Source organism: Roseovarius faecimaris (assembly GCF_009762325.1).
GTDB classification, from domain to species: Bacteria; Pseudomonadota; Alphaproteobacteria; order Rhodobacterales; family Rhodobacteraceae; genus Roseovarius; species Roseovarius faecimaris.
On record NZ_CP034348.1, the window covers coordinates 56887 to 169268 of the forward strand.

At 61.3% G+C, this 112382-nt stretch carries 110 protein-coding genes and 2 tRNA genes (2 of these 112 only partly in view); 60 read left to right on the top strand and 52 right to left on the bottom strand.

Annotation, left to right across the window (positions count from 1 at the left end; translation table 11 throughout):
* Both EI983_RS00570 and EI983_RS00575 read left to right on the top strand, forming a co-directional pair.
* Positions 1-984, top strand: partial view of an alkaline phosphatase family protein gene (locus EI983_RS00570; RefSeq protein WP_157705290.1) — the 3' portion only. Its footprint begins 627 nt before the window's first position; only the last 984 of its 1611 coding nucleotides appear in the window; its start codon lies beyond the left edge, outside the window; it ends in the stop codon at positions 982-984.
* Complete coding sequence (locus EI983_RS00575) at positions 984-2204, top strand: cytochrome P450 (protein ID WP_157705291.1); 1221 nt, start codon at positions 984-986, stop codon at positions 2202-2204. Before EI983_RS00570 ends, EI983_RS00575 begins: the two co-directional genes overlap by 1 nt.
* A gap of 66 nt (positions 2205-2270) precedes the next feature.
* On the opposite strand, the gene EI983_RS00580 is transcribed toward EI983_RS00575, so the two are convergent.
* Together EI983_RS00580 and EI983_RS00585 are read right to left on the bottom strand one after the other, a co-directional pair.
* On the bottom strand, positions 2271-3587 hold the full coding sequence (locus tag EI983_RS00580; protein WP_157705292.1) for an NAD(P)/FAD-dependent oxidoreductase: 1317 nt from the start codon (positions 3585-3587) through the stop codon (positions 2271-2273).
* Between the two features lie 4 nt (positions 3588-3591).
* Positions 3592-3942 (bottom strand): ethanolamine utilization protein EutQ, encoded by a 351-nt coding sequence (locus EI983_RS00585; protein WP_157705293.1) that lies wholly within the window; start codon positions 3940-3942, stop codon positions 3592-3594.
* 82 nt (positions 3943-4024) lie between these two features.
* Between EI983_RS00585 and EI983_RS00590 the strand changes: the two genes are divergently transcribed.
* The 3 genes from EI983_RS00590 to EI983_RS00600 all read left to right on the top strand — a co-directional run bounded on the left by EI983_RS00590 (position 4025) and on the right by EI983_RS00600 (position 6686).
* Positions 4025-4660, top strand: coding sequence for a TetR/AcrR family transcriptional regulator (locus EI983_RS00590; protein ID WP_198389350.1), 636 nt, complete (start codon positions 4025-4027; stop codon positions 4658-4660).
* On the top strand, positions 4657-6210 hold the full coding sequence (locus EI983_RS00595) for a trimethylamine methyltransferase family protein (protein ID WP_157705295.1): 1554 nt from the start codon (positions 4657-4659) through the stop codon (positions 6208-6210). The genes EI983_RS00590 and EI983_RS00595 overlap by 4 nt, the downstream gene beginning before the upstream one ends.
* 98 nt (positions 6211-6308) lie before the next feature.
* Positions 6309-6686, top strand: a complete 378-nt coding sequence (locus EI983_RS00600; protein ID WP_157705297.1) for a hypothetical protein — start codon at positions 6309-6311, stop codon at positions 6684-6686.
* 48 nt (positions 6687-6734) lie between these two features.
* On the opposite strand, the gene ald is transcribed toward EI983_RS00600, so the two are convergent.
* Complete coding sequence (gene ald / locus EI983_RS00605) at positions 6735-7853, bottom strand: alanine dehydrogenase (protein WP_157705299.1); 1119 nt, start codon at positions 7851-7853, stop codon at positions 6735-6737.
* Positions 7854-7989: 136 nt separating this feature from the next.
* On the opposite strand from ald, the gene EI983_RS00610 reads away from it, so the two are divergent.
* The 3 genes from EI983_RS00610 (at position 7990) to EI983_RS00620 (ending at position 10346) form a co-directional block, all read left to right on the top strand.
* A complete protein-coding gene (locus EI983_RS00610; protein WP_157705301.1) occupies positions 7990-8448 on the top strand; it encodes an Lrp/AsnC family transcriptional regulator in 459 nt (152 codons plus the stop codon).
* A gap of 85 nt (positions 8449-8533) precedes the next feature.
* The gene (locus tag EI983_RS00615) at positions 8534-9529 is read left to right on the top strand and encodes a Hint domain-containing protein (protein WP_157705303.1); all 996 of its coding nucleotides are present in this window, start codon (positions 8534-8536) and stop codon (positions 9527-9529) included.
* Positions 9530-9881: 352 nt separating this feature from the next.
* Complete coding sequence (locus EI983_RS00620; protein WP_157705305.1) at positions 9882-10346, top strand: hypothetical protein; 465 nt, start codon at positions 9882-9884, stop codon at positions 10344-10346.
* 71 nt (positions 10347-10417) lie between these two features.
* Here the strand turns inward: EI983_RS00620 and pnp are convergent, their stop codons facing one another.
* The 13 genes from pnp to hutI form a co-directional block, all read right to left on the bottom strand.
* Complete coding sequence (gene pnp / locus EI983_RS00625; protein WP_157705307.1) at positions 10418-12562, bottom strand: polyribonucleotide nucleotidyltransferase; 2145 nt, start codon at positions 12560-12562, stop codon at positions 10418-10420.
* A 182-nt stretch (positions 12563-12744) separates the two neighbouring features.
* Positions 12745-14211 (bottom strand): aromatic amino acid lyase, encoded by a 1467-nt coding sequence (locus EI983_RS00630; protein ID WP_157705309.1) that lies wholly within the window; start codon positions 14209-14211, stop codon positions 12745-12747.
* Positions 14211-15233, bottom strand: a complete 1023-nt coding sequence (locus EI983_RS00635; RefSeq protein ID WP_157705311.1) for an ornithine cyclodeaminase family protein — start codon at positions 15231-15233, stop codon at positions 14211-14213. Before EI983_RS00635 ends, EI983_RS00630 begins: the two co-directional genes overlap by 1 nt.
* Before the next feature lie 98 nt (positions 15234-15331).
* Positions 15332-16882 carry a TRAP transporter large permease gene (locus tag EI983_RS00640; RefSeq protein WP_198389410.1) on the bottom strand — a complete coding sequence of 517 codons (1551 nt, stop codon included), beginning with the start codon at positions 16880-16882 and terminating at the stop codon, positions 15332-15334.
* A complete protein-coding gene (locus EI983_RS00645; RefSeq protein ID WP_157705315.1) occupies positions 16882-17376 on the bottom strand; it encodes a TRAP transporter small permease subunit in 495 nt (164 codons plus the stop codon). Before EI983_RS00645 ends, EI983_RS00640 begins: the two co-directional genes overlap by 1 nt.
* A 55-nt stretch (positions 17377-17431) precedes the next feature.
* Entirely contained in the window at positions 17432-18517 is a 1086-nt protein-coding gene (locus EI983_RS00650) for a TRAP transporter substrate-binding protein (protein ID WP_157705317.1), read from the bottom strand.
* 26 nt (positions 18518-18543) lie between these two features.
* Positions 18544-19197: a flavin reductase family protein gene (locus EI983_RS00655; RefSeq protein ID WP_157705319.1), complete on the bottom strand. Its 654-nt coding sequence runs from the start codon at positions 19195-19197 to the stop codon at positions 18544-18546.
* A 65-nt stretch (positions 19198-19262) separates the two neighbouring features.
* Positions 19263-20933 (bottom strand): urocanate hydratase, encoded by a 1671-nt coding sequence (gene hutU, locus EI983_RS00660; protein WP_157705321.1) that lies wholly within the window; start codon positions 20931-20933, stop codon positions 19263-19265.
* A gap of 11 nt (positions 20934-20944) precedes the next feature.
* Complete coding sequence (locus tag EI983_RS00665) at positions 20945-22090, bottom strand: acyl-CoA dehydrogenase family protein (protein WP_157705323.1); 1146 nt, start codon at positions 22088-22090, stop codon at positions 20945-20947.
* Positions 22087-23253: a CaiB/BaiF CoA transferase family protein gene (locus tag EI983_RS00670; protein WP_157705325.1), complete on the bottom strand. Its 1167-nt coding sequence runs from the start codon at positions 23251-23253 to the stop codon at positions 22087-22089. Before EI983_RS00670 ends, EI983_RS00665 begins: the two co-directional genes overlap by 4 nt.
* Positions 23250-24041 carry an N-formylglutamate deformylase gene (hutG, locus tag EI983_RS00675; protein WP_157705327.1) on the bottom strand — a complete coding sequence of 264 codons (792 nt, stop codon included), beginning with the start codon at positions 24039-24041 and terminating at the stop codon, positions 23250-23252. The genes EI983_RS00670 and hutG overlap by 4 nt, the downstream gene beginning before the upstream one ends.
* Positions 24042-24098: 57 nt before the next feature.
* A complete protein-coding gene (hutH, locus tag EI983_RS00680; RefSeq protein ID WP_157705329.1) occupies positions 24099-25625 on the bottom strand; it encodes a histidine ammonia-lyase in 1527 nt (508 codons plus the stop codon).
* Complete coding sequence (hutI, locus tag EI983_RS00685) at positions 25622-26779, bottom strand: imidazolonepropionase (RefSeq protein WP_425500890.1); 1158 nt, start codon at positions 26777-26779, stop codon at positions 25622-25624. Before hutI ends, hutH begins: the two co-directional genes overlap by 4 nt.
* A gap of 113 nt (positions 26780-26892) precedes the next feature.
* Here hutI and EI983_RS00690 point away from each other — a divergent pair, with 113 nt between their 5' ends.
* Positions 26893-28257, top strand: a complete 1365-nt coding sequence (locus EI983_RS00690) for a formimidoylglutamate deiminase (protein WP_157705331.1) — start codon at positions 26893-26895, stop codon at positions 28255-28257.
* A gap of 45 nt (positions 28258-28302) precedes the next feature.
* Here the strand turns inward: EI983_RS00690 and EI983_RS00695 are convergent, their stop codons facing one another.
* The 5 genes from EI983_RS00695 to EI983_RS00715 form a co-directional block, all read right to left on the bottom strand.
* Positions 28303-29034, bottom strand: a complete 732-nt coding sequence (locus EI983_RS00695) for a class I SAM-dependent methyltransferase (protein WP_157705333.1) — start codon at positions 29032-29034, stop codon at positions 28303-28305.
* 62 nt (positions 29035-29096) lie between these two features.
* Entirely contained in the window at positions 29097-29957 is an 861-nt protein-coding gene (locus tag EI983_RS00700; protein ID WP_157705335.1) for a D-amino-acid transaminase, read from the bottom strand.
* A gap of 5 nt (positions 29958-29962) precedes the next feature.
* Positions 29963-30928 carry an N-acetyl-D-Glu racemase DgcA gene (gene dgcA / locus EI983_RS00705; RefSeq protein ID WP_157705337.1) on the bottom strand — a complete coding sequence of 322 codons (966 nt, stop codon included), beginning with the start codon at positions 30926-30928 and terminating at the stop codon, positions 29963-29965.
* 75 nt (positions 30929-31003) lie between these two features.
* Positions 31004-32005 carry an N-acetyltransferase DgcN gene (gene dgcN, locus EI983_RS00710; RefSeq protein ID WP_157705339.1) on the bottom strand — a complete coding sequence of 334 codons (1002 nt, stop codon included), beginning with the start codon at positions 32003-32005 and terminating at the stop codon, positions 31004-31006.
* A gap of 114 nt (positions 32006-32119) precedes the next feature.
* On the bottom strand, positions 32120-33364 hold the full coding sequence (locus tag EI983_RS00715) for an MFS transporter (protein ID WP_157705341.1): 1245 nt from the start codon (positions 33362-33364) through the stop codon (positions 32120-32122).
* A 229-nt stretch (positions 33365-33593) separates the two neighbouring features.
* Between EI983_RS00715 and EI983_RS00720 the strand changes: the two genes are divergently transcribed.
* A complete protein-coding gene (locus EI983_RS00720) occupies positions 33594-34550 on the top strand; it encodes an L-malyl-CoA/beta-methylmalyl-CoA lyase (protein WP_157705343.1) in 957 nt (318 codons plus the stop codon).
* Between the two features lie 38 nt (positions 34551-34588).
* On the opposite strand, the gene EI983_RS00725 is transcribed toward EI983_RS00720, so the two are convergent.
* From EI983_RS00725 to EI983_RS00760, 8 genes are all read right to left on the bottom strand, one after another.
* Entirely contained in the window at positions 34589-35248 is a 660-nt protein-coding gene (locus EI983_RS00725; protein ID WP_157705345.1) for a cupin domain-containing protein, read from the bottom strand.
* A complete protein-coding gene (locus EI983_RS00730) occupies positions 35245-35817 on the bottom strand; it encodes a TetR/AcrR family transcriptional regulator (protein WP_157705347.1) in 573 nt (190 codons plus the stop codon). Before EI983_RS00730 ends, EI983_RS00725 begins: the two co-directional genes overlap by 4 nt.
* A 58-nt stretch (positions 35818-35875) precedes the next feature.
* Complete coding sequence (locus EI983_RS00735; RefSeq protein ID WP_157705349.1) at positions 35876-36514, bottom strand: CDP-alcohol phosphatidyltransferase family protein; 639 nt, start codon at positions 36512-36514, stop codon at positions 35876-35878.
* A 49-nt stretch (positions 36515-36563) separates the two neighbouring features.
* Positions 36564-37508 carry a phosphatidate cytidylyltransferase gene (locus EI983_RS00740; RefSeq protein ID WP_246162231.1) on the bottom strand — a complete coding sequence of 315 codons (945 nt, stop codon included), beginning with the start codon at positions 37506-37508 and terminating at the stop codon, positions 36564-36566.
* Positions 37505-38137 (bottom strand): lysophospholipid acyltransferase family protein, encoded by a 633-nt coding sequence (locus EI983_RS00745; RefSeq protein ID WP_157705351.1) that lies wholly within the window; start codon positions 38135-38137, stop codon positions 37505-37507. Before EI983_RS00745 ends, EI983_RS00740 begins: the two co-directional genes overlap by 4 nt.
* 122 nt (positions 38138-38259) lie before the next feature.
* Positions 38260-38607 (bottom strand): cupin domain-containing protein, encoded by a 348-nt coding sequence (locus tag EI983_RS00750; RefSeq protein ID WP_157705353.1) that lies wholly within the window; start codon positions 38605-38607, stop codon positions 38260-38262.
* Positions 38608-38762: 155 nt separating this feature from the next.
* Positions 38763-39434, bottom strand: coding sequence for a YiaD family glycine zipper/OmpA-like lipoprotein (locus EI983_RS00755; protein WP_157705355.1), 672 nt, complete (start codon positions 39432-39434; stop codon positions 38763-38765).
* A gap of 120 nt (positions 39435-39554) precedes the next feature.
* Positions 39555-40376 (bottom strand): LOG family protein, encoded by an 822-nt coding sequence (locus EI983_RS00760; RefSeq protein ID WP_157705357.1) that lies wholly within the window; start codon positions 40374-40376, stop codon positions 39555-39557.
* A gap of 85 nt (positions 40377-40461) precedes the next feature.
* Here EI983_RS00760 and EI983_RS00765 point away from each other — a divergent pair, with 85 nt between their 5' ends.
* Positions 40462-41397: a threonine/serine dehydratase gene (locus tag EI983_RS00765; RefSeq protein ID WP_157705359.1), complete on the top strand. Its 936-nt coding sequence runs from the start codon at positions 40462-40464 to the stop codon at positions 41395-41397.
* Between the two features lie 108 nt (positions 41398-41505).
* Here EI983_RS00765 and EI983_RS00770 read toward each other — a convergent pair whose 3' ends face one another.
* Positions 41506-42450 (bottom strand): L-threonylcarbamoyladenylate synthase, encoded by a 945-nt coding sequence (locus EI983_RS00770; RefSeq protein ID WP_157705361.1) that lies wholly within the window; start codon positions 42448-42450, stop codon positions 41506-41508.
* 132 nt (positions 42451-42582) lie between these two features.
* Here EI983_RS00770 and EI983_RS00775 point away from each other — a divergent pair, with 132 nt between their 5' ends.
* The 5 genes from EI983_RS00775 (at position 42583) to EI983_RS00795 (ending at position 46701) form a co-directional block, all read left to right on the top strand.
* Positions 42583-44301, top strand: coding sequence for an acyl-CoA dehydrogenase (locus EI983_RS00775; protein ID WP_157705363.1), 1719 nt, complete (start codon positions 42583-42585; stop codon positions 44299-44301).
* Positions 44298-45344 (top strand): MBL fold metallo-hydrolase, encoded by a 1047-nt coding sequence (locus EI983_RS00780; protein WP_157705365.1) that lies wholly within the window; start codon positions 44298-44300, stop codon positions 45342-45344. Before EI983_RS00775 ends, EI983_RS00780 begins: the two co-directional genes overlap by 4 nt.
* On the top strand, positions 45341-45823 hold the full coding sequence (locus tag EI983_RS00785) for a hypothetical protein (RefSeq protein WP_157705367.1): 483 nt from the start codon (positions 45341-45343) through the stop codon (positions 45821-45823). Before EI983_RS00780 ends, EI983_RS00785 begins: the two co-directional genes overlap by 4 nt.
* Positions 45824-45922: 99 nt before the next feature.
* Positions 45923-46033, top strand: a complete 111-nt coding sequence (locus tag EI983_RS00790; protein WP_343038621.1) for an aa3-type cytochrome c oxidase subunit IV — start codon at positions 45923-45925, stop codon at positions 46031-46033.
* A 32-nt stretch (positions 46034-46065) separates the two neighbouring features.
* Positions 46066-46701 carry a hypothetical protein gene (locus tag EI983_RS00795; protein ID WP_157705371.1) on the top strand — a complete coding sequence of 212 codons (636 nt, stop codon included), beginning with the start codon at positions 46066-46068 and terminating at the stop codon, positions 46699-46701.
* A gap of 31 nt (positions 46702-46732) precedes the next feature.
* On the opposite strand, the gene EI983_RS00800 is transcribed toward EI983_RS00795, so the two are convergent.
* Positions 46733-47581: a methylated-DNA--[protein]-cysteine S-methyltransferase gene (locus EI983_RS00800; protein ID WP_157705373.1), complete on the bottom strand. Its 849-nt coding sequence runs from the start codon at positions 47579-47581 to the stop codon at positions 46733-46735.
* Between the two features lie 128 nt (positions 47582-47709).
* Here EI983_RS00800 and EI983_RS00805 point away from each other — a divergent pair, with 128 nt between their 5' ends.
* From EI983_RS00805 to EI983_RS00830, 6 genes are all read left to right on the top strand, one after another.
* The gene (locus EI983_RS00805; RefSeq protein ID WP_157705375.1) at positions 47710-49581 is read left to right on the top strand and encodes a hypothetical protein; all 1872 of its coding nucleotides are present in this window, start codon (positions 47710-47712) and stop codon (positions 49579-49581) included.
* Between the two features lie 374 nt (positions 49582-49955).
* Positions 49956-50600 (top strand): endonuclease III, encoded by a 645-nt coding sequence (nth, locus tag EI983_RS00810; RefSeq protein WP_157705377.1) that lies wholly within the window; start codon positions 49956-49958, stop codon positions 50598-50600.
* Entirely contained in the window at positions 50597-51583 is a 987-nt protein-coding gene (locus tag EI983_RS00815; protein ID WP_157705379.1) for an adenosine kinase, read from the top strand. Before nth ends, EI983_RS00815 begins: the two co-directional genes overlap by 4 nt.
* A gap of 445 nt (positions 51584-52028) precedes the next feature.
* Positions 52029-52103: transfer RNA gene (locus tag EI983_RS00820), tRNA-Lys, on the top strand.
* Between the two features lie 8 nt (positions 52104-52111).
* Positions 52112-52186: transfer RNA gene (locus EI983_RS00825), tRNA-Asp, on the top strand.
* Positions 52187-52327: 141 nt separating this feature from the next.
* Entirely contained in the window at positions 52328-52864 is a 537-nt protein-coding gene (locus tag EI983_RS00830; protein WP_157705381.1) for a flavodoxin domain-containing protein, read from the top strand.
* A gap of 123 nt (positions 52865-52987) precedes the next feature.
* On the opposite strand, the gene EI983_RS00835 is transcribed toward EI983_RS00830, so the two are convergent.
* Positions 52988-53806, bottom strand: a complete 819-nt coding sequence (locus tag EI983_RS00835) for a sulfotransferase family protein (RefSeq protein WP_198389352.1) — start codon at positions 53804-53806, stop codon at positions 52988-52990.
* Positions 53807-53959: 153 nt separating this feature from the next.
* Between EI983_RS00835 and EI983_RS00840 the strand changes: the two genes are divergently transcribed.
* Positions 53960-55537: a DUF5928 domain-containing protein gene (locus tag EI983_RS00840; protein ID WP_157705383.1), complete on the top strand. Its 1578-nt coding sequence runs from the start codon at positions 53960-53962 to the stop codon at positions 55535-55537.
* Between the two features lie 8 nt (positions 55538-55545).
* A complete protein-coding gene (locus EI983_RS00845; RefSeq protein WP_157705385.1) occupies positions 55546-55926 on the top strand; it encodes a histidine triad nucleotide-binding protein in 381 nt (126 codons plus the stop codon).
* 153 nt (positions 55927-56079) lie between these two features.
* Here EI983_RS00845 and panC read toward each other — a convergent pair whose 3' ends face one another.
* Both panC and panB read right to left on the bottom strand, forming a co-directional pair.
* Positions 56080-56922, bottom strand: a complete 843-nt coding sequence (gene panC, locus EI983_RS00850; protein ID WP_157705387.1) for a pantoate--beta-alanine ligase — start codon at positions 56920-56922, stop codon at positions 56080-56082.
* The gene (panB, locus tag EI983_RS00855) at positions 56919-57746 is read right to left on the bottom strand and encodes a 3-methyl-2-oxobutanoate hydroxymethyltransferase (RefSeq protein WP_157705389.1); all 828 of its coding nucleotides are present in this window, start codon (positions 57744-57746) and stop codon (positions 56919-56921) included. The genes panC and panB overlap by 4 nt, the downstream gene beginning before the upstream one ends.
* Positions 57747-57940: 194 nt before the next feature.
* Here panB and EI983_RS00860 point away from each other — a divergent pair, with 194 nt between their 5' ends.
* From EI983_RS00860 to EI983_RS00905, 10 genes are all read left to right on the top strand, one after another.
* Entirely contained in the window at positions 57941-59371 is a 1431-nt protein-coding gene (locus tag EI983_RS00860; protein WP_157708940.1) for an ABC transporter substrate-binding protein, read from the top strand.
* 137 nt (positions 59372-59508) lie between these two features.
* Positions 59509-60456, top strand: coding sequence for an ABC transporter permease (locus tag EI983_RS00865; RefSeq protein ID WP_157705391.1), 948 nt, complete (start codon positions 59509-59511; stop codon positions 60454-60456).
* Positions 60453-61268 carry an ABC transporter permease gene (locus EI983_RS00870; RefSeq protein ID WP_157705393.1) on the top strand — a complete coding sequence of 272 codons (816 nt, stop codon included), beginning with the start codon at positions 60453-60455 and terminating at the stop codon, positions 61266-61268. Before EI983_RS00865 ends, EI983_RS00870 begins: the two co-directional genes overlap by 4 nt.
* Positions 61265-62851 (top strand): ABC transporter ATP-binding protein, encoded by a 1587-nt coding sequence (locus tag EI983_RS00875; protein ID WP_157705395.1) that lies wholly within the window; start codon positions 61265-61267, stop codon positions 62849-62851. Before EI983_RS00870 ends, EI983_RS00875 begins: the two co-directional genes overlap by 4 nt.
* Before the next feature lie 75 nt (positions 62852-62926).
* Positions 62927-63709 (top strand): hypothetical protein, encoded by a 783-nt coding sequence (locus EI983_RS00880; protein WP_157705397.1) that lies wholly within the window; start codon positions 62927-62929, stop codon positions 63707-63709.
* Complete coding sequence (locus tag EI983_RS00885) at positions 63709-64872, top strand: winged helix-turn-helix domain-containing protein (RefSeq protein WP_157705399.1); 1164 nt, start codon at positions 63709-63711, stop codon at positions 64870-64872. Before EI983_RS00880 ends, EI983_RS00885 begins: the two co-directional genes overlap by 1 nt.
* Positions 64873-64995: 123 nt before the next feature.
* On the top strand, positions 64996-65736 hold the full coding sequence (locus tag EI983_RS00890; RefSeq protein WP_157705401.1) for an SDR family oxidoreductase: 741 nt from the start codon (positions 64996-64998) through the stop codon (positions 65734-65736).
* A 150-nt stretch (positions 65737-65886) separates the two neighbouring features.
* Positions 65887-66945, top strand: a complete 1059-nt coding sequence (gene gmd, locus EI983_RS00895) for a GDP-mannose 4,6-dehydratase (protein ID WP_198389354.1) — start codon at positions 65887-65889, stop codon at positions 66943-66945.
* A complete protein-coding gene (locus EI983_RS00900; protein WP_157705404.1) occupies positions 66942-67862 on the top strand; it encodes a GDP-L-fucose synthase family protein in 921 nt (306 codons plus the stop codon). Before gmd ends, EI983_RS00900 begins: the two co-directional genes overlap by 4 nt.
* Positions 67859-69043 carry a DegT/DnrJ/EryC1/StrS family aminotransferase gene (locus tag EI983_RS00905; RefSeq protein WP_157705406.1) on the top strand — a complete coding sequence of 395 codons (1185 nt, stop codon included), beginning with the start codon at positions 67859-67861 and terminating at the stop codon, positions 69041-69043. The genes EI983_RS00900 and EI983_RS00905 overlap by 4 nt, the downstream gene beginning before the upstream one ends.
* Positions 69044-69100: 57 nt before the next feature.
* On the opposite strand, the gene EI983_RS00910 is transcribed toward EI983_RS00905, so the two are convergent.
* The 3 genes from EI983_RS00910 to EI983_RS00920 form a co-directional block, all read right to left on the bottom strand.
* Complete coding sequence (locus tag EI983_RS00910; RefSeq protein WP_157705408.1) at positions 69101-70060, bottom strand: KpsF/GutQ family sugar-phosphate isomerase; 960 nt, start codon at positions 70058-70060, stop codon at positions 69101-69103.
* 46 nt (positions 70061-70106) lie between these two features.
* The gene (gene trhO / locus EI983_RS00915) at positions 70107-71012 is read right to left on the bottom strand and encodes an oxygen-dependent tRNA uridine(34) hydroxylase TrhO (RefSeq protein WP_157705410.1); all 906 of its coding nucleotides are present in this window, start codon (positions 71010-71012) and stop codon (positions 70107-70109) included.
* A gap of 81 nt (positions 71013-71093) precedes the next feature.
* The gene (locus EI983_RS00920) at positions 71094-71987 is read right to left on the bottom strand and encodes a M8 family metallopeptidase (RefSeq protein WP_157705412.1); all 894 of its coding nucleotides are present in this window, start codon (positions 71985-71987) and stop codon (positions 71094-71096) included.
* A 280-nt stretch (positions 71988-72267) separates the two neighbouring features.
* Between EI983_RS00920 and pncA the strand changes: the two genes are divergently transcribed.
* The 3 genes from pncA to pncB all read left to right on the top strand — a co-directional run bounded on the left by pncA (position 72268) and on the right by pncB (position 75076).
* Positions 72268-72864, top strand: a complete 597-nt coding sequence (gene pncA / locus EI983_RS00925; RefSeq protein ID WP_157705414.1) for a bifunctional nicotinamidase/pyrazinamidase — start codon at positions 72268-72270, stop codon at positions 72862-72864.
* Between the two features lie 38 nt (positions 72865-72902).
* Positions 72903-73712, top strand: a complete 810-nt coding sequence (locus EI983_RS00930) for a M90 family metallopeptidase (RefSeq protein WP_157705418.1) — start codon at positions 72903-72905, stop codon at positions 73710-73712.
* A 74-nt stretch (positions 73713-73786) separates the two neighbouring features.
* Entirely contained in the window at positions 73787-75076 is a 1290-nt protein-coding gene (gene pncB / locus EI983_RS00935) for a nicotinate phosphoribosyltransferase (protein WP_157705421.1), read from the top strand.
* A gap of 43 nt (positions 75077-75119) precedes the next feature.
* On the opposite strand, the gene EI983_RS00940 is transcribed toward pncB, so the two are convergent.
* Positions 75120-75446, bottom strand: a complete 327-nt coding sequence (locus EI983_RS00940; protein WP_157705423.1) for an AzlD domain-containing protein — start codon at positions 75444-75446, stop codon at positions 75120-75122.
* Positions 75443-76159 (bottom strand): AzlC family ABC transporter permease, encoded by a 717-nt coding sequence (locus tag EI983_RS00945; RefSeq protein ID WP_157705424.1) that lies wholly within the window; start codon positions 76157-76159, stop codon positions 75443-75445. The genes EI983_RS00940 and EI983_RS00945 overlap by 4 nt, the downstream gene beginning before the upstream one ends.
* Positions 76160-76215: 56 nt before the next feature.
* On the opposite strand from EI983_RS00945, the gene fdhD reads away from it, so the two are divergent.
* From fdhD to EI983_RS00970, 5 genes are all read left to right on the top strand, one after another.
* Positions 76216-77106, top strand: a complete 891-nt coding sequence (gene fdhD, locus EI983_RS00950; protein ID WP_157705425.1) for a formate dehydrogenase accessory sulfurtransferase FdhD — start codon at positions 76216-76218, stop codon at positions 77104-77106.
* Complete coding sequence (locus EI983_RS00955; protein ID WP_157705426.1) at positions 77103-77666, top strand: hypothetical protein; 564 nt, start codon at positions 77103-77105, stop codon at positions 77664-77666. The genes fdhD and EI983_RS00955 overlap by 4 nt, the downstream gene beginning before the upstream one ends.
* 247 nt (positions 77667-77913) lie before the next feature.
* Entirely contained in the window at positions 77914-78558 is a 645-nt protein-coding gene (mobA, locus tag EI983_RS00960) for a molybdenum cofactor guanylyltransferase MobA (RefSeq protein ID WP_157705427.1), read from the top strand.
* Positions 78555-79049 carry a molybdopterin-guanine dinucleotide biosynthesis protein B gene (mobB, locus tag EI983_RS00965; RefSeq protein ID WP_157705428.1) on the top strand — a complete coding sequence of 165 codons (495 nt, stop codon included), beginning with the start codon at positions 78555-78557 and terminating at the stop codon, positions 79047-79049. The genes mobA and mobB overlap by 4 nt, the downstream gene beginning before the upstream one ends.
* Complete coding sequence (locus EI983_RS00970; RefSeq protein ID WP_198389355.1) at positions 79046-81166, top strand: molybdopterin-binding protein; 2121 nt, start codon at positions 79046-79048, stop codon at positions 81164-81166. The genes mobB and EI983_RS00970 overlap by 4 nt, the downstream gene beginning before the upstream one ends.
* A gap of 95 nt (positions 81167-81261) precedes the next feature.
* Here the strand turns inward: EI983_RS00970 and EI983_RS00975 are convergent, their stop codons facing one another.
* The gene (locus tag EI983_RS00975; protein ID WP_157705429.1) at positions 81262-81912 is read right to left on the bottom strand and encodes a ChrR family anti-sigma-E factor; all 651 of its coding nucleotides are present in this window, start codon (positions 81910-81912) and stop codon (positions 81262-81264) included.
* A gap of 7 nt (positions 81913-81919) precedes the next feature.
* On the bottom strand, positions 81920-82519 hold the full coding sequence (locus EI983_RS00980) for a sigma-70 family RNA polymerase sigma factor (protein WP_198389356.1): 600 nt from the start codon (positions 82517-82519) through the stop codon (positions 81920-81922).
* 174 nt (positions 82520-82693) lie between these two features.
* Here EI983_RS00980 and EI983_RS00985 point away from each other — a divergent pair, with 174 nt between their 5' ends.
* From EI983_RS00985 to EI983_RS01015, 7 genes are all read left to right on the top strand, one after another.
* Complete coding sequence (locus EI983_RS00985) at positions 82694-84007, top strand: NAD(P)/FAD-dependent oxidoreductase (protein ID WP_157705431.1); 1314 nt, start codon at positions 82694-82696, stop codon at positions 84005-84007.
* Positions 84004-84759, top strand: coding sequence for a DUF1365 domain-containing protein (locus EI983_RS00990; RefSeq protein ID WP_157705432.1), 756 nt, complete (start codon positions 84004-84006; stop codon positions 84757-84759). Before EI983_RS00985 ends, EI983_RS00990 begins: the two co-directional genes overlap by 4 nt.
* Positions 84756-86021 carry an MFS transporter gene (locus tag EI983_RS00995; protein ID WP_157705433.1) on the top strand — a complete coding sequence of 422 codons (1266 nt, stop codon included), beginning with the start codon at positions 84756-84758 and terminating at the stop codon, positions 86019-86021. The genes EI983_RS00990 and EI983_RS00995 overlap by 4 nt, the downstream gene beginning before the upstream one ends.
* Positions 86018-86581: a DUF3833 domain-containing protein gene (locus EI983_RS01000; RefSeq protein ID WP_157705434.1), complete on the top strand. Its 564-nt coding sequence runs from the start codon at positions 86018-86020 to the stop codon at positions 86579-86581. Before EI983_RS00995 ends, EI983_RS01000 begins: the two co-directional genes overlap by 4 nt.
* The gene (locus EI983_RS01005) at positions 86578-87312 is read left to right on the top strand and encodes an SDR family NAD(P)-dependent oxidoreductase (protein ID WP_157705435.1); all 735 of its coding nucleotides are present in this window, start codon (positions 86578-86580) and stop codon (positions 87310-87312) included. The genes EI983_RS01000 and EI983_RS01005 overlap by 4 nt, the downstream gene beginning before the upstream one ends.
* 65 nt (positions 87313-87377) lie before the next feature.
* A complete protein-coding gene (locus EI983_RS01010) occupies positions 87378-87704 on the top strand; it encodes a DUF3775 domain-containing protein (RefSeq protein WP_157705436.1) in 327 nt (108 codons plus the stop codon).
* Between the two features lie 15 nt (positions 87705-87719).
* Positions 87720-88559 (top strand): MBL fold metallo-hydrolase, encoded by an 840-nt coding sequence (locus EI983_RS01015; protein WP_157705437.1) that lies wholly within the window; start codon positions 87720-87722, stop codon positions 88557-88559.
* A 62-nt stretch (positions 88560-88621) separates the two neighbouring features.
* Here EI983_RS01015 and EI983_RS01020 read toward each other — a convergent pair whose 3' ends face one another.
* From EI983_RS01020 to EI983_RS01040, 5 genes are read right to left on the bottom strand one after another with little or no spacing between them, the layout of a single operon-like run.
* Positions 88622-89761, bottom strand: a complete 1140-nt coding sequence (locus EI983_RS01020) for a saccharopine dehydrogenase family protein (RefSeq protein ID WP_157705438.1) — start codon at positions 89759-89761, stop codon at positions 88622-88624.
* 13 nt (positions 89762-89774) lie between these two features.
* Positions 89775-90023 (bottom strand): SemiSWEET family sugar transporter, encoded by a 249-nt coding sequence (locus EI983_RS01025; protein WP_157705439.1) that lies wholly within the window; start codon positions 90021-90023, stop codon positions 89775-89777.
* A 1-nt stretch (position 90024) separates the two neighbouring features.
* The gene (locus EI983_RS01030) at positions 90025-91071 is read right to left on the bottom strand and encodes a saccharopine dehydrogenase (protein ID WP_157705440.1); all 1047 of its coding nucleotides are present in this window, start codon (positions 91069-91071) and stop codon (positions 90025-90027) included.
* Positions 91068-91682 carry a glutathione S-transferase family protein gene (locus tag EI983_RS01035; RefSeq protein ID WP_157708943.1) on the bottom strand — a complete coding sequence of 205 codons (615 nt, stop codon included), beginning with the start codon at positions 91680-91682 and terminating at the stop codon, positions 91068-91070. Before EI983_RS01035 ends, EI983_RS01030 begins: the two co-directional genes overlap by 4 nt.
* Before the next feature lie 12 nt (positions 91683-91694).
* Positions 91695-92345, bottom strand: coding sequence for a histidine phosphatase family protein (locus EI983_RS01040; protein WP_157705441.1), 651 nt, complete (start codon positions 92343-92345; stop codon positions 91695-91697).
* A gap of 250 nt (positions 92346-92595) precedes the next feature.
* On the opposite strand from EI983_RS01040, the gene fdhF reads away from it, so the two are divergent.
* Both fdhF and EI983_RS01050 read left to right on the top strand, forming a co-directional pair.
* On the top strand, positions 92596-95379 hold the full coding sequence (fdhF, locus tag EI983_RS01045) for a formate dehydrogenase subunit alpha (RefSeq protein ID WP_157705442.1): 2784 nt from the start codon (positions 92596-92598) through the stop codon (positions 95377-95379).
* A gap of 123 nt (positions 95380-95502) precedes the next feature.
* Positions 95503-96705 (top strand): aromatic ring-hydroxylating oxygenase subunit alpha, encoded by a 1203-nt coding sequence (locus EI983_RS01050; RefSeq protein WP_157705443.1) that lies wholly within the window; start codon positions 95503-95505, stop codon positions 96703-96705.
* 361 nt (positions 96706-97066) lie between these two features.
* On the opposite strand, the gene EI983_RS01055 is transcribed toward EI983_RS01050, so the two are convergent.
* Genes EI983_RS01055 through EI983_RS01065 form a run of 3 tightly spaced genes read right to left on the bottom strand, consistent with a single transcriptional unit; the run spans position 97067 to position 100285 of the window.
* Complete coding sequence (locus EI983_RS01055; RefSeq protein ID WP_157705444.1) at positions 97067-97768, bottom strand: response regulator transcription factor; 702 nt, start codon at positions 97766-97768, stop codon at positions 97067-97069.
* Complete coding sequence (locus tag EI983_RS01060) at positions 97765-99693, bottom strand: PAS-domain containing protein (protein ID WP_246162232.1); 1929 nt, start codon at positions 99691-99693, stop codon at positions 97765-97767. The genes EI983_RS01055 and EI983_RS01060 overlap by 4 nt, the downstream gene beginning before the upstream one ends.
* Positions 99686-100285, bottom strand: coding sequence for a 2-hydroxychromene-2-carboxylate isomerase (locus EI983_RS01065; protein ID WP_157705445.1), 600 nt, complete (start codon positions 100283-100285; stop codon positions 99686-99688). Before EI983_RS01065 ends, EI983_RS01060 begins: the two co-directional genes overlap by 8 nt.
* 185 nt (positions 100286-100470) lie before the next feature.
* Between EI983_RS01065 and EI983_RS01070 the strand changes: the two genes are divergently transcribed.
* The 8 genes from EI983_RS01070 (at position 100471) to EI983_RS01105 (ending at position 108312) form a co-directional block, all read left to right on the top strand.
* Positions 100471-102444 (top strand): AMP-binding protein, encoded by a 1974-nt coding sequence (locus EI983_RS01070; protein ID WP_157705446.1) that lies wholly within the window; start codon positions 100471-100473, stop codon positions 102442-102444.
* Positions 102445-102452: 8 nt separating this feature from the next.
* The gene (locus EI983_RS01075) at positions 102453-102854 is read left to right on the top strand and encodes a hypothetical protein (RefSeq protein WP_157705447.1); all 402 of its coding nucleotides are present in this window, start codon (positions 102453-102455) and stop codon (positions 102852-102854) included.
* Between the two features lie 3 nt (positions 102855-102857).
* Positions 102858-103676, top strand: coding sequence for an ABC transporter ATP-binding protein (locus tag EI983_RS01080; RefSeq protein WP_157705448.1), 819 nt, complete (start codon positions 102858-102860; stop codon positions 103674-103676).
* 35 nt (positions 103677-103711) lie between these two features.
* Positions 103712-104698, top strand: coding sequence for a branched-chain amino acid ABC transporter permease (locus EI983_RS01085; RefSeq protein WP_157705449.1), 987 nt, complete (start codon positions 103712-103714; stop codon positions 104696-104698).
* A 2-nt stretch (positions 104699-104700) separates the two neighbouring features.
* Complete coding sequence (locus EI983_RS01090; protein ID WP_157705450.1) at positions 104701-104952, top strand: hypothetical protein; 252 nt, start codon at positions 104701-104703, stop codon at positions 104950-104952.
* Positions 104952-106028, top strand: coding sequence for a branched-chain amino acid ABC transporter permease (locus EI983_RS01095; protein ID WP_157705451.1), 1077 nt, complete (start codon positions 104952-104954; stop codon positions 106026-106028). Before EI983_RS01090 ends, EI983_RS01095 begins: the two co-directional genes overlap by 1 nt.
* Before the next feature lie 71 nt (positions 106029-106099).
* Entirely contained in the window at positions 106100-107380 is a 1281-nt protein-coding gene (locus tag EI983_RS01100) for an ABC transporter substrate-binding protein (protein WP_157705452.1), read from the top strand.
* A 107-nt stretch (positions 107381-107487) separates the two neighbouring features.
* Positions 107488-108312, top strand: a complete 825-nt coding sequence (locus EI983_RS01105; RefSeq protein ID WP_157705453.1) for an ABC transporter ATP-binding protein — start codon at positions 107488-107490, stop codon at positions 108310-108312.
* Positions 108313-108339: 27 nt separating this feature from the next.
* Here the strand turns inward: EI983_RS01105 and EI983_RS01110 are convergent, their stop codons facing one another.
* Complete coding sequence (locus EI983_RS01110) at positions 108340-109188, bottom strand: hypothetical protein (RefSeq protein WP_157705454.1); 849 nt, start codon at positions 109186-109188, stop codon at positions 108340-108342.
* A 131-nt stretch (positions 109189-109319) separates the two neighbouring features.
* Here EI983_RS01110 and EI983_RS01115 point away from each other — a divergent pair, with 131 nt between their 5' ends.
* Complete coding sequence (locus EI983_RS01115; protein ID WP_157705455.1) at positions 109320-110540, top strand: phenylacetate--CoA ligase family protein; 1221 nt, start codon at positions 109320-109322, stop codon at positions 110538-110540.
* Positions 110541-110617: 77 nt separating this feature from the next.
* On the opposite strand, the gene EI983_RS01120 is transcribed toward EI983_RS01115, so the two are convergent.
* Positions 110618-111865: an NAD(P)/FAD-dependent oxidoreductase gene (locus EI983_RS01120; protein ID WP_157705456.1), complete on the bottom strand. Its 1248-nt coding sequence runs from the start codon at positions 111863-111865 to the stop codon at positions 110618-110620.
* A 73-nt stretch (positions 111866-111938) separates the two neighbouring features.
* Positions 111939-112382 carry the 3' portion of a phytanoyl-CoA dioxygenase family protein gene (locus EI983_RS01125; protein WP_157705457.1) on the bottom strand. The gene runs 426 nt beyond the window's last position, so only the last 444 of its 870 coding nucleotides appear in the window; its start codon lies off the right edge, out of view — the gene reads right to left on this strand; its stop codon occupies positions 111939-111941.

Consider the following 112382-nt stretch of genomic DNA (forward strand, 5'->3'; position numbering starts at 1 on the left):
TTTATCGCCGGGGCTGGGGATGATCCGTGGTGCCTGCACCTGAGTTATATCAAGCCGCATTGGCCCTATATCGTGCCCGCGCCCTATCACGATATGTATGGGCCGGAACATGTGCTTCCGGCGGTGCGCAGCCAGGCAGAGCTGTCCGATGCCCATCCGGTGCTGGCCGCCTATCATCAGCACCGGTTCTCAAAGGTCTTTGCGCGCGAGGAAGTGCGCCAAAGGGTGATCCCGGCCTACATGGGGCTGATCACGCAGCTGGATGACCAGATCGGGCGGCTTATGGACTGGCTGGAGGAGACCGGGCGCAGCGATGAGACGCTGATCGTCTTCACCTCGGATCATGGCGATTACCTGGGCGATCACTGGCTGGGAGAGAAGGAGATGTTTCACGACCCGTCCGTGCGCGTGCCCCTGATCGTGGTGGACCCGTCGCCCGAGGCTGACGTAACGCGCGGCACGGTGAGCGAGGCGCTGGTCGAGGCGATCGACCTTTTGCCAACCTTTGTCGAAGTGGCAGGCGGGGCGCCCAAACCGCATGTTCTGGAAGGGGCATCGCTTCTGCCGCTTGTTCGAAGGCAGGATGTGCCGTGGCGTGGGCATGTAATCAGCGAGTACGACTATTCCAGCCGCCGGGCGCAGGCCATTCTTGACCAGTCGCCGCAGGACTGCCGCCTGATCATGGTGCATGACGGGCGCTGGAAATATGTCCATGCCGAAGGCTTCCGCCCGATGCTCTATGATCTGAAGTCAGACCCGGATGAGCTGCATGATCTGGGGGCCGATCCGACCCATGAGAGCGAGTGCGCGCGGCTTGGCGAAGTATTGAATCGCTGGGCGCGGCACCCGCACAGCCGCATCACCGCGCCTTACGATGCGCAGACTGGCAGCGGGGCGGAGGAGTTGGAACTGGGCATTCTGATCGGGTTTTGGGACAGCCACGATGTGGACGAGGCCACGCGCAACGGGGAGAGCGGAAACTGATGGGTCATCCCGACTTCAACGCCATGACAAGTGCGGTCTTCCGCGCCGATCCTTATCCGATCCTCGCCGAACTGCGGGAGAGTGAAGGCGTTGTGCCTCTCAACCCCGGTGTCATGCCAAGCTGGCACGTGCTGCGCTATGCGGATGTGCAGAAAGTGCTGTTGAGCCCCGAGCTGTTTTCGTCCAACCGGGCCTTGCAGGGGGAGGGAGAGCTGGCCGAGGCCAACCTGTCTTTCCTGTTCAACAACATGATTTCGGCCACGGGCGACAAGCATCGCCGTTTGCGGATGATCGGGAACCGGGTGTTCATGCCGAAGTTCATAGAGAGCTTCCGGCCTGCTCTGGCCCAAGTGGTCGCGGCGCAGATGGCGCGGGCGTTGCAAGGGCACGAGTTCGATCTGGTCGAAGAATTCTCGGCGCAGATCACCGTTGCCATGATCACGCGCGTTCTGGGTCTGCCGCTGGCGGACATGCCGCAGATCAGGCGCTGGACGGCCGTTCTGGGGGACAATTCCGGCGCCTCCACCTGGCTTGCGGCGCTCGATCCGGAGATGGTGGAACGCGGGCGCTTAACCGGGCTGGAGATGACCGCATACTTCCGCGAATACCTGCGTGAGCGGCAGGCCAACCCGCGCGAGGGGGATCTGATTTCAGCCTTTGCGTCGGTCGAGGTGGAGGGCGAGCGGCTCTCTGAAAGCGAAGTCTTGTCGATGGTCATGCTGCTCCTGCTGGCGGGAAATGAGACGACAACCAACCTGATCACGAATTTCGTGCGCCTGCTGGACGCGTTTCCCGAGCAGGCCGCGCGACTCAGGGCCGATCCGGAGCTGACCAATCCCGCGGTGGAGGAAACCATCCGCCTGCGCAACTCGATCCGCAATATCGACCGCTTCGCGCTGGAGGATGTGGAGCTGAGCGGCGTGACCATTCCAAAGGGAGGGCTGGTGGTGGTGTGGCTGAGTGCCGCCAATCGCGACCCTTCTGTGTTTGAGGCCCCCGATGCATTTCGCCCGGATCGCACGGCCAACCGGCATCTGGGCTTCGGACTGGGGATGCATATGTGCCTTGGGGCCGCCCTGGCGCGGATGGAGGTACAACTGGCTGCGCGCGCGATTCTTGAACAGACCGCGCTGGTCGAGCTGACCGCGCCGCCGGTGGTGGCGCAGAATGCGAATTTCGACAATATCACCCGGCAGATGGCGCGGTTTCATCCGCGCTGAGCCGCTCTTCGGGCCCTTGCGTACCCGCCTCGCGAAGCCGCCTGCCAGGGCGGATGAGCAGCACGCCTAGGCTTCGTGGCGGTTGAAGAAAAGCTCCCACTGGAACCGCGCGCGTACGCCAATATCGAGGAAGGGCCGGGGTGGCAGCACCTCAGGCTCGCCCAGGCTGAGCATGTCGGCAATGAGCGGATTGTCCCGCCCGCAGGCCATGTCTGCCGCCAGGATCCCGCCAAAGGTTCCCTTGGTCACACCCACAGCATTCTGGCAGACCGCCGACCAGATATTCGGCGCGATCTGCCCGAAGGCGGGGGCGCCATTGCGCGACAGGCAGACGAAGCCGGTCCAGGTGTGTTCCATCTCAACCTCGGGCAGCATCGGAAACCGCTGATCGAAGAGCCGTTTGTGCTGCAAGCGAACCGCGGCCTGTTCCGAGGCCGAGACCCGCTGTGACGGACAATAGCGCAGCCCCTGCCGGATCAGGATCCGGTGGTCATCGGTGTAGCGCATTGTGATGCCCGCAAAGGCATTGACCGGGGTCAGGCCCCAGCTTTCGGTCACGCCATAGGCGTCGCGCTCGGCCGGGGTCAGGGGCCGCGACAAGGACGCATGCGCCGCCAGATGCAGGAACTTGCGCTGGTGGAACCCGAATTGTTCGGTGAAACCATTGGCGGCCATGATCATCTTCGGCGCACGCACCGATCCGTCGCGCGTCTTCAGATGCACGCCGTTCTGGAAAATGGCTTCGGTGACGGGCGAATTCTCATAGATTGTCACGTTTTCGGGTAGTGTATCCGCCAGCCCCCGCACCAGCGCCGCCGGGTTCATCAACACGCAGCCCGGTGTATAGACGGCGGCCGTGAAATGCGACGAGCCAAGTTTACCCCGCAGCGCCTCGCCCTCGATCCAGTCATAGGGCTCGCCCAGGGCTTCCAACTCGCGCCGGAAGGGCTCCAGCACCTGCTGTGTCCCTTTGGGAGAAACGGCGGTGTGATACTTGCCCGCCCGCTTCCAGTCGCATTGGACATCATGGGTGGTGACAACGTCTTCGAGATGATCGAGCGCCATACGCGCCAGACGCATGAAGCGGTGCGATCCCTCCAGTTCGTCCAGCGAGGAGCCTACGTTATGCGGCAGGTCGATGCCGAAGCCCGAGTTGCGGCCCGAGGCGTTTTCCCCCGCTTCGCCTGCTTCCACCAGCACGATCTGCTGATCCGGGCAATTTTCAGCCAGCCGCCGTGCTGCGGCGAGCCCGGCATACCCGCCGCCCAGTACCAGCCAGTCGGCGCTGATGTCGCCCTGGACACGCGGATGCGCGGCGCGCGGCGGCAGGATCGCGCTCCAGCCGTTGGTCTTGTCATCCCTGGGCAGGCGATTGATCTGCATCGGTCTATTCCTCCGCCCAGTTGGTTGGCTGGATGGCATAGAAGACCAGCGCGCTTTCAGCGATATAGGTCAGCTCCGTGCCGTTGGGCAACCAGATGCAATCGCGCGGCGCCGCTGTCAAATCACCCTCTGCGGTGCGAACGGTCACCTCGCCCTCCAGCACCAGAAGCACCTCGTCATATTTCACCGTCCAGGGAATTTCGGCGTTCTCGAACCGGCCGAACCCGGTGCCCAGAAGCGAGCCGTCGCCGCCGCCGATAACCTCGGTCACCTTGGCCATATGGCCGTAATCAAAGCGCGGCGCAAAGTCGAGCTGATCAAACGGCACGACGCGGGCGGGGGTGGTCTTGGTCATGTGTCATCTCCCATGAGGACGGGCGTTGACGGGCACAATACACGCCTGTATGTTTCCATACAACCCTGTTTGGAAACCCTGCATGACCCTGCTTGCCACACCGAAACCCGCCAACCGCCTGACTGCCGCCGATTGGGTTGAAGCAGCCTTGCAGGCGCTCAAGTCGGGGGGGATCGAGGCGGTGCAGATCACCACGCTGGCCAAGGCGCTGGGCGTTACGCGGGGCAGCTTTTACTGGCATTTCGAAAGCCGCGAAGCCCTGACAGAGGCGCTTCTGGCCGAATGGCGCGCGCGCAATACCGGGGTGATGGTCGAGGCGATCCGCGATGTGGCTACGCTTGACGATGGCATCCTTGCGCTCTTTTCGGTCTGGGTCGACCATACCCGTTTCGACCCCGCGCTGGACCAGGCGATTCGTGACTGGGCCCGGCGCGACACCACGTTGAACAACACGGTCAGGGCCGAGGATGACGCCCGTATCGCCTCCATTGCCCGTTTTTTCGAGAGGCAGGGCTACACGCAGCCCGAGGCCTTCATCCGCGCACGCGTTATCTACCTCACGCAGCTCAGCTATTACGCGCTGAAAGTGGATGAGCACGAGAGCCTGAGCGAGCGGAAGACCTATCTCGACGCCTATTTCAAATGCTTCACCGGCCGCGACATCAACCCTGCAACCGGGGCGGCCTTCCTTGCGATGATCGAGAAAGACGCGCCATGACCGCCATGACCACCAAACCCCGCACCGGCGGCCGCCGTGGCCGCGCCGCCAAACGGGCCACTCCGGCCGTCAAGACGTTTGACCGCGCCTGGCGGCAATGGGTGCGCCCCTATGCGCCGGTCGAACAGTTCAGCGCGGATCAGATCGAGGCCATTCACGAGGCATCGCTGACTGTACTGAAAGAGGTCGGCATCCACGTGATGAATGATGAGGCGCGCGCACTTTATGTCTCTGCGGGCATGACAGAGGCGCCGGGCGAGATTATCCGGTTTGACCCCGACGCCCTGATGGAGCTCATCGCCAAAGCCCCGGCCGAGATTACGCTGCATGGTCGCGGCTCTGACCGGCAGGTGACCTTGGGCGGCAAACATGTGGGAATCTGCACCACGGGGGGCACGCCCAACTTCTCCGATCTGCAAGGCGGGCGGCGCCCCGGTACTCTGGCGTCTCTGGATGATTTTTGCCGCGTCTCCCAGGCCTTTGACGTGATCCATATGATCGGCCCCTTCGTGGAGGCACAGGACATCCCGCCTAGCCTGCGCCATTTCGCCATGACCAAATCGGTGCTGACCCTCACGGATAAGGTGCCGTTCGTTTTCTTTCGCGGCACCGAAGCCGTGGCCGACGCCTATGAGATGATCCGCATCGCGCAGGGGCTGAGCCATGAGGAGTTTGCAGAAACACCTTGTAGCTATTCTGTGGCCAACTCCAACTCGCCTCTGATGCTTGATCTGCTGATGTGCCGCGGGATCATCGACGCGGCGCGGGCCGGGCAGGTGATGGTTCTGACCCCGTTCACCTTGTCCGGCGCCATGGCCCCGGTCACGATTCCGGGGGCATTGGTGCAGCAAAATGCCGAAGCACTGGCCGGCCTGAGTCTGTCGCAAATCGTGCGGCCCGGAGCGCCGGTGGTCTATGGCAGTTTCACCTCCAATGTAGACATGAGATCCGGCGCGCCCGCCTTTGGCACTCCGGAATATGTCAAGGCGGCCTTTGCCTCGGGCCAACTTGCGCGGCGCTACAATCTGCCTCTGCGCTCGTCTGGTGTTACCGCCTCCAACGCACCCGACGCGCAGGCGGCCTATGAGATGCAGATGTCGCTCTGGGGTGCACTGATGGGGGGGACGAACCTGTTGTTGCACGGGGCAGGATGGCTGGAGGGCGGGCTGACGGCCTCGGCGGAGAAGTTCATCATGGATGTGGAGATGCTCCAGATGTTCGCGGAGCTGTTCAAGCCGCTGGAGGTCAATGAGGACACGCTGGGGCTGGCCGCGATCAGGGATGTGGGCCATGGCGGTCATTTCTTTGGTACGCAACACACGATTGAGCGGTTTGAAACAGCGTTCTACTCGCCGCTTCTTTCGGATTGGTCCAATTTCGAAAACTGGACTGATCGGGGATCACTCGATGCCACGCAACGCGCCAACCGGATCTTTCACGATACCGTGGCCGCGCATGAACCTCCGCCCCTGCCCGCAGACCGGCTTGAAGAGATGGAGGCGTTCGTCGCGCGGCGCATTGCGGAGGGCGGCGCGGATATCGATCGATAAAATTCGAGTCTCATTTACGCGCAAGCCTGCCCGCGTTTCACGGAATGTTAGGCCCTGACGATCCAGGATGCGGGCACATCCAGATCGGAGGTTAGGGCATGAATGTTTCATCAATCAGCAGTGCGAACAACATGGTGCGGCCTGGCAAGGCAGCCCAATCAGTAGGTCACATGGCCAAGGCGGCGGTCACAGCCGCGAAAGAGGCGGGCGCGGTTCTGCCCAAAAACGCACAGGGCCTTGCCGCCTCGGCGGTGGCGCACGGGGTGGACCCGGCAACCCTGTTCGAGTCGATGATCCCGCCGCCACCCGCTGTGGAAGACACCCCACCGGATGACGGTGCAACCGCACCTGACCCTGACCCGGTGCAAGCGGCTGAGGCAGGATTTGGCGAAGCGGCCACAATCACCGGCGGCGTGACCACCGGTGCCGAGACGGCCTTGGAGCTGCTTCAGGAAAGTGTTGATGTGACGGTATGAGCATGATCTGAGGCAGGCCAGTCACTGGCCTGCCCCGGATCGGCTCAATCAGCCCTTGATCACCATTTGCGGCGAGATCACGTCGATCCCGAGCGCCTTGCCGACCGCGTAGTAGGTCAGCTTGCCCGCATGGACGTTGAGCCCGTTGAGCAGGTGCGCATCATCGGCGCAGGCCTGTTTCCAGCCCTTGTCGGCCAGCGCCAGCATGAAGGGCATGGTGGCATTGCCGAGCGCGATCGTCGAGGTGCGCGCCACGGCGCCGGGCATGTTGGCCACGCAGTAATGCATGATCCCGTCCACTTCATAGATCGGATCGGCGTGGGTCGTTGCCTTGGACGTCTCAAAGCAGCCGCCTTGGTCAATCGCCACGTCCACCAGCACAGCGCCGGGTTTCATCGACGCGAATTGCTCGCGCTTGACCAGCTTGGGCGCTTCGGCACCGGGGATCAGCACCGCGCCGATCACCATGTCAGCCTGGGTCAGATGTTCGGCCAGCAGACCGGCAGAGGAATAGCCGGTATTGAAGGTATGCCCGAACACATCGTCGAGATAGCGCAGACGCGGCAGCGAGCGGTCAAGCACGGTCACATCCGCGCCCATCCCTGCGGCAATCTTGGCTGCGTGGGTGCCGACAACACCGCCGCCGATCACCAGAACTTTGGCCGGACCCACGCCGGGCACGCCGCCCATCAGCACACCGCGCCCGCCATTGGCCTTTTGCAGCGTGTAGGCACCGACCTGCGGCGCAAGCCGCCCGGCCACTTCCGACATCGGGGCCAGAAGCGGCAGACCGCCACGGTCGTCGGTCACGGTTTCATAGGCAATCGCCGTGCAGCCCGACGCCAGCAGATCATGGGTCTGATCAGGATCGGGCGCGAGGTGCAGATAAGTGAAGAGCAACTGGCCTTCGCGTAGCATCTTGCGCTCGACCGCCTGCGGCTCCTTCACTTTCACGATCATGTCGGCGATGGCGAAAATCTCTTCGGCGGTGTCGAGGATATGCGCCCCGGCAGCTACATAGTCGGCATCGGTGAAGCCAGCGCCATTCCCGGCACCGGATTGAACTATCACCTCATGGCCATGGGCCACGGCCTCCTGTGCGGCGTTCGGGGTCATCCCGACGCGAAATTCCTGTGGTTTGATCTCGGTGGGGCATCCGATTTTCATGGGGTTTCTCCTCGCTCCATATGCGGGCAAAATGCCGCAAGCTGCACGCAATTGGATTGAAAATTCATGCAGGATCACGAGTATCTTGCGAAGAATAATGCGTTTGAATAGGATATTGACGAAAGGATTTGCGCGTATGTCCCTCGACTCAACCGATCATCGCTTGCTCGCCGTATTGCAGAAACGTGGGCGTATCTCGAATGCGGATCTGGCCGAGGAGGTCAATCTTTCGGCTAGTGCCTGCCACCGCCGGGTGCACCGGCTGGAGGCGGAGGGCTATATCCGAGGTTATGTCGCCCTGCTGGACGCGCGCAAGCTGGGCGTGCCGGCGACAGTCTTTGTGGAGATCACGTTGGCCACGCAAGCCGACGAAGTGCTTGAGGCGTTCGAGAAGGCGGTGTCGCGCATTCCTGACGTGCTTGAATGCCATCTGACGGCGGGCACGGCGGATTACATCCTCAAGATCGTGGCGGAGAACACCGAGGATTTCGCGCGCATTCACCGCCAGTACCTTACCCGGCTGCCCGGCGTGTCGAAGATGCAGTCGAGCTTTGCCCTGCGTACGGTGGTCAACACAACGGCGCTGCCGGTTTGATTCAAATTCGAACGATGTGACGCGAACAAGGTAAACCAGTTGTTGGTCTTACGATGCCATCCTGTGCGCCTCTTGAGGTACAGGCATGGCAAAAACTTGGAACGCGCTGGATAACGAGTTTGCCGTGTCCAGCGGGAGCAATGTCAATTCTACACCCGGCCGGTCAGATTTCGACTATCCGCCAAGTAGTTCGATCAATCTGGTCATTATCTCCAATGACGGTGATCCGGACCCCAAAACCTTCTCATTGGGTGATACCTACGACATAAGCTGGGACGGCAACGGTGGCGGTGGCAGTATCGAGGACGCCACGGTTGTCCGCAGCGACGAAGCCCCCGCTGGCGGGGGTCTTATCGTGTTCGAGGGGCTCGATCAGAATGGCGAGCTGGTTCAGGTCATCTGGACCCCTGATTTTGACCTCGAAAGCTGGTATTGGGACAGTTTCAACGGAGGCGTTCCACCTCAGTTCTATGTCAGCGATCAGAACAGCAGCTATACGCATACGGTTGTCTGTTTCGAGGCCAGCATGCCAATCTCCACGCCGCGCGGTCACGTCGCGGCGGGTCTTATCCGAGCCGGGCAATCGGTCTGCACTCTCGATGGCGGGCATCAGCCGGTGCTTTGGACCGGGCATATGCGGGCGAAAGGGGTTGGGGCCGCCGCACCGGTGCGCTTTGCGCCCGGAACCATCGGCAATTCGCAGGAACTGATTGTTTCGCAACAACACCGGATCCTGGTGCGCTCGCCCCTGGCCGAGCTACTCTTTGCCTCGCACGAGGTTCTGGTGCCTGCCAAGGCGATGCTGGGCGAACCTGGAGTGACCCTCCAGATCAGACATGACATCACCTATGTGCATCTGCTTCTCGCGCGGCATCACATCCTGAATGCCGCGGGCGCGCCATGCGAAAGCCTCTTCATGGGCACGCGGGCCGATCTCATAACCGCCGGGCGGATGAGCGCCGGGGACCGACATCGGTTCGGCGAAATCGATCATGTGGCTGCGCGCCCCATGCTGACCTACCGTGAGTCACGTTGTATCGTGGGGACACGATTGCCGGAGCCTTGCAGCGCATCGATATGAAAACGGCCCCGGCGTTTCCACCGGGGCCTTAGTGGTGCGCGTTTCCGTGAGTGATGCGCACCAAAAGCATGTGTCAGATACTCGCTACACCGCTTTAGTTATCTTTGTACTAACCTGAACATCACACGCTTCGCTTGTCGTGGACTATCGAGCAAAGCCATGCGCGGTTCATGGGGAAAAAACCGGGGATTCGTCCCGTAAGGAAAACCTTACCTTTTGGGGTTTTGACGTTACGTCAGAATGAATGGCCCGGCTGAGTAGATAAATAATGTCAGCATTTCCGCAATAAAATCGACCAAAGTGCCCGCGCTCAGAAGTTGATCGGCAAAAGCAGCTGTGCCACCAAGAGTGAATGGAAGAGTCAGCAGCCGTCCGCGCGGCGGATCAGTTCTTGAAAGATGTCTGGACCGGCGAGCCACCGACCGTCTCACGGCTGATAGAACTGCTTGATGCGCTGATTGCCAGTTACCACCTGACGACCGAGGCCATAGCCCCAGAAGCAACAACCGATCCGCCAAACAGGGATTGGAAAGCGGTTTACGATCAAACCGCCAAGCGGTTCCCAAATCTGGGTCTGTACCCCATCGCCGACCCGCTGGCTGAGGGTGCTGGCACGTTGATGATGGGTGATGCGATTGATGATATCGCAGACATAACCTCGGACCTTCGGGATGTGGTTTGGGTCGCTGAAAATCACGGAGCCAAATGCGCGGACACTCATTTCAGGCAGCTTTATGTCCATTGGGGCACCCATGCACGTGAGTTGCTTCTGTTGTTGCATGCGAAACAAACCTGGCAACCCTTCGATCATTCCTGACCGGCCCGGAGGCTATGAAAAAAGCCCCGGCGTTTCCACCGGGGCTTTCTCAACTCAAAGGCGGGTGACGATCAATCGTCGTCCTTGTCCTTTTTCTCTTCTTTCTTGGCCTCTTCGCCAGTTTCCTGGTCCACGACCTTCATGCTCAAACGCACTTTGCCGCGATCGTCAAAGCCCAGAAGCTTGACCCAGACTTCCTGACCTTCTTTCAGAACATCCGACGGATGGTTCAGGCGGCGGTTTTCGATCTGGCTGACATGCACCAGGCCGTCGCGCTTGCCGAAGAAGTTCACGAAGGCGCCGAAGTCCACGATCTTAACGACCGTGCCTTTGTAGATGGCGCCTTCTTCCGGCTCGGCCACGATCGCGTGGATCATGTCATAGGCCTTCTGGATCGACTCGTTGTTCGGGCTGGCGATCTTGATCACGCCATCGTCGTTGATGTCGACCTTGGCGCCCGACACTTCGACGATCTCGCGGATCACCTTGCCGCCCGAGCCGATCACTTCGCGGATCTTGTCGGTGGGCACCTGCATCGTTTCGATGCGCGGCGCGTGGATCGAGAAGTCGCCTGCTTCGCTCAGCGCCTTGTTCATCTCGCCGAGGATATGCAGACGCCCTTCCTTGGCTTGCGCCAGGGCCTTCTTCATGATCTCGGGCGTGATGCCCGCGACCTTGATGTCCATCTGCAGCGAGGTGATGCCGTTCTCGGTGCCTGCGACCTTGAAGTCCATGTCTCCGAGGTGGTCCTCATCGCCCAGGATGTCGGTCAGCACCGCGTAGGAGCCGTCTTCTTCCAGGATCAGACCCATCGCAACACCGGCCACCGGGGCCTTGAGCGGAACACCCGCATCCATCATCGACAGCGAGCCGCCACAGACAGAAGCCATGGAGGAGGAGCCGTTCGATTCGGTGATCTCAGACACGACGCGGACGGTATAGGGGAAGTCCGTCGCTGCGGGCAAAACCGCCTGAAGCGCACGCCATGCGAGCTTGCCATGGCCGATCTCACGACGGCCCGGAGGGCCAACGCGACCGGCTTCACCGACCGAGTAGGGCGGGAAGTTGTAGTGCAGCAGGAAGTTCGACCGGTACGTGCCTTGCAGCGCGTCGATCATCTGTTCGTCGTCGCCGGTGCCCAGCGTGGTCACCACGAGGCCCTGGGTTTCACCACGCGTGAACAGCGCCGAACCATGGGTGCGGGGCAGCAGGCCGGTTTCGCAGACGATCGGGCGCACGGTGTCCAGTGCGCGTCCATCGATCCGCTTGCCGGTTTTGACCACGTCACCCCGCAGGATGGACGCTTCGAGCTTTTTCATGGCCGAGCCAAGATTGGCGTCTTCCAGTTGCTCTTCACTCAGCGCTTCTTTGATCGCCTCGCGGGCGGCTGCAACAGCGGTGGTGCGCTCTTGCTTGTCGGTGATCGCAAAGGCTGCGCGCATCTGCTCTTCGCCTGCTGCTTTCACGGCAGCGTAGAGATCCGCATAGTCCGGCGGCTGGAAGTCGAACGGCTCTTTCGCGCTTTCCTCGGCCAGCGAAATGATCAGGTCGATCACCGGCTGGATTTGCTCATGTGCGAAAGTCACGGCGCCGAGCATTTCGTCCTCGGTCAGCTCATAGGCTTCCGATTCCACCATCATCACGGCGTCCTTGGTGCCGGCGACGACAAGGTCGAGGCGCTGGTCGGGGTTGTTGCGCAGCTCGTGCATGTCCTCGACCATCGGGTTGAGGATGTAATCGCCATCCTCGAAGCCCACGCGGCAGCCCGCGATCGGCCCCATGAAGGGCGCGCCCGAAATGGTCAGCGCAGCGGAGGCAGCGATCATGGCCACGATGTCGGGATCATTGACGAGGTCATGGCTGAGCACGGTGCACATCACCAGCACTTCGTTCTTGAACCCTTCGACAAACAGCGGACGGATCGGACGGTCGATCAGGCGCGCGGTCAGGGTTTCCTTCTCGGTGGGCCGGGCCTCACGCTTGAAGAAGCCGCCGGGCACTTTACCGGCCGCATAGTATTTTTCCTGGTAGTGCACGGTCAGGGGGAAGAAGTCCTGACCGGGTTTGGGTTGCTTGGCAAAGGTGACGTTGGCCATCACGCTTGTCTCACCCAGAGTGGCGATGACCGAGCCATCCGCCTGACGGGCAACCTTGCCCGTTTCCAGTGTCAGCGTTTCCTCGCCCCACTGGATCGATTTTTTCACTTCGTTGAACATCTGTCGTCTTTCTCGTTGGAGGCGCTCTCGGGCGTATCCCGAGTCCTCCCATTTCACTGGCGGCCCCATTGCCGCCGACCCCAATCATTCCTTCATGTGCCCGGGGTCCGGGGCATCACGTCTCAGATGGCCGGGCCATACAGGAGTTTGGGTTCAATTGAAAGCAGAGACTTCTGTGCCGGTTACAGGCCGGGTGCGATGTGGCGCAGGGTCTCGGCGGCTCGTTCGATATCCTGACCGAGAGGGCGATCCTGCTGCAGCATGGCCACGTCGGCGCGGATCGCGCTGTGCAGGGTCTTTACCACCGGGCTGAGCCTCTCTGGTGCGCGCAGGTCAATCGCCTGCGCGGCGGCCATGGCCTCGGTGCCCGCAAGCAGGTGAAAGGCGCGCATCTGGTCGATGAGTTTGGCCGCGGCCAGCGGGGTGAGGGCGGCGACATCCTCGACAGTGTCCGACACCGGCGCAGGGTCGAACACCACCGGCATTGCATGGCGACGGATCTCGGCCAGAAGCGAGGCGCAGGTCTTTTGCATCGGCACCATCCCGGCGCTGGCTCCGCCGATGGGCGAAAGGTATTTCGGCAGGCCCGACAATTCGGGGTTCATCAGCTTTTGAGTGCGTTGCAGCGAGGCATGCGCGGTCATCGCCATCGCAAGGCTCACGCCCTCCAGCGCCAGCGCCAGCGCGGGCGCGTGGTAATGCCCGGTCGAGGCCATTTCTCCACCATCCAGCACGCTTGGGCTGTCGGCCCCGGCATTGGCCTCGTCCTCCCAGATCGCAATCGCGCGGGTGAGGGCATCTTCGGCCGCTCCTGTGACGGTGGCGACAAGCCGGAAACTCAGGCTTTCCTGCACCCGACGCGGGGTATCCTCGCACCCCTCGAGCCGGGTGCGGAACCAGGTCGCGGCCTGCTGTTGACCCGGTGCGGGCCGCAGCGCGTTGATATCCTCGCGCAGGATCGTGCGATTGGCGCCGTAGCCAGCATAGCTGAGCAGGACCGCCGCCTTCGCCATGTCGAGCCCCTGCCGAGCGGCGTGCAATGCCAGGGCGGCGCGGGCGGTCGAGAAGGCCCCTGTATTGCAGAGCGCCAGAGCGTCCTTGGGTTGCAGCGGCGGTGCGCTCGTCGCGGCTTGCGCCAGCGCCTCGCTTGCAGGCAGCCGCGCGCCCTTGTGCCAGAGCTGCCCGTGACCCAGAAGCGCGTTGGCCCAGACCGCATTCACCGTCAGGTCGGCGGCCCCGATCGAGCCGAACTCGGGCACCACCGGAGCAAGCCCTGCATTGTAGACTGCAAGCATGTGCTCGACCGTCTCAAGGGACAGCCCTGACCGCCCGGCAGCCGCAGACAGAAGCCGCGCCAGCAGCATCGCGCGCCCGGTGATCTCGGGCAGGGCCGGGCCGGTGGCCACGCTGCGCCCATCCACAAGCTGTTGCTGAAAGGCGGGGATGTCCTCAGGCGGAATGCGATGGGCAAGGTTGCCGCCCAGCCCGGTGTTCAGTCCATAGACCGGCGTATCGGACGCCGCCAGCTCTTCCACCGGGCCGCGTGCATCGATAATGCGCTGGCGTATGGTCTCGGGCAACTCAAGCGGCGCATGGCTTTTCAGCGCGGCGCAGAATTGGGCAAGGGTCACACGCGCCGAGAGGTCCATCACCAGAACCTCAGCCGCTGGCCAACGCCCAGCCGCCTGGCCTTTTCCAGCATCATATGGCCCAGCGCGATATCCGAGAGCGACAGGCCACGATGCCAGAAGAGGATCGTTTCCTCCGCGCTTTCGCGCCCCGGCTTCTTGCCCGCCACGATCTCACCAAGCTCCGCATGTAACGTCTCAGCGGTCAGTTTGCCTTGGTCAACGTGCTCGCGCAGAGCACCGAAAATGCCACGCGCCTGACCCCAGTCGTCCATCACCACCTTGGCCATGATATCGGTCAGGTTCAGCTCGACCGCCGACATGGTGCCGTAGGGGATGACAAGCGCGCCGGGCTTGATCCACTCGGTCTTGAACAGCGGCGTGGGCTGACTGAGGCGGCTGGCCTCGACCATGATATCCGCGCCTTCGAGGCAGCTTTGCCAGTTGTCCGTCACGATGATCTTGCGGCCCAGATCGGCCTCAAGCTGGGCGGCAAAGGCCTCGCGACTTTCGGGGCGGCGGGAATGTACGCGGACCTCGTCAAAGTCGAAGAGATGGCACAGGAGCCGCACATTCCAATAGGCGGTGCCGCGCGCACCGATGTGGCCCAGGACCTTCGGCTTGTCTGGCGCGAGATATTTGGCCCCCAAAGCGGTGACCGCCCCGGTCCGCATCTCGGTGATCCCGGTCGCGTCAACGATGGCCTTGGGCGCGCCCATGCGCGGATCAAAGAGGGTCAGCAGGCCGTATTCGCTGGGCCGGTCCTGTGTGTAATTGTCCACGAAATCGCCGACGACCTTGGTGCCTGCGCTGTCGATCTCGCCGCCGATCCAGCCACGCAGCACGTTGAAATGCCCCTCGACCCCGGCGCGGGGGCGGATATGCATGCGGGGCTCGATCGAGGTGTCGCCCGCGCCCTGCATCCTGAGACCATCCTCGACCGCGCTGAGGATTTCGGCATCGGTCAGGTGCAGCGCCTCCACATCGAAGCGGTTGAGATAGTCCAGATAGACGGGCGGGGTGTTGGTGGGAGGCTGCGACATGGGGCACCTATGTGGCTGTCTTATGTCTGGACATAAGCATGGAACACAGTTTGCGGCAATGGTTCTGGCGATAGAGAATTTTCTGCGAAAATTCTGGGTCAGAACACGACTGACGGCAACCAGGTGGCCAGTGCCGGGACGGCCCAAATCGTGGCGATTCCGAGTATTTGGAGAACAATGAAAGGTGCGACGCCGCGATAGATCATGCCGGTGGTCACGCTGTCGGGGGCGGCCCCACGCAGATAGAAAAGCGAAAAGCCGAAAGGCGGCGTGAGGAAAGAGGTTTGCAGGTTGATCGCGATGAGGATGGCGAGCCAGACCGGGTCATGCCCCATGAGGATGAGGATCGGGGCCAGAAGCGGCAGCAGGATCACCGTGATCTCGACGAAATCGAGGAAGAAGCCCAGCACGAAGATCAGAGCCATGGAGAAGATCAGAGCGCCGGTGGCTCCACCGGGCATCTGTTCGAGAATATGCGCCACGCGGTCCTCACCCCCCAGTCCCACGAAGACGAGAGAGAAGACGGAGGCCATCAGGATGGTGGCAAAGATCATCGAGCTGACTGTCATGGTGGTGGTGACGGCGCTTGCAAGGATCTTCTCGGTATGGAGCTTTCGCAGCGAGGCGAGGATTGCCGTGAATCCCAGCAGGGCGAGCGCGCCGTAAAGCAGGCCGAGAGCAAGCGCGCCCGCACCGGCATCCGAACGTTGCAGGCGCACGGGGGCGAGGCCGGCTGCGACCGCGAGCACAAGCAAGGCGGCGGCTCCGGCTAGGATGAGTTTCTTGTTCACCCCTTGCCGTGCCCCTGCCATGAGAATGGCCCCGATGGCCCCTACGCTGGCGGCTTCGGTCGGCGTGGCGATACCGCCCAGGATCGCGCCCAGAACGGCGATGATCAGCACCACGGGAGGCACGATGGCCCCGGCCACCTCGGCCCAGTGCGGGCGGCCCTCGGGGGTGGGGGCGGGCGGCATGTCCTGCGGGCGGACAAGGCCCCGGCCCAGCACATAGAGGATGTAGATGGCCACGAGGGTGAGCCCCGGGATCAGCGCACCGGCGAAAATTTGGCCGACAGAGATGGTTTCAACCGAGAACTTGCCTTGCTCATACTGCGCCTGTTGATAGGCCGAGGACATGACATCCGACAGGATGATGAGGAGCGTCGAGGGCGGGATGATCTGCCCGAGCGTACCGGCTGTGCAGACCAGCCCGGAGGCCAGGCGCGGGTCATAGTCCGTGCGCAGCATGGTGGGCAGGGCGATGAGGCCCATGGCGATCACCGTCGCCCCGACGATGCCGGTGGAGGCCGCGAGCAGGGCGCCCACGAGGATCACCGAAATCCCGAGCCCGCCGCGCAGCTGACCAAAGAGGCGGCCCATCGTATCCAGCAGGTCTTCGGCGATATGCGACCGCTCCAGAATCACGCCCATGGTGACAAAGAGCGGAATGGCAATCAGCACGTCATTGGTGAGCACGCCAAACACCCGTTGGCCCAAAGCGCCCAGCAGGCCGATCTGCATGGCACCGGTAGCCCAACCAAGATAGGCAAAAGCAATGGCCGTCCCGGCAATGGCAAAGCTCACCGGGAAGCCAAGCAGGATCGCCCCCATCAGCGCAGCAAACATAAGCAGGTCGAGATATTCTGCGATCATGTGCGGAGCCTGACGATATTGCGCATCAGACACGCCAGCGACTGGATGAGAAGCAGAATACAAAAGGCCGGGATCAGCGTCTTGAGCAGGAAGACCGCCGGGATGCCGCCGACCGAGATCGCGCCCTCATAGATCGCCCAGGCATTGCGAACGGACGGAAAGGACCAGTAGAGCAACGCCAGCATCGACGGGATCAGCAGGACGATATGGCCAAACACATCAATCCGCGCCTGACCGCGCGGGCTGGCTTTGGCCTGAAAGATATCAACGCGCACATGGTCATCGACCAGAAGCGTATAGCCTGCCCCCAGCATGAAGAGCGTGGCATGCATGTAAAGCACGCTTTCGTTCAGCGCGATGAAGCTGATGCCATAGACATAGCGCAGCACAACGATGCCGAATTGCACCAGCACCATCGCAATGGCGAGCCAGCGCACGATGCGGCCCACCATGCGATTGATAGTGTCGAGGTGATCCGCCAGTCGTTCCATGCCCCAGCCCCGTTTGAAGCGGTCCGGCAAAGCTGCCGGACCACCCTTGTCTTGATCAGTACCCCAGCACTTTCGCACGGGCGTTCATCTGGCCGTTATCCGCATAGACCATGTAGCGACCGATGCTTTCGCGATAGGCCACGAAGCTTTCCGCGATGCGCTGAACCAGTTCATCCTCGTCGTCGCGCAGTTTACCGATCACCGTATCGGCGGCCTTGCCCATCTCCATCACGATGCTTTCCGGCAGTTCGCGGACCATCACGCCTTCTTCGGCAACAAGCTTTTCAAGCGCGCGGGCATGCTTGGTCTCGTACTCGGTCCAGACGTCGTTGTAGAGGCTGGAACAGGCCGTCGCGACCACCAGCTTGAGGTCATCGGAGAGCGCGTCATAGGCAGCCGCGTTTACACCGCATTCCTCGGCCGAGGACGGCTCACCGATGCCGGGCCAGTAGTAGTTCTTGGCGATCTGGTGATAGCCGAGCGCCGAGTCTGTCCACGGCCCGATGAATTCGCCGGCATCGAGCGCACCGGACTGCAGCGCCTGGAACATCGCAGGGCCAGACATCGCCTGTACCGCCATGCCGATTTCGGCACACATTTCCGAAGCTAGGCCGGTGGAGCGATATTTCATGCCCTTCAGATCATCCACGGAATTGATCTCATCCCGGAACCAGCCGAACCACTGCGGGCCGGAATTGCCGCAGAGGAAGGGCTTGATGCCGAAGCGGCCATACATCTCATCGTAAAGCGCCTGACCGCCGCCTTGGACCATCCAGCCCACTTGTTCATCCGCGCGCAGGCCGAAAGGCTGCGAGCCGAAGAGCAGGATACCCTTGGATTTGGAGCCCCAATAGGCGGGCACCGCGTGATAAAGATGCGCCGTGCCTTCGGAAACGGCATCAAACACACCGCGACCCGGCACGATTTCACCGGCAGCGTGCAGTTTCACTTCAAGCCGCCCGCCTGACAGCGTGGTGATTCTGTCAGCCAGTGTCTGAGCGGCCACCCCCGGCCCGGGCAGGTTCTTGGGCCAGGCGGTGACCATGGTCCATTGGGTGATGTCCTGGGCAATTGCCGGGCTGGCCAGCGCCGCCCCTGCCGTGCCGATGGCCCCGGCCTTGATAAAGTCACGTCGTTTCATCCGTTATCCTCCGTGTTGAAAATCATTCAGCTCTTGCCTTCCAGCCCGTCTGCCTCTGCTTGGCTGGCACCGGGGATGCGCATCTCAAACACCTCGCGCACCACGGTGTAGTCATAATATCCCATTCTTGCGATGGGCTGGATTTTCGCAATGTCCATCTTGCCGTCGGGCTGGATCATTGCGTCATCCACCCGGATCCGTTCGACCCGGCCATAGACCACATCGACAAACCCGCCGGGCGTGTCCTCGGGAAGCCGATGCGTGGCGATGTGGCGGCACTCGAACTGCGCCGGGCTTTCGGCCACATAAGCGCCCGGCGCCTCGGTGCAGGCGGCCTTGGTCACGCCCGCCCGCTCGAACTCATCCACGTCGCTGGTAACGGCCATGGCGCTGATATTCACTGCTTCGCGCAGGTCCCAGGTGGCCATGTTCCAGACGAACCAGCCGGTTTCCTCGGCATTGACCACCGTGTCCTTGCGTCGCCCGTCGGCGTGCTGATTGGCGGCAAACATCACCATCGGCGGATCGTAGGTCAGGTTCTGCCACTGGCTGTAGGGGGCGAGGTTGTGAACCCCGTCCTTGCTGATCGTCGACAGCCAGCCAATCGGCCGCGGCACGGTGCAGCTCTTGAACGGCGAAAAGGGCAGGGGGCAGGGCTCATGCCCCGGTGCGTATTCCATCTGGTTTCCTGTCTCAGCGTAAACTCAAATCTTCATCCCGTAGGGTGCGTGATTTCACGCACCAATCACCCCAAAATTCCCGGCAAGTTCAGCCCATGCTCGCGGGCGCAGTCAATCGCGATGTCATAGCCCGCATCCGCATGGCGCATCACGCCTGTGGCCGGATCGTTCCAGAGCACCCGCTCCAGCCGCCGGTCCGCGTCCTCGCTGCCATCGCAGCAGATCACCATGCCCGAATGCTGCGAGAAGCCCATGCCAACCCCGCCGCCATGATGCAGGCTCACCCATGTCGCACCTGACGCTGTGTTCAGCAGTGCATTCAGCAGCGGCCAGTCCGACACGGCGTCTGAGCCATCTTTCATCGCCTCGGTCTCGCGGTTGGGCGAGGCGACCGAGCCGCTGTCGAGATGGTCCCGTCCGATCACCACCGGGGCCTTCAACTCGCCATTGCGCACCATCTCGTTGAACGCAAGGCCCGCCCGGTGCCGCTCTCCGAGGCCGATCCAGCAGATCCGCGCGGGCAGACCCTGAAAGGCAATACGCTCCTGTGCCATGGCGAGCCATTGATGCAGATGGGTGTCCTCGGGAAAGAGCTCCTTCATCTTGGCGTCGGTCTTGTAGATATCTTCCGGGTCGCCCGACAGAGCACACCAGCGGAACGGCCCCACGCCGCGGCAGAAGAGTGGGCGGATATAGGCCGGCACGAAACCGGGGAAGGCAAAAGCATTTTCCAGCCCCTCCTCCAGCGCCACCTGCCGGATGTTGTTGCCGTAATCCAGCGTCGGTACGCCTGCGTTCCAGAAATCGACCATCGCCTTCACATGCACTTTCATGCTTGCGCGGGCCGCTTTCTCCACCGCCTTCGGATCGCTCTCCTGTTTGGCGCGCCATTCGGCCACGGACCAGCCTTGCGGCAGATAGCCATGCACCGGGTCATGGGCGCTTGTCTGGTCGGTCACGATGTCCGGGTGCACGCCGCGTTCCACGAGTTCCGCAAACACATCCGCCGCGTTGCCGATCAGGCCCACTGACTTTGCCTCGCCCGCCTTTGTCCAGCGGTCGATCATCTCAAGCGCCTCATCGAGCGTATGTGCTTTCTCGTCCAGATACCGTGTGCGAATGCGGAAATCGACGCGCGTCTCATCGCATTCCACCGCAAGACAGCACGCACCGGCAAAGACCGCGGCCAGAGGCTGTGCGCCGCCCATACCACCCAGGCCGCCGGTCAGGATCCACCGGCCCGTGAGGTTGCCATCGTAATGCTGCCGCCCGGCCTCGGCAAAGGTCTCGTAAGTGCCCTGCACGATCCCCTGCGTGCCGATGTAAATCCAGCTTCCGGCCGTCATCTGGCCATACATCATCAGCCCTTTCTTATCGAGCTCGCTGAAATGGTCCCAATTGGCCCAGTGGGGCACGATGTTGGAGTTGGCGATCAGCACCCTTGGTGCATCCTTGTGGGTCTGGAAAACCCCCACAGGCTTACCCGACTGCACCAGCAGCGTCTGGTCCTCGTCCAACCCCTTCAGCGTGGCGACGATCCGGTCGAAATCTTCCCAGGTCCGTGCCGCGCGGCCGATCCCGCCATAGACGACCAACTCATGCGGGTTCTCGGCCACGTCCGGGTGCAGGTTGTTCATCAGCATGCGCATCGGCGCTTCTGTGGTCCAATGCTTCGCGGTGATCTCGGCCCCGGTATCGGGATAGATGTCGCGGGTATTGTGACGCGGATTGGTCATTGCATATCTCCTTAATGGGCGAGCAGATGCCCGGCGATGATGTTGCGTTGAATCTCGGAAGATCCTTCGTAAATGCGCATGATCCTGAGGTCGCGGGTGATCCGCTCGATCGGGAAATCTCTTGTGTAGCCATAGCCGCCATGAATCTGCAGCGCCGTATCGGCCACCATATCGGCCACTTCTGAGGCCTTCAGCTTGGCCATGGCCGCAGCTTTGGAAAAGCGGTGACCAAGGCTGCGCTGGCGTGCTGCGTCCAGCGCCATGAGCCGTGCGGCCTGCAGCTCAAGCGCCATGTCGGCGAGCATCCAGCGAATGCCCTGTTTGTCGCTGAGCGCCTCACCGCCGATAACGCGTTCCTTGGCATAGTCCTTTGCTGCATCGAGCGCGGCCTGTGCCATTCCGATACATTGCGCCGCCACTTCCACGCGGCCATTGTCGAGCACCTGCATCGCGGTTTTGAAACCCTGACCCGCCTCGCCGACAAGAGCGGTGTCGGGCAGGTGGCAGTCGAGCGAAAGCGAGAAGACATGCCCGCCCTTCAACCCCATCGTCCGTTCGGGCGGCCCGGCTTCGAAGCCCGGTGTGCCTTTGGGCAGGAGGAACGCGCTGATGCCGCGGTGCCGTGCATCCGGGTCGGTGACGGCAAAGACCACGATGAAATCCGCGACACCGCCATTCGAGATAAAGCACTTGTTGCCTTTGAGGTGCCAGCCGTCCCCGGACCTTACGGCCCGTGTCCGCATATCGGCCGGATCGCTGCCCGCCGTCGGCTCGGTCAGGGCAAAGGCACCCAACATATGGCTTGTCGCAGCCTTGGGCAGCCACTCGGCTTTCTGCGTATCTGTTCCGCCAATGAGGATCGCATCCGTGGCAAGGTAGTGCGCCGTCAAGGCCGATGCGGTCGAGCCGCAACCTCCCGCCACGATCTCGACCGCGCGCAGGAGCGCCAACGCAGACACGCCAGAGCCGCCATGCTCCTCGGGCAGGTTCGCGCCCAGCATCCCGGCCTCGGCCAGGGTGGCCAGCTGTTCGTGCACGAAGGCCGCACTTTCATCGGTCTCCGCCGCCCTGGGCGCGATCCGTTCCTTCACGATCCGCTCCAGAACGTCGCAGAACAGACGCTCTTCCTCGCTCAGCATGTGCCAAATGTCGCTCATGCGATCACACCCTTTTCCTTTAGCTCTGCGAACCGCTCCGCATCCACCCCACAGAACTCGGCAAGCACTTGCGCCTGATCCGCGGCCAACCCCGGAGCCGCGCGCGTCGCCAGCGGTTTCTCTCCGTCGAACCAGACAGGTTGCCCGACAACCGGGCGCTCACCTTGCTGAACGAGGTTGCGGGCCGTCGCATGAGGGCTGGTGCTGGCCTGCGCGATGTCCCAGATAGGCGCGCTGGGAAGTCCGGCTTCGGCCAGCGCCACCATTGCCGCCTCGGTGCTCTGGTTGCGGCTCCAGGCCTCGATCATGGCCTTCAGCTTAGGCTCGTTCTGCGTACGCGCCTCGTCGGTTGCATATCGCGCATCCTCGGGCAGTTCCGGCTGTCCGATGAGCTGCGCAAGCCGGGCAAATTGTGCCGGTGTCAGCACGGCGATCACGACTTGTCCGTCCTGCGTGGCAAAACAGCCAAACGGTGTGGAAAGCGGGTGGCGGTTGCCCACGCGCGCCGGCAATGTGCCGCCATAGAAATGCAAGGCATGGCTGGTGGTCAGCAACGAATAGAGCGCATCATACATGGACACATCGAGCACGGTGCCCTGTCCCGTGCGACCGCGCTGCACCAGCGCCGCGAGGATCGACCAGCTGCCAAAGAGCCCGCCCAAAAGGTCGGCCACCGACTCGCCCGTCTTGAGCGGTGCGCCACCATCCTCGCCCGTCGCCGCCATAAGTCCCGACATGGCCTGCACCACCAGATCATAGGCAGGCAAATCGCGAAACGGCCCTGTCTGGCCAAACCCGGAGATCCGCGCATAGATCAACCCCGGATTGGCCTCGCGCAGAATCTCCGGGCCCAGCCCGATCTTCTCGGCGACGCCGGGCCGGAAATTCTCGACCAGCACGTCACATTTACCGGCGATCTCGCGCGCAAGAGACAGCCCTTCGGAATCTTTCAGGTTCAGCGCGATGCTGTGCTTGCCCCGGTTGTTGAGATGAAAGAGCGCGCTTTCACCATCGAGAAAGGGCCCGATATGGCGATAGTCGTCGCCCCGCGCAGGCTCCAGCTTGATCACCTGGGCGCCAAGGTCAGCCAGCAGCGCAGTGCAATAGGGCCCGGCAAGCACTCGCGTGAGGTCAAGCACCCTGATCCCGTCCAGTGGTTTCATGTCGATTGCGCCCGCGCCCAGGCGTCAAGCCCTGCCAATATGTCCTTGAGATGCACCCTGAGCCTATCTGCGCGATCGTGGAGATATGGCCAGGGCGGGGCCTCGTCCATGTAGGTTGATTGCGCCAATTCCATCTGGATCGCGTGCCATCCGTCGTCCGGCCGCCCGTAATGCCGCGTGGTCCACCCGCCCCTGAACCGGCCATTGGTGACAGAGCTGTATCCCGCCGCCCGCCCGCAGGCCGTTTCCACCAGTTCGGCTATGTCGGGCGCACAGGTCACGCCATCATTCGTGCCGATGTTGAAATCCGGCAGTACGCCCTCGAAGAGGAACGGGATACGAGAGCGTATGGAGTGGCAGTCGTAGAGCACTGCCACCCCATGCGTTGCGCGCACTCTTTCCAGTTCACTTTGCAAGCTGGCGTGATAAGGCGCGTGGAATAACTCCCGGCGATACTCTACCTCGCCGCCAGAAGGCGGCACAGACCAGATCTCCTGACCGTCGAAATCCGTCATCGGGACAAGCCCGGTGGTGTTCTGACCCGGATAGAGGCTCTGCCCGCTCGGGTCACGGTTGGCGTCGATCACGTAGCGATGGAAGGTCGCGCGCACTGTGGTGACACCCTCCAGCAAACCGTCATAGAGCTTGTGGATGTTCCAGTCGGTATCGGCCAGCGCCCGACCCGTTTCATTCAGCTTTGCCCGCACGTCAGCAGGCACATACGTCCCCGTATGCGGCAGGCCCAGCACAATCGGCCCGTCGCCCTGCACCACCTCAACCGGCTGCATGGCACCCCCCTGCTTCTTCCTGGAAAAAGTCCTCATTCGACACTGGTCGCATCGCGCTTACAACTCCATGCTCAGGCCAGCGGCAGCGACCAGATCGCCCTCCCGGATCATCACGGCCGCAGAATGCAGATCGGGCGCCAGGTACCGGTCCGCTTCCAGCACGGGCACCGCCTGCCGCAGCCGTGCGACAACCGCCTGCAAGGGGGGGCTTGTCTTCAGCGGTGCGCGGAAGCCGACGCCCTGCGCGGCGCATATCGCTTCGACCCCCAGAATGGTGTTCAGGTTCTGCACCATCCGGCTCAGCCGCCGCGCGGCATGTGCCGCCATGCTCACATGGTCCTCCTGATTGGCGGAGGTCGGCGTGCTGTCTGTCGTGCAGGGATTTGCCAGGTGTTTGTTTTCGCTCATCAGGGCGGCGGTCGTCACCTCGGCAATCATCAGGCCCGAATTCAGCCCCGGCTCTGGTGTCAGGAAAGGGGGCAGATCGAAGCTGAGCGTCGGGTCCACCATCAGCGCGACGCGCCGCTGCGCGATTGCACCAATCTCGGCCACCGCCATGGCGATCTGATCGGCGGCAAAACCCACCGGCTCGGCGTGGAAGTTCCCGCCCGAGACAATCCGCCCCTCACTTACCAGCACCAGAGGATTGTCGGTGACGGCGTTGGCCTCAACTTCCAGCACCTCGCCCGCCCGGCGCAGCAGGTCCATCGCCGCGCCGGTCACCTGTGCCTGACACCGGATGCAATAGGGGTCTTGCACTCGTGTGTCGTCCTCGCGGTGGCTCTCGCGGATTTCGCTACCCTCCATCAACGCCCTCTGCGCCCGCGCCGCTTCGATCTGACCACGGTGACCGCGCAGGGTGTGTATCTCGTCCACTAGGGGTGCCGTCGATCCCATGATCGCATCGGTCGAGAGCGCAGAGGTGACAATCGCGCCCTGCGCCGCGCGCCATGCGCCCCACAATCCGACCAGCGCGCATGCTGTAGAGAATTGTGTGCCGTTGATCAGCGCCAGCCCTTCCTTTGGCCCCAGCTCGATCGCGGAGAGCCCCGCCGCGCGCAAGGCGTCAGCTGCAGTCACGCGGTCGCCGTCATAGGTCACCTCGCCCTCGCCCATCATCGCCGCTGCCATGTGTGCCAGCGGGGCAAGGTCGCCCGATGCGCCCACGCTGCCCTGTTCGGGGACCACCGGGATCACACCCGCTGTCAGCATATCTTCGATGAGCTGCACGGTGGTCCAGCGCACGCCAGACGCCCCCCGCCCAAGCGACATGAGCTTGAGCACCATCATCAGCCGCGTTGTGGCCTCGTCGAGCGCATCACCCACGCCACAGCAATGCGACAGGATCAGGTTGCGCTGAAGCTGCGCGGTGTCCCTGGCCGGGATCTTGACCGAGGCAAGCTTGCCGAAGCCCGTGTTCACGCCATAGACGGCGTCTTCTCCTGCTGCCGCGCGCGCCACCAGATCGGCCGCGGCCTCGACCCCCGGTTTCACCGAGCGGTCAAGCGAGACCGCCAGCCGCCCTCGCCAGATGCGTTCCAGCTGCGCCAGCGTCACCGCGCCCGGTATCAACACCTCGCTCACGGCTTGCCTCCAAAGATACGCCTGTTCAGCGGGTTGAAGCCAATCCGATACGATAGCTCCGCCGGATGCTCCACGTCCCAGACCGCCAGATCGGCGCGCTTGCCCGGCGCGATCACGCCGCAATCGGTCAGCCCCAATGCCTGCGCGGCGTTGCGTGTTACCCCGGCCAATGCCTCTTCGGGTGTCATCCGGAAGAGTGTGCATCCCATGTTCATCGTCAGAAGCAGCGAGGCCAGAGGCGATGACCCCGGATTGCAATCCGTGGCCAGGGCCATCGGTACGGCATGCGCCCGGAAGGCCTCTATCGGCGGGGCCTGGGTCTCGCGGATCGTGTAGAAGGCTCCGGGCAGGATCACGGCAACAGAGCCCGCTGCGGCCAGCGCGCGGGCATCCGCCTCATTGGCATATTCCACGTGATCCGCCGACAACGCGCCGTAACGCGCGGCAAGTTGCGTGCCGCCAATATGGCTGAGTTGCTCGGCATGGAGTTTCACCGGCAGGCCCAGTTCTTTCGCCCGCGCAAATACCGGCTCGATCTCATCCACAGAGAAGGCGATCCCCTCGCAGAACCCATCTACCGCATCGGCAAGGCCCTCTGCATGGGCGGCTTCCAGTGCGGGCAGGCAAACCTCACGGATATACTCGGCCTTGCGCCCGTCATACTCTTTCGGCAGGGCATGCGCGCCCAGGAACGAGGTCTTCACCCGCACGTCCCGCGCGCCCTCGATGGCCCGTGCCGCGCGTAACATCTTCAGCTCGGTGTCGATGTCGAGGCCATAGCCTGACTTGACTTCGATCACCGCCGCACCCTCGGCGATCAGCGCATCGGCAAAGCGCAGGGCCCCGGCCAGAAGCTCGGCCTGGCTGGCCGCGCGCGTGGCCGTAACGGTCGAGACGATCCCGCCCCCGGCCCGCGCCACTTCCTCATAGCTTGCACCGTTGAGGCGCATTTCAAACTCGCCCGCGCGGTGTCCGCCATGGACGATATGCGTGTGGCAATCGATCAGCGCAGGCGTGATCAGCCGCCCTTGCATATCCTCGCCCTCGTCTGCTTCGGCAGGGCACTCCGTATCGGGGCCGACCCAGGCGATCCGCCCGTCCTTCACCCACAGCGCGGCCTGGCGCAGCAGCCCGTAGGGCGCGCCATCCCTCATGGTGGCAATCGTTGCATTTCGCAGCAGCATCGCGGTCACTATCATCTTGCGTCAAAGGGTCGTTCAGATTATTATGTCTATACATATTAATCGAGTCAACACGGGAATTGGATATGGACACGATTTGGGCAAAGACGGCCCTGCTGCCCGCGGGATGGGCCGAGGATGTGACGGTTTCGCTGGATGCGAGCGGGCGTATTGAATCCGCGGAACCGGGCACAGCGCCCGGGGGCGTCCGCGTCGGCATCCTGCTGCCCGCACCGGTCAATGCCCATTCCCATGCCTTTCAGCGCGCCATGGCGGGCATGACTGAACGCCGCGGCCCCGATCCGCGCGATACGTTCTGGACCTGGCGGCAACTCATGTACCGGTTCCTCGATCGGCTGACGCCCGAACAGGTACAGGCGATTGCAGCCTTGGTGCAGATGGAAATGCTGGAGGCGGGCTATGCCACCAATGTCGAGTTCCACTATTTGCATCACCAGCCCGGCGGCATGCCCTATGACACCCTTTCGGAAATGGCGCAGCGGATCGTAGCGGCGACAGAACAGACCGGGATCGGCCTTACCCTGCTGCCGGTTCAATACCAGTTCGGCGGCTGCGACCGGTCCGGACTGGGCCCCGGGCAGATCCGCTTTGGCAACGACCCCGAACGCTTTGCCCGGCTGGTCGAGGAGAGCCGTGCAGCGATCAGCGGCCTGCCCGCCGATACGGTGCTTGGGATTGCGCCGCATAGCCTGCGCGCGGTTGCCCCCGAAGACATTCGACGCGCGCCCGAGCTGTCAGGTAGAGGCCCGGTCCATCTGCACCTCGCCGAGCAGGTCAAAGAGGTGGAAGAGGTCTCGGCCGCCTGGGGGGCGCGGCCGGTGGAATGGCTGTTGGACAATGTCGAGGTCAGTGACCAATGGTGCCTGATCCACTGCACCCAGATGGAGCCGCATGAGACCACCGGCCTTGCGGCCACCAGCGCGGTTGCGGGGCTTTGCCCGATCACCGAATCGAGCCTGGGCGACGGTATCTTTGACGGTGTGCGCTGGCTGGCCGCGGGCGGCTCGATCGCGGTGGGGTCTGACAGCAACATCCGCATCTCGCTGTCGGAAGAGTTGCGCACGCTCGACTATTCCCAACGCCTGCGGGACCGTTCCCGCGCCGCGCTGGCCACGCCCGAACACTCCACCGCACGCCGCCTGCTTGAAGCGATCTGCGCAGGTGGGGCCAGGGCTGCTGGACGCGAAACAGGGCGGATCGCCCCAGGCATGTGGGCCGATCTCATGGCGCTCGATGCGGAGCATATCGACCTTGAGGGCCTATCCGGTGACATGCTGCTCGATACCTGGGTGTTTGCCGGGGATGACCGCAAGGTGCGCGATGTCTGGTCTGCGGGCCGCCACCTTGTCATTCAGGGCCGCCACCGCGCCCGTGACGCGATCGAGGCCGCCTATCGCCGTGCCATGGCTCCGCTGCGGGACGCTCTGTAACACCCGTCCCGGATCAGGTCCGGGGCGCGCCTCTGTCCGGGTGCACTACCGCGCCACCACCAGCCGGTAGCCGCAGTCGCGTTCGGTCAACGTCATCACCTTGCCATAGCGCGACTCCCATGCGCCGCTCTCCAGATCATCGCGCAACTGGGCAAGTTCACGCGACACATCCCCCAATGCCCAAAAAGGTGACATGGCCGCGCGCACGGTGTCGTCAAGATAGGCCCAAGGCCGCCGCCAATACGCGCTCAGAAACCCATCCGTGCAATCCTGCGGGATCGGCACCGGTGTGATCTCTACAGATCCCAGCCACGCCTCATAATCCGACAGCTTCGGCATCTGCCCCTCGTCCAGTGCGATCAACCCCGGGAAATAGTCCAGCAACCAGAAATCGCGAAAGCCGGGATCATAGGTCAGAATTACCACCGGCCCCTTGGTCACCCGCCGCATCTCGGCCATGCCCTTGGCCTTATCGCGCCAATGATGCACCGTCAGCACCGCCATCGCGGCGTCAAAACTCCGGTCATCGAAAGGCAACTCCTCAGCGCTGGCCTGCACTACGGGCGCTGACCCTTTCGGGCGTTGCGCGATCATTTCGGCGGACGGCTCTGCCGCCACCACTTCGCAGTGGTCAGGCTCATAGGATCCGGCCCCCGCCCCCACATTCACCACGCTTTGAGCATCGCCCAACGCGGCATGAAGCACCGCCGCAATCCGTGCGTCGGGCTTGCGTCGCGTGGCATAGCCTTTTCCAATCCGGTCATAGGTCTCGGCCAAAGGTTCCTCCTGGCCCGGATCTGATCCGGAACCTCTGCTTCCCCCATGCCCAGACTATCAGATCAGATCGCGGTTTTCAGGCTCTCTTCAAGGTAGATCTCGCGGAGCCGCCTGGCCCGTGCGCCCGGCGTGCCATCACCCAGGGTCACCCCGTCAATCTCGACCACCGGCATTACGAAGGTACTGGCCGAGGTGATAAACGCCTCATCCGCGCCCTGCGCTTCCTCGATGGTGAAGTTGCGCTCTTCCACTTCCATCTGCGCCTCGCGGGCAAAGCGCAGGACCGCCGCGCGGGTGATCCCGTGCAGGATGTCGTTGGACAGGGCACGGGTGATGATCTTGTTGCCTTTGACGATATAGGCATTGTTCGACGTGCCCTCGGTCACCGCGCCGTCCTCGACCATCCAGGCATCGTCACAGCCCGCTTTCTTGGCCATCATCTTGCCCATTGAGGGGTAGAGAAGCTGCGTCGTCTTGATATCGCGACGATGCCAGCGCAGGTCTTCGATGCTGATCACGCGAATGCCCTTATCGGCCACCGGGCTTTGTGCCAGGCCAGGCTTGGACTGGGTGAACAGCACCAGGGTCGGTTTGGTCGTTTCCGGGTCGGGAAAGACAAAATCCCGGTCATCGGGCGCCCCGCGCGTGACCTGCAGATAGACCATCCCGTCAGTGACATCGTTGATACGCACCAACTCGCGATGGATCGCCAGAAGATCGTCGAACGCTTCGGGCTTTTGCATGTCGAGCTCGTTCAGCGACCGATCCAGCCGTTTCAGGTGCCCGTCGAAATCAATCAGCTTGCCGCCCAGAACCGAGGTGACTTCATAGACACCGTCGCCCATCAGGAAGGCCCGGTCGAAGATCGATACCTTGGCTTCATTCTCGGGCAGGTAGTCGCCATTCACGTAAACTGTGCGCATATCTTTCATCCCCACAAGGCCGCTTCGGGGGGGTGCACCCCGGCGGCGTCAAATGTCAAAGCGTTGTCGCGGTCTTCGGCCAGAAGGAGCGGGCCGTCAAGGTCCGTCACCATCGCGCCCTGGGCCACCAGTGTGGCCGGGGCCATGGCGAGCGATGAGCCCACCATACAACCGACCATCACCTTGTAGCCTTCGGCCAGCGCCGCTTCGCGCAGCGCCAGGGCTTCGGTCAGACCACCGGTTTTGTCGAGCTTGATGTTGACGACGTCATATTTGCCCTTCAGATGCGGCAGGCTTGCGCGGTCATGGCAGCTTTCATCGGCACATACCGGCACGGGCCGCTCCATGCCGATCAGCGCGTCGTCATCTGCTGCCGGCAAGGGTTGTTCCACCAGCGCCACCCCAAGCCGCACCAGATGAGGGGCCAGATCGGCATAGACCTCGGCACTCCAGCCTTCATTGGCATCCACGATGATGGTCGCATCTGGCGCACCCGCGCGGACAGCCTCAAGCCGGGGCATGTCATCCGGTGTGCCCAGCTTGATCTTGAGAAGCGGACGAAACGCATTCTGCGCCGCCTGCGCCTGCATCTTCTCAGGCGTGTCGAGAGAGAGTGTGTACGCGGTAATCTCCGGGCCCGGCGCCGTGAGACCGGCCAGTTCCCAGGCGCGTTTGCCCGCAATCTTGGCTTCGAGATCCCAGAGGGCACAATCCACCGCGTTCCGCGCCGCGCCCGCGGGCAACAGATCATAGAGCGCTTGGCGGCTCACCGTGTCCGGCAGCCCGGCAATCTCGGCCTCCACGCTTTCCAGCGTCTCGTCATAGCGCGCATAGGGCACGCATTCGCCGCAGCCTGTCACGCCATCCTGCACGATCCGCACCGTCAGCACCTTCGCCTCGGTCCGGCTTCCGCGCGAAATGGTGAAGACCTGCGCCAGCTTGAACACATCCCGCGTCACGGTGATCTTCATGTCTTCACCTCTTCTTCCTGGTAAGAATACTCCCGCCGGAGGCATCGTTCAGACACCACCGGCGCTGAGTTTGGATCAGATCGCGGCGAGCGCGTCCACCAGCTTGTCCGACCCATAACGATACGGGTCCGTGGCGGGCAGGCCCATCTCGGCCTCGACCTGTGCCAGATAGGCCTTGGCATCCTCGTCCGACAAATGCTGCGTATTGACCGACACACCGACCACCTGACAGGCCGGGTTTGAGATCTGTGCCAGCGGCAGCGCGGTGTCGCGCAGCGCCTGCAAGCTGGGCGGGGTGTATTCGGGCAGCCCGCGCATGTGTTCGCGCGTGGGCTCATGGCACAGGATCAGCGCATCGGGCTGTCCGCCGTGAATGAGCGCCATGGTCACGCCGGAATAGCTGACATGAAAGAGGCTGCCTTGCCCCTCGATCAGATCCCAGTGATCGGGGTCATTGTCGGGCGTCAGGTACTCGATGGAGCCCGCCATGAAATCGGCGATCACCGCATCAAGCGGCACCCCATGGCCGGTGATCAGGATACCGGTCTGACCGGTCGCCCGGAACGTTGCCTTCATTCCGCGCGCAACCATGTCGCGTTCCATTGCCATGGCCGTGTACATCTTGCCGACCGAACAATCGGTGCCGACAGCCAGACAGCGCTTTCCGGTGCGTTTCTTGCCATTGGCAATCGGGTACCCGACAGAGGGCACGCGCACATCATGCAGCGTGCCGCCGTGGGTTTGCGCCGCGGCCATCAGATCGCCCTCGTCACGGAGCAAATTGTGCAGGCCCGACGCCAGATCATAGCCCATCTCCAGCGCCTCGATAAGAACTTCCTTCCATGCCGGGCTGATCACCCCGCCGCGATTGGCCACCCCAATCACCAGCGTCTTGGCGCCCAGGCTCTTGGCTTCGGCGAGCGTCAGGTCTTTCAGTCCCAGATCGGCACCGCAGCCGGGCAGACGGATCTGCCCCAGAGCGTAGTCGGGCCGCCAGTCGCGGATGCCGATGGCCACCTTGGCGGCCAGCATATCGGGCGCGTCGCCCAGAAACAGCAGATACGGGTGTTCAATCATGGCGTCATCCCCTCGGATTCGATGTCAGATGGCAGTTTCGGATGTTTTCCGCGCGAAGTCTTGTTGATCAGGAGGATAATTCAAACATATAAGCAATAATCTACGAAAAAATATCTATTCCGGCGAATTATCTTCGCTCAACTCTGTCATCACTTCGGCCTGCAACATACCGGGCATCGCCATTCCGATCACACCGGTTGCCAATACTTCTCCGGTGTCTTCGGGGGCCTCGCGACTGACGCGCCGCGCAATACCCAGAAGCGCCACGCCGATCCCGAAGATCATCACCAGAAGCTGCAGGCCACGCCCATCGGCCATGCTGATCACATTGGGACCCAGCAACATCCCGAACACCTGGCCGAATTGCAGCAAAAACGCCATTGTGCCGCTTGCCGGGACCACCTGACCGGGCTGCAACTGGTCATTGGCGTGGGCGGCCAGGATCGAATAGACCGGCAAGGTCGCCCCTGCGATGATCGCAAAGCCAATCACCGTCCAGCGCGGCGACGGGTCCATCATCAACCAGAAGGCTGCCAGTGCCGAAATCACGCTCAATCCGATCACCACATACCGCCGGTCGGTATTGTCCGAGATCCAGCCCAGCGGATATTGTGAAATCCCCGCGGCCATCATCGCCACGACCAGGGCACCTGATGCGGTCGCATCGCTATATCCCTGCCCGAGCGCATAGAGCGGTAGGCCGATGAACCAGGCCGAAACCGATATGCTCATGAAGAAGATCCCCAGGACCGCCATGGGCGACACCCGGTACAGCTTCGCGATACCCAGCCGTTCCGGCACCTCGAAATCGGGCGCGCGATTGTTCGACAGAAGAAGCGGGACAATCGCCACAGACATCAGCACCGATACGATGCCGAACATCAGATTTCCTGTCGGATCAGGAAAGCCCACCAGCGCCGTGCCGAGGGCTGGCCCCAGAGTTTGAATGATGAAGTAGATCGAAAGCACCTGCGCACGAATGCGGTTTTCGGACTTCGCGTTCAGCCAGCTTTCGGTGACCACGTAAAGCCCCGGAAAACAAACGCCAGCGAGGAAACGCATGGCGCTCCAGCTATAGGGATCGGAAGTGAGCAGGTGAACAATCGCAGCGGTCGAAACCATGGACGCAAGCGCCGAAAAAACACGGATATGACCGACTTTCGCGATCATTGGAGGAACTGAAACGGTACCGATGAGCGCGCCAAGCGGGTAGCAGGCCTGCATGAGCGAAATCGTCAGCGGGCTGAACCCCAGCCCGGCCCCCCGGATCGACAAAAGCGTGACCAGCAGGCCATTGGCCACCATCAGAAGAAGCATGCCCAGAAAGAGCGCCCAATTGTCGATCAATGCCCGTTTCATGACTGGCACGCTGTCGGCGATGCCTGGCCTGGTCGCATCTGTTTGCGACCAGCTTCGTCGCATCCGAATAGAAAATTCGTACGAATTTTCTCATCTTGAAGATTTTTCGTACGAAAAATCTCTGCTCGATCACGGTGCTGCACCTGCAAAATCGCCTTGCGCCTGTCTGCGCAATTTAATACCGAACGAGCCAAGATTTCCGCAATTTCATGACCCGAGAGGAGCGATCATGTCCTTCCGTTTGCAACCGTCCGCCCCCGCCCGCCCGAACCGCTGTCAGCTTTTCGGACCGGCCTCCAATACCAAACTGTTTGAGAAAATGGCGGCTTCCTCAGCGGATGTGATCAATATCGACCTCGAAGACAGCGTTGCGCCAACCGACAAGGACATGGCCCGCGCCAATGCCATCGAGGCGATCAACACAGTCGACTGGGGCAACAAGTACCTGTCGGTACGCATCAACGGGCTCGACACTGGCTGGTGGTATCGCGACGTGGTGGACCTGCTGGAGCAATGTGGCGACCGGCTCGATCAGATCATGATCCCGAAAGTCGGTTGTGCGGGCGATATCTACGCCGTCGATGCGCTGGTCACCGCTGTCGAACGTGCCAAGGGCCGAACCAAGCCGATCAGTTTCGAGGTGATTATCGAATCCGCAGCTGGCATCGCTCATGTGGAAGAAATCGCCGCAGCGTCGCCCCGCATGCAGGCGATGAGCCTCGGGGCTGCGGATTTTGCGGCCTCCATGGGTATGGCGACCACAGGTATCGGCGGCACGCAGGAGAACTACTACATGCACCGCGCCGGTGAGAAATACTGGTCCGACCCCTGGCACTGGGCTCAAGCCGCTATCGTCGCCGCTTGCCGCACGCATGGCCTTTTGCCGGTCGATGGTCCCTTTGGTGATTTCTCCGACGATGAAGGGTTCCGCGCTCAGGCGTTGCGGTCGGCGACTCTGGGTATGGTTGGCAAATGGGCCATCCATCCCAAACAGATTGCCCTGGCTAACGAGGTGTTCACACCCTCCGACGAAGCCGTGCAGGAGGCCCGTGAGATCCTCGCCGCAATGGAAGAGGCCAAAGCCCGCGGCGAAGGGGCGACCACCTACAAGGGGCGCCTTGTCGATATCGCTTCGATCAAACAGGCCGAGGTGATCGTGAAACAGGCCGAGATGATCGCAGGCTGATCCAGGCGGTAGGGTGGGGGTTCACCCCACCTTACCTCTCATGATTGCGGCAAGTGCCCGGTCTTCATCCACAAAAGACATCCCTCGTTCGAGCGAGGCGCATGCGATGACCCGTCTGGATTGCGCAACCATGTGCCAGTCGGATAGTGGCCATGCTCATCCTCAAAGCCCCCCTCGAGCACAAAAATTTCTTCGCCCCCCACATGCGTGTGCGGGGTGGCCACCGTGCCTGGCTGAAAACGCAGCATCCGGACATATTCCTCACCGTGCCGGTGCAGCGGAAGGACCGTCAACCCGTCTACCCCGGTTGGCTCAAAACCGGCATCGCGCGTGCTTACGCTGAACTGCGCGCTGTCGTCGGCTGCGAACTGGTGCAGCTTCACCAGAATTGTGCACCCCTCCCTGGTGTGCGGCTTGTGTGATGTGCCAATCGGGTTGCGCACATAGGAACCGGCCGGAAAGTCCCCGCTTTCATCCGAGAAAACCCCGTCGAGCACCAGAAACTCCTCTCCTCCGCCATGTTCATGCGCGTCAAAGTACGAATCCGGCGCGAAACGGACGATGGTGGTTGCTCGCGCCACCTCCTCACCGATCCGGTCGAGCATCATCCGTTCCACACCGGCGGCGGGGGAGGCGACCCAATCATACTCGTCCGGATGCACCACCACACGCTTGCTGAAATCCGCATTAAGCCTCATCTCGGGTCTCCTGTCATCCGTTGTTTCAATGCCTCAGTGGCCGCATCATAAGGGGCAAGCCGTCCCGCCGCGCGCGCTATGATCTGCGCGCCTTCCAGAAGCGCCAGGCAAGCGGCCGCCTCTGCTTTCGGGTCGCTGATCCCACGCATCGACTTATCCTGACGCGCCCGCTCAAAGGCGTTCTCAAGCCAGTTCAGGGTCTGTTGGTGGAACCGCTCCAGAATTGCCTTAACCTCGACTGACAGATGCTCTCGACCGACCGCGAAGGCCACGCAGAGACACAGCTGCCGCCCGTCGTTCAACGCGGCTCGGTACAAGGACACGAGCGAGGCGATCGCCGCGCCCCCGCTGCCCGCATTCATCGCGATGTTCCCGCGCTGCCGTTCCAATTTGGCCGCGTACAGATCAAGCAGAGCCAGGGCCAGATCCGCTTTCCTGGGAAAATGATAGTGGATGCTGGCGGTTTTGATTCCGATCTCTTCGGCCAGCGCACCAAAACTTACCGCGTCATAGCCATGTTGGCGCATCAGGCGTTCCGCCGAGGTTAGGAGGGCGCGTTTCGTGTCCATATCTACCTACTACTAGGTAGGCAACTGATTGCACAAGCCCCAAACCCGATTGCGAGCATCACAAATCCGTGCTCAACCTTCTGATCAGTGCGATGGCCCGGCGCACAGATGTCACCGCTGTCCCGATCGTCAGGATCCAGAGGGCCGCGATCAGTACCGTCAGACCAGACATACCGATAAACGGGACCAAAACAGCCAATACCGCCGCGGCGGTAACAACTGCCATACGCTGCGGCTTTGCCATCGGGCCGCTGAAATCATTCACGCCGTCCGTGGCGCGCCCCAACTCCCGCACATAGGCCGTGCCGATGGCCATCGCGGCGGCGGCCCATCCGAGTGCGGGCAGGCCAACGCCATAGCCAAGCCCCGCCAGTATCAACAGGTCCGAAACCCGGTCCGGCGCTTCGTTCCAGAAGGCACCGTCTGGTTCGCCCTTTCCGGCCTCGACCGCGACCAGCCCGTCAAAGAGGTTGCACAACAGCCTGATCTGACACCCCAGAGCGCCCAGAAGAAGCAGTATCACGAAAAGCGGTCCCTGCGCCTGCGCTCCAAGGTAAAACGCTGCGCCGGCTACCGCCGCCGCCACCATGCTGGCAATGGAGATCTGATTTGGAGTGACATCGCTTGCAGCAAGCCATCTGGTCAGCATACGGGCCCAGCCCGTCTCACGGCTGGCCAGGGGGCGTCGGTTGGTCATGTGGTGCTGCTCCTTACGTTACCGCTGTTGTCTGCCATGCGCGCGGCACTCAGACAGCCCAATAGAATCTTATCAGGTGGAAAAAGACAGGGGCCGCGAAAATCAGCGAATCCAGCCGGTCGATGAACCCACCATGCCCCGCGATCGTTGCGCCCCAGTCCTTTACGCCCCGATCGCGTTTCACCGCTGACAGTACAAGCCCTCCGAAAAAGCCCATAAGTGCGATCAAAAGCGCCATGAGCCCGGCCTGCCAGAATTCGAACGGGGTGATCCACCAGAGACAGGCCCCGAGTATGGTGGCCGATCCGACGCCGCCCAAAAAGCCCTCGACTGTTTTCGAGGGTGAAAGGCGTGGCGCAATCTTGTGCCGGCCAAAGAGTTTGCCCCAGATGTATTGCAATACATCGCTTGCCTGCACCACGATCACCAGAAAAGCGATCAGCAGAATGGTGTGCCCTTCGAAGCCGGGAATGTCGAGGCTGAGCAGGGCCGGGATGTGCGAGACGCAATAGATTGCGATCATCGCCGCCCACTGCACCTCGGCGACACGGATGAGGAAGTTATCGGTCTCGCCGCGCAGGGCGCTGAGGATGGGCATTCCGAGGAAGACATAGACCGGGATGAAGATCGACGAAAACCCGTACCAGTCTGTCCAGACGGACCAGAATTGCAGCGGCAGCGCGATATAGAAAAGCGCTGCCAGCATCCAGGTGTCAGCCCGCCGGGCGTTGGTCAGTGTCACGAACTCGCGCAGCGCCGCGAAGGAGCAGATCGCAAAGAGGACCACCACACCCGACCGCCCCCACCAGAAGGCGAGGGCCAGCACGGCCGCCATCACCCACCAGGCATTGATGCGCGAGACGAGGTTTTCGATGAGAGGATCATCCGCCCCTTTCTTCTGTGCCAGAAGCCCCGCCACGGCCGACGCGGTGATCAGGACCGCCAGTACCATGATACCCAGAACGACCAGCGCGGTATCGTAACCAAAGATCACGCCCTGCCCTCCTCGGAATGAAGGGCCAGTACCATCGTTTCGGCCCTGCGCAGGAAGGCGTCTTTGCTTTCGCCTTTCTCCAAACTCATCGCCGCGCCAAACTTGACCGTGCATATGTAGGGCACCGGGATCACCTCGCCCTTGGGCAGGACCCGGTTGAGGTTTTCGATCCAGGCCGGGATCAGCGGGATATCCGGCCGCTGCTCGGCCAGGTGGAAGATGCCCGGCTTGAAGGGCAGCAGCAGGTCATCACCGCTGTTACGCGTCCCTTCCGGGAAGATGATCAGTGAAGAGCCTTCGTCAAGCGCCTCGACCATCTGCTCAATCGGGTCTTGCGTGCGAGTTTCGGGGTTGCGGTCGATCAACACCGCGTTGATCACATGGGTGCCGATGAACCGCCGCACGGGGCTTGTCAGCCAATAATCCGCCGCCGCCACGGGACGTGTCCGCCATCTGAGGGCACCGAGTACGGTCCAAATCAGGATGAAATCGCCATTGCTGGTGTGATTGGCGAAATAGATCGCCTGCCGTCGATCTGGCGCACCCCCGGGCCAGAATCCCTGTACAGCTGTGATCAGCCGGGAAAATCCTATGATCGCTAAGGCTGTAACGCGCGCAACAATGGGCATGGACGCTCCCCTCTCTGTCTCAAGAGAGCGCCGGCCCGCCGCAAAGGCAAGTCAGGAAAGACATACCTGCCGGAACCGCTTTGTTGAGCAACCTTTCGCCCGTTTGCTGAACGCGCGTTTTGTCACTTCACGATCACATAGACCTTGCGTACCGTCTCTTCGATGTCCCAGCGCCCGGTCCAGCCCTTTGGCAAGGTCACTACGGACCCCGCCGAGATCGCTGTCTCGCGCCCATCGGCATCGGTGATCACGCCGCGCCCACTCAGGATGGTGGCCACTTCACAGTCAGGCCGATCCACCACCGGCCATCCGCCAGGCGCGCATTCCCACACGCCCACCGCAATGCCGCCCTGGTTGCTCAACTCCGCCACGCTGACCTGTGGGTCGCCCCGGTCCGCGCCCGCCCTCTGGCCTGCCGGGCTAAGCTCCATATCCGCCGCGCCGATGATGCTTGGAATTTCAGTATTCATATTGCTTCCCCTATTTCTTCGCGAACCTTAGGGGCAACGCGCCACAAGGATCAAACAGAACCCTGCCTTCATCCGCTAAAAATACCCGGAAACCTAAAGCGCAATCAAAAGCGCGCCCCGAAGCCCGGAGCGCGCATTGACCGAAAAATGAAGCCTCAGCCCTGTGCGGTGGGCAGGATCACGATTTCCACACGCCGGTTTTGCGCCCGGCCTTCCGGCGTGAGGTTGGACGCCACCGGCTGATCCTCTCCGCGGCCGAAGGTCTGGATACGCTCAAACGCCACGCCTCCGTTCATCAGCACATCGGCCACCGCATTGGCGCGGCGTTCAGAAAGTTGCTGGTTATAGCCTGCCTCACCGGTGTTGTCGGTGTGCCCCACCACCTGCACGGTGGAATTGGGATAGCGTTGCAGATTTTGCGCGACGGTCAGGATATCTGTGCGCAGCGCGGGCTGCACGGTATAGCTGTCCACCGCAAAGAGAACATCCTGCGGCATCGACACGATCAGACGGTCACCGGTGTTGGTGATGCCGATATTCTGGCTGTTGAGTTGTTGGCGCAGCTCTGCTTCCTGACGGTCCAGCATATTGCCGATGGCCGCGCCGCCAATGGCGCCGACCGCACCACCGACCAGCGCGCCCTTGGCCTTGTCGTCGCTGACCAGCGCACCGGTTACCGCGCCCACGATCCCGCCTGCAATCGCGCCGGTCTGGGTCTTCTGGTAGCCATTGTTGTCCACACCCACCATCGCAGGGTCGGTGCAGCCCGCCAGCGCAATCAAAGCGATGCCGGACAGAATCTTAACAGGGGATTTCACTCGGGTCATATCTCTCGTGCCTCAAAGTTGCTGCCCGATTGATCGGGTCTGAGGCGATGATATGCAATAACACAGGCTTTCCCAAGCCATTTCCGGGGGGAATTCGGCGGGGATTTGCGCAAATCCCGCTTAATCCGCGTTGGCATACCAATCGTCAATGATCCGAACCGCTTCCTCGGCCGTTTCGACGAAACGGAAGAGGTCCAGGTCCTCGGGGCTGATCGTGCCGGCCTCGGACAGGGCTTCCCAGTTGATGATCGAGCGCCAGAATTTTTCGCCAAAGAGCAGGAACGGCACCTTGTTCATACGGTCGGTCTGAATGAGCGTGAGCGACTCGAACATTTCGTCAAGCGTGCCAAAGCCGCCGGGAAAACAACAGATTGCCTTGGCGCGCATCAGGAAATGCATCTTGCGAATGGCGAAATAGTGGAAGTTGAAGCACAGGCCCGGCGTTACGTATTCGTTGGGCGCCTGTTCGTGCGGCAGCACGATGTTGAGGCCGATGGAGTTGCCCCCCGCGTCCGCGGCCCCCCGGTTGCCCGCTTCCATCACGCCGGGCCCGCCGCCAGTGGCAACGACATATTCCTTGCCATATGTGGCCATGGACTTGTCGGTCATCAGCCGGGCGAATTCGCGCGCCTCGTCGTAATAGGATGACAGCTCTGCCAGCGTTTCAGTGCGCGCACTGTCTTTCTTCGCGGGCTCTGGAATACGCGCACCGCCAAAAAGCACGACGGTACTCTCGATACCGCGTTCATTGAGGATCATTTCGGGCTTCAGTAACTCAAGCTGAAGCCGTACCGGGCGCAGCTCCTCGCGGCACATGAAATCAGGGTCGTTGAAGGCCAACCTGTAAGCAGGTGCACGGGTCTGCGGTGTATCGGGTACCTGTTCAGCGGTGCGTCGATCCGTGCCGGAATCACGGAACTGGCTATGGCGTTCGTCATTCATTTGAAAATCGTACCCTTATATTGGACCCTGTCGCCTCATGGGTATAGGGATTGTCGGGACTTGGCCAGACAAAGGGATGTGAGACATGAAGTGGCGCGATCAGATCAAAGCCGCCTCCGCTCGGATCGCGGGCCATGTGCGCCGGACGCCAGTCATGATCGCAGACCTTTCGGGCCGCCCGGTCGCGCTCAAGCTGGAGCATGTGCAACACACCGGGAGCTTCAAGGCGCGTGGTGCATTCAACACGCTCTTGTCTGAAGAGGTGCCTGCCGCCGGGCTGGTGGCAGCCTCGGGTGGCAATCACGGCGCTGCGGTTGCCCATGCCGCCCGGAGCCTTGGCCACGGCGCGCGCATTTTCGTGCCCGAGATCGCAGGCCCCGCCAAGATCGCGCTTATCGAACGCACAGGGGCCACGCTGGAGGTGGTTCCAGGCGCCTATGCCAATGCACTGGCGGCCGCACAGGCCTTTGAAGCCCAGACCGGCGCGATGCAGGTCCATGCCTATGACGCACCCGCCACCGTGGCGGGTCAGGGCACGCTCATGGCCGAATGGGAAGATCAGGGCCTTGAGGCGGACACCGTCCTGATTGCCGTTGGCGGTGGCGGGCTGATCGCGGGGGCTCTGGCCTGGCTTCAGGGGCGGCGCAAGGTGGTGGCGGTGGAGCCTAAAACCTGCGCGGCGCTGCATGCCGCACTGGCCGCAGGAGAGCCGGTCGATGTCGACGTCTCGGGAGTTGCCGCAAACGCGCTGGGCGCTCGGCGGATCGGGAGCATCTGCTTTGACCTGGCCAAGGCGCAGGGCGTCGAAACGGTTCTGGTTTCGGATCAGTCGATTATCGAAGCACAGGGCCTGTTCTGGCGCGAGATGCGCCAACTGGTGGAGCCTGCCGGTGCCGCTGCCCTCGCCGCGCTCATCGGTGGTGCCTATCGGCCGGAACCCGGAGAGCGTGTTGCGGTCCTGATCTGCGGTGGCAATATCGCGCCTGACCCTCTCCAGCATCAGATCATGCCCGGGTCATGACGTATTCCAATTGAGCGCCTTCGGCGCGCCCTTTCTCTTCTTGTTGATCAAAATACTCCAAACCGGCCGGTGCCACATGATTTAAGGAGGATCGCGGGAAGGGCGCGGTCAGGTCCGGGGCGCTGCGGCCCGCCGCAACCGATCATTGATCGCACGACCCAGCCCTGTTTCGGGTATGGGGGAAACGGCAATCGGTGCCGCGCGTTTGTCCAGTGTGTGCAATGCGCCGAATAGATTTGCCGCCGCTTCCACCAGATCGCCCGCGCGGCTGAGATTGAGATCGCACTCCACCGGCCCGAAGCCCAGCAGCACCTCGCCCTCACGCGCGGCTTGCGCGTTCAGCCGCACCGGCGCGCCGGGCGCGTAATGCGAGGCCATTTGTCCCGGAGCCGTGAGCGTGTCGTCATTACCATGTACAACCAAGGGCGCGCCCAGTGCCTGCTCCAGAGCCTCCAGCGGCAAGCCCCCGGGGCGCAGAAGAACAGGCTGCTCCCAAAGACCCACAATCGTCGATTCAACGCCTACGTCACAGGCCCCGCCATCCACAATCGCCTCAATCCGCCCGCCAAGCCCGGTCTGCACATGCGCAGCCGTGGTTGGGCTGATCCGTCCCGAAGGGTTGGCTGAAGGGGCGGCCACGGGGCCCGCGAACCGCTTCAGCAAGGCCCGCGCCACTGGATGTGCGGGCGCCCGGACGGCCAGCGTCGGCAACTCGGCGGTCACCAGCGGCGACAGGCCATGCCCGTCGCGCAGCGGCAGCACGAGCGTCAAGGGGCCTGGCCAAAAAGCGGCTGCAAGCCGGTCCGCCGCATCAGACCACTGTACCAGTGCCTTTGCCGCGGTCACGCCCGGCACATGCACGATCAGAGGATTGAATCTGGGTCGCCCCTTGGCCTCGAAAATGCGCGCCACCGCGTTGTCGCTGCGCGCGTCGCCGCCCAGACCATAGACCGTCTCGGTCGGAAACGCGACAAGCCCGCCCGCGTGCCAGATCTCTGCCGCGCGCGACAGACCGGCCGCATCCGCTTGAAGCATTTCTGTAGCAATTGGCATTTAGGAGCTCTGACGTGGCGTTTCGGTTGCTGGCCCTGACGCCATCACTAGGCTAGGGCTGAAAGGCACTGCATAGAGGCGGCAGGCTGCCTTGCCAAGCGCCCGCGCAATGAATTGAACGAGGAGGAGCGCATGACATATCGCGCACCGGTTGAGGATTATCTCTTTTTGCTGACCCACGTCGTCGGATTGGATCAGGTGACGGCGACCGACAAATTTGCCGAGGCCACGCCCGACATGGCGTCGGCCATTCTTACCGAAGCCGGGCGCATGTGCGAAGACGTGCTGGCCCCGCTGCAACGGGCGGGTGACACGCACCCGGCGGTTCTGGAAAACGGGGTCGTGCGCACCTCGCCCGGTTTCGCCGAAGGATACCAGGCCATTGCCGATGGTGGCTGGGTGGCGATCTCGGCCGATCCGGCCTATGGCGGCATGGGCCTGCCGCTGTGCCTGACCACTGCCGTGAACGAGATGATGAGCGGGGCCTGCCTGAGCCTGCAGCTGAACCCGCTGATGACTCAGGGCCAGATCGAGGCGTTGGAGAACCATGCCAGCGACGAGATCAGACAGACCTATCTGCCCAAGCTGGTCAGCGGGGAGTGGTGCGGCACCATGAACCTCACAGAGGCGCAGGCGGGCAGCGACGTGGGCGCTCTGCGCTCCAAGGCCGAGCGTAATGATGACGGCAGCTATTCGATCACCGGGCAGAAGATCTTCATCTCGTGGGGTGACAACGACTTTACCGGGAATGTCTGTCACCTCGTCCTGGCGCGTCTGCCCGATGGCGGCCCCGGCACCAAGGGGATCAGCCTGTTCATCGTGCCGAAATTCATTCCTGACGCCGAGGGCAACCCGGGCGAGCGTAACAGCCTGAGCGTGGTCAGCCTGGAACACAAGATGGGCTTGCATGGCAGCCCGACGGCGGTGATGCAGTATGACGGCGCGAAGGGCTGGCTGATCGGCGAGGAACATGACGGTATACGTTGCATGTTCACCATGATGAACAACGCGCGGCTGGGTGTGGGCGTGCAGGGTATCGGCGCCGCTGAAGGGGCTTATCAGCATGCGCTCGCCTATGCGCTGGAGCGCAAGCAGGGCCGTACGCCGCTGCATGACGGGGCAGGCACGATCCTGGATCATGCCAATGTGCGCCGGATGATGGCCACGATGAAGGCCGATGCCTTTGCTGCCCGCGCCATTGCGCTGGCCAATGCTGTGGCGATCGACATGGCCCATGCCACGGGGTCGTCAGACTGGCAGGCGCGCGCGGCATTTCTGACGCCGATCACCAAGGGCTTCGGGACAGAGATCGGCATCAACCTGGCCAATCTTGGCATGCAGGTCCATGGCGGCATGGGATATATCGAAGAGACGGGCGCGGCGCAGTTCCTCCGCGACGTACGTGTCACGGCGATCTATGAGGGCACCAACGGGATCCAGTCGATGGACCTTGTGGGCCGCAAGCTGGCCGATGGCGGCGAGGCGGCGGCGGTGTTGCTCGATGAGATCGAAGAACAGGCCGAAGCGGCACGTCAGAGCCTGCCCGATCTGGCGGAACCGGTCTGGCAAGCCACCGAAAGCCTGCGCGAGGCGACCGAGTGGATGGTGGCGCAGGACAACATGAACGACCGCTTTGCCGGCTCTGTACCCTTCCTTCGTGCCTTCGCCCGTGTGCTGGGCGGGCACTATCACCTTGCCGCGGCCCTGGCCGAGGGGGGCGATGGTTCGCGCACCCGCCTCGCGCGGTTCTATATCCGGGCGTTGCTTCCCCAATATGCCGCCTATCTGGCTCATGCCACGCTGGGTGCCACGGATCTCTATGCTCTGACCGAGGAAGACCTCGGCGCATGAAGGACGCCACATTACAGCCGATGCGCTTCCCTTGGCCCGAACCGCCCGCCCATGGCGAATCCATAGAGGTGGCGAAAGGCGTGCTCTGGATCAGGCTTCCGCTGCCCATGGCGCTGGATCATGTGAATATCTACGCGCTGGACGAAGGTGACAGCTGGTCCATCGTTGACACCGGCATCCACTCGCGCCGCTCAGTGACCCTTTGGGAGCAGGTGCTTGCCGGGCCATTGCAGGGCAAGCCGGTCAGCCGCGTGATCCTCACCCATCACCATCCTGATCATGTGGGCATGGCGGGCTGGCTGATGGCGCGCTTCGGTGCCGAACTTGTCACCACCCGCACTGCCTGGCTGATGGCGCGAATGCTGATCCTGGACCAAGAGGAACGCCCGACCGAGCAGGCGCTGCGCCATTGGCGCCGTGCGGGGATGGACCCCGAGATTTACGAGCAGCGCAAGAATGACCGGCCCTATAATTTCGCCGATGTCTGCGCGCCCCTGCCGGTGGGCTATACCCGGCTGAAACAGGATGACACGCTCACCTCTGCGGGCCGCACATGGGACGTGCATATCGGCAATGGCCACGCGCCCGAGCATCTGACGCTCTGGAGCCGGGACGATAATCTTGTCATAGCTGGCGATCAGATCATCAGTTCGATCAGCCCCAATATCGGCGTTTATCCGACCGAGCCCGAGGCCGACCCGGTGGCCGACTGGCTGGAGGCTTGCGACCGGCTCTCGTGCCTCGCGCGCGAGGATCATCTCGTGCTTTCAGGGCATAAACTGCCCTTCACCGGGCTGCCTGTCCGCATGCGCCAGCTTATCGAGAATCACCATGGCGCCCTGGCGCGCCTGCTGGCGCATCTCGATACGCCAAAGGTCGCTTCAGAGTGCTTTGCGCCGCTCTTCAAACGAAAAATTGATGGCGGGATCTACGGATTGGCCCTTGTCGAAGCGGTTGCACATCTCAATCATCTGCATCAGCTTGGTGATGTCACGCGCAGCCTGCGCGACGATGGCGCCTGGCTATGGGAGAGAGCGAAATGAGTGGCACGCAAGACAAGATCGAAACCTCGGTGGAATATGCCGAGGCCGATGTCCTGCCACGCTGCCACGAAATCCACTCCGATCCCGACGCGCGCGCACGATGCCTCGAAGAACGCTCCGCGGCACTGAGACAGGAGCCCATCGCCCGAAAAAGCCCGGCTGAATGGGCTTATGAACGGCTGATTCTCTACATCCAGAACTTCGAGGAAACGCTCGATAACGAGCACGAGATCGCGATGGGATTCACCGGGGCAGAAGCGGGGGTAATGCGGATCGAAGGCATGGGGTACTTTGATCCCGATATCATCACCTTTTACGGCAGCGATCCGACCGGCACCAAAACCCAGCAGATTCAGCATGTCAGTCAGTTGAACGTGATCCTGCGGGCCCTGCCAAAACAGGTGGAAGAAGCCGCGCCGACACGTATCGGCTTTCGACTGGCACAAGCTTTGGAGCAGGATGACGCACAGGGCGACTAGGGCGTGACAGCCCGGATCAAATACAGTATCCAACGCTCGATTTACACGTGACGATCAACGGGGAACTTGAATAACATGGCAGATCACAAGCACGGCGAAATGAACATCGACGTTCAAGAGAAGACCTTTGCAGGCTTCGTGAAATGGGTCACCTGGGGCGCGATCGTTTCGATCGGCGTGCTGGTGTTTCTTGCGCTGGTCAATTCCTGATCCGGCGCACTAACATCTGAGAGGTAGGGAGTATGTTGCAGCGCCTGTTGGCCGGGATGATCGGTTTGTTGATGTTGGCCGGTTGCGGTGTGGAACCGGTATTCGCACCTGAGGAGTTTGTGCGCTCCAAGATCTACCGCCATGACGGCCCGCCACGGCTTACCCTCTACACGATGATCAACAACTCGACCGGAGCGGGGGCGCATACCTCGCTCATGGTCAATGGCTCGCAGCGTGTCATCTTTGACCCGGCGGGCTCTTTTGCCCATGAAACGCTGCCAGAGCGCAACGACGTTGTCTTTGGCATCACTCCGGCCGTCGCGGATGTCTATACACGCTATCACGCGCGCGAGACGTTTCATGTCCGCGTGCAGGAGCTTGATGTCTCACCCGAACTGGCCGAGGCCGTGCTGCGGGCGGTGATGGCATATGGGGCTGTTCCGCGGGCGCAATGCGCCTTGAGCACCTCGACGATCCTGTCGGAATTCTTCCCGGGGACGATCAAGCGCGGCTGGTATCCCAAGAAGCTTGCGGATGACTTCCAAACCATCCCGGGCGTGACCAGCCGGACGCTGCGCGAGTATGACAGCGACGACAATCGCGGCGTGCTGGCAAACTGGGATCCCGAGCGCCTCGCCGCCGAGAAGGCCACCGCTGACGCGGAATGAGCCCTTTGTCCCGGACCTGGTCCGGGGCATATCACGCCTCCGCCCGGGCGCTTTCCCAGGCGAGGATCGCCCGTTTCACGGGCAGCCCCCAATGATAGCCCCCCAGTCCGCCGGATTTCCGCAAGGCCCGGTGACACGGGATGAGATAGCTCACCGGGTTACGCCCGACCGCTGTACCCACCGCGCGTACCGCCTTGGGGCTGCCAATGCTCTGAGCAATCTCCGAATAGGTGGTCACTTGCCCTGACGGGATGTGCAGCAGGGCCTCCCAGACCTTGATCTGAAACGGCGCGCCGATCAGGTAAAGCGGCGTGCGCTCTCCCCCTGTCCCACCGGCACCAAATGCGGCCTCCACCCAGTCACGCAGCATCATCGGGTCTTCGACATATGCCGCCTTGGGCCATCGCGAGACCAGATCTTCCATGGTCGCCTCTTCACCCGCTTCCGCGGCAAAGCCGATCCCGCAAATCCCTCTCTCGGTACCCATGACGAGCGCGAGTCCAAACGGGCTGTCAAACCAACCCCAGTAAATCTTCAGACCTTCGCCTTTGCGAGCGAATTCGCCCGGGCTCATCGCTTCCCAGCGCAGGAAGAGGTCATGCAAGCGCCCGGAACCGCTGAGGCCCAGCTCATGCGCTGTGCCCAGCGTCGTAAAACGCTGTGCAAGCAAGGTCTTGGCATGGCCGAGCGCCAGATATTGCTGATAGCGCTTCGGAGATACGCCGACCCATTGTGTGAAGAGCCTCTGAAAATGTGCCGGGCTCATCTGCATCTCAGTTGCGAGGTCGTTCAGACTCAGCGCATCTTCGGCGTCGTCGATCAACTCAATCGCCCGGCGCATGACATGGTAGTGATAGCTCTGGTTTGGCTCGGCATTCATCGGTCTAACCTCATCTTGTTCCGCCAAGATACGCCCGCGCCACGGCCCTTGCGACCCGAATATTGCGGTTTGACCCTCCGCACCTTATCTCTCTGCCAGGGCGTTTTGCCCATCCAGGGACGGCGTTGATGCGATTACTCCTGAAGCTTTCTGCTCTTGCCATCTCTACGCTGACGCCTCTTGAGGCGCGCGCCTGCTGGGAGGCGCCGACACCCGAGTGTTTCACCGCGAAGGCCAACGAAATGACGCTGGCCTATCATGCCGAGGGCCCGGCGCTGGCGCGGTTGCACGACCTGATCGCCTGGGACATGCTGCCGTCCGACGCCGCTGCGGCCCGTATCATGCTCAATGGGCTGACTTATGAGGATCTGATCGCCTACCACGCCGCCGATGATCCGGGTGCGCCAGATGACGATAGTTTCGAACGCGCGCTTCTCCTGACGCTGGGCCTCGTCGATCCCGGAGCTGTCGAGCCGGTCCCGGGCGAGGATCTGTTGGCGATATATTCCCTCGCCCTGCAAACTGAGGACCCGGTGCTTGCCGCGCGCTGGTACGACCACTTGCCGGATTACCTTGCCGCTACGTCAGGTCTGCCTGCACCGGACGGGGCTGATGCAAAACCCGCCGACCCCTATGCCGAGGCGCAGGCAGAGGCCATCAGTGCGTTGACCCACTTGCGTGAAGGACGAATTGAGGCGTCTGTCGAACGCGCGACCGGCCTGAGCGGAGAGGCGGGTTTTCTGATCTGGCGGGCGCTCGCACGCCATGCCATTGACACCGAAGACATGACGCTGCTCACCCGTGCCGTCGCCGGGATGCAGACCGCGCTGACCCCGCCCGAGGAACAGCCATTTGACGAAGAAACTTTCGCCCTCGCGCTGGAGGCGGCCGAGCGGGAATTCGCGCGCACAGGCGACCCCGACGCCATGGCACATGTCTATGAGATGTTCGACACCCACACCGCCGCGCTGCCTACCGGGGCTGCGCTTACTGCGGCGCTTGCCCGCCGCTACCTGATGCGTGAGACGGGACAAACGGGAGAAGATGGTTTTGATGCCGCGCTCGCGGATATGGCCCGCGCCATGCGCACGGGTGAAGACGAGGATGACGCGACGCCAATGCGCAATGCCCGTACAGCCTTGCGGCTTGGACTGGAAGCCGAGGCCGACGCGTTGATCGAGATGGTTTTTGCCACATATCCAGGCGTGCCCCGACTGTTTCTCTCTGATTTGCCTGGTGCATCCGCCCCCTGGGCCAATGCCTGGCTTGACCGGATGTTGATCCGATACGACACGATCACGGCTGATCCCTCGGCTTTTGAAGCGCGCCCGTACTGGAGCCTCTGGTCCGATCAGGACGCGCTGGACGGCGCTATCGCAATCACCCGACGCCTTGCGCTTTATGGCCGCCATGACGAGGCACGGGAATTTGCCCATCGCGCGCTGGGACATATCGCCCGTGTGACCGGTGGTGCAATGCTGCCGGACGGGATCAGCCAGTCAGCGACATTCGAAGCTGAGACAGCACCGGTCCTGCTGGCCCCTCAGGATGCGGTCACCCGGATGCAGGCGCTGGGTTATGACGCGGTCCGCATGGCTTATGCGCTGGCCGATGCCGGGCAATACCTGCCTGCGCTTGCGCTGATCCGGGAGGTGGACGGGGTTCGGCCGCTCGGCCACTGGATCAATGAGGTCACACGCGTTCCCGACCCCATGAAGCATGACTATCTGCAGCTGTTGTCCCGTCTGATCGAAGAGGAAATCACCCGGCTCGCTGCCGCCGCCCGCCCTGATCTCGGACAGGAGCTTCGCGTGCTGGCCGTGTCGTTCCACGCCGGTCAGGGCGATATGGCCACAGCCAGGCGATATTTCGAGCAGATCGAGTCCACTGGCACGACACCCGCCATCTATTATCAGCTCGCAGCCCTGCGCGGCACCGCCCGCACGCTTGATCCGGCGCTGCGCCCGGTGGCCTATCCCTACGACGACTTTGCGCTTTGACAGGGGCCACCAAAGCATTGCCACGGCCGCGCCGTGGCGGGTGTGATCCATTCACGAGGCAGGATGTGGGATCGCCCCAAATCTCCGGATGTATGTCTTCAACACCACAGACATCGCCGCTGGGGGCGAACACCGCTCGTTCTCTGTAATCCGTCTTCGTCAGGGCCTTTTCGGGAGAGATCGCCACGAGGATCAGCCTTGAACTGTTGCAGGCATGGTCAGGATCTGTTTCCCGCAAGGGCTGAGCGACCTTGAAGTCTGGCTCAGCACGCCTCGGGCGCGCCGCGGTACGCCAGAGCCCGATCCTTCCCGAACGGGACACCCCAGTTGCGTTCGTGTTGCGCTTGCATGGATTTCCCGGCATAGGGACGGGTATGGCCAAACAACTGGATTATCATACCATCCGCGCAATGTTCGAGCGCTTCCACGCCGCAGAGCCCGAGCCAAAGGGCGAGCTTGAGCATGTGAATGTCTACACACTGGTTGTGGCTGTGGCGCTTTCGGCTCAGGCAACTGATGCGGGGGTCAACAAGGCCACGCGCACGCTTTTCAAGGTGGCCGACACACCGCAGAAGATGCTCGATCTGGGCCTTGAGGGGCTGACTGAACATATCAAGACCATCGGCCTTTTCCGCCAGAAGGCGAAAAATGTCATGAAGCTGAGCCAGATTCTTGTCGATGAGTATGGCGGCGAAGTGCCAAATTCGCGCGCCGCGCTGCAATCGCTTCCGGGTGTGGGCCGCAAGACGGCCAACGTGGTGCTCAACATGTGGTGGGGTATGCCCACGCAGGCGGTCGATACCCATATCTTCCGTGTCGGTAACCGCACGGGCATCTGCCCAGGCAAGGACGTGAATGCCGTCGAGCGCGCCATCGAAGACAACATCCCGGCTGATTTTCAGCATCACGCCCATCACTGGTTGATCCTGCATGGCCGCTATACCTGCAAGGCACGCAAACCTGCCTGCGGCACCTGCCTAATCCGTGACCTTTGCCCCTTTGAGGACAAGACCCTATGACCAAGTATCAAGCCGTTGGCATCGGAAATGCCGTTGTCGATGTTATCTGCCAATCCGACGATGCCTTCCTCTCTCGCATGGGGATCGAGAAGGGCATCATGCAGCTCATCGAAATGGAACGTGCCGAGTTTCTCTATGAGAACATGACGGAACGCACCCAGATGGCGGGTGGGTCGGTGGCCAACACGATCGCGGGCCTCGGTGCGCTGGGGCTGAGCACCGCCTTTATCGGACGGGTCTGCGACGACGGTCCGGGCCGAGACTACGTGCGCGAGATGTCAGACGTCGGCACCGATTTTGTCAACGCGCCCGTGACGGGCGGTGAATTGCCGACCTCGCGGTCGATGATCTTTGTCTCGCCCGATGGCGAGCGGTCAATGAACACCTATCTCGGCATTTCGACCGAGCTTGGCCCCGAGGACGTACCGGAAGAGGTGGCCGGCGGCTGCGGCCTGCTGGTTCTGGAGGGCTATCTTTTCGACAAAGACAAGGGCAAGGCTGCCTTCCTGGAAGCCGCGCGCGATTGTCGCGCGGGTGGTGGCAAGGCGGGGATTTCGCTCTCCGATCCGTTCTGCGTCGACCGTCACCGCGACGATTTTCGGCGTCTGGTGCGTGAACTCGACTACGTGATCGGGAATGACCATGAATGGCTGTCTCTGTACCAGACCGAAGACCTCGGTGCCGCGCTGGAGCAAGCCGCGGCAGAGAGTGGCCTTGTCGTCTGTACTCGCTCGGGCGAGGACGTGGTGATTGTCGAAGGCGAAGAAACCGTGCGCGTCCCGGTGGACGAGATCACCCCGGTGGATACCACCGGTGCGGGCGATCAGTTCGCCGCAGGCTTCCTTTATGGCGTGGCCACGGGCGCGCCTCTGGCAGTGGCGGGCCGCATGGGTTGTATCGCCGCAGCGGAGGTTATCGCGCATTACGGTGCCCGCCCCGAGGCCGATGTGCTGGCCATGTTCCGGGCTGAGGGGTTGATCTGACCCTTCGCGGGGCTTGAATAAGCGATGTGAGATGCTGTAAGCCCCCGGGATCGAAAGGACACGCGATGTTTTTGACCTGTTCAGAACGAGACTGCATGACCACCGCTCCGGAGGCGCGCGCGGGCTCTTTCTGCGTGTTCTGACGTCAGAAGCTTTTTAAGCTTTCTAACACCGGGCGGCACCATGAGGGGCCGCCTTTTCTTTTGCCCATAGAGGAGATTCAGGCTGTGACCCATCAGCCCTGCGAAGAGCCCGACGATATCGAGGAGACCGCGAATCCTTTCGTGGCCTCCTGCGCGTGGCACAGACCCATACGACACCGGCGCACCGGCTTTCCGCGAGACCACCTTGGTTATCGCGCCGATCAATATTTGTATAACGTATTGAAAATAAATATATAATTGAAATTTTGTCTGCGCTGCCTTAGATATCGGTCACCCCATAAGGGGCGTTCGTCTAGTGGTCAGGACACCTGTCTTTTGAACGGACAACACGGGTTCGACTCCCGTTCGCCCTACCATGGATCGGGGTCGCGTAGCTCAATGGGAGAGCGCCGGATTGTCTATCCGGGTGTTGCGGGTTCGAATCCCGTCGCGACCGCCAACCTCTTTGATCTCCAGAGCAGACCCGGTCATTCCGCTATAAAATTGAGGAGACGCCGCCCGCTCTTTCGGGCCCTCCGGTGATTTGAGCGCGGGATTGTGTTACAATACCCGAAAGACGCGCCTGGAAAGGAGCCTGAACATGTCCATTCTCATCCTGTACGCCAGCGTCGAAGGTCAGACAGGCAAGATTGTGCATCACCTCGCACGTATCCTTCGTAAACGTGGGCTGGAGGCGGCACTGGTTGATGTCGGCGAGCGTAACGCAAAGGTGTCCTACGATGGGGTAAGTCACGTCATCCTCGCCGCGCCTGTACATGAGCGGCGGCACCCGAAACCGTTCGAGGTGCTGCTCGCGGCCGATCAGGAGGCGCTGACCCGGCTGCCGGTACTGATGATTTCAGTAAGCCTCAAAGCGGCGTTTGCTCAGACCAGGGAGGAGGCGCAGGATTTTCTTGACGAGATGAAACTGCGCACCGGCCTTGCGCCCGATGCCGAACTGCTTGTCGCAGGGGCCGTGCATCCGCAGGCTTACGACTACTACGCAGATCAGATTATGCGTCACGTGGTGCTGCGAGGTCAGAAGATCGATCCGCATAGTGAGCATGAATTCACCGACTGGGACGCTCTTGATCGCGACGTTCTGGCCTTTGTCGAGAGCGCAAGGACCAGCGCCTGATCCCCCGCCTGGAACCGGCGGTTTTCAAAATGAGTGGCCTTACCAAGCCGTTTGGCTCGGTTGGCGGGACAGCTTCTCATGCCCCCAGTTTTCTGGCCAAAAGCCGCAGAAGGCGATGAACAATCACCCGCCGAGCTTGGCGTGTACCTCGTCGAGGTCGATCTCGCCGATTGGCATCTTGTTTGAGGGATCATCAAAGTCGTATTTGAACAGCTCGAAATCGCGGTGATAGATTTCCTTGATCAGATGCATCGACAAATCGTCGAAATACTCCTCGACCGGATGTGCGCGTTTGGGGCCGTGGCCTTCGCTTTCGTTGAAGCGCGGGATATCCGCCAGGTCCACCGGCGTGGGTGTTTTGATAGCCTTCAAAACGTCGCCCATCCCGTCGTTGAAATGCTCGGTCCATATGATCTTGTCATAGGTGCCGCCATTGGCGATGAAGGTCGAAACATGCCCCGACATGGCCGACCAGTGGATATCCGGCTCCATCGGGCGGCGCCAGCGGATCGTGTCGCGCGCAAAGAGCAGAAAACGGCGGAAGCTCTTGATCTGGTCAAACTCCTGCTTGCCGTCATCGCCGCCCACTTCGATCCCGTATTTCTGAATCAAAAGCGGGACCAGTTTGCCGCGGTAGCGTTTGCCGTTGCGCTGTATGCCGCAAATCTTGTCGAAAAAGCTCGAAAGGATGCGCGTATAGGGGTTGCGGACACAGGTGAAGGCGTAAGAGGTGTGGGTCTTCACATTGGCATTGATCAGCTTCTGGCTCTCTTCGCGGGCCCATTTATGCAGCCCATCAGTGGCGTCGTGAATGTCGCCATCGAAGAATGAACCGTGATCGGAGTAATACATGATCTGCCCGATGGTCGAGCAGGCGCATTTCGGCACCACCCGATACACCACACTCTCACTCTCGGTCATCCAGGTGCCTGGGAACCCCATGAACGCTGCCTCCGATGCCTCTGGTCTCCCGTCTTTTACGGGTTTGTTCATTTTTAGCCGGCTAAAATAAGCAAAGAAAGCCTGTTTATTCGCAGCGCCTTCCCCTTTATCAGTGTACACAAACGAGGCGCAATCGAGTTAACCGTTTCCGAAATGGCAAAAATCGCCTTCATATTGCTGTGTCACAAAGACCCGGATGCCATCATCCGTCAGGCCGAGATGCTCACGGCAGCGGGCGATTATATGGCCATTCATTTCGATGCGTCCGCCAAGACAGAGCATTTCAACAAGATCAAGGCTGCTCTGAAGGACAATCCGAATGTCACTTTCGCGCGCAAACGCATTCGCTGCGGCTGGGGGGAGTGGTCTTTGGTGCAGGCCTCGCTTCATGCGGTTGAGGCAGCAGTGGAGCAGTTTCCGCGGGCAACCCATTTTTACATGCTTTCAGGCGATTGCATGGCGATCAAATCTGCCAGATATGCCCATCAGTTTCTGGATGGCGACGATGTCGATTACATCGAAAGCTTTGACTATTTCGAAAGCGACTGGATCAAGACAGGCTGGAAAGAAGAGCGGCTGATTTATCGCCACTGGTTCAATGAGCGCACCCAGAAATGGCGCTTTTACCAGATGTTCGAATGGCAAAAGCGGCTAGGACTCAAACGTGACATTCCCCATGATATTCAGGTCCAGATTGGCAGCCAGTGGTGGTGCCTGCGTCGTCGCACGATCGAATGGATATTGGATTTCATCCGCAAACGCCGAGATGTAATGCGTTTTTTCCGCACCACTTGGATCCCGGATGAGACCTTTTTTCAGACACTGGTGCGCCATCTTGTGCCAGATAAGGAAATCAAGGCGCGCACGCTTACCTTCCTGATGTTCACCGATTATGGCATGCCGGTCACGTTCTACAACGACCACTATGACTTGCTTCTCAGCCAGGACTATCTCTTCGCCCGAAAGATCAGCCCCGAGGCCTTGGAGCTGAAAAAACGGCTCGGGGCGCTCTATGCCGATGATGAGGCCAGCTTCCAGATTTCCAACGAGGGGCGCAACCTGTTCAAATTCCTTACCGAGCGGGGCCGTTCCGGCCGACGCTTCGCGTCTCGCTTCTGGGAGACGGAAAGCACACTCGGGCGTGAACGTGAGCTGATGATCGTGATCTGCAAGAAGTGGCACGTGGCAAAGCGCCTGCTTGAGCGTATCCGACAGGCGACCAATGTGCCGGCGATCGAGTATCTGTTCAATGAAGAAAGCACGGCCCTGCCCGATCTTGGAGGCATTCAGGCCACTATCGGAAAACGCACGCGCCATCGGCGGGCACTGATGCGGATGCTGTTTGACTATTTTGAAACCGACAGGCTGATTGTCTGTATCGACCCGGGAAGTCTGGATCTTCTGCAGGATTTCTGCGGCGACCGGTCGGTCACCAAGCTTCTGGAAGTCCAGTGCAATTTTACCGATGATTATCTGATCGGTCATGCTATGCGCGTGGGGCTGGCCGGTGAACAGACGCCGCCCGATACGCTTGAGCGGCTCCTGCCCACCATCCGGGGCGATATGAACTTTGAAAGTGACCAGATCCGCGATCAGGAGTTTGAGAACCACCTGATCCTGCGCGAAAGCGATCCGAAGGATCACCAGAGCGATCTGTTGTCGCGCTTTCTGAATATCCCGACGGACCGCGCCCGCGAAATTGCTGAACCTGACTATCTTTTTGCAGACTGAGGTGCCCGATGTCCTATGCCTATGATGATCAGAATATCTTCGCCAGGATCCTGCGTGGAGAAATTCCGAATGATACCGTGCTCGAAACGGAGCATACGCTCGCCTTCAATGACATACAGCCGCAAGCCCCGGTGCATGTGCTGGTAATTCCCAAGGGGGCTTATGTGTGTTTCGACCATTTTTGTGCTGAGGCGTCTGACGCAGAGCTGACGGATTTCGCCCGTGCTGCCGCGGAGGTTTGCCGGATCAAGGGTGTCTGCCCCGATGGTTCCGGTGAAGGTTATCGGACCATTTCCAACGCCGGACCCGACGGTGTGCAGGAAGTTCCGCATTATCATCTGCATATTCTGGGCGGCCGTCACATGGGGCCGATGGTGAAGAAGGCGTAAGCCTTTGTGCGGACAAGTCGCGCGTCCCTCCGGCCTCATTCGCCCAACGGCACCTAACCACAGCGATCTTGCGACGGCTCAATGCACGACCTGTCTGAGGGGTATTGATCGCAACAACAGGTGAGGAGGCGTCCTGCGGGCGGACATCGATGTCTAAACGGCGATATTGTCGATCAGGCGCACCCCCGCCAGCCACGCGGCGGCAAACAGACGCGCCGGGCGTGTGGGCGACTTGAGCGTACTCAGGTCATCGGCGGCACGCAGATCGAGATACTCGACCTTGGTAAATCCTGCAGCATCCAGACGGGAGAGGGCCGTGGCATGCAGCTCAGCAAAAGGCTGGCCGTCGCGGAGGCCCTCGGCGACGGCTTCCATCTCCTCATAAAGGGCCGGCGCGCGGGTGCGCGCGCGATCGGAGAGCAGCAGGTTGCGTGAGGACATGGCAAGCCCGTCGATTTCGCGGATGGTCGGGCACCCATGTACGGTGAGCGGGATATCGAGATCGCGCGCAAGGCGGGTCACGACCTGAAGCTGCTGGTAATCCTTTTCGCCAAAGAATGCATCGGTCGCTGAGGTCTGGGTAAAGAGCTTGGTAACAACCGTGGCCACGCCATCGAAATGGCCGGGGCGCATCACGCCGTCCATCACGTCGGTCAGGCCCGCAACGGACACCGTTGTGGCGAAGCCGTCGGGATAGATCTGCGGGCCATCGGGGCAATAGATGGCATCAATTCCGAAACGTTCGAGCTTGCGGGCATCCTCGTCTTCGGTGCGGGGATAATTCTTGAGGTCTTCTTCGGAGTTGAACTGCTTTGGATTCACGAAAATCGTGACGATCACATGATCGCAGACGGTCTTGGCCGCCGCGACGAGGGACAGGTGGCCATCATGCAAGGCCCCCATGGTGGGCACCACACCAATGCGCGCGCCGGAAAGCTGCCAGGGGCGGGTGGTGGCGCGCAACTCTGGCAGAGTGCGAAGGATCGGAGGGATCATTTGGTTGGAGCCTTGTCGGAAAACGTATGTTCAGCTGCGGGAAAGCTGCGGGCGCGCACCTCGTCGGCATAGGCCCGGATGGCGGCGCGGCCATCATCGCCGAGGGTGCCGAAGCGTTTGACGAATTTCGGCTTGAACGCGGTAAAAAGGCCCAGCATGTCATCGACCACAAGGATCTGGCCGTCGCAATTGGGTGAGGCGCCGATGCCGATCGTTGGAATCGTGATCTCGCCCGTGATGGTATCCGCAAGCGTGGCTGGAACCTTTTCCAACACAACCGAGAAGGCTCCGGCGTCTGATACGGCACGGGCATCGGCACGCAGTTGCTCAGCCTGATCGTCGCGGCCCTGGACCTTGTAGCCGCCCAGTGTGTTGATCGACTGGGGCGTGAGGCCAATATGCGCCATGACCGGCACACCGCGCGCAACGAGAAAAGCGATGGTCTCGGCCATATGGGTGCCGCCTTCGAGCTTCACCGCCCCGGCCGAGGTGTCGCGCATCAGAGCCGCCGCGTTGCGAAAGGCTTGCTCGGGGCTTTCTTCGTAAGAGCCGAAAGGCATATCGACCACCAGAAGCGATTTTGTCAGGCCCCGCGCGACGGCTGCGCCATGCAGGGTCATCATCTCCATTGTGACGCCAAGAGTGGAAGGCAGACCATGCAGCACCATGCCGACGCTGTCACCCACCAGCACGAAATCGCAGACCCCATCCATCATCTGCGCCATGGGTGTGGTGTAGGCGGTCAGGCTCACGATGGGCGTGCCGCCTTTCATCGCGCGAATATCGTCGGGCATTGGGGCGGTCTTCTGTGCGGTGGCGCTCATCTGGGGCTCCGGCTATGCTGCATTGCAGCGAAAGCCTATCAAGTCGGACCGGCAAAATCCACCATTCTGTTATCGCGGCATTTTCTTGATTGAAACGTGATTTGGGTGGAAGGTGGGGATACCACTCAGAAACATACGGGAGAAGAGCCATGATACTGCTGAGAAGCGCAACCCTTGCCGGGGTGTTTGGGCTGATGGCCGTCACGGCACAAGCACAAAGCGAGATCGTGGTGGGCCAGCAGCTTGAGCCGCCGCATCTGGACCCGACCAGTGCCGCGGCGGGCGCGATTGACCAGGTGCTTTACTCCAATGTGTTCGAGGGGCTGACGCGCTTCGGCCCCGATGGCGCGGTCAACCCGGGCCTCGCGGAAAGCTGGGAGATTTCGGACGACGGGCTGACCTATACCTTCAAGCTGCATGAGGGCGTGACCTTTCATGACGGGACAGAGCTTGATGCGAGCGATGTGAAATTCACCCTAGACCGGGCGCGGGACGAGACCAGCCAGAACGCGCAAAAGGCCCTCTATGAGGGGATTGCGAATGTCGAAGTGGTGGACGAGCTCACCGTCAAAGTCACGCTGAGCGCGCCAAACGGGAACCTGCTTTTCAACCTGGCCTGGGGTGACGCGGTGATCGTGGCACCGGAAAGCATTGGTGAGATCAAGCAGATGCCGGTGGGCACCGGAGCTTTCAAGTTTGACGACTGGGTGCAGGGGGACCGGATCACCCTGGTGCGTAATGAGGCCTATTGGGGCACGGCGGCAAAGCTCGACAAGGTGACGTTCAAGTTCATATCGGATCCGACCGCGGCCTTCGCCGCGATGATGGCAGAGGATGTCGACGTGTTTGGTGGCTACCCCGCGCCCGAAAACCTGCCGCAATTCGAAGCCGATCCGCGGTTTCAGGTGCTGGTGGGCTCGACCGAAGGCGAGACGATCCTGAGCACCAACAACAAGATGCCGCCGCTCGATGACGTGCGCGTGCGTCAGGCGATTGCCCATGCGATCGACCGTCAGGCGATCATTGATGGCGCGATGTTCGGATTGGGCACGCCCATCGGGACGCATTTCGCACCGCACAATCCCGATTATGTCGATCTGACCGGGGCCTCCGCCTATGACCCTGAGAAAGCGAAAGCGTTGCTGGCCGAGGCAGGGCTGCCGGATGGGTTTAGCACCACGCTGAAGCTGCCTCCGCCATCTTATGCGCGGCGCGGCGGGGAGATCGTCGCGGCGCAGTTGCGCGCGGTGGGGATCGACACCGAGATCAGCAATCTTGAATGGGCGCAATGGTTGGAGCAGGTGTTCAAGGGGAAGGATTATGGCTTGACCATCGTGAGCCATACTGAGCCGTTTGATATCGGGATTTATGCGCGGCCCGATTACTATTTCCAGTATGACAGTGCGGATTTCCAGGCGCTCAACGCGGCGCTGACCGCCGAGACGGACCCGATGAAACGCTCGGATTTGCTGGCGCAAATGCAGACCATGATCGCTCAGGACTATGTGAATGGCTATTTGTTCCAGTTGGCGACGCCCACCGTGGCGAATGCAAAGATTCGAGGGTTGTGGAAGGATGCACCAACCCAGGCGACCGATCTGACCGGGGTGTATTGGGAGGAGTGACCGGTGCCGTTTTCTGCACAGAAAACGGGGCAGAAAATATGCATTTTCTGGCGCGCTGATCCCGGCGTTCCGGCCACGGGTTGGGCCGGGGCCATTGTCGACAGTATGTTACAAACGGCAAAAGAGCGGGGGCGCTGATGCTGCGATACGTGGCGCGGCGACTGGTATCGCTGGGACTGTCATTGCTGGTGGCGTCGGCGGTGATCTTTTTTACGCTCGAGATCGTGCCAGGGGATCCCGCAGGATTCATGCTGGGGATGAACGCGCAGGAAGATACGCTCAACGCGCTGCGCGAAGAGCTTGGACTGAACCAGGGCCCTGTCGCGCGTTATCTGGGCTGGCTCGGTGGGATGATGCAGGGGGATTTTGGCATCTCCTATACCTATCGGACCCCGGTGGCGGAGATGATTGCCGATCGGCTCTGGATCAGCCTGCCTCTGGCGATCTATGCGCTTAGCCTCACGGTACTGATTGCGTTCCCGGCCGGAATCTGGGCCGCCTCCCGGCGGGGGCGGCCCGCAGATGTGATCGTGATGGGAGTTACACAGCTGGGCGTGGCGGTTCCGAATTTCTGGTTTGCCATGCTGATGGTACTTGTCTTTGCCATCACCCTGCGCTGGTTCGGAGCGGGTGGTTTTGCCGGTTGGGAAGAGGGGCTCTTGCCCGGGCTGAAGAGCCTCACCCTGCCCGCCATCGCATTGGCGCTGCCGCAAGCGAGCATTCTGACACGGGTCATGCGCTCGGCACTTCTGGATACGTTGGGCGAGGATTACATCCGCACCGCCCGGGCCAAGGGGCTGAGCCGGGGGCAGGCGCTGCGGCGGCACGCGCTGCGCAATGCGATGATCCCGGTGCTGACCATCATCGGATTGCAGTTTTCCTTCCTGATGGCGGGCGCGATCATTATCGAGAATGTCTTTTTCCTGCCGGGTCTGGGGCAGCTTGTCTTCAAGGCGATCAGTGCGCGCGATCTCATCGTGGTGGAATCGGTCGTGATGTTGCTTGTCTTCGCGGTGATCGTAGTGAACTTCACCGTCGATATAGCCTATGCCTGGGTCGATCCCAGGCTGAGGGGGCGCCGATGAGAGCAAACCTCATCTTCGGCGTTGTCTTGACAGCACTCTTTACCGGGGCGGCATTGCTGTCGTTTCTTTGGGTCCCCTACGACATCGAGACGATGGACATTGCCGGAAAGTTCAAGCCTCCGTCACTCGCGCACCCGCTTGGTACGGATCATTTCGGCCGTGATATTCTCAGCATGATCATGGTTGGTGCGCGCACGTCTATCGCGGTGGCGCTTGTCGCGGTGGGGATAGGGATGGGGCTGGGGGTGCCGCTCGGGCTTGCAGCGGCGGCCAACCGCGGCGGCTGGCTCGACGAGATTATAATGCGCGGTAACGACCTGATCTTTGCCTTTCCGAGCCTGCTGATCGCGATCATGATCACCGCCGTGTTCGGTGCGAGCGCTCTCAATGCGATCATTGCCATCGGCATCTTCAACATTCCTGTCTTTGCCCGGCTGGTGCGGGGGGCTGCTCTGAGTCTGTGGACGAGAGACTTTGTCCTGGCTGCGCGGGTTTCGGGAAAGGGTGCTGCGCGTATTTCATTCGAGCACATTCTGCCCAATGTAACGAACCTGCTTATCGTTCAGGGTACGATCCAGTTTTCCCTTGGTATCCTGGCCGAAGCCGGCCTGAGCTATGTCGGACTTGGGGCGCAGCCGCCAATCCCGAGCTGGGGCCGGATGCTGGCGGATAGTCAGACGATGATCTCCTTCGCACCACATCTGGCCTTGTTTCCGGGTTTGGCGATCTTGCTGACTGTGTTGGGGCTCAACCTTATGGGTGACGGCCTGCGTGACCGGCTCGACCCGAAGCTGAGGCGGCAGGCGCGATGAGCTTGCTGGAAATCTCCGGGCTCAGCATGAGCATTCACGGTCTGCCCGTCCTGCGCGATGTAAGCCTTTCGGTGCAGCCGGGTCAGATCACCGGCGTGATTGGCGAAAGCGGCTCCGGCAAGTCGATGACGGCGCTCAGCGTGATGCAGCTATTGCCTGAAGGCGCGCGGGCCTCGGGGCGGATCAGACTTGGCGGGCGTGAGATTCTTGAGCTGAGCGAGCGGCAGATGTGTGCGCTGCGCGGCGCGGAAATCGGAATGGTGTTTCAGGAACCGATGACGGCGCTGAACCCGTTGCATCCGATCGGCCGCCAGGTGGCCGAGACGATCCTGATCCACCAGAAGGTCAGCCGCACTGAAGCGATGGCCCGCGCCGCAGAAGCGCTGGAGCGGGTAGAGCTGCCTCAGAACCGATTCCCGCTGGGGCGGTTTCCGCATGAGCTGTCGGGCGGGCAACGTCAGCGCGTGGGCATCGCGATGGCGATTGCTTTGAAGCCCCGGCTTCTGATCGCTGACGAGCCGACCACCGCACTTGACGTGACCACGCAGGCCGAGGTGCTGCGTCTGATCAGGCGGCTGGTGGCTGAGGATGAGATGGGATGCCTGCTGATCAGTCATGACCTGGGTGTGGTGGCGGACATGGCCGATGAGATTGTGATCATGCGGCATGGTCAGGTGCTGGAAACCGGACGGTTTGGCGGGCTCACGCACCCATATTCGCAGGCGCTTCTGGAGGCGTCGGACCATAGGCCCGACCGCGAAGGAAACCCGGGCGAGGCACCGCTCCTGCGGGTCCGCGATGTGGTGCGTGAATACACGACGCCGCGCAAGGGCTGGACGGGCAAACCGGGGACGTTCCGGGCCGTTGACGGGGTCAGCTTTGACATTCGCGAAGGGGAAAACCTGGGTCTTGTCGGAGAAAGCGGGTGTGGAAAGTCGACGCTGACGCGCGCCATTCTGGGCCTTGATGCGCTGCAGGGCGGCTCAATCGAGATGCTTGGCGAGCGCGTCATCGCGGGCCAGAAGGTAAGCCGGGCCACACGGGCACAGATGCAGGTCGTGTTTCAGGACCCCTATGGCAGCTTCAACCCGCGCCACAAGGTCGGGCGCCTGGTTGCAGAGCCGTTTCATCTGGCAGCGGACCCTCCCAAAGGAGCCGAGAGACAGGCGGCTGTTGCAGAGGCGTTGGAGAGCGTGGGGCTGACCGCGGCGGATGCCGAAAAGTACATACATGAGTTTTCAGGGGGACAGCGGCAACGCATCGCCATTGCGCGGGCACTTCTCATCCGGCCCAGGCTGATCATTCTTGATGAGGCGGTCTCGGCGCTGGATGTGCAAGTCCGCGCTCAGATCCTCGACCTGCTGGCCGGGTTGAGCGACCGGTTTGGCCTGACCTATCTTTTCATCAGCCATGATCTGAGCGTTGTGCGCAACGTGACGGACCGGGTGATGGTAATGCAGGCCGGTAAGATCGTGGAACAGGGCACGACAGAAGATGTCTTTGCCAACCCTCGCCATGAGTATACCCGCGCGCTGATCGATGCTGTGCCCAGCTTGCCGCATAGGGCGATCACGGGTTTTTAGGTTGCGGCCAGAAGTGGAGTAAACCATTGTGTTCGGGATGCAGCGACCAGGAAATTGCGGGACAGGAGACCTCCTTTGTATCTGAAAGCTCTGTTCACCTGTCTGACCCTGATCATGGCCACCTTGAGCGGTGCGAGCCTGGCGCAACAGTCGCCGCCGACGCGGACGGAACTGATTGAATTCATCGGTCAGATTCCCGAGCTGAAAGGAACGCGCGAGGCGATGGCGCAACTGGGGTACAAAAGCCCGCAGTTGGATCTTGTGGTGGATCACGAGCAGCGGTTGTGGAACGACAAGGTGATCGCCGGCTATGTCGCCGACCGGCTGATCGGACTGTACAATGGTAACCTTCCTAATGGCTGGGCCCCTGAGGGGTTGATCGCACCACTTTTCGATTCCGGCTACACAAATCTGTCTCGCAGCGACAAGATTTTCTACTTCAAGGTGCAATCGGCAATCTTGAATGCCATGTCCGTCAATGAATGCGGCCTGATCATTAAGGGGCGTATGTCAGAAAGACGGCTGGAGCGCACCATTAGCCGTGCCGAAGCCCGGTTGAGCGCCGATACGTTAAAGCGATATTATCAGCTGCAGCGGACGGCCATCCGTACTGGCGTAAGCAAGGCGCCCAAGACACTCAGCCCGGCGGACAGTGCCCGCATTCAGGAGAAACTGAACGCGGCCGTACGTAGCCGTATTGAGAGCGATCCGAACTTGAAAGGTGTGGCGGCCGCCATGGAAAATATGAACCGCGCATCGACGACCAACGCCTGTCAGACAGGGCTGCTGTACTATGATACGGCCCTCAGCATGAAGGGGCGGGATCTGGATCATGTGCTGCTGTATATGAACGAGTAGTGGCACGGCTGAAGATCGCCAATCGCGACGCGCGACGGCTCTGGCTCTGGACCAATGGCCTGTCCGCGACGCCCGTTGGCAAGCTCGATGTCATGGCGATCATCCGGCAGCTTGGATTTGTTCAGATCGACACGATCCGCAATGTCACCCGGGCGCATAATCACATCCTGTGGACCCGCAATCAGAATTATCGCGAAGGCATGCTCTGGCCGCTGTTGAAAAAGCGGGAGCTGTTCGAACATTTCACACATGATGCGTCGCTCATCCCGATGGAAACATTGCCCATCTGGCAACGCCAGTTTCGCAGGCTCGGGGAAAAAGCGGCGCGGGGGGCGTGGTATCAATCGGGGTTGGATAGCGGCGAGATTGGCAACATACGCAAGCGTATTGAACTGGAAGGCGCGCTGTCGACCCATGCGTTTGAGACCAAAGCGGAAAGCCGCGAAATGTGGGCCCGTCCACCGCATAAGAAGGCACTGGATCAGATGTGGTATGCGGGGGAGTTGGCCACCTGCTACCGCGAAGCCTTCGTAAAGTTTTACAACCTCGGAGAACGGGTTTTTCCCGCCCACCTTCGGGAGGGGCCAGAGGATGTTGAACAGATAGATATGCTTTGTGATCAAGCGCTTGACCGAATTTCAATGGGTACTTGCGGCGAGGTGCAGCGCTATTGGGAGGCGATGAGCGCGGTAGAGGCTCGGGGCTGGTTGCACCGCAGGCAGTTGGTTCCGGTCGACGTGCAAGGCGCCAACGGGCGCTGGCAAGAGGCCTGGGGCGCGCCGGATATCGAAACGCGGCTCAATGAGGCACCCTCGCCAACCATACGCCTGCGTATCTTAAATCCGTTTGATCCCGCCATACGGGACCGTATGCGATTGCAGCGCCTGTTTGGCTTCGAGTATCGCAACGAGATGTTCGTCCCCGCGGAAAAGCGGCGCTGGGGATACTACGTGTATCCGCTTCTGGAGGGAGACCGGTTTGTCGGCCGATGCGAGATCAAGGCGGACCGGGCGGAAGGATGGATGCGTGTCACCGGCTTCTGGCCCGAACCCGGCGTGAAATGGAAACCGATCAGGCTCGACAGGTTCGAGGCCGAGCTGACTCGTCTCGCCCGGTTCATCGGGGTTCAAGACGTGGACTGGGATGTTCCAAGGCCCTGTTAGGACTGGCCTGTGGCCTCAAGCGAACGGCGTGCCCGACCCGAAAAGGCGCAGGTGCGCATGACTGGCGCTTGAGAGGCAAAAGCGATAGGCCAGAGGATGAAGAGAGGCAAGGGAGGCGCGGTTATGCGGCTGAAAGGGAAGACGGCGGTAATTACCGGAGCGGCAAGCGGCTTCGGAGCGGGAATCGCCCGGAAATTCGTCGCCGAAGGGGCCCGCGTAATGATCGCGGACCTCAATGCCACCGGAGCGACGGCTATGGCGGCTGAACTTGGTGCAGAGGCCTGTGCGGTCGATGTGTCCGAGGCAGCCAGCGTACAAGACATGCATGACACAGCAGTGGCGGCGTTCGGGACACCGGATATCATTGTGAACAATGCAGGGATCACCCATCTGCCACAGCCGCTTGAAGAAGTGAACGAAACGGATTTTGACAGAGTTCTGGCCGTGAACTGCAAATCGGTCTACCTGACCGCGCGTGCCTTTGTGCCCGGGATGAAGGCGCGCGGGACAGGGACGATCCTGAATGTGGCATCGACCGCCGGAGTGAGTCCGCGGCCGAGGCTGAACTGGTACAATGCCAGCAAGGGGTGGATGATCACCGCGACCAAGGCCATGGCTGTTGAGCTTGCACCGCTCGGCATCCGGGTGAATGCCCTGAACCCGGTGGCGGGCGAGACCCCGCTTCTGGCCAGCTTCATGGGTGAAGATACCCCCGAGATGCGCGCCAAGTTTCTTAGCACCATCCCCTTGGGCCGGTTTTCGACGCCTGAAGATATGGGAAATGCAGCCGCTTTCCTGTGCTCGGACGAGGCCAGCATGATTACGGGTGTCTGTATGGAAGTGGATGGTGGGCGCTGTATTTGACCCGCCGGGAAAGGTCGCTGTGCGGGTCTGCCTCCGGCGGGAGTATTTTGGCCAAGAAGAAGAGGGGAAGGCTTCTGGCGCTGCCGGGGGTCTGTTCAAAGCGGGCCAATGGCGCTAATCGGGAATAACATCAGCTAGAGGGCGCGGATCTTGAAAAAAGCACTGATTACCGGCGTAACCGGACAGGACGGGGCGTATCTGTCGGAGTTTCTTCTGGGCAAGGGCTACGAGGTGCATGGCATCAAGCGGCGCACCTCGCTGTTCAACACCGCGCGGATCGACCATCTGTTCGAAGGCGAGCCGGGGCGCACAGGGCAGTTCCAGCTGCATCATGGGGACATGACAGACAGCTCGTCGCTTACGCATATCCTGCAGAAGGTACGGCCTGACGAGGTGTATAACCTTGCGGCGCAGAGCCACGTCGCGGTCAGTTTTGAAGAGCCGGAATATACCGCCAATTCCGATGCGATGGGAGCGCTTCGCCTTCTGGAGGCGATCCGGTTCCTGGGCATGGGAGAGACGACGCGCTTCTATCAGGCGTCCACCTCGGAGCTTTACGGGCTGGTGCAGGAAACTCCGCAGAAAGAGACAACGCCCTTCTATCCGCGTTCGCCCTATGCGGTGGCCAAGCTTTATGCCTACTGGATCACGGTGAATTATCGCGAGGCCTATGGCATGTACGCCTGTAACGGCATTCTCTTCAACCATGAGAGCCCCATCCGCGGAGAAACCTTTGTGACCCGCAAGATCACGCGGGCGCTGGCACGGATCAAGCTTGGCATGCAGGACGAGTTGCTTCTGGGCAATATGGATGCGCGGCGCGACTGGGGCCATGCACGTGACTATGTGCAGATGATGTGGCTCATGCTCCAGCAGGAGACGCCCGAGGATTATGTGATTGCCACGGGGCAACAATATTCGGTGCGGGAGTTTGTGTCGCGCGCTGCAGAGAAGCTCGACATGCACCTTACGTTTGAAGGGGCAGGCGTCGAGGAAGTGGCGCGGGATCAGGATGGTCGCGTCGTGGTGCGGGTTGATCCGCAATATTTCCGTCCGGCCGAGGTAGAGACCTTGCTGGGGGATGCCTCAAAGGCGCGGCAGCAGTTGGGCTGGGAGCCTGAGACGAGTTTCGAGGCGTTGGTGGATGAGATGGTAACATCCGACCTCGCCGAAGCCGAAGCCCAGTTGCGGGCTCAGGCGCATTCATGAAGGTTTTTCTGACTGGCGGGCGTGGTATGGTCGGCCGCGCGGTGCAGGATGATCCTGCGGCTGCGGGGCATGAGATCATCGCACCATCGTCAGTCGAGCTTGACCTGACCGATCGCGCTGCGGTCATCGCCTCCGTGGCCGAGGCTAAGCCCGATCTGGTGATCCATGCCGCCGGGCGGGTTGGCGGCATTCAGGCCAATATGGCCAACAAGGCCGGGTTTCTGACCGACAATATGGATATGGGGCTGAACATCGTGCTGGCCGCGAAAGCGGCGGGTGTGCCGCGCCTGCTCAACCTTGGCAGCAGTTGCATGTATCCGCATGATGCGCCCAACCCACTGGCCGAGGAGAGCCTTGGCAAGGGCGAGCTGGAGCCGACGAACGAAGGGTATGGACTGGCCAAGCTCGCGGTGGCGCGGCTCTGCGCCTTTGTCTCGGATGAAAATGAGGCGCTCAGCTACAAGACCCTGATGCCCTGTAACCTCTACGGGCTGCATGACAAGTTCGACCCGGCGCGGTCGCATCTGGTGCCTGCGATCATCCGGAAGGTGCATGAGGCGAAGCTGAGTGGTGCGGCAAGTGTCGAGATCTGGGGTGACGGGACCGCGCGGCGGGAATTCATGTTCGCCGGCGACCTGGCTGACGCGATCTGGACAGCGGCGGCCCGGTTCGATGAGCTTCCGGGTTTCATGAATGTCGGGCTTGGGGAAGACCGTTCAATCAACGACTATTACGCCGAAGCCGCCCGCGTGATCGGCTGGGAGGGCACGTTTACTCATGACCTCACCAAGCCAACGGGCATGAAACAGAAGCTGGTTTCGGTCGACCGTGCCAAGTCGTTTGGCTGGTGTGCCCGGACGTCATTAGCGGACGGGCTGGCGCTGACATACGAGCATTTCAAGGAGCATCACGCATGAGCGAGATCACCTTTCCTCTGGCGACGACAAGCTGGGACGAGCGCGAATATGCCGCCATCGACCGGGTGATCAAATCCGGCATGTTCTCGATGGGGGCCGAGGTGCGCACCTTCGAAGAACAGTTTGCCGCTGCGATGGGATCTGCCTATGCGGTGATGGTCAATTCCGGTTCGTCGGCAAACCTGCTGATGATCGCGGCGCTGCGCTATCACTCGACGCATAATCTGCCCGAGGGGGCCGAAGTCATCGTCCCGGCGGTCAGTTGGTCGACGACGTATTATCCGTTGCACCAGTACGGCCTGGTGCAGAAATTCGTCGATATCGATCCTGAGACGCTGAACTATGACCTGGATGCGCTGGAGGCGGCGATCGGACCCGAGACACGCGCGATCATGGTGGTGAACCTGCTTGGCAATCCCAATGACTTCGACCGGATCAAGGCAATCGTCGGTGACCGCGATATTCTTGTGTTTGAGGACAATTGCGAGTCGCTTGGCGCCACCTACAAGGGCCGTCAGGCCGGCACGTACGGGATCGCGGGCACCTATAGCTCGTTCTTCTCTCATCATATTGCCACGATGGAAGGCGGTCTTGTCGTCACCGACGATGAAGAGCTTTACCACATCATGCTGAGCGTGCGGTCGCATGGCTGGACCCGGCATTTGCCCAAGGTGAACCACGTAACAGGCACCAAGAGCGACGATCCGTTCGAGGAGAGTTTTAAATTCGTGCTGCCGGGCTACAACCTGCGTCCGCTTGAGATGAGCGGGGCCATCGGTCAGGAACAGATCGCCAAGCTGCCGATGATCGTGCGCGAAAGGCGTGCGAATGCGGAGCGGTTCCGGGCGCTGATGCAGTCCTATCCGGAGTTACGCATTCAGCGGGAGATCGGCGAGAGCAGCTGGTTCGGATTTGCGATGGTGGTGCAGCCCGAGGCCGGGTTTGAGCGTGCCGCGCTGATCGCGTCGCTGACCCAGCATGGTGTGGAGTGCCGCCCCATCGTGGCCGGAAACTTCGCCAAGAATGAGGTGGTGACACGCCATATGCCCCACCGCATTCATGGGGAGCTGCGCCATGCGGATGATATCGACCGCAACGGGCTCTTTATCGGCAACCACCACTACCCGCTCGACACCCAATGGAATGCGTTGCGCGCGGCATTGGATGCGGTGAGAGTATAGCGCCCCCGGCAGGAGTTTTTCGCCAAGAAGAAGCGCGCGCCTCTTTCTTCTCTGCTTTCAGGCTACGCCCGCCCTCAGGATGTCATGGATATGCACGAGGCCTTGCAGCGTGCCGTCCGCATCCACGGCGAAGAGCGCGCTGATCTTGTTGGTGTTCATTACGCCAAGCGCCTCGGAGAGCAGAGCATCAGGCAGGATCGTGCGGGGGTTCGAGGTGGCCACCTCGCCCGCGTTGTGGCTCATCAGATCCGCCATGTTGCGACGCAGGTCGCCATCGGTGATCACACCGATGAGTTTGCCGTTCTCGATCAGCGCGGCCACGCCAAAGCCCTTGGCTGTCATTTCCAGCAACGTGTCGCTCATCGGGGTCTGGGCATGGACAACCGGCAGTTCGTTACCGGTGTGCATCACGGCCGAAACGGTCAGAAGCTGCGCGCCGAGCGTGCCCCCGGGATGAAAAGCCAGGAAGTTTTCCTTTTCAAATCCGCGCAGACGCATGAGCGCAACAGCCAGCGCATCGCCCAAAGCGGCCGTGCATGTGGTGGAGGTGGTGGGCGCCATGCCGATCCCGCAGGCCTCGGGCGCATCTGGCAGCGGCAGGACATGATCCGCCTGACGGCCCAGCGTGCCGTCCGGTTTCTTGGTGATGCCAATGAGCGGGATGGCGAAGCGCTTGGCATGGGCGATGATATCCGCAAGCTCTTTGGTTTCGCCGGAGTTGGAGATCAGGATCAGCGCATCCTGCGAGGTGATCATGCCAAGATCGCCGTGGCTCGCCTCACCCGGGTGCACATATTGCGCAGGTGTTCCGGTGCTGGCCATGGTGGCGGCGATCTTGGCGGCGATATGGCCGGACTTGCCCATGCCCGAGAGGATGACGCGGCCCTTTACACCCAGCAACAGATTAACGCAGTCATCGAAGGTGGCGGGCAAGCCTTCGCGCAGCTGGACAAGCGCCTCGGCTTCGACGGTCAGTACATCGCGGGCGATGTCGGAGGGGGAAGGGGCGGTGCGCATGGCTGGCCTCGCGTGGTTTGCTGAAGGAGATAGCCTGACTGGCGGCTCAGAGGAAGTTCATATGGTTTTCGCCGCGCGCTTCGGAAAGGGCGATTTGTTTTTGTCTCTCGCGGAAACGGGCCTTGTCGTCTTCGGAGGTCTCGCTGATGCATTGATGACAGGAGACGCCATGCTCATATTCGGGCCGGTCCATATCGGCAGGAAGGATCGGCCGACGGCACGCATAGCAAAGCTTGTGCGGGCCTTCCTTGAGCCCGTGCGAGACAGAGACACGCCCATCAAACACAAAGCAGTCGCCCTGCCAGGTGCTTTCCTCCTCCGGCACCTCTTCGAGATATTTAAGTATCCCGCCCTTGAGGTGATAAACGTCCTCCATGCCCTGACCCAGCAGGTAGTTGGTGGATTTCTCGCACCGGATCCCACCAGTGCAGAACATCGCGATGCGTTTGTTGTGAAAGCGCTCCTTATTGGCCTCCCACCACGCTGGAAAGTCGCGGAAACTATCGGTCTTGGGGTCAATCGCCCCCTCGAATGTGCCTATCGCTACTTCGTAATCATTACGGGTGTCGATCACTGCCACATCCGGGCTGCGGATAAGTTCGTTCCACTCAGCCGGCTCCACATAATGCCCGACACGTGCGCGCGGATCCACATCGGGCTGGCCCATAGTGACAATCTCGCGCTTCAGCCGCACTTTGAGGCGGCGGAAGGGTTGTTCCGCAGAGGTGCTTTCCTTGTGTTCCAGATTGGCGCAGCCGGGCAGGGCGCGAATATGACTTAGCACCGCGTCGATACCAGAGCGCGGCCCAGCAATGGTGCCGTTGATGCCTTCGTGCGCCAGCAGGAGCGAGCCGGAGATATGATTCTCTTCACAGATCGCCAGAAGGGGGCCCTGAATTGCAGCCGGGTCCTCAAAGCGCGTGAAGTGATAAAGGGCAGCGATGGTAAACATGGCCCAAGCCTCTAAGGCTTTGGCGCGGTCCCGGCAAGAGGTCGCGGCACGTCCTTAGCGCCGCGCCGCGACCTGCTTTTGTCAGGCAAAGGCGAAATCTTCGGCAGTGTAATTCGCAATCAGATCAATCGACAGCGCAAGTTCCGCGCCGACCTGATCGTCAATCGCATACCCAAGGTCCGCCATGGCATCGAGCGTCATCTGCGACAGGTAATTGCCAAGCGGGTTGAAGACGGTTGTCATCAACTCATCGCCATAGGCTGCTTCCTGCCAATGGCCAAGCGACCCTTCGGTTTCCACCAGGGGGGCGGTGCCTTCGGGGCTGAGCGCGCCGCCTGTATAGGTTTTCAGCGTCTCGCCATCATTGGGATTGCGGGTTTCAAGATTGGGAACAAATACCGGATCGGACAGCCAGTCGCGAACACCGGGCACCTCCCAGAGCGTGCCAAAGCCCATGACGTGCAGAATTTCATGAAGCGCCAGGTCGTCCAGCGTGTTCTGCGCCAGAAGGCTGCCAACATCATTGACATCGATAAAGATCTCGCCTGACACGGGCAGGCCATCCGGGCTGCTCCCATCGCTGGTACGTACGGCCGTGGGCCGCCCCTGACCAATCGTGCCGCCGATGCTGTCGATACTGGTCATGGTCACGTCAATCACCAGATCGTCGATGCCGTCATCGTCCGGCAGGCCCACGGTGATCAGCCTGGACAGGAAGTCGGCGGTGGCCGCAAAGGCATTCATCGCCTCGACGGTCCAGCCGTCGCCAAGGAAATTGAGCTGGATGTTGAAATGATCCGTCTCGCCATCCGGTGTGCCGCTGGTGTAGCTGCCGACTTGCGGAGCCGGGTCGCTGCCGCCATTGCCGCCGCCCGGTGTGCCGCTGGGCTTGCCACCGTTGCCGCCCTTGGCTGCCAGCCAATTGAATTCAAAGCTGTCGCTGGCACTCCAGCGTGTAGAATTTTCGGGTGTCATGAATGGATCCTTTGGCAGTTGAGGAATGAAAGAATGCAACTGGTGACCTTGCGTCAGCTTGGCTTCTGGATTGAGGCTGAAACATGGCAACAATCAGGCGTATCTGTGGCCAAGACACTGCTATGACCGCGCACGGTGCATAGTCTCATGATCTGCCGCCGGGCTGTTTCGAATATGGAAACTCAGGCCGGATGCAACGGCATAGGCCGCGCCGCAATCTAATAGAAATTGACGTGCAGTGCCGTAGTCCCTACCCCTTAACCTTAAAAGGAGGAGCCACATGACCCATGCCCTGATTGTCATCGACGTGCAAAATGATTTCTGCCCCGGCGGTGCGCTGGCCGTGGCGGAGGGGGATGAGATCGTCCCGGGCATCAATGCGCTGATGGATGATGTCGAAGCCGTCATTCTGACGCAGGACTGGCATCCGGCGGGGCATTCTTCATTCGCGTCCTCGCATGACGGCAAATCGCCTTTTGAGATGATCGAAATGCCTTACGGCTCACAGGTGCTGTGGCCCGATCATTGCGTGCAAGGCTCGTCCGGTGCCGCATTTCATGCCGGTCTGAACACTGATCGTGCCGATATGATTGTGCGCAAGGGCTATAATCCGGTCGTCGACAGCTATTCGGCATTCTTTGAGAATGACCACACAACGCCAACCGGTCTGCATGGGTATCTGCAAACACGCGGGATCGAGCAACTGACCATGGTCGGGCTGGCCACGGATTTTTGCGTGAACTTTTCGGCAGTGGATGCGGCAAAACTCGGATATGCGGTGACCGTCCGGCAGGATCTTTGCCGTGCGATTGACATGGATGGCTCGCTTGCTGCCGCGCAGTCCGGAATGCGTGCGGCGGGTGTCGTGTTAGCGTGATGTGTGGCTCGGCTCGGATCACCGCTGGGCGGGTTTGAATGCTGTACCTTGTTCTTGGGTCGGCCGCTCTGCTGGTGGGATGGGTTGTGTATGGCGCCTGGCGCAAGCGGCGAAAGCGCGCGGTTTTGCTCGCCTCTCCGCTGACGGAGGCCGAACGCGATGTGGTTGCCGCGCATGTGCCCCTGACGCTCAGGCTGCCCGCAGAGCTGCGCCCTGCGCTTGAGGGCAAGATCAGGCTCTTTCTTGATCAGGTAACGTTTCGGGGGTGTGGTGGCCTTCAGGTCAGTGACGAGATGCGTCTTTCGATCGCCGCGCAAGCCTGTCTTCTGGTGGCCAATTCCGGGCGTTGGTACGATCATCTGACCACCATTCTCATCTATCCCGGTGCCTTCAAATCACTTCAGCAGCGGCGACAAGGCTATGTCGTACAGGAGGCCGAGATCATCCGCAGCGGCGAGAGCTGGACGCGGGGGCCGGTGATCCTGTCCTGGGCGCATGCGGATCAGGGCGCGGCAAATCCTGATGACGGACACAACGTGGTGTTTCATGAATTTGCCCATCAGATCGACGACCTGTCGGGCCACACCGACGGTGCACCGCTGATGAGCAAGGGCCAGAGCGGCGATGCGTATGAACAGGCGATCGTGTCGGCATTCGAGCGGCATGTGGACGCAGTTGAACGTGGGCGCCGCCCCGTGCTCGACCCCTATGGCGCAGAGGGCTACGAGGAGTTTTTCGCGGTGGCGGTCGAGATGTTCTTTGAGCAACCACGACAGCTCAGGGAAGGAGAGCCCGAGGTGTATGAGCAGCTTGCATTGATCTTTGAACTTGATCCCGCGGCGTGGTGAAAGCGTTGCGCGCCCTTGCCGCCACCCGGGATTCTCGCATACCCTGAGCGCCGCAATAGACCCGGAGCCACCCCATGGACATCGCCACTCGCGTGCATAACCACAAGTGGAAGATCGACCCGATCGTGCGGTCTCTGATCGACACGGATTTTTACAAGCTGCTGATGTGTCAGTCGATTTTCCGCAACAAGCCGGATACGCAGGTGACGTTCAGCCTGATCAACCGCACCAAAAGCATCCGCCTTGCCGATCTGGTGGATGAGGGCGAGCTGCGCGAACAGCTGGACCATATCCGCTCCTTGTCGCTGTCGCGTGGCGAAAGCACCTGGCTGCGGGGGAACACGTTCTATGGCAAGCGGCAGATGTTCACGCCGGAATTCATGGAATGGTTCGAGGCTCTGCGCCTGCCGCCGTACCACCTTGAAAAACATGACGGTCAGTACGAGCTGACCTTTGAGGGCAACTGGCCCGAGGTCATGCTGTGGGAAATCCCGGCGCTGGCGGTGCTGATGGAACTGCGCTCGCGGGCGGTCTTGCACAACATGCGCCGGTTTGAGCTGCAGGTGCTCTATGCCCGCGCGATGACGAAAGTCTGGGAGAAGGTGGAACAGCTCAGGCCCATCAAGGGCCTGCGCATCGCTGATTTCGGCACGCGGCGACGGCATTCCTTCCTCTGGCAGGACTGGTGCGTGCAGGCCATGGGTGAGGGGCTGGGAGGGGCTTTTGCCGGAACGTCGAACTGCCTCATCGCGAAGAACCGCGACCTCGAAGCTATTGGAACCAACGCGCATGAGCTGCCCATGGTCTATGCCGCCCTGGCCGAGACGGACGAAGAACTGGCCCGCGCGCCCTATGACGTTCTGTCGGACTGGCATGAGGAGCATGAGGGGAACCTGCGGATCATCCTGCCCGATACATACGGCACCGAAGGGTTCCTGAAGAACGCGCCCGACTGGCTGGCCAACTGGACGGGCATCCGGATCGACAGCGGTGACCCGGCTGCCGGGGCAGAGACGGCGATAAGCTGGTGGAAGGAGCGCGGGGAGGACCCGCGCGAGAAACTGGTGATCTTCTCGGACGGGCTGAACGTGGACAAGATCATCGAACTGCACGCGCAGTTTTCCGGCCGGGTGAATGTGAGCTTCGGCTGGGGGACGCTCCTGACCAACGATTTCCGCGGGCTCACCCCGGATGACGCGCTGGCGCCGTTCTCACTTGTCTGCAAGGCCGTGGCGGCAAACGGACGGCCCACGGTGAAACTGTCGGACAATCCGCGCAAGGCGATGGGGCCTGCGAGCGAGATCGAGCGGTATAAGCGGGTGTTTGGGGTGGGGGCTCAGGAAGAGGTGGAGGTTGAGGTCTAAACCAATCACTTTTTTGCAAGTCAAAAAGGATTTGTTGCCGGACCTACCCCACCAACCCCAACCCTACATAGAAGCTCACCCCGCCTGCCAGGATCGACAGCAGCACGTTGCGCGTGAGATACCCCACCCCCACAGTCACGCAGGCGGCGGTCATCCGCACGGGGTCGAACTGGCCATCGGTGGCGGGGGGCCAGAGCACCAGAGGGGCCACCAAAGCAGGCAGCACCGCCACGCCGGTATAGCGCAAATGGCGCAGGAGCCAGGCGGGCAGCTCGCGGTCGGCGATGAGGCCGATGAACAAAAACCGCATCAGGTAGCTGCCGAGGCCCACAGCCACGATCACCAGCCAGAGCGTCGATGTCTCGATCATCGCCATGTCCCTGCCCTGATCATGCGCGTCTCCACATATGCTCCGGTAATCATGCCCAGGAACCCGGCGACGAGGATGCCCATGGAGAAGGGCAGGCCCGCAAAGATCAGCGAGGCGACGATGGCCACCCCTGCGGCGGCCACATGGGCGAAGGTGCGCAGCATCGGCATGATGATCGCGAGGAAGGTGATGGGGATGGCGAAGTCGAGCGCGAGGCTGTCGGGGATCGCCGTGCCCGCCCACGCGCCCAGCATAGTGCACCCGTACCAGAAGGGCACCACGGGGGCCGCGACGCCGAAGAAATAGGCGAGCTTGTGGGTCATGGTCCAATCCGGATTATCCTCGAATTTGACCACCGAGCAGGCATAGGTCTGATCGACGATGAAATAGGAGGCGATGGCGCGTTGCCAGAGAGGTGCGGAGCCCAGCAGCGGCGTCAGGGCGGCTGAATACATCGCCATGCGCAGGTTGACCGCCAGCGCCGTGGCAATCGCGATCAGCGTCGGCGCGCCTTCGGTCAGAAGCTGTAGTGCCGTGAACTGCGCGGCCCCCGCGAGCACGGCCATGGAAAAGGTCAGCGCCTCCAGCACGCTCAGCCCCGCCTCTGCCGCGACCACGCCGAAGAGGGTGGAAAACGGAATCAGCACGAGGATGAACGGTGCACCGTCGCCAAAGCCTTGCCAGAAGGCGGATTTCGGGGTTTGTCTTTGCACGGAGGGGCCATAGGTTAGCGGATGTGTCGCAGCGGGTTACTCCCTTGCCGAAGGAGATGCAATTGGCCACCGAAGACGACCTTAGCGGGTACCTCATTGCCCCTGATCCCACGGCGGCGCGCCTGACGCGGGCGGTCACCGGCGTTGATCATGACGGCCAGCAGACGGAAATATCGGTGGTCGAAGAGCGTCCGCTGACGATCTTCCTGAATGGGCAGGAGATTGTCACGGCAATGACCATCGGGGATTATCCAGAATATCTGGCGCTTGGGTTCCTGCGCAATCAGGGGATGCTCCGCGACGGCGAAACCGTCACCGGTGTGGACTATGACGAGGATCTGGAAACGGTCGTGGTGCGCACCGATGGGCAGACCACCTATGAGGAAAAGCTGAAGAAAAAGACGCGCACAAGCGGCTGTGCGGTGGGCACGGTCTTTGGCGACATGATGGAGGGCCTGGAAGAGGTACATCTGCCGCAGGTGCAGGTGAAAACCTCAGACCTCTATGCTTTGGCATCGCGCATCAACCGGACGCCCTCGCTGTACCTCGAAGCAGGCGCCATCCATGGCACCGTGCTGTGCCAGGGGGCGCAGCCGCTGGTCTATATGGAGGATGTGGGCCGACATAACGCGGTGGACAAGATCGCGGGCTGGATGCTGTCGGAGAAGGTGAGTGCAGCGGACAAGACGCTTTACACCACCGGCCGGCTGACCTCGGAAATGGTGATCAAGACAGCGCTCATGGGCATCCCGGTTCTGGCGTCACGTTCAGGGTTCACCGCGTGGGGGGTGGAGATCGCACGGGAAGTGGGGCTGACCCTGATCGGACGGATGCGCGGGCGTAGGTTTGTCTGCCTGAGCGGGGAAGAGCGGCTTTTGCGCGATGCGGACCCAGGCGCGGTGCCAGAGGAAGACCGAAAGCACCGGCGCAAAGGGGGTGCCGCGTGAGCGACCGGGAATGGAGCGCGCCGTATCAGCCAACACAGGGTGAGGTTCGGCAGGGGATGAAGCTGACCTCAAGAGCGATCTATTCGGGCCGCTGGCGGGTGGCCGCCTTTGCTTACTCTTTTGTGCGTGGTGCGGGGCTGGCGCTTGTGGCATATATGCTTGCCTATGCTCTGGCGGGGTGGCTTGGGCACCGCTTGGAAAGTCGATCTTGGCTCTTTTACACCTTGTTGGCCATGTTCTTCCTTGTGGTGTTCGGCTTGCAGGCGGCGATTTTTTGGCGCTCTGCCCGCGCTTATCTATTTGCACTGACCAAGGAAACGCCGCGGATCCGTCTCAGCGCGCGTGGTATTCGCCTCAGTAGTGACCTTAGTGAAAGCCTGACCGATTGGCGCGATATCTCGGACCTCATGACAGGCAAGGGCATTCTGGTGGCAGTGCAGGGCAATCAGGGCATTGTCATCCCCGAGCGCCTGTTTGCGTCGCAGGGCGGCGATACCGGCGGGTTGCGCGAGGCGTTGCAGGGCTGGTTTCGCGCGGCAAAGGCTGGGAAGCTGTCATGACCTCAGATCCCAGGACATTTGGTATCACTTTTCGGATAGACGAGGTGCGCGCCACCCTCAGACGCCTGAGCGATCATGTTTCGAATCTGCGTCTTGTGTGGGAGAGGATTGCCGTCACGCATATGGGGGAGGCGGACATGTTTCAGTTTGATCCCGAAATACAAGTTGTCTTGCCTGTTAGATGGTTCCCCGAAGGCCGGGCTGCAGAACGGCCTGACCTTGCGCTGACCGCATGGGCCGTGAAAAGATGAGCACTCCGTTGGGCATCATCCTCGCGGGTGGGCAGGCCACGCGCATGGGCGGCGGTGACAAGGGTTTGCTGCCCTTGGGCGATGGCGTGCTGCTGGATCAGGTGATGGCGCGGCTGGCACCGCAGGTTTCGGGTCTGGCGCTCAATGCCAATGGTGATCCCAAGCGTTTCGAGCGGTTTGGGCTTCCAGTTGTGGCCGACAGCATCGCGGAGTTTCCCGGCCCGCTGGCCGGTGTGCTTGCCGGGCTTGACTGGGCGGCGGATCAGGGGGCTGACCTGGTGGTAAGTGTGGCGGCCGATACACCGTTTTTTCCGGATGACCTGGTGGCGCGGTTGCTTTCCTGCTCAGAGGGTCAGACACATCCTCTGGTGCTTGCCGCGACGCCGCGTGCCGACGGGGAAGAGACGAAATCTATGTCCCGGTCCGGTCTCATCCGGCATCCCACCTTTGGCCTCTGGCCGGTGGCCTTGCGGGATGATCTGCGCGCTGCCCTGAAGGACGGGCTGCGCAAGGTTATCCTGTGGACCGGCAAGCATGATGGGCGCGAAGCGGTGTTTGACACCGCAGGCGATCCGTTTTTCAACGTCAACACGCCAGAGGATCTGGCAAGGGCGCAGACCCTGCTGAAGGAGCAGTCATGAAGGTTTACGGTGTTGTGGGCTGGAAGAACGCTGGAAAAACCGGCCTGATGGAGCGGCTTGTGGCCGAGATCACCGGGCGCGGGTATTGCGTATCCACGATCAAACATGCGCATCACGTTTTCGATGTGGATCAGCGCGGCAAGGATAGTTTCCGCCACCGAGAGGCAGGCGCGAAGGAGGTGCTTCTGGCGTCACGCAAGCGCTTTGCCCTGATGCATGAGCTGCGCGAGGACGCGGAGCCGGAACTGCCGGAACTTCTGTCCAAGATGAGCCCGGTGGATTTGGTCCTTGTCGAGGGTTACAAACGCGACCCGCACCCCAAAGTGGAAGCCTTCCGCGCCGAAACAGGCAACGCTCTGATTGCGCCTGATGATCCGACGGTTCGCGCTGTGGCGAGTGACACGCCGGTCACGGTGGAGGGGCGGCCGGTATTTGACCTGAACGCGACGGCCGAGATCGCTGATTTCATCCTTGCCGAGCTTGGTTTGTGACCACATTCGACAGTTTTGCCGTGGTCGATTGGTCCGGGGGTAATGATACCGGGCCGACGCCTCGGAAAGATGCCATCTGGATGGCGGTGGTGCGTGGAGGTCAGGCCGAGGCGCCAGTATACCTGCGCAACAGGCCCCTGGCCGAGGATGCGATTGCCACCCTGATCAAGCAGGAGCTGACGGCCGGCCGACGGCTTTGTATCGGATTTGATTTTCCTTTTGGCTATCCTGCGGGTTTTGCCCGCGCTCTCACGGGTACAAGTGATCCTTTTGCTCTCTGGGAGTGGCTGGAGGCGCGTATCGAAGACACCCCGCGCGGGAACAATCGCTTCGATCTGGCCGGAGAGATCAACGCGCGCTTTCCAGGCATCGGGCCCTTCTGGTTCAACGGGTTGAAGCGCGACATCGCTCATTTGCCGCGTCGTGACACGCGGCACGGGCACGGAATGCCCGAATTTCGTACGGCAGAGCAGCAGACGACGGGGGCCTTTACCTGTTGGCAGGTGGGCGGCGCAGGAGCGGTGGGGGGGCAGGTGCTGACCGGATTGCCGGTTCTGGCCCGGCTCAAACGACGCTTTGGCGATCAGATCATGGCCTGGCCATTTGAGCCGCTCAATGCGTCGGTAGCACTTATCGAAATCTGGCCTGGGCTGATCAATCCTGTCGTCAAGCGCGCCGAGGCCGGTGGTGGAATACGCGATGCGCATCAGGTGGCACTGCTTGCGCGCGCACTTGCCCGCTTGCCCGCGCCCGATCTGCGCGCCATGTTAGACGTGACCGCACCCGAGGAAGGATGGATCATGGGGTTGGGCTTTGAGGACAAACTGACCGCCGCCGCCGAGCAGGAGGCGACATCTCAGTTGCGTCCGCCGCCTTTGCGCGACGATTGTTTTGCCTTGCCGGCAGGGGTGGACTGGACCCCGGTGGACATTGCCCTTGAAATGCTGCGGGAACGTTTACATCCGGTGGTCGCCGTCGAAACGCGCCGCATTGATCACGCGCTTGGTCACGTCCTGGCGGCCCCCGTTATTGCGCAGCGCTCCAACCCGCCACAGCCCAACACGGCGGTGGATGGCTACGGATTTGCACATGCCTGTCTTGGCGAGGGCGATCAGGTTCTGCCGCTTTGCGACGGGCGTGCGGCTGCGGGTGTGCCGTTCAGTGGCGTGGTCCCGTACGGCCATGCGATCAGGGTGCTGACCGGGGCGGCCCTGCCGGAGGGCGTCGATACGGTGATACTCGAAGAAGACGTGACGCTTGGGCAGGGCGCGATTGCGTTTCGGGCAGGTCTGAAACCCGGCGCCAACACGCGCAAGGCGGGTGAGGATGTTGTCGAGGGAGCTGTCGTTCTCGATGCGGGGCGCAGACTGACCCCGGCTGATCTTGCACTGATTGCGGCGGTCGGAGGGGATGAGGTTCAAGTCTATGCGCCGCTCCGCGTGGCTGTCCTGTCGACAGGGGACGAGTTGCGCGCGCCTGGCCAGCCCACGGGTGAGGGGCAGATCTATGATGCCAATCGTCCGATGCTGATTGGCTTGTTGGAGCGACTTGGTCATGTGGCTGTTGACCTCGGCATTCAGCCGGACGACCGCGCCACTTTGCGTGCGGCATTCGACAGGGCGGCGGAAGAGGCCGACATGATCCTGACCTCAGGCGGCGCTTCGGCCGGGGACGAAGACCATGTCTCGGCCCTGCTCAATGAGGCGGGGGCCATGGCCGAATGGCGTATTGCGATTAAACCGGGTCGCCCTCTGGCGCTGGGTCTTTGGAAGGGTACCCCGATTTTTGGCCTGCCGGGCAATCCGGTGGCGGCGCTTGTCTGTACTCTGATTTTCGCGGCGCCCGCGATGGCCGCGCTTTCGGGGGCCGGTTGGAGCATCCCCCAAGGTTTCACCTTGCCCGCCGCCTTTTCGAAGAAAAAGAAACCCGGCCGCCGCGAATTCCTGCGCGCGCGGGTGCGGCAGGGACGGGTCGAGGTCTTTGCCTCGGAAGGTTCCGGGCGGATCAGCGGGCTGAGCTGGGCCGAGGGGCTTGTGGAACTGCCGGACGGAGCTGCGGAGATCGCTCCGGGTGATCCCGTTCACTACATTCCCTACACCAGTTTCTACAGCCCCTGAGCTTGCCGGGCGTGTTCGGCTTTCCTGAAAGAAATATCCCCGCCGGAAGCTCCGGCGGGGATACGAAACAAGCGTGTGATCGCAGGTTGGAGGCCTCAGATCTTCAGGAAAGGCTGGGCCAGACGCGGCAGAAGTCCCTTGAACTTGAGAGGCGCGTCCGTGGCGGCGAGGCAGATACAATCCGCTCCGATATCGGCCACGGGCGTGTGATGCAGATCTTCATCTGCAACCTCGATGTCACCGCGTCCAAAACGATCGGTCTCGTCTGCGAAGGCCCCTTGCAGGACGAGCGTCAGCTCGGTGCCGCGGTGGCCATGATCCGGCACCGCTGCCCCTGCGGGGATATACAGCAGTCGAGCGGTGGCCTCGCGGGAGGTGGGCAAAATCGCCTGTTTCACACCCATGCCGACCGGCCGCCATTTCACGGTATCGAGATCGCCACCGATATAGTCGCGGATCGGCGCAGGCAGCACGCTATCGCTTGCCCCGGGGGCGGGTTTATCGTCAGGGGCACCAGAGGCGATCAGCGCCAAGGTTGCCTCCAGGCTTCCGTCGTCCATCTCCGCCTCGGCACTGTCTTCGACAAGCGCGCCGCCCACTGTATCAAAGGCGCCAAGCCTTGCGCGGCATTCGTCACAAAGGCTCACATGGGCCGCTACAGTGAGGCTGAACGCCTCGGGTAATGTCCCCGCCGAATAGGCGATCAGCAGGGCGTCGGTCAGGTGATGTTTGATCGTTTCAGTCATAGCGTGTTCACTTCATGGCATGGCGCAGGCGATCCAGCGCCAGTCGAATTCTGGATTTGATCGTCCCTAGGGGAAGGCCGGTTGCGTCGGCAATCTCGCGATGGCTGAGGTCACCGAAATAGGCTTTCTCGATCAGAACCCGTTGATTGTCGGGCAGCGCGGCAATGGCTTCACCGAGCTGTTCACTCTCCTGTTGCAGGGCCAGGGCGTCTGCCTGGTCCGGTTCGTGCTCCGCACCCCAGGGCAAGTCCTCCGGCTCGGGGCGGCGCTGTTTGCGCAACGCGTCAATCTTGCGATTACGCGCGATGGTAAAGATCCAGGTGGCCACGCTCGCGCGGGCTGGATCAAACAAATGCGCCTTGTGCCACAAGGTCGCCATGACTTCCTGCGCACACTCCTCGGCCAGGCTCTCCTCGGCTCCGGAACGCATCAAGAAAGCTTTGACGCGCGGCGCAAAGTGCTGGAACAACCTGCCGAAGGCCTGTTGGTCCTTTTCTTCTCGGATCAGTGCAACACACGCGACCCAGTCTTCGTTTTCCCTGTCTTTGGCTGTCACTTCCGCAGACCTTTGCCGAACTATTCCGGATTCTTCCGAAGCCGCTTTCATCGACACATGCAGTGGCGAGCGGGGCCGGTCCAGAGTTGTGTTCGTACTTAACATGGAAGTGGTACGGGGATGTCACAAATTTGGATCACCCGGTCGCCAAAAAAACTTTTCTCATCCGATTGATGCTCTGACGCGTAATGGTTGACGAAAGACAATCAAAGGACACGACCAAAGATGCCATTTGAAGCCGGGCCAGGCACATCAGTTGTGCCAAAGCGCCGCAAGATTGCCGTTATCGGCGCCGGGATCTCCGGAATGGGAGCCGCGCATTTGCTGGCCGATCGCCATCAGGTGTCGCTTATCGAGGCAGAGCCCCGCCTGGGCGGTCACGCCAGGACGATCATCGCGGGCAAGCATGGCGATCAGCCGGTCGATACCGGCTTTATCGTGTTCAACTATGCCAATTACCCGCATCTGGCGGCTCTTTTTGACAAGCTTGATGTGCCGGTTGCGAAATCGAACATGAGCTTTGGCGCATCAGTGCGGGGCGGCAAGATCGAATATGGGCTCGCCGGTGCCAAAGCCTTTTTCGCGCAACGCAAGAATGCGCTGAATCCAAAATTCCTGCGTATGCTTCGCGACATTTTTCACTTCAACACCCATGCCGCCAACCGCGATGATATGCGCGGGCTGACCATTGGGCAGTTTCTGCGCAAGATGGGGATGGGCGACTATTTCCGTGACTATTACCTTCTGCCGCTGTCCGGCGCGATCTGGTCGACACCGACCGAACAAATCCTGGACTTCCCGGCGCATGCGATGATCCAGTTCTTCGAAAACCACGCGTTGCTGACCTATGACGGGCAGCACCAGTGGTACACTGTGGATGGTGGTTCGATTGCCTATGTGGACCGTCTGGGCCAGGCTCTGGCAGCACAGGGTGTCGATATGCGCCTTGGCTGCCCTGTCGAGGCCGTGAGGCGCCGCGCAGATGGGGTGTTGATCAAGCTTCCCGGAGCGGAATGGGAAGCCTTCGACGAGGTGGTTTTTGCCACTCATTCCGATGATAGCCTGCGCCTGCTGATTGACGCGGGCAAGGCGGAGCAGGACGACCTTGGCGCAGTGCGTTATCAGCCCAACGATGTGGTGTTGCATGCTGATCCTTCGGTGATGCCACGCCGCCGAGCGGTCTGGTCGAGCTGGAACTACGCCGAGGCCCCCGCCAAGCGTGACGGGCAGATCGACATCACCTACTGGATGAACTCGCTGCAGCCGATCCCCCATGATGATCCACATTTCGTGACATTGAACTCCACGCGCCCGATCCGCGAAGAGCTGATCTATGATCAGGTTACCCTGCGCCACCCGATCTATGACATGGCCGCACTTGAGGCACAGGGCCGCGTGCTCGCGCGGAACGGGGCCAATCACACATGGTTTTGCGGGGCCTGGACACGGCACGGCTTCCACGAAGACGGGCTGGCCAGCGGTATTGACGTCGCGCGCGCAATCCTGGCGCAGGATGCGGTGCAGATCGCGGCCGAATGAGCAGGATCGACCATATCGCCGGCCACACCTGGCACGGGCGCAAGGGCGCTGTGGAAAACGCGTTTCGCTACAGTATCGACTACGTGATGCTGGATGCCGAGGCCGAGGCACACCCGCCCCGCCTTTTCGGGCGTAACCGTGCCGGTTTGGCGTCGCTTTGGGATGTCGATCACGGTGGCCCGCCGGGTCAGGGCCGCGGTGCTGTATGGGTGCGTGAAATACTCGCGGCGCACGGGCTTCCGTCGCCTGTCAGGGTCGAGCTTCTGGCACAGCCGCGCGTCCTGGGTCATGTCTTCAATCCGGTGGCCTTCTGGATTTGCCGTGATGAAGAGGACGCAGCCCGCGTCGTCATTGCCGAAGTGACCAATACCTATGGCGACCGTCATTCCTATTTGTGTCACCGCGATGACATGGCTCCCATCAGCGCACAGGATTATCTGACGGCGCAGAAGATATTCCATGTATCACCCTTTCAGCGGATCGAAGGCGGGTATGAGTTTCGCTTTGATCTGCGCAGTGATCGGATTGGTATCTGGATCGATTTTACCGGTGGCAATGGCGGTGTGATCGCCACGCTGGTGGGGCAGCGCACCCCTCTCACCACCTGGGGGCTGATCAGGGCCTGCCTGCGTCGCCCCTTCGGCTCGCGTCGCGTATTGGCGCTGATCCACTGGCAGGCACTCAAGCTCTGGTGGAAAGGGGCGACGTTCCGCGCCCGCCCCGAACCGCCGGCCGAGGAAGTCAGCCGATGACCGCCGCTGCCGCCATGTCCCAGGCACCGACCCGAGATGCCAGCCACCCGCGCCTTCCCGCCTTTGGGCTGTTTGGTGCGCTTCTGGCCGCAGCGGGTCTGCCGCTCTATATCCACGCGCCAAAATTCTATGTTGACGAATATGGGGTTTCGCTCGCGGCGCTAGGTACGATCCTTTTCGTGCTGCGCCTGCTCGACGTGGTGCAGGACCCGGCTCTGGGCTGGTTGGCACGAGTCGCTGCCGGATGGCGGGCGTTGAGTGTGGGTGTGGCGGTGCTGGTCATGGCATTGGCGATGCTGGGGTTGTTTGCGATCTCGCCGCCGCTGGCACCGCTTTTGTGGTTCGCTCTTATGCTTACGCTTGTCTTTTCGGCCTTCAGCTATCTGACCATATGTTTTTATGCACAAGGCGTTGGTACGGCGGCCTGCCTCCCCGGGCGGGGGCACCTGCGGCTGGCCCGTTGGCGTGAAACGGGTGCCTTGCTTGGGATCTGTGCCGCCGCGGTAGCACCGTTGGCGCTGGGCGGTTACGCCGGTTTCGCGCTTGGCTTTGCCATCCTTGCGCTGGTGGCGGTGTGGTCCATGCGTGATCAATGGCAAAGCGCCGGCCTGCCGTCGGACGCGACGGGGTTTGGCCCGGTTCTGCGCGACCCTATCGCGCGCCGCTTGCTTTTGGTTGCGCTGGCCAATGCTGCCCCTGTCGCGGTGAGCTCGACGCTGTTTCTGTTCTTCGTTGAAAGCCGCCTCAACGCGGTTGGGTGGGAAGGGCCGTTGCTGCTTCTGTTTTTCCTGTCTGCCGCGCTTGCTGCACCGGTCTGGAGCCGCGCGGCAGAGCGTTTCGGCGCCAAACGCGTGCTGCTGAGCGGCATGGTTCTGTCCATCATCGCTTTCGGCTCGGCCTTCGCGCTTGGCGCGGGCGATATCTGGGCGTTCGCGATCATTTGCATTGCATCGGGCGCGGCGCTGGGGGCCGACATGACCCTCTTGCCCGCGCTCTTCGCCACTCGCATGGCGCAGGTCTCGCCGGGTGCCAGTGAAGGCTTCGGACTATGGTCTTTCGTGTCGAAATTCACCCTGGCCTTGGCGGCGGTCCTTTTGCTGCCGACGCTGGAGCGCGCCGGATTCCAGGCCGGGCAGGCCAATCCGGAAGAGGCGCTGCACCTTCTGAGTGTGCTCTATTGCCTCGTGCCCTGCGCCCTGAAACTGATTGCCATCGGATTGTTGGTGGCAACCCCTATCCACGAAAGGAGTGCCCGAACATGAGCGCCTTTGGTCTCTTCGCCCTTGGGGCCGCCGCGATGCTGCTGCTCACGGTGATCTGGCAGCGCTTTACAGGCTTTTCGTCGCAAAAGCCCCAGGACTACGCCACCAACGAACCGCAGTTTGATCTGCGCACGCATCTTAACGGCCCGATCAAATGCGAAGGCGTGATCTATGGCCCGTTCGGCCGCGTGACCTCTCGGTTTTCGGCGGATTTTATCGCCCGCTGGGAAGGCAATCGCGGCATCATGAAAGAGCATTTCCTCTATGACAGTGGGAACACTCAGGATCGCGAGTGGCGCCTGGAACTTGGCAATGACGGTAAAATCCGTGCGGAGGCGGATGACCTGATCGGCGTGGGAACCGGTCAGCAAAACGGCTCGGCGGTGCAGCTGAATTACCGCATCCGACTGCCCGAAGAAGCGGGGAGCCATGAGTTGAATGTGACAGACTGGATGTATCTGGCACCCAATGGTGTCATTGTGAACCGCAGCCAGTTCCGCAAATTCGGGATCAAGGTGGCAGAGCTTGTGGCCACGATGCGCCGGGCGGATATCGCGTGACCGATTGGCAAGGCAAACGGTATTGGCTGGTGGGGGCCAGCGAGGGGCTGGGTGCAGCACTGGCCGCGAAGCTGAGCGCGGCAGGGGCCGAAGTGATCCTTTCCGCCCGCAATGAAGAGCGGCTTGCACAGGTCGCGGCCTCACTGCCCGGAAGGTCGCGCATCGTTCCCGTGGATGTCAGCGATACTGAAAGCGTGACAGCGGCGGCGGAGCATGTGGGAGAGATCGACGGAATGGTCTATCTCGCGGGGGTCTATTGGCCGATGCCGTCGACCGAATGGAATGCCGAACAGGCCGAGGCGATGGCGGATATCAACTTCACCGGGGCGATCCGTGTGCTGGGTCAGGTTGTGCCTCAGATGGTGGCGCGGGATGCGGGTCACATTGTCATCACCGGTTCGCTCTCTGGCTTTCGCGGTCTGCCCGGGGCGATGGGTTATGCCGCCTCCAAAGCCGGGACCATGGCGCTTGCCGAAAGCCTTCGGGCCGATCTCTGGCGCACGGGGGTGCGCGTGCAACTGGCCAACCCGGGTTTCATCAAGACGCGCCTGACGGACAAGAACACTTTCAAAATGCCGTTCCTGATGACACCAGAACAGGCGGCGCAGGAAATGTTCGAGCTTATGTGTGATGAAGGGGCCTTTGCGCGCCACTTCCCGCGACTTTTCTCTTATGTCTTTCGGCTGTCCCGGTTTTTACCAAACTGGGCCTACTACCGGCTCTTTGCGTGAGATCAAAGACTCCCGTTCCCCGAACACCGAAGAGTGTGGTATGATTCCGCTGAAGGGGGACCACCATGATCGAAATATCCGTGCACAAAATCGCTCAGGTGATCCTGATGTCACGAGAGCTCGACCGTGCTGAAGGAGAGCTGCGCGCTTTCATTGAACGGTTGACCGAAGAAGAGCAGGCAAGCCTTGTGGCTGTTATGTGGATCGGGCGAGAGAGCTTTGGACCGGACGAGCTTGATGAGGCGATTTCCACCGCCCGGCAGGAGGCGACGACACCCACGGCAGATTACCTTCTGGGGACGCCGCACCTGTCGGATCATCTCGAAAACGGGCTTGATGAGCTGGGTTTGTCGGCCGTGGATGAAGAAGACGATCTGGTGCGCGGCGGCTAGCCTCCGGGCGTCTGAATGCAAGAAAGTCTCGAAGTTCCCATAGAGGCCGTGACCTTGGCCCCCGGTGTCGCGCTCGCGCAGAACTGGTTCGCCCTGCGCGCTTTGGATGACGCGTCGCTCGCGATTGGAGAGCCCGCCTATCATCAATGCAACTGGTCCTATCTGCTGTCGGATTGCGAGGAGAGCCTGCTGTGGGATACCGGATCGGGCCGCCGTTCCATTGCGCCTGTCGTTGCCCGTTATGGACAGCCCCGCGTGACAGCTTTTCCATCCCACATGCATTTCGATCACCTGGGCGGGATCGGCGATTTCGAGACGGTCATGCTGGCCGATCTGCCGATCCTGCGGGCGCTGGAGGCGGACGGGGTCGTATCCCCGCCCGAACGGATGTTTCTTGGGGCATATGAGGGCCTGACCGCTCCGCGCTTTTCGGTAACGCGCTGGATCGGGCCCGGAGAGACACTTGAGGTCGGTGCGCGGCGGTTCAGCATCGTACACACGCCCGGCCATTCGCCCGATTCCGTTTCGCTCTGGGAGGCGGAGCGCGGCCGTCTCTATGCGGCGGATCTGCTCTATTGCGGAGAACTTTATGCTCAGACCCCGGGGGCAAGCCTGCAGGCCTATGCCGCCACTTTGCGCGACCTGCTGGCATGGTTGCCGAAAGATGTCGAGATCCTCGGAGCGCATGGGCAGCAAGGGCCGGACGGGCATGATGCGCCGCGGCTAAGCTATGGCGATGCCCAGGACGCCTTGAGCGTGATCGAGGCAATCATAGCCGCCGGTCCCCATGACGGAGAACGAAGGATCAATTCACGTATGACCGTGTCATATGCCGCGCCGAGCTTTTCCGGCTGAGCCGCCGGGCGCAGTTCTTTTGCCTGCGAATTCGGGGTCACGCAGCGCTCAAGCGCTGCGCCTCAGCCGTGATCCACCACCTGCAGATGTTGTGCAAGCTTTTCAACTTCGCCAAGGAACCGCGCGACAAGTTTCGGATCACGCGGTGCCGGGCTGACGCCTGCCGGGATTTCACGCGCCAGTACGGCTTCTACCGCCATCGCCACCGGGATCGACACAAGCCGCGCCATCGCCGTGCCGCGGGCGTCGCCCCACGCATCCATCACGAATGTCTTGTGATACACTGGCACGCCGTTCTTCTCGGCCTTCAGCGCCACGCAGAGCACGACGCGGTCCGGCTCGCCTTCGTCATAGGCGTTCTCGGTCCAGAACTGGTTTGACATCTCCCTGAGCCGCGCGTCGCCCGCTTCGCCTTCCAGGGTTTCCACCTCGGCAAACACGTCCTTCCAGGCTTCGGCCCAGCCGTTAAGCCGAAGCGTGCCGCGCACGAATTCCTTCACCCGCCAGCCCGGTTCAAAGCCGTAATCATCCATGAACGGTATGGAATCGCGGTTCGGGTAGACTTCAAAGCTTTCTGGGCTCGCCAGCGGCGCGATATAGGACGAGATCGCATCCCAGGGGCGGGCCACGTTGAGTTCGGTGAACGCCTTGATCGACCGTGACGGCGAGCGCAGCGCCTTCAAGACGCCCAAAGGTGACCAGCTGAACTTGTAGCGAAACGGGTTGGGGTGCTTGGGGATGCCGCCGCAGTAAGAGATAAACGACAGATCGTTCTCGGCATCGAAGGCAGAAGAGGCACGGTAATCGGCCATCAGGTGATGCGCCATCAAATGGTCGATCCCCGGGTCGAGACCGATCTCATTGACAACCGACACACCTTTCAGAAGCGCCTTGCCATGGAGCTCGCGCATCTCGGGTGCGATATAGGAGGACGAGACGAAATGCGCCCCTTTGTTGATGCACATCTCGGCCAGCGGCACATGCCAGTCGCCGGGCAGCATTGACACGATGACGTCACCGGCTTGCGTTTCCGCGGCCAGCGTGTCGAAGTCGAACACCCTGATCCGGTCGGTCAGGTCGCCCACCGCATCGCGCGCCTTCGCCTCGGTCCGGTTCCAGACGCACACCTCATGGCCCGCTTCGATAAGTCGCCTGAGGCCAGGAATGGCCGAAAGGCCCGTGCCGCACCAATGGATTGTCATGTTGTCGCCTCTCCTATTTGAAACGCAATTTCGCCGCGACGATCAGGAGCATCGCCGTGACCGAGCAGATATTGGCAAGTATCAACGGCCAGTCACCAATCATCAAGCCGTAGATCAGCCAAAGGGTGACCGTTGTGAGAAACATCAGATTAGACGGCAGCGACAGGCCCGATGTATCGCGCGTCATCCAGGCTTTCCAGGCTTGGGGTATCCAGCAGATCGTACCGAGCAATGCCGCCAGATAGCCGACATAAAGCGCCATTTCAGGCGTCCCTGATGTGATGTTCGAAGGTGGCTTTGGCCCGGCCCCAGACCCCGCTTTCGATTGCGTCGAGCGAGCGCAGCGTCGGCAACAGCTGGGCGGCATAATCCTCCGAACTTTCAACCGGCAGCAAAGAGGGCAGGTTGTCGATGGCCATCACGTCCAGGGGCGGATCGTTGTGCACGCGCGTGACGGGCGCGGCCCAGCTTGTTGCCTCCGAGTAGACCGGCACCGGATTGTAGTCGCTGTCAGGGTCGCAGGCGACATCGCCGATGACGGTCAGCCTGCGGCTTTCGGCAAGGGCTGACGCGGGTACGAAGACCGGTGTGCCGGGACGTGCGAAGATACAGTTGAAAAAGAGGTCATGCGCCAGGATTTCGGGAAAAGGCCCGCCCGAGGCGGTTTCAGCCATGTCCCAGCGCGTGGGGTCTAGCCCCAGCGCGGTGCAAAGGTCTGCTGCGCCGGTCCCGACCCGGCCCAGGGCGCCAATCACGATCGCCGACGGGGTCGCGCCCTGCAGGTCGGCGCGCAGGTCATCAAGCAAACTGTCCTTGCCCGAATAGGTCGCGACGGGCGGGCAGATCCCCCCCTGTTGCTGAGCGGCCCAGGCCTTGAGCGAGACCGCCGCCCCGGCATAGCCTGCCCAATAGCCAAAAGCGGCCACACGGCGGTTATCCTCGTCCACGAGGTACTCCAGATCGTAAAGAGTGCCCCCTCCGGCTTTGAACCGCTCCAGTAGGGCGCGCCCCGAATGCTGGCCCTTGAAGGCATGGCCGAACATGATGTGCCGGTGGGGCAGGGGCGTGCCGTCCTCGGGCAGTTCCTTCAGACCGAAGACAATGGCTTCTTCCGGCGCCTCGGGCCAGCTGTTCTCGGGGGCGATCTTCGCGCCGGCCGCCGCGTAGCCATCGATGGGGATGGCGCGCACGGAGCTTTCTTCCACCGTGACGGTGAACCCTGCGTCTATCAGAGTGCGCGCGCCCTCAGGTGTCAAACCAACCCGTTCTTCATTCGGGCGTTGTTCGGCCCGGACCCAGATATGTGTCATAAAATGCCAAGCTCCTTAACAGCGGCAACGGAAGGGCGCGCGTGCATCATCTCGAAATGAGCGGCAAGCCGCGGGTAGGCTGTGATATCCACACCGTCGCCATCCAGCCAGGTACAGATCGTGAAGAGCCACGGGTCGGCCACGGTCATGTCGGTCCCCATGGCAAACGGCGACAGAGCACAGTTTTCTTCCACGAATGCACAGGATTGTCCCATGGTTTCAGGAACTTTGGCTATCATATCCTGATACGAGCTTTGTTGATCCGCCCACCGGGAACCGCGCACTTTGTGGGCGTGGTTCACATGGAAGGTGGCGGCGAGATAATACATCACCGCGCGCATCTGGGCGGCATCCCATGGGTCGGCTGGCACAAGGTTCATCTCGGGAACCTGCGCCGCGATGTATTCTAGAATCGCGCCGGTTTCGGTCAGGCTGCCGCGCTCCGTGATCAGTGTGGGCACGCGTCCCTTGGGGTTGATCCTGCGGTAGTCGGGTTTGGTCTGTTCGGCCGCGGCGAAGTCAAGCTTCACGGCCTCATAGGCGAGGCCGGTTTCTTCAAGAAGGATTGCCGTAGCGATGGAGACGGTTTTGGGGGCGCAGTAGAATTTCAACACGGCAGACCCTCAAACATAGGTGCGGGCATGCGCCCGGTCAGGCGGATCGAGATGCGGGGTGGCGTTAAAGGTTCCGACCATGAGCTGGTCATGCACATATTCGAGCCGGTGCAGCGATGAATTCATGATCTGCAGCATCATCTTTGCGGTGGAGCCGTTATGCAGCCCGAGCGCATGGCGCAGGATCATGCCGATGACACCCCCGGACGTGACCACGAGGATGCGCCCGTCAAGCGCGCAAAGCATGTCAAGGGCATCGCTGATCCGGGTGGCGAAAGCGTCGAACGGTTCGGGGATGTCAGAGATCTTGTCCCGCTCCCAATAGTCGAGCAGTTGTGGCAAGTGGCGTGCATAGGCCCCCGTGCTGTCGGGAACCGGTATGCCATGCTGGGCTTCCAGCGCATGAGCGATGGTGAAGTAGCTCAGCTCATCCAGGCGGGCGTCCTGGCGGGTGATCTCATAGCCCATGGAGCGGGCGGTATCGGCCTGACGGCTGAGCGTGCCGGTAAGTACCTGATCGAAATGCGGGTTGGTCTCGGCCAGATGCGCGCCAAGCCATGCGGCCTGCTGGTGGCCAAGCTCGGAGAGCTGGTCATAGCTCGCCTCATCAGTGGCGGTGCTGTTGGCCTGTCCGTGGCGGACAAGGATGATCTCGGCCAAGGGGTGCTCCTGTCAGGTTGCCGTTCGCCGGCACGTTAGCGTTGAGCGGGCTCGGGATAAAGCCCCGAAGCGGTGCGCAAGGCCCGTTCTCGGCAGGCGTCCCGCCCACCCACCCCCGCCTGCCTCGAACGGGCTGTGGCAAAGGGCACGCCGGAAGGAATGGCGCAAATCGTTGGGGGAATGTCGGGATTGTCAGACTCGCTTTTTGCATGCCGTGGTCTATACAGGACACGGCTTTAGGAGATGCGCGATGTCCGACAAAATCACTTTTACCCTCGACGGCAAAGAGGTGCAGGCCGAGGCGGGCCAGACGATCTGGGAAGTGGCCCATGGCCGCGGCCTGGTGATCCCGCATCTGTGCCACAAACCGGCACCGGGCTACCGGCCTGACGGCAACTGCCGCGCCTGCATGGTGGAAGTGGAGGGCGAACGCACGCTGGTGGCATCGTGCATCCGTGAGCCTTCCGAGGGCATGGTCGTGACGACCAATTCGGCACGCGCTGAATCCGCGCGCAAGATGGTAGTCGAGATGCTTCTCGCCGATCAGCCCGAGCAGGAAGTCGCCCACGATAAATCAAGCCATCTTTGGGATATGGCCGCCATGCAGGGCGTCAGCGAAAGCCGCTTTCCCAAGCTCGAAGAGGGGCGCATCCCGCTTCTGGACGACAGCCATGTTGCGATGAGCGTGAACCTGGATGCCTGCATTCAGTGCGGTTTGTGTGTGCGCGCGTGTCGCGAGGTGCAGGTCAATGACGTGATCGGTATGTCCGGCCGGGGCCATGACGCCTATCCGACTTTCGACTTTGCCGATCCGATGGGGGCAAGCACCTGCGTGGCCTGTGGCGAATGTGTACAGGCTTGTCCGACCGGCGCTCTGATGCCCTCGACGGTGGTGGATGAAAACCAGATCGGTGACAGCGCAGATTATGACAGCGAGGTCGAAAGCGTCTGCCCGTTCTGCGGGGTGGGATGTCAGATCAGCCTGAAGGTCAAGAACGGCAAGGTGAAGTATGTCGAGGGCATCAATGGCCCGGCCAACGAAGGGCGGCTCTGTGTCAAGGGGCGGTTTGGCTTTGACTATATCCATCACGATCACCGCCTGACCAAACCTCTGATCCGTCGCGAGGATGCACCAGCCAAGGGGCTGAACGTGGATCCGCAGAACTGGCGTGAGTTTTTCCGCGAGGCGAGCTGGGACGAGGCGATGGAATTTGCCGCTGGTGGTTTGAAGCGGCTGAAGGACGCGCATGGTGGTGCAACCGTGGCCGGATTTGGCTCGGCGAAATGTACAAATGAAGAGGCCTATCTGTTCCAGAAATTCATCCGCCAGGGCTTTGGCCACAACAACGTGGATCACTGCACGCGGCTGTGCCATGCGTCCTCGGTGGCGGCGCTTCTGGAAAACGTCGGATCGGGCGCTGTGACAGCCACGTTCAACGAGATCGAGAACGCCGATGTGGCGATCGTGATCGGGGCAAACCCGATTGAGAACCACCCTGTCGCCGCGACCTATTTCAAGCAATTCACCAAACGTGGCGGCAAGCTGATCGTCATGGACCCGCGCGGTGTCGGCCTGCGCCGCTTTGCATCGCACATGCTGCAATTCCGGCCTGGCGCGGATGTGAGCATGCTCAACGCGATCATGCACACGATTGTCGAGGAAGGGCTGTACGACCAGCAATATATCGAAGCCTTCACCGAAAACTGGGAGGCCGAAAAGGCACATCTGAAAGACTTCAGCCCGGAGAAGATGGAAGCCATCTGCGGCATTCCCGCCGAGATGCTGCGCGATGTGGCGCGGACCTTTGCCGGGGCCAAGGCGGCGATGATCTTCTGGGGGATGGGTGTGTCTCAGCATATCCATGGCACGGATAACTCGCGTTGCCTGATTTCCCTGGCGCTGATGACCGGTCAGGTTGGTCGGCCGGGCACGGGTCTTCACCCGCTCCGGGGGCAGAACAATGTGCAGGGCGCGTCTGATGCGGGCCTGATCCCGATGTTCCTGCCGGACTATCAGACCGTCACCGACGATGGGGTCCGCAGCGCCTTTACCGAGGTGTGGAAATCGGGCGATTTCTCAAATGAGAAGGGCCTGACTGTCACCGAGATCATGGATGCGGTGCATGACGACAAGATCAAGGGCATGTATATTCTGGGTGAGAACCCGGCCATGTCGGACCCGGACGTGGAACATGCCCGCGATGCGCTGGCCAAGCTGGAGCATCTGGTGGTGCAGGATATCTTCATCACCGAAACGGCGAACTATGCCGATGTGATCCTGCCAGCCTCGGCCTTTGCCGAGAAATCGGGCACCGTGACCAATACCAACCGGCAGGTGCAGATGGGCCGCCCCGCCGTGCCGCCTCCGGGCGAGGCGCGCGAGGATTGGGCGATCACCACCGAGTTGGCACAGCGGATCGGGCTGGACTGGCATTACGAGAGCCCGGCGGATGTGTTTGCCGAGATGAAACTCAACATGAAGTCTCTCGACAACATCACTTGGGACCGGCTCGAAAACGAGAATGCGGTCACCTATCCGTCGTTGTCGCCGGAAGATCCGGGGCAGGCGATTGTGTTTGGCGACGGCTTCCCCCGGCCTGAAGGGCGCGCGCGCTTTACCCCGGCCAGCGTCATTGCGCCGGACGACACGCCGGATGAGGACTATCCGATGATCCTCACCACTGGACGGCAACTTGAGCATTGGCACACCGGGTCGATGACGCGCCGCGCCACGGTGCTTGATGCGGTCGAGCCGGAGGCGAACTGTTCCATGCATCCCGGCACACTCAAGCAGCTTGGCGTGGAACCGGGCGGTATGGTGCGTCTGACCACAAAGCGCGGCAGTATCGAGGTCATGGTGCGCGCCGACCGGGCCGTGGCCCCGGATATGGTGTTCCTGCCGTTTGCCTATGTGGAGGCGGCGGCCAACATCCTGACCAACCCGGCAGTTGATCCCTATGGCAAGATCCCCGAATTCAAGTTCTCGGCGGTCAAGGTGGAAGTGGTGAACCCGCACGCGGTGGCCGCGGAGTAAGGGATTTTCTCGCCTGACGGTCCGCCCTGCGCGGTGGGCCGCCGGGCCGGGCCGCGGGCCCCTGGCTTGAGCGCTGGCCTTCGGTTGGCTAAGCTGCGGCGCAGCAGCCAAGAGAGAGACCCTATGCAAACCCGTTCTGACACAGAAGCTGTCCCCTCAGACTGGGACCGGCGAGGCCTGCCTGCGTGGAGTTTTTTCAACCCCGAACTGCTGGAACTGGAAAAGGACATGTTGTTCCGGCGGCATTGGCAGCTTGTGTGCCATGTTTCGGATATCTCCGAACCTGGGGAGTTCATCACGCTTGACGTGGTGGGCGAACGTGCGCTTGTCGTGCGGGGACAGGATGGCGTTGTCCGCGCGTTCCACAACCTTTGCCGTCATCGCGGGAGCCGGGTCGTGGCCGAGGAACGCGGGCGCTGTAAATCGGCGATCATCTGCCCGTTTCATGGCTGGGTTTATAATCTGGATGGAACCTTGCGCGGGGCGGCGCAACCGCAGAGCCTGCCAGAGCTGGATCCGATCGAAATGGGGTTGAAGCCCATCGAAATGGATATCTGGCAGGGGTTCGTCTTTGTCCGGTTTCAGCCGGGACCGCAACCGCCCATGCATCAGGTGCTGGCACGGTTCGACGACGAAATCGCGCAATACGCGCTTGAGAGCCTGGAACCCACCGGAGATGGTTTTTACACCGAAGAGATCGAAGCGAACTGGAAATGTGTGCGCGATGTGGACAACGAAGGCTATCACGTGCCCATGGCCCATCCCGGTTTGCAGGACCTCTATGGCCCGAATTACTTTGACGAACCTTTTGAGGAAGGCACCTCGCGCTCTTTTGCCTCGTTTCGGGAAGGAAACGGGCGGCTGTGGTCAGTGCGCGCCTACAAGGCGCTGATGGAGCCGCCGCCGCGCCTCGACGACGACCACAGGAACGCCTGGCTTTATGTGGGAATGTTCCCCAACGCGGTATTCGGGTTCTATCCGGACAGCGTGATCTTCTATCAGGAGTTTCCAGTGGTGAACGGGCTGACGGTCCAACGGTCCGCGACCTATAAATACAAGGGCGAAGACCGCCGTATGCGGCTGGCGCGGTATCTGAGCGGGCGGATAGACCGGCTGACTTCCGAAGAGGATATCCAGCTCATCAAGTGGACCTGGGAAGCGGCATTTTCCAGCGGATATGAGGGGTATCTGCTTTCGGATCTGGAATATGGGGTGAAGACCTATCACGATGTGCTGCGTGGGTTCTTCCCGATACTGAAAGAGGACGAACCGGCCGAGGGTACAGTCGCCGCGCGGAATGCCGAGCTGCTGGAACTCACCGATTAAACAGATGCGCCGCCCACGGCTGCGTTGACTGCGGGCAGGCCCTCAGGCGATCGAGACCGGGCAAGGCGCGGACCGCGTCAGCCGCCGCCCCCTCGTGCCAGCATCTCAAAGAACTCCTGTCTGCTGTTCGAGCGCGGATAATCGCCTTCGGGTACCGGTTTTCCCGGAAATGCACAAAGTGGCTCCCGAGGGCCCAATCCGAGCTCGTTGAGCGCCACACGCAAAGACATTGTGCTGGTTCGACCGAAACCGGCACTGATTGCTTGCAAAGCAATTCATCCCCCCAGACTCCATACTCCATCCGGCCTCAGGATGCGCTGTAGCGGTGCAGTTTCAAAATCTGATTTCCGGGACGCCTATGTTAACCCCAATTCACGTCCCCAAGAAAGATATAGCCTGCGCCATAGATCGTCTTGATCAGGCGGGGGTTCTTTGGGTCTTCTCTGAGTTTGGTGCGCAGCCTGGAGATGCGCACGTCCATCGCCCGGTCAAAACTCTCTGAGGCCTGTCCGCCGAGAGCCTCCTGCATTGCCTGGCGTGAGATCAGGCGCTTGGGTCGTTCCAGAAAAAGCCGCAACACCTCGCCTTCGGCATGAGAAAACGGAGTTTCGTCCCCCGCCTCGTCCTCCAGGACGTAGCGGTCGAAATGAGCGGCCCAGCCGTTGAACTGAGCCACTTCGCCGGTCTGGGCTTCGATCGGGCCCCGGCGTAGGCGGGCACGGATGCGGGCCACGACCTCGGCGGGTTCAAAGGGTTTGATGATGTAATCATCCGCCCCAAGTTCCAGACCGGTCACCCGGTCCTGCACCTGTGCGCGGCCCGAAATGATGATCACGATCGCGCCCTGCTCCAGTGCCAGCCGGTGCACGAGGCTCAGCCCGTCGCGGTCCGGCAAAGAGAGATCGACAAGGCAGACATCCGGCGTGGTTGTGCGCAATGCAGCCTCGAACTGCGCCGCGCGTCCAAAGGCCATCGTGCGATAGCCCGCCTCCTCCAGCGCGTCCGCCAGCATGGTGCGGATTGCCGGTTCGTCGTCGAGGATGGTGACAAGCGGGGTGGTCATGTGGGAGCTCCGGCAAAGAGATGTATGTTAAGCGCGTCCGCGCTGAAGGGCTTGCGCAGAACCGGGACGCGACGCGCGGCGGCCTGGTGCAGCGGATCGTCGGCCGGCAGCGAGGTCATCAGGCATGTGGGTGTGCCACGCGCGCGCAACTCATCCAGCAGATCGAGCCCGGTTGCATCGCCCTCCAGCGAGATATCAGACAGCACAGCCGCGATCTCGGGTAATTCCGACAGAAGTGCCGTCGCCTCGGCCACGGACGTGGCTTCGATCACTGAATGCCCGGCCTCGCGCAGCATGTCGCGCACCGTATCGCGCAGTTCCGGACTGTCTTCGACCAGCAGCACAAGCCCCGGGCTCGGGGCGACATCGGCGCGGCGAAGGGGCAGGCGCAGCGTGGCTGTCGCGCCACCTTCGGCCCGGTTGACCAAATGCACGCGTCCACCTGCGAGTTTGGTCATGTCATAGACCATGCCAAGCCCCAGGCCTGACCCCTCGCCGCCCTTTGTCGTAAAGAACGGCTCGAACGCCCGCGCGAGCGCCTGCTCGGAAAAGCCGGGCCCGGTATCGGTCACTGTGAACTCTACCCAGATGCCTTGTACCTCGCGTGCCGTCAGGGTGATCGCCCCGCGCCCGCCCACAGCGTCGCGTGCGTTAAGCAGGAGGTTCAGAAGCGAATCCTGCAACATGCCGGGATCAAGAAGAAGGGTCGCCTCGCCCAGGTCATTCGCCACCTGAAGCGAAACTGCATCAGGCAGGGCAGAGCGGCCCAGTGTCTCGATATCCTGAAGGAATGCGGAAAGGGCCACCGGCACAGGACTGTGCTCGCGTTTGCCGGTCATGTCGGCGATCCGGTTAAGCAAACCGCCGCCGCGCCGGGCCGCCGCCAGGGTGGCGCTGATCAGCTCTTCTGCATCTGCCCCCAAATCCATCTTTTGCAGGCGCGATTGCATCCCGAGTATGATGGTCAACAGGTTCGAGAAATCATGCGCAAGGCCACTGGTCAGTTGGGCTGCCATCTCCCGCCGCCGGGTTTGTTGCAGGGCGGCGCGGGTCTGTGCTTCTTCGGTGATGTCCATCGACAGGATGTACACACCGCCGGCCTGACCGTCCGGGGTAAACGCCACGCGGATACGGCGCGAGCTCGCCTCGTGTGTGAATTCAAAGACCGATGGCACCCTGTCGAAGGCGGCATCGAGCCGCTCGCGAATGGCGCCATAAGCCTGCTCTCCCAAGGCCCGGTCGATGGCCATTCCCACGATATCGGATTGGCTTCCCGGCATCACGGAACTGAGCCGCCGGTTGGAATAGGTATAGCGCCGGTCCGCCCCCACATGGGCGATATGCGCAGGCATCATTTCGGTTGTGAGCCGTGTACGCGCCTCCGACAGGGTGAGCTGCCGCTTGGCTTCTTCAAGCGCCGTGATTGTGGCTTCAAGCTGGCGGTTGGCCGAGCTGAGATCTTCGGAGTACCCGAGCACCTTGTCGCTCAACTCCTCGGAGCGGGCGCGCAGGAGCGCTTCTTGCTGCTTGGTGCGGGTGATGTCGGTATACACGGTCACCCAGCCGCCCTGAGGCAGAGGTGAGCCTTCGACACTGATCGTGCGGCCTCCTGCGCGGCTGCGTTCCATGTAATGCGGCTCGAAGGCGCGTGCCACTTCAACGCGTGACTGCACGAAAGCTTCCACCTCGCCCACATCGCCATAATCGCCGCGCTCGGCCAGATAGCGGATTGTATCGGCAAAATCGGCCCCCGGAGTGACAAGCGCATCTGGCAGCTCGAACATTTCCTGGAATCGGCGGTTGCAGACCGCAAGCCTCAGGTCGCGGTCATAAATCGTCAGCGCCTGCTGGATCAGGTTCAAACCTGCGCTGACCATATCCTGTGTCTGCGGTGCGTTGGGATCAAAGAGGGGCGGGTTAGCCATGGCGGGTGGCCCAGTCCAAGGCGTCGTGCATTCGGTCATCTCCCCAGAACAGTTCGTCACCGACGATGAAGCTGGGCGCGCCAAATATGCCGAGTCGCGCGGCGGTGTCGGTCGTGGTGCGCAACGCATGTTTGTTGGTATCGTTTTGCGCGTCAGCAAGAAGTGTCATCGGAAGACCGGCCGAAGCAAGGCACGCCTTTATCGTGTCGGGGTCCGAAATGTCTTGCCCGGCGCCGAACTCGGCAAGAAAGACGTTCTGGCAAAACTCAATGCCCCTAGGTTGCGCAAGGGCAAGCTGCGCCACACGAGCCGCGAGCAAGCCGTTTTGCGGAAATGGATCGGGGCGGATCACGTCGAGCCCATAGCGCGCCGCCCGGCGTTCCACGTCGCGCCACATGTACCGGCCTTTGGCAGCGTAGATGTTGAACGGCGATGTGTTCCAGCCCTGTACAGCGAAGATGGGCCCAAGAAGGAACGGACGCCAACGCACATCCACCCCCGCCGCCTCGGCCAAACTAGGCAGGCGCAGCGCGCTGAGATAGGAATAGGTCGAGGCGAACTCGAAATAGAAATCCATCCTGGGCCGTGTCATGCGTCGTATTGCGATGCAGGCGCATGCCCTTGTCAAGCGCTGTGCAGCGCCTGTTACAATTCGTAAGAATTGGGAAAACTTCAGGAAAAAGTTGACGGCGAGCTTCAGACCCGCACCCTTAGGAGGAAGATTCGCCCAATAGGGTGATTTGCCCGTGGGACCGGGCAAAAAGGGAGGATAAAGATTTGGCACACTCGCCTCAGGCGACGGATGGGCTTGCGTCCATTCCGGCGCTTTTGCAACGCAATGCCACGAAATTCGGCGACAAGCCCGCCTATCGGGAGAAGGAATTCGGCATCTGGCAAAGCTGGAGTTGGGCCGAGACCGAGAAAGAGATAGAGGCGCTTGCGCTGGGCCTGCTCAATCTTGGTGTGAACGAGGGCGACTTCATCGCTATCATCGGGCGCAACCGTCCGTATTTCTACTGGTCGATGGTCGCGGCGCAGTCTGTGGGGGCGGTTCCGGTGCCCGTCTACCAGGATAGCGCCTCTGAAGAGATGGCCTATGTGCTTGATCATTGCGGTGCCCGCTTTGCCATCGTTGAAGACCAGGAACAGGTCGACAAGGTGATCGACATCCAGGACCGGCTGCATCAGTTCGAGCATATGATCTATGTCGACAAGCGCGGTCTGCGGAAATACGACCATCACAAGCTTCATGTTTTTGCCGATGTGCAGGAGCAGGGCCGCGCCGCCTATTGGGAACTGATCGACGATCTCAAGGCGCGCCGTGACAAGCTGACCTATGACAGCACCTGCGTGATGCTTTACACCTCTGGCACGACGGGGCGTCCCAAGGGCGTGGTGCTGTCCAATCGCAATATCATCGAAGCCTCTCGGTCCTCGGCAGAGTTTGACCGCCTTGGTCAGGGTGAGGAGGTGCTTGCCTATCTGCCGATGGCCTGGGTCGGTGATTTCATCTTTTCGATCGGCCAGGCGTATTGGTGCGGTTTCTGCGTCAACTGCCCCGAGAGCGCCGACACGATGATGACCGACCTGCGCGAAATCGGGCCAACCTACTATTTTGCCCCGCCGCGCGTGTTTGAGACGCAGCTCACCACTGTCATGATCCGCATGGAAGACGCGGGCCGCTTCAAGAAGTGGTTGTTCGACCGGGCGATGGCCCATGCCAAGAAGGTCGGACCGTCCATTCTCGATGGCAAATCCGTCAGCTTCATGGACCGCATCAAATATGCGCTGGGCAACATCTTCATCTATGGCCCGCTGAAGAACACACTGGGTTTGAGCCGGGTGCGTGTCGGCTATACGGCCGGTGAGGCGATCGGGCCGGAAATCTTTGATTTCTATCGCTCCCTTGGGATCAACCTCAAACAACTCTATGGCCAGACAGAGGCATCCGTCTTCATCACCCTGCAGCCCGATGGTGAGGTGCGCAGCGATACGGTGGGCGTGGCTGCACCCGGCGTGGAAATCAGGATCGCCGACAATGGCGAGGTGTTCTATCGCGGTCCGGGTACGTTCGAAGAATACTACAAGAACCCCGAAAGCACCGCCGACACAAAAGATCCCGAGGGTTGGGTGGCAACCGGCGATGCCGGTTTCTTCGACCCGGAAAATGGCCACCTGAGGATCATCGACCGCGCCAAGGATGTGGGCAAGATGGCGAACGGTGCGCTTTTTGCGCCGAAATATGTGGAGAACAAGCTCAAGTTCTTCCCGAACATTCTGGAGACCGTCGTCTTTGGCAACGGCCGCGAAGAATGCACGGCCTTCATCAACATCGATCTGACCGCCGTGGGCAACTGGGCGGAGCGCAACAATATCGGATACGCCTCCTATCAGGAGCTTGCCGGTCATCCCAGGGTGCTTGAAACCATCAGGGGCCATGTGGAGGATGTCAATCGAAGCCTCGCCGAAGACCCGATGCTGTCGGCCTGTCAGGTGCACCGCTTCCTCGTCCTACACAAAGAGCTTGATGCGGATGATGGCGAGCTGACCCGCACCCGAAAGGTGCGCCGTCGGATCATCGAGGAAAAATACGACGATCTTCTTGGCGCGCTTTATGATGGGTCAAAGGAGATCTCGACCATAACCGAAGTGACCTATGAGGACGGCCGCAAGGGCAGCATCAGCGCCACGTTGCAGATCATGGATGCCGCTGTGGTGCCGGTGGAAGCGCAAAAGGTGGCCGCGGAATGAGACGGCAGATGTTGACCGCTTTGCATTCCGGGGGGCTACGCAGCTCAGCCGTTTTCGCGGGTGTTGTGGTGGCTGCGCTTTCTCTCGGGATGTCTTCCGCGCTTGCTCAGACGGGCCTTGATGGCACCTATCGCGGCGGACAGGGAAGCTATCAGATGCGAGTGACGGTGCAGGGTGGATCGGGCGAGGCGGTGATCACCGCCACGGGATGCCTGGGCGAGCTGTCAGGTCAGGTAGCAAAGCAGGGAGGCGATCAGTGGACGCTCTCGGGCGAGGCCTATGGCTCTTCCTGCACACTGACGATGAAACGGACAGGCGCGCAGAGTTTTCGCGTCACGCAAGGGCCGGGCTGCACCTTTTTCCATGGTGCTGCCTGCTCTTTCGAAACGACAATTGACAAGGTGGACTAGGCCATGGCGCTTGATCAGGAAAGCTACACCACGGCAGATGGCCGCAAGATTGGCGGCGTGGTGATGGAGATGAAGAACATCACTCTGCGCTTTGGTGGTGTGACAGCGATCGAGAATATCTCGTTCGACATCCGCCAAGGTGAAATCCGCGCCATTATCGGCCCCAACGGTGCGGGCAAGTCCTCCATGCTCAACGTGATCAGCGGGTTCTACAACCCGCAGGAGGGCGAGGTCTGGTACAAGGGTCAGAAACGCCCGCCGATGAAGCCCTATCAGGTCGCGCAACAGGGCATTGCGCGCACGTTCCAGAATATCGCGTTGTTTGAAGGCATGTCAGTGCTCGACAATGTCATGACCGGGCGCATGCGGCAGATGAAAGCGGGTCTTTTCGCGCAGGCATTGTGGAAGGGCAAAGCCGAGAAGGAAGAAGTCGAGAACCGGGAAGTCGTGGAAAAGGTGATCGACTTTCTGGAAATTCAGCACATCCGCAAAACCCCGGTTGGCCGTTTGCCTTACGGACTGAAGAAGCGGGTGGAACTGGCGCGGGCTTTGGCCGCGGAACCGAGCATTCTTCTTCTGGATGAGCCGATGGCCGGCATGAACGTCGAAGAGAAAGAGGACATGAGCCGCTTTGTACTCGATGTGAATGACGAGTTCGGGACGACCATTGCACTCATCGAGCATGACATGGGCGTGGTGATGGACCTCTCTGACCGTGTCGTGGTGATGGACTATGGCAAGAAGATCGGGGACGGCACGCCCGATGAGGTGCGCAACAATCAGGCGGTGATCGATGCCTATCTGGGGGTGGCGCATGATTAATACATGGATCAAGACATTTGGTGGGGAGCTGAGCGATGCCTGAACAACTGGTCTTTGCGATGGAGGTCACCCTGAACGGTCTGATGGCCGGGGTGCTCTATGCGCTTGTCGCCCTCGGGTTCGTGCTGATCTACAAGGCGTCAGGTATCTTCAATTATGCGCAGGGCGTCATGGCGCTCTTCTCAGCGATGACCCTGGTGGGGATCATGAGCGGGCAGGTGCCGTTCGCGCATCTGATCAATGCAATCTTCGGAACGGAAATTCACCATTTCGGATGGCATGTGCCCGCGCTTCTGGCGATCCTGCTGACCATGTTGGTAATGGTCGGGCTGGCCTGGCTTGTGAATACCATCATCTTCAAGCACCTCGTCAATCAGGAGCCGATCATCCTGTTCATGGCGACGATTGGCCTTGCCTATTTCCTCGAAGGGTTCGGGGATATCATGTGGGGTGCCGATATCAAGAAGCTCGACGTGGGACTGCCGCAAGGCATCAACGAAGTGATTGACGAGACGACTTTCCAGATTTTCGACTACGGGTTCTTCATCGACAATCTCGATATCGTGGCGACGATCGTGGCCGCGGCGCTGGTCTTTACGCTGGTTGTATTCGCGCAGTACTCCAAGCAGGGCCGGGCGATGCGCGCAGTGGCGGATGACCACCAGGCCGCGCTGTCTGTCGGGATCTCGCTCAACTTCATCTGGGTGATGGTGTGGTCGCTCGCCGGGTTCGTGGCGCTGGTCGCGGGCATCATGTGGGGCACCAAATCAGGCGTGCAGTTCTCGCTGTCACTTATCGCGCTCAAGGCTCTTCCCGTGCTGATGCTGGGCGGCTTTACGTCCATCCCGGGCGCGATTGTCGGAGGGTTGATCATCGGGGTCGGTGAGAAACTCTTTGAGTTTGCCATTGGCCCGATGGTGGGCGGGGCCACCGAAAACTGGTTCGCCTATGTGCTGGCGCTCGTGTTCCTCGTCTTCCGGCCGCAAGGGCTGTTTGGCGAAAAGATCATCGAGAGGGTGTAGCTATGACCAAGCTGATTGCGATTTTGAATGTTGTTGCCTGGTCGGGCTTCTGGGCCTTTGGCTATCTCGCCTTCACGGCGGGGGTGGAAAACACCGGCCAGATGGTGACCGCGGCGATCCTGGCGTCGATTGGCGGGGGGCTGGGCATGATGGCCTATCTCTGGCTGATCCGGCACTCGGAAGAAACAGGGTACGCCAAGCGGCCCAATCGCGCGGTAAAGCGCGAGAATGATGAAGTTGAGGGGACGAGCTGATGTTTTATCGTGAAGCGGGCGATTTCAAGACGTCCTATACCGAAGACAACCAGACCTTCCCGATCAAGTTCGACCGGTACCGCTACTATGCCGTGCTGCTTGTTGCTTTCGCGATCGTGCCCTTCGTGATCAATGACTATTGGGTCAATGCGGTGTTCCTGCCCTTCCTAATCTACGCGATTGCCGCGATCGGGCTGAACATCCTGACGGGCTATTGCGGGCAGGTCTCTCTCGGCACCGGTGGGTTCATGGCGGTGGGGGCCTATAGCTGCTACAAGCTGATGACCGGGTTCCCTGAGATCAACATCTTCTTTCACATCATCCTGTCCGGTGGGATTACGGCAGCGGTCTGTGTGGCGTTCGGTCTGCCAAGCCTGCGCATCAAGGGGTTTTACCTGGCGGTGGCGACGCTTGCCGCGCAGTTCTTCCTTGTCTGGATGTTCAACAAGGTGAGCTGGTTCTACAACTATTCGGCATCGGGCCAGATCAACGCGCCGGAGCGCACCGTGTTTGGTGTGCCGGTGACGGGTGCCGAGACCCAACCCTGGGCGGCCTATCTCTTCTGCCTGGTCTTCGTGGTCGCCTGTGCCGTCATCGCGCGGAACCTCACACGCGGGACCCAGGGGCGCAAATGGATGGCCATTCGCGACATGGACATCGCCGCCGAGATCATCGGGGTGAACCCGCTCAAGGCCAAGCTTTCCGCTTTCGCGGTCTCCGGCTTTTTCGTGGGTATCTCGGGCGCGCTTTTCTTTGCAGTCTATCTCGGGGCCGTCGAAGTGGGCGAGGCCTTTGGCATCACCAAATCGTTCCTGGTGCTGTTCATGATCATCATCGGGGGCCTCGGCAGCATCTTTGGCAGCTTTGCCGGAGCGGCGTTCCTTGTGCTTTTGCCAGTGCTTTTGAAGAATATCCTGGTGGGCACGCTGGGCTGGCCGACAGATCTTGCAGCGCATCTTGAGTTCATGATCGTCGGTGCGCTGATTATCACGTTCCTCATCCTTGAGCCGCACGGGCTGGCACAGCTCTGGCGCGTGGCCAAGGAAAAACTGAGACTTTGGCCCTTCCCGCACTGAGAGGGGTCGAGAGGTGTGGTGGGGTAAACCCCACCCTGCAAATATCGGATAAACCAAGGGAGGTAACACCGATGAAAACCAAACTTTTCACAGCTGTCGCGGCGGCCATGATGGCTGCGGCTCCGGCGCTGGCGGATCTCGTGATCGTCGACACGAGCTATCGCACCGGGCCCTACGCGGCGAACGGTATCCCGTTCTCGGATGGCTATCAGGACTATTTCACCCTGCTCAATGAACGCGATGGCGGCATTGGCGGCGAGATGGTGCGGATTGTCGAATGCGAGACCGGCTATAACACCGAGAAAGGCGTGGAATGCTACGAGGCGACCAAGGGTGAAGGCGCACTGGTCTATCAGCCTCTGTCGACCGGCATCACCTATCAGCTGATCCCGAAAGCCACGGCTGACGGTATCCCGCTTCACACCATGGGTTATGGCCGGACTTCGGCCAAGAATGGCTCTGTCTTCAACTGGGTCTTCAACTATCCGGCCAACTACTGGGACGGCGCCTCGCTGGCGGTGACGCATATCCTCGATCAGAACGGTGGCGATATCAATGGCAAGACGATCGCGCTGGTCTATCACAACTCCGCCTACGGCAAAGAGCCGATCCGGACCCTCGAAGGGCTGGCCGCGAAGCACGGGTTCAACCTGACTCTGCTGCCGGTCGACCACCCCGGTCAGGAGCAAAAGTCGCAATGGCTGCAGATCCGCCGCGAGAAGCCGGATTATGTGCTGATGTGGGGCTGGGGCGTGATGAACCAGGTCGCCATTCAGGAAGCCGTGAACATCCGTTTCCCGATGGAGAACTTCATCGGCATCTGGTGGTCGGGTTCCGAGAATGACGTGAAAGCGGCTGGCGACAAGGCCAATGGCTACAAGGCGCTGACCTTCCACAACCTCGGCTCGGACTACCCGGTCTATGCGGACATCCAGAAACATGTCGTGGATGCCGGCAAAGCCGCTGGTGCCGGCGATCAGGTGGGCACCGTGCTCTACAACCGCGGCATGTATGCCGCGATGCTGGCCGCCGAAGCGATCAAGACTGCGCAGGAAATGCATGGCACTGCGGCAATCACCTCGGCACAGATGCGTGACGGGATGGAGAACCTTGAAATCACCGAAGCCAAGATGGCGGCGATTGGCCTGCCCAACTTTGGCCCGGAGTTCAAGGTGAGCTGCGAAAACCACGGCGGCAATGGCTTTGGTGCTGTGTCGCAGTGGAATGCGGAAGCTGGCTCGTTTGAGCTGATCACCGAGTACTATCAGTCGGACCAGGAGATCATCCAGCCGCTGGTGGACGAAGACTCGGCAGCCTTTGCAGCGGAAAACGGCATCGAGCCGGGCTGCTGATCTAGGCAATATTTTCCCGGCCGCGGCGCGGGTCGCGGCCGGGGGATGTGAGTATTTTTGGAAAGATGAAGATGGGGTGAGACACCCCGTCCTGGAGGAGATGCGCCATGCTGGACGCGGCCGAGACACAAGAGACCTTGCTGGAGGTCAACAATATCGAGGTGATCTACAACCACGTGATCCTCGTGCTGAAGGGTGTGTCTTTGAAAGTGCCGAAGGGCGGGATCACGGCCCTTCTCGGTGGCAATGGCGCAGGCAAGACCACGACGCTCAAGGCGATCTCGAACCTGCTGAAATCAGAGCGGGGCGAGGTGACCAAAGGGTCGATCAGCTATCGCGGTGAACGGGTGCAGGACCTGATCCCGTCCGATCTGGTGAAGAAAGGCGTCATCCAGGTGATGGAAGGGCGGCATTGCTTCGAGCACCTGACTGTTGAAGAGAACCTTCTGACCGGCGCCTATACGCGCGGGTCAAGCCGGGGCGAGATCGATGCCGATCTGAACATGGTCTATGAGTATTTCCCGCGCTTGAAAGAGCGGCGCCGGTCGCAAGCCGGTTACACATCGGGCGGCGAACAGCAGATGTGCGCGATTGGTCGTGCACTGATGAGCCGGCCCGAGACCATCCTGCTGGACGAGCCGTCTATGGGCCTTGCCCCGCAGCTGGTGGAACAGATTTTCAGTATCGTGAAGTCCCTGAACGAAGAAGAAGGCTATACCTTCCTTCTGGCCGAGCAGAACACAAACGTCGCGCTGCGCTTTGCGCAATATGGGTATATTCTGGAGAGCGGCCGCGTGGTGATGGACGGGCCTGCGGCGGAGCTGCGGGAAAACCCCGACGTCAAGGAATTCTACCTCGGCATGTCCGACGAGGGGCGCAAAAGCTTCCGCGACGTGCGCAGCTATCGCCGTCGCAAGAGGTGGCTGAGCTGAGGGCTTACCAGGTCAGGCCAGATGCAATTAGCTCTTGGAATATCCCGCGCGCAGCTCCTCGATCAGCTCCAGGGCTTCTTGACGGGTGTTGCGGATATTGGGGCGGAAGCCCGCGGTCTCCGCGCGCATGCGGATGTCTTCCTCGGTTTCCGAACCTGCGGCATAGCGCACCGAGCCAAGCGAACCTGCCTCATTAAGCCGCTTGCCACGCAGGGCGTACTGACCCCAGGCGGCGGGCAGAATCTCGCAGCCATTGAGGTTGACCAAGAAAAACCAGCGCCGGTCACTCTCGATAATCCGCTCTTCAAGGTAGTCGTAAAAGTCGTTCACATCGCGGCTGTGGTGAAAGGTGAAATGCGAAAAATCGACGTCCATGATCACCTTGTCGCTGTCAAACGACACTCGACGGACAAAGTCGGCCAGCGTGTAGTTGGGATCGTGAATCTGCTTCTTGCGCCGTTTCGATTGAAACTCGGTGATGCGCGCAACCGCCTCTTCACGGTTAACGAAAAGGTTGGGGTCAAACGCCTCGGTATTCGCAGCGCGGATGATCTGACGGCGGGTTTCGGGCGAGGCGTCAAACCGCACAGACCCCATGGAATGCGCCCCATTCAGCGCACGGCCCCGGCGCGAATAGGCCGTCCAGGCCTCGGGGTCGATACGGGTGCCGTTGAGGTTCACAAGGAAAAACCACAGCTCTTCCCCAGTTTCGGCGATGCGCGCTTCGAGACGGTCATAGAAGGCGTTTACGAGGGCGGAGTTGCCGAAATGAAAGTCAGAAAAATTAACTTCCATGGTCTGAGTTTCGTCGTGAAAGGTGATCCGCGCATCGAGCTCAGCAGAGTTAATAACGGGTTTAATTTTGGATTCAGGCATATTGGTTTCCTTTCAGAGAAACCGAAGTTGGCGCAGTGGTATACAAATGTATGCCGCTTCTCGCCGGTTTTGCCTTTTCCTTCAATTGGTCAAGCTGTCGCGCCCAGGTGGACAGGCAAAAGGATGCCGATATGAGCCAGTATTTCGATAATCTCGAAACCCAGAGTGCAGATCAGCGTGCTGCGCGGATCGCCACGCTGTTGACTGAACAGATCGCGCGGGCACAAGCCCTTCCGGGGTATGCTGAAACACTTTCAGGCGTGGAGGCGGCGGGTGTGACCTCGATTGACGCGCTTGCTTCGTTGCCGGTGCTGCGCAAGGCCGATCTTAGTCAGGCGCAAAAGGCGTCGGCCCCTTTTGGCGGCTTGACATCGCATGGCGCTGCGGGGTTTGCGCATGTGTTTCAATCACCCGGCCCGATCTATGAGCCGGGCATGATCGGTCAGGATTGGTGGCGCATGGGGCGGTTTCTCAATGCGTGCGGGGTCGGCCGGGGCGATATCGTACAGAACTGTTTCGGCTATCACCTGACGCCGGCGGGCATGATCTTTGAGAACGGCGCACGGGCCGTGGGCGCGGCGGTGCTGCCCGCCGGTACCGGCCAGACCGAGCTTCAGGTTCAGGCGGCCCACGACATTGGCGTCACGGCCTATGCGGGCACACCGGATTACCTGAAGGTGATCCTCGACAAAGCCGATGAGATGGGCCTGCCCCTCCAAATCACCAAGGCGGCGGTGGGCGGCGGGGCTCTGTTTCCATCCCTGCGGCAGGAGTATGCAGATCGGGGGATCGCCTGCCTGCAATGTTACGCGACCGCCGATCTGGGCAATATCGCCTATGAAAGCCCGGCGCAGGAAGGTCTGATCGTCGATGAGGGCGTGCTTGTCGAAATCGTCACGCCAGGCACGGGTGATCCGGTGGCACCGGGAGAAGTGGGTGAAGTGGTGGTGACCACGCTCAATCCCGATTACCCGCTGATCCGCTTTGCCACGGGGGATCTGAGTGCCGTGCTGGAAGGCGAAAGCCCTTGCGGGCGCACGAACCTGCGGATCAAGGGCTGGATGGGCCGCGCTGATCAGACCACCAAGATCAAGGGCATGTTCGTGCGGCCCGAGCAGGTGGCGGCCCTGGTCCAGCGTCATGACGAGATCAAGCGCGCCCGGGTCATTGCCAGCCGCGAGGGCGAGATGGATGTGATGACGGTCAAGATCGAGGCAGAAGGCGGCGACCCGGAGACTTATGCGGGCGCTGTCAGTGACGTTCTGAAGCTGAAAGGCAAAGTGGAAATCGTCGCGACAGGGTCCCTGCCGAACGATGGCAAGGTGATCGAGGATCTGCGCAGCTACGACTGAAGCGCCAGGACCGGTGCAGGAGCGCATGCTGCATCCCGCGTTCACGCTTCACGGGATGCGGACACAACTCCCTCGGCTTACCGAGCGAAACGACCCGCGTCGAATGGGGCAAGATCCAAATTCGGGCGTTTTCCTGATATCATATCCGCGACCCAGCGCCCGGTCTTGGGCCCGCCGGTAAGCCCGATATGCTGATGTCCGAAAGCGGCGTGCACCCCGGTGGCGCCGATCTCTCCAATCAGGGGCAGACTGTCAGGGGTGGAGGGGCGAAAGCCGACCCATTCCTCGGCTGCCTCATAGGTCAGGTCGGGGAAGGCCCATTTGGTAAATTTCTCGATCAGCGCCAGCGGGGCCCGGGATGGCGTACTATCGAGCCCGCCCAGCTCGACCGTTCCCGCGCAACGAAGGCCAGTCGACATGGGGGTGGCAACAAACTTGCCTTTGGCGATCATCATCGGCGTGCGCGGCATGTCGGATGGATTGCGAAAATGCAGATGGTGACCGCGCTCCACTTCCAATGGCACTGCCAGTCCAAGCTTGTGCATCAGAGGCTTCGACCAGATGCCTGCCGTCAGCACGGCCGCGTCACAGGGCAAGTTCCCCTGACTGGTCACGATGCTGCTGATCCTGCCATCCTTCAGGATAAAATCCCGGGCCTCGGCCTGGCGATAGTGTCCACCTTCGGCCTGCAGAACATCGGCGAGCGCCTGCATGTATCCGCCGGGGTCGAGAATGTGACCGTGCCCCTTGGTCAGAGCGAGGCAGGTGACCTCCGGATTCAGAATCGGTTCGACCTCCTGCACCGCAGCCCCTTCGATCAGCTCAACGCCGTACCCTGCCTCTTGCCGGATGGTCCAGGTGTATTTGTCTGCGTCAAAGGCGGCGCGGGATTCGTAGGTGTATATAAAGTCGCTTGGCGCGACGAACCGCGCGGCATCGGTTCCACGCGTCAGCGCCTGATGCTGTGCAAGACTATCGCCAAGCAGCGTGTGAAGCGCAGATGACATATGCCGGACACCATCATCATTGGCATGCGACAGAAGTTTGAGAAGCCACGGGATAAGCTTGGGGAAATGGCGCCACTGCATAAAGAGCGGGGCGTCGCGATCAGCGAGGTATTTCAGCCCGTTCCGCCCCAGTCCCGGCGTGTTGATCGGGACGATACCCCACTGCGCCAGAAGCCCGGCATTGCCATAGGAGGCCCCCGCACCAGGGGCATCCTTGTCGATCAGGGTGACTTCGTGTCCGGCCCGGCGCAGCCAGATAGCGGAGCTCAGCCCGCAAATGCCGGCCCCGATCACGACGATATTCAACGGCGCAGACATGGGCTCTCTCGTTGTCAGTTACCTGCGCCGAGCGTGATCATGTACGACACGAAATGGCAAGACCTGCCGAACATCAGCCCATGGCCGCTTGTGCCTGCTGAGCGAAGAAGGACGTGTCGGTCGGTTTTTCGGGAATCTGCATTTCGTAGGTCGAGCAGCGCACCCGCCCCGAGGCTTCGCCGCGCACCACTTCGTGCATGTATTTGCTGGGAAGGTGGTTCGGGCTCAGCTCGATCGCATCCTCGGCATAATAGGTGGCGATATAGAGCGTGCGCGGCCCATCCGAGAGGTTGGGCGCCGAACCATGCAGCAGATTGGCATGCATCAGGCACACCGAGCCTGCCTTGCCTGTACATTTGATGATGTTGTCCCGGTGCGGCACCATCACATCATCGGATACTGCCCCGGTAAAGACACCATCGTGCCAATGCGAATGGATCGGTCCCTTATGGGTGCCGGGCACCACTTCGAGCGGGCCGTTCTCCAGTGTCACGTCGTCGATGAACAGAAGCGCTGT

What these genes read in the sequence shown, in the direction of transcription:
- EI983_RS00575 (WP_157705291.1), top strand. Translation starts at nt 984, where the DNA reads ATGGGTCATCCCGACTTCAACGCCATGACAAGTGCGGTCTTCCGCGCC.
- EI983_RS00580 (WP_157705292.1), bottom strand. Translation starts at nt 3,587, where the DNA reads ATGCAGATCAATCGCCTGCCCAGGGATGACAAGACCAACGGCTGGAGC.
- EI983_RS00585 (WP_157705293.1), bottom strand. Translation starts at nt 3,942, where the DNA reads ATGACCAAGACCACCCCCGCCCGCGTCGTGCCGTTTGATCAGCTCGAC.
- EI983_RS00590 (WP_198389350.1), top strand. Translation starts at nt 4,025, where the DNA reads ATGACCCTGCTTGCCACACCGAAACCCGCCAACCGCCTGACTGCCGCC.
- EI983_RS00595 (WP_157705295.1), top strand. Translation starts at nt 4,657, where the DNA reads ATGACCGCCATGACCACCAAACCCCGCACCGGCGGCCGCCGTGGCCGC.
- EI983_RS00600 (WP_157705297.1), top strand. Translation starts at nt 6,309, where the DNA reads ATGAATGTTTCATCAATCAGCAGTGCGAACAACATGGTGCGGCCTGGC.
- ald (WP_157705299.1), bottom strand. Translation starts at nt 7,853, where the DNA reads ATGAAAATCGGATGCCCCACCGAGATCAAACCACAGGAATTTCGCGTC.
- EI983_RS00610 (WP_157705301.1), top strand. Translation starts at nt 7,990, where the DNA reads ATGTCCCTCGACTCAACCGATCATCGCTTGCTCGCCGTATTGCAGAAA.
- EI983_RS00615 (WP_157705303.1), top strand. Translation starts at nt 8,534, where the DNA reads ATGGCAAAAACTTGGAACGCGCTGGATAACGAGTTTGCCGTGTCCAGC.
- EI983_RS00620 (WP_157705305.1), top strand. Translation starts at nt 9,882, where the DNA reads ATGGAAGAGTCAGCAGCCGTCCGCGCGGCGGATCAGTTCTTGAAAGAT.
- pnp (WP_157705307.1), bottom strand. Translation starts at nt 12,562, where the DNA reads ATGTTCAACGAAGTGAAAAAATCGATCCAGTGGGGCGAGGAAACGCTG.
- EI983_RS00630 (WP_157705309.1), bottom strand. Translation starts at nt 14,211, where the DNA reads ATGGACCTCTCGGCGCGTGTGACCCTTGCCCAATTCTGCGCCGCGCTG.
- EI983_RS00635 (WP_157705311.1), bottom strand. Translation starts at nt 15,233, where the DNA reads ATGTCGCAGCCTCCCACCAACACCCCGCCCGTCTATCTGGACTATCTC.
- EI983_RS00645 (WP_157705315.1), bottom strand. Translation starts at nt 17,376, where the DNA reads ATGGAACGACTGGCGGATCACCTCGACACTATCAATCGCATGGTGGGC.
- EI983_RS00650 (WP_157705317.1), bottom strand. Translation starts at nt 18,517, where the DNA reads ATGAAACGACGTGACTTTATCAAGGCCGGGGCCATCGGCACGGCAGGG.
- EI983_RS00655 (WP_157705319.1), bottom strand. Translation starts at nt 19,197, where the DNA reads ATGGAATACGCACCGGGGCATGAGCCCTGCCCCCTGCCCTTTTCGCCG.
- hutU (WP_157705321.1), bottom strand. Translation starts at nt 20,933, where the DNA reads ATGACCAATCCGCGTCACAATACCCGCGACATCTATCCCGATACCGGG.
- EI983_RS00665 (WP_157705323.1), bottom strand. Translation starts at nt 22,090, where the DNA reads ATGAGCGACATTTGGCACATGCTGAGCGAGGAAGAGCGTCTGTTCTGC.
- EI983_RS00670 (WP_157705325.1), bottom strand. Translation starts at nt 23,253, where the DNA reads ATGAAACCACTGGACGGGATCAGGGTGCTTGACCTCACGCGAGTGCTT.
- hutG (WP_157705327.1), bottom strand. Translation starts at nt 24,041, where the DNA reads ATGCAGCCGGTTGAGGTGGTGCAGGGCGACGGGCCGATTGTGCTGGGC.
- hutI (WP_425500890.1), bottom strand. Translation starts at nt 26,779, where the DNA reads ATGAGGGATGGCGCGCCCTACGGGCTGCTGCGCCAGGCCGCGCTGTGG.
- EI983_RS00690 (WP_157705331.1), top strand. Translation starts at nt 26,893, where the DNA reads ATGGACACGATTTGGGCAAAGACGGCCCTGCTGCCCGCGGGATGGGCC.
- EI983_RS00700 (WP_157705335.1), bottom strand. Translation starts at nt 29,957, where the DNA reads ATGCGCACAGTTTACGTGAATGGCGACTACCTGCCCGAGAATGAAGCC.
- dgcA (WP_157705337.1), bottom strand. Translation starts at nt 30,928, where the DNA reads ATGAAGATCACCGTGACGCGGGATGTGTTCAAGCTGGCGCAGGTCTTC.
- dgcN (WP_157705339.1), bottom strand. Translation starts at nt 32,005, where the DNA reads ATGATTGAACACCCGTATCTGCTGTTTCTGGGCGACGCGCCCGATATG.
- EI983_RS00715 (WP_157705341.1), bottom strand. Translation starts at nt 33,364, where the DNA reads ATGAAACGGGCATTGATCGACAATTGGGCGCTCTTTCTGGGCATGCTT.
- EI983_RS00720 (WP_157705343.1), top strand. Translation starts at nt 33,594, where the DNA reads ATGTCCTTCCGTTTGCAACCGTCCGCCCCCGCCCGCCCGAACCGCTGT.
- EI983_RS00725 (WP_157705345.1), bottom strand. Translation starts at nt 35,248, where the DNA reads ATGAGGCTTAATGCGGATTTCAGCAAGCGTGTGGTGGTGCATCCGGAC.
- EI983_RS00730 (WP_157705347.1), bottom strand. Translation starts at nt 35,817, where the DNA reads ATGGACACGAAACGCGCCCTCCTAACCTCGGCGGAACGCCTGATGCGC.
- EI983_RS00735 (WP_157705349.1), bottom strand. Translation starts at nt 36,514, where the DNA reads ATGACCAACCGACGCCCCCTGGCCAGCCGTGAGACGGGCTGGGCCCGT.
- EI983_RS00745 (WP_157705351.1), bottom strand. Translation starts at nt 38,137, where the DNA reads ATGCCCATTGTTGCGCGCGTTACAGCCTTAGCGATCATAGGATTTTCC.
- EI983_RS00750 (WP_157705353.1), bottom strand. Translation starts at nt 38,607, where the DNA reads ATGAATACTGAAATTCCAAGCATCATCGGCGCGGCGGATATGGAGCTT.
- EI983_RS00755 (WP_157705355.1), bottom strand. Translation starts at nt 39,434, where the DNA reads ATGACCCGAGTGAAATCCCCTGTTAAGATTCTGTCCGGCATCGCTTTG.
- EI983_RS00760 (WP_157705357.1), bottom strand. Translation starts at nt 40,376, where the DNA reads ATGAATGACGAACGCCATAGCCAGTTCCGTGATTCCGGCACGGATCGA.
- EI983_RS00765 (WP_157705359.1), top strand. Translation starts at nt 40,462, where the DNA reads ATGAAGTGGCGCGATCAGATCAAAGCCGCCTCCGCTCGGATCGCGGGC.
- EI983_RS00770 (WP_157705361.1), bottom strand. Translation starts at nt 42,450, where the DNA reads ATGCCAATTGCTACAGAAATGCTTCAAGCGGATGCGGCCGGTCTGTCG.
- EI983_RS00775 (WP_157705363.1), top strand. Translation starts at nt 42,583, where the DNA reads ATGACATATCGCGCACCGGTTGAGGATTATCTCTTTTTGCTGACCCAC.
- EI983_RS00780 (WP_157705365.1), top strand. Translation starts at nt 44,298, where the DNA reads ATGAAGGACGCCACATTACAGCCGATGCGCTTCCCTTGGCCCGAACCG.
- EI983_RS00785 (WP_157705367.1), top strand. Translation starts at nt 45,341, where the DNA reads ATGAGTGGCACGCAAGACAAGATCGAAACCTCGGTGGAATATGCCGAG.
- EI983_RS00790 (WP_343038621.1), top strand. Translation starts at nt 45,923, where the DNA reads ATGAACATCGACGTTCAAGAGAAGACCTTTGCAGGCTTCGTGAAATGG.
- EI983_RS00795 (WP_157705371.1), top strand. Translation starts at nt 46,066, where the DNA reads ATGTTGCAGCGCCTGTTGGCCGGGATGATCGGTTTGTTGATGTTGGCC.
- EI983_RS00800 (WP_157705373.1), bottom strand. Translation starts at nt 47,581, where the DNA reads ATGAATGCCGAGCCAAACCAGAGCTATCACTACCATGTCATGCGCCGG.
- EI983_RS00805 (WP_157705375.1), top strand. Translation starts at nt 47,710, where the DNA reads ATGCGATTACTCCTGAAGCTTTCTGCTCTTGCCATCTCTACGCTGACG.
- nth (WP_157705377.1), top strand. Translation starts at nt 49,956, where the DNA reads ATGGCCAAACAACTGGATTATCATACCATCCGCGCAATGTTCGAGCGC.
- EI983_RS00815 (WP_157705379.1), top strand. Translation starts at nt 50,597, where the DNA reads ATGACCAAGTATCAAGCCGTTGGCATCGGAAATGCCGTTGTCGATGTT.
- EI983_RS00830 (WP_157705381.1), top strand. Translation starts at nt 52,328, where the DNA reads ATGTCCATTCTCATCCTGTACGCCAGCGTCGAAGGTCAGACAGGCAAG.
- EI983_RS00835 (WP_198389352.1), bottom strand. Translation starts at nt 53,806, where the DNA reads ATGGGGTTCCCAGGCACCTGGATGACCGAGAGTGAGAGTGTGGTGTAT.
- EI983_RS00840 (WP_157705383.1), top strand. Translation starts at nt 53,960, where the DNA reads ATGGCAAAAATCGCCTTCATATTGCTGTGTCACAAAGACCCGGATGCC.
- EI983_RS00845 (WP_157705385.1), top strand. Translation starts at nt 55,546, where the DNA reads ATGTCCTATGCCTATGATGATCAGAATATCTTCGCCAGGATCCTGCGT.
- panC (WP_157705387.1), bottom strand. Translation starts at nt 56,922, where the DNA reads ATGATCCCTCCGATCCTTCGCACTCTGCCAGAGTTGCGCGCCACCACC.
- panB (WP_157705389.1), bottom strand. Translation starts at nt 57,746, where the DNA reads ATGAGCGCCACCGCACAGAAGACCGCCCCAATGCCCGACGATATTCGC.
- EI983_RS00860 (WP_157708940.1), top strand. Translation starts at nt 57,941, where the DNA reads ATGGCCGTCACGGCACAAGCACAAAGCGAGATCGTGGTGGGCCAGCAG.
- EI983_RS00865 (WP_157705391.1), top strand. Translation starts at nt 59,509, where the DNA reads ATGCTGCGATACGTGGCGCGGCGACTGGTATCGCTGGGACTGTCATTG.
- EI983_RS00870 (WP_157705393.1), top strand. Translation starts at nt 60,453, where the DNA reads ATGAGAGCAAACCTCATCTTCGGCGTTGTCTTGACAGCACTCTTTACC.
- EI983_RS00875 (WP_157705395.1), top strand. Translation starts at nt 61,265, where the DNA reads ATGAGCTTGCTGGAAATCTCCGGGCTCAGCATGAGCATTCACGGTCTG.
- EI983_RS00890 (WP_157705401.1), top strand. Translation starts at nt 64,996, where the DNA reads ATGCGGCTGAAAGGGAAGACGGCGGTAATTACCGGAGCGGCAAGCGGC.
- EI983_RS00900 (WP_157705404.1), top strand. Translation starts at nt 66,942, where the DNA reads ATGAAGGTTTTTCTGACTGGCGGGCGTGGTATGGTCGGCCGCGCGGTG.
- EI983_RS00905 (WP_157705406.1), top strand. Translation starts at nt 67,859, where the DNA reads ATGAGCGAGATCACCTTTCCTCTGGCGACGACAAGCTGGGACGAGCGC.
- EI983_RS00910 (WP_157705408.1), bottom strand. Translation starts at nt 70,060, where the DNA reads ATGCGCACCGCCCCTTCCCCCTCCGACATCGCCCGCGATGTACTGACC.
- trhO (WP_157705410.1), bottom strand. Translation starts at nt 71,012, where the DNA reads ATGTTTACCATCGCTGCCCTTTATCACTTCACGCGCTTTGAGGACCCG.
- EI983_RS00920 (WP_157705412.1), bottom strand. Translation starts at nt 71,987, where the DNA reads ATGACACCCGAAAATTCTACACGCTGGAGTGCCAGCGACAGCTTTGAA.
- pncA (WP_157705414.1), top strand. Translation starts at nt 72,268, where the DNA reads ATGACCCATGCCCTGATTGTCATCGACGTGCAAAATGATTTCTGCCCC.
- EI983_RS00930 (WP_157705418.1), top strand. Translation starts at nt 72,903, where the DNA reads ATGCTGTACCTTGTTCTTGGGTCGGCCGCTCTGCTGGTGGGATGGGTT.
- pncB (WP_157705421.1), top strand. Translation starts at nt 73,787, where the DNA reads ATGGACATCGCCACTCGCGTGCATAACCACAAGTGGAAGATCGACCCG.
- EI983_RS00940 (WP_157705423.1), bottom strand. Translation starts at nt 75,446, where the DNA reads ATGATCGAGACATCGACGCTCTGGCTGGTGATCGTGGCTGTGGGCCTC.
- fdhD (WP_157705425.1), top strand. Translation starts at nt 76,216, where the DNA reads ATGCAATTGGCCACCGAAGACGACCTTAGCGGGTACCTCATTGCCCCT.
- mobA (WP_157705427.1), top strand. Translation starts at nt 77,914, where the DNA reads ATGAGCACTCCGTTGGGCATCATCCTCGCGGGTGGGCAGGCCACGCGC.
- mobB (WP_157705428.1), top strand. Translation starts at nt 78,555, where the DNA reads ATGAAGGTTTACGGTGTTGTGGGCTGGAAGAACGCTGGAAAAACCGGC.
- EI983_RS00975 (WP_157705429.1), bottom strand. Translation starts at nt 81,912, where the DNA reads ATGACTGAAACGATCAAACATCACCTGACCGACGCCCTGCTGATCGCC.
- EI983_RS00980 (WP_198389356.1), bottom strand. Translation starts at nt 82,519, where the DNA reads ATGAAAGCGGCTTCGGAAGAATCCGGAATAGTTCGGCAAAGGTCTGCG.
- EI983_RS00985 (WP_157705431.1), top strand. Translation starts at nt 82,694, where the DNA reads ATGCCATTTGAAGCCGGGCCAGGCACATCAGTTGTGCCAAAGCGCCGC.
- EI983_RS00990 (WP_157705432.1), top strand. Translation starts at nt 84,004, where the DNA reads ATGAGCAGGATCGACCATATCGCCGGCCACACCTGGCACGGGCGCAAG.
- EI983_RS00995 (WP_157705433.1), top strand. Translation starts at nt 84,756, where the DNA reads ATGACCGCCGCTGCCGCCATGTCCCAGGCACCGACCCGAGATGCCAGC.
- EI983_RS01000 (WP_157705434.1), top strand. Translation starts at nt 86,018, where the DNA reads ATGAGCGCCTTTGGTCTCTTCGCCCTTGGGGCCGCCGCGATGCTGCTG.
- EI983_RS01010 (WP_157705436.1), top strand. Translation starts at nt 87,378, where the DNA reads ATGATCGAAATATCCGTGCACAAAATCGCTCAGGTGATCCTGATGTCA.
- EI983_RS01015 (WP_157705437.1), top strand. Translation starts at nt 87,720, where the DNA reads ATGCAAGAAAGTCTCGAAGTTCCCATAGAGGCCGTGACCTTGGCCCCC.
- EI983_RS01020 (WP_157705438.1), bottom strand. Translation starts at nt 89,761, where the DNA reads ATGACAATCCATTGGTGCGGCACGGGCCTTTCGGCCATTCCTGGCCTC.
- EI983_RS01025 (WP_157705439.1), bottom strand. Translation starts at nt 90,023, where the DNA reads ATGGCGCTTTATGTCGGCTATCTGGCGGCATTGCTCGGTACGATCTGC.
- EI983_RS01030 (WP_157705440.1), bottom strand. Translation starts at nt 91,071, where the DNA reads ATGACACATATCTGGGTCCGGGCCGAACAACGCCCGAATGAAGAACGG.
- fdhF (WP_157705442.1), top strand. Translation starts at nt 92,596, where the DNA reads ATGTCCGACAAAATCACTTTTACCCTCGACGGCAAAGAGGTGCAGGCC.
- EI983_RS01050 (WP_157705443.1), top strand. Translation starts at nt 95,503, where the DNA reads ATGCAAACCCGTTCTGACACAGAAGCTGTCCCCTCAGACTGGGACCGG.
- EI983_RS01055 (WP_157705444.1), bottom strand. Translation starts at nt 97,768, where the DNA reads ATGACCACCCCGCTTGTCACCATCCTCGACGACGAACCGGCAATCCGC.
- EI983_RS01060 (WP_246162232.1), bottom strand. Translation starts at nt 99,693, where the DNA reads ATGGCTAACCCGCCCCTCTTTGATCCCAACGCACCGCAGACACAGGAT.
- EI983_RS01065 (WP_157705445.1), bottom strand. Translation starts at nt 100,285, where the DNA reads ATGACACGGCCCAGGATGGATTTCTATTTCGAGTTCGCCTCGACCTAT.
- EI983_RS01075 (WP_157705447.1), top strand. Translation starts at nt 102,453, where the DNA reads ATGTTGACCGCTTTGCATTCCGGGGGGCTACGCAGCTCAGCCGTTTTC.
- EI983_RS01080 (WP_157705448.1), top strand. Translation starts at nt 102,858, where the DNA reads ATGGCGCTTGATCAGGAAAGCTACACCACGGCAGATGGCCGCAAGATT.
- EI983_RS01085 (WP_157705449.1), top strand. Translation starts at nt 103,712, where the DNA reads ATGCCTGAACAACTGGTCTTTGCGATGGAGGTCACCCTGAACGGTCTG.
- EI983_RS01090 (WP_157705450.1), top strand. Translation starts at nt 104,701, where the DNA reads ATGACCAAGCTGATTGCGATTTTGAATGTTGTTGCCTGGTCGGGCTTC.
- EI983_RS01095 (WP_157705451.1), top strand. Translation starts at nt 104,952, where the DNA reads ATGTTTTATCGTGAAGCGGGCGATTTCAAGACGTCCTATACCGAAGAC.
- EI983_RS01100 (WP_157705452.1), top strand. Translation starts at nt 106,100, where the DNA reads ATGAAAACCAAACTTTTCACAGCTGTCGCGGCGGCCATGATGGCTGCG.
- EI983_RS01105 (WP_157705453.1), top strand. Translation starts at nt 107,488, where the DNA reads ATGCTGGACGCGGCCGAGACACAAGAGACCTTGCTGGAGGTCAACAAT.
- EI983_RS01110 (WP_157705454.1), bottom strand. Translation starts at nt 109,188, where the DNA reads ATGCCTGAATCCAAAATTAAACCCGTTATTAACTCTGCTGAGCTCGAT.
- EI983_RS01115 (WP_157705455.1), top strand. Translation starts at nt 109,320, where the DNA reads ATGAGCCAGTATTTCGATAATCTCGAAACCCAGAGTGCAGATCAGCGT.
- EI983_RS01120 (WP_157705456.1), bottom strand. Translation starts at nt 111,865, where the DNA reads ATGTCTGCGCCGTTGAATATCGTCGTGATCGGGGCCGGCATTTGCGGG.